We start from the raw sequence: 110,948 nt of genomic DNA, 5'->3' as shown, positions 1-110,948 counted from the left end.
TCGAGCAGGCCGGCCTTCAGGTAGTCCATGCCCAGTTCGTATTCGGCGTGCTCCTTCTGCTCCTGCGGCAGGTCGGGCCGCGCCAGCAGGTTCTGGTGGACGCGGATGGCGCGCTCGGTCTCGCCACGGCGGCGGAACAGGTTGCCCAGCGCGAAGTGCATGTCGGCCGTCTCCGGGTCCAGTTTGACGATCTCGATGAAGGCGTCGATGGCCTTGTCGGGCTGCTCGTTGAGCAGGAAGTTCAGGCCCTTGAAATAGCCGCGCGGCAGGGTGCGCGACTCGGACACCAGTTGGCGGATGTCGACCCGCGCGGCGATCCAGCCCAGTCCGAAAAAGACCGGGATACCCAATAACCACCAGAGTTCAAATTCCATGCTGTGCTTGTTGTTGTTGTTGGCTTGCGGGCGGCATTACTGCTGCGTGTTGACGCTGTCCGGCTGCGGCGGGCTGCTGCCCTGCTGCGCCGTCGATTGCAGCGTGTGGATGGTGGATTTTTGTTTGTTCGCTTCGCGCCGGTGGCGGAACACGGTGGGCGTGAGCGCCAGCACGCCGAGGGTGGCGCCGGCCGCAAAGAAGCCCAGCAGCATCAGCACCAGGGGGCCGCGCAGCTCATAGTTGAGGAAAAAGCGCAGATCGACTTCCTGCGTGTTTTTCAGGGCAAAACCAAAAAACAAAACGAAGAGAACGAATCCAACGATTGTGGAAAGAAATTTCATCTGCTTGGTTCCTGTTCGGTATTTCAGAGTGCGCCAGTGTCGCACAAGAAAGCAAATACTTCAAAAAAATCCCCGACGGGAACAAAAAAAGCGGCATCCAGGGACGCCGCTTTTTTACATCCATCGGTGGTAGACGCTTCAGTCCTCGATGATCGGTTGCCCGACCATCGCGTCGACCCGCTCGCGCAATTGCTTGCCCGGCTTGAAGTGCGGCACCCGTTTTTCCGGCACCATCACCTTGTCGCCCGACTTCGGATTGCGTCCGATGCGCGGCGGCCGGCTATTCAGAGCAAAGCTGCCAAAACCGCGGATCTCGATGCGTTGACCGGTCGCCAGGGCGTTGGTCATCGCGTCGAGAATCGTCTTGACGGCGTACTCCGCATCCTTGGCCACCAGCTGAGAATAGCGCTCAGCCAGGCGGTTGATCAACTCGGACTTGGTCATCTACTGAATACCGATATTAGTTCTTGTTGTCGAACTTGGCTTTCAACAGCGCGCCCAGGCTGGTGGTGCCCGAAGCTGCGTTGTTGTCGGTAGCGGCCATTTTCTGCATCGCTTCCTGGGTCTCGACGTTGTCTTTCGCTTTGATCGACAGCTGGATGCTGCGAGCTTTGCGGTCGATGTTGATGACCAGGGCTTCGACGGAGTCGCCGACCTTCAGGTGCGTACCGGCATCTTCCACGCGGTCGCGGGAGATTTCGGAAGCGCGCAGGTAGCCTTCGACTTCTTCGGACAGTTGGATGACGGCGCCTTTTGGCTCCACCGACTTGACGGTACCCGTGACCAGGGCGCCTTTGTCGTTCATCGCTGCGAAGTTGTTGAATGGATCGCCTTCCAGTTGCTTGACGCCCAGGGAAACGCGCTCGCGCTCGACGTCGATGGCCAGAACGATGGCTTCCAGCTCGTCACCCTTCTTGAAGCGACGGACGGCTTCTTCGCCGGTCTCGGTCCACGACAGGTCGGACAGGTGAACCAGGCCGTCGATGTTGCCGGCCAGGCCGATGAAGACGCCGAAGTCGGTGATCGATTTGATCGCGCCGCGGACTTTATCGCCCTTCTTGTGGGTGACGCCGAAGTCGTCCCATGGGTTCGCTTTGCACTGCTTCATGCCCAGCGAGATACGGCGACGCTCTTCGTCGATCTCCAGAACCATCACTTCAACTTCATCGCCCAGTTGGACGACTTTGTTCGGAGCGACGTTCTTGTTGGTCCAATCCATTTCGGAAACGTGGACCAGACCTTCGATACCCTGCTCGACTTCAACGAAGGCGCCGTAGTCGGTCAGGTTCGTTACTTTACCGAACAGACGGGTGCTTTGTGGGTAACGACGGGACAGACCGGTCCAAGGATCGTCGCCCAGTTGCTTCACGCCCAGCGAAACACGGTTCTTTTCCTGATCGTACTTCAGGACTTTGGCGGTGATTTCTTGGCCGACGGTCAGCACTTCCGACGGGTGACGCACACGACGCCATGCCAGATCGGTGATGTGCAGCAGGCCATCGATGCCGCCCAGGTCGACGAAGGCGCCGTAGTCGGTGATGTTCTTGACGACGCCGGTAACCACGGTGCCTTCTTTCAGCGTTTCCATCAGTTTCTGACGCTCTTCGCCCATCGAAGCTTCGATGACGGCGCGACGCGACAGAACCACGTTGTTACGCTTGCGGTCCAGTTTGATGACCTTGAATTCGAGGGTCTTGCCTTCGAACGGGGTGGTGTCCTTGACCGGACGGGTGTCGACCAGCGAACCCGGCAGGAAGGCGCGGATGCCGTTGGTCAGAACGGTCAGGCCGCCCTTGACTTTGCCATTGACGGTACCGACGACGATCTCGCCCGATTCCATGGCTTTTTCCAGTGCCAGCCACGAGGCCAGACGCTTGGCTTTGTCGCGCGACAGGATGGTATCGCCGAAACCGTTTTCGAGCGATTCGATGGCCACGGAAACGAAATCGCCAACTTTGACTTCCAGTTCGCCGTGGTCATTCTTGAATTCTTCAACAGGGATGAAAGCTTCCGATTTCAGACCAGCGTTAACGATCACGAAATTGTGATCGAGACGCACGACTTCAGCGGAGATAACTTCGCCGGAGCGCATATCTTGACGGGACAACGACTCTTCGAAGAGCGCTGCAAAACTTTCCATACCGGAGGTGGTAGCTGTAGACATAGGGGTTCACACATGGTTAGCCAGCAGAGTTCGCACAACGCGACTTAAACTGGGTTAGGGTTTTGACACACCCGTGACGAGCACAGGCCCGTCTTGGGCACCGCAATGGCACTAACACGTACCATTTTTACTGCTTTTGCTGCTGTTTTTTACTACATTCACTTCTGAATTCTTTGCCGCGCAGCCTACGATTTCATCGCCGCCGCATACCATTTGAGCACCTCGTCGACCGCTTGGTCGGCGTTCATGTGCGAGGTATCGAGCACATGGGCACCCTCTGCCGGGACCAGCGGGGCTATCGCCCGGTGCGTATCGCGATCGTCGCGCGCTTGCAAATCCATCAGAAGGTCTTCCATATTAGCAGGAATTCCCTTGTCAATCAATTGCTTATATCGGCGTTCGGCGCGCGCCGCCACGCTGGCGGTCAAAAACACTTTCAGCGGGGCGTGCGGGAAGATCACCGTGCCCATGTCGCGGCCGTCGGCGACCAGGCCGGGCGCCTTGCGGAAGCCCAGTTGCAGGCCGACCAGGGCGTGGCGCACCGAGGGCAGCGCGGCGATCTTCGAGGCGGTGTTGCCGACCAGTTCGGCGCGGATGGCGTCGCTGACGTTCTCGTGCGACAGGATGACGTTGCCGCCGGTGAAGCTGCACGGCAGGTGCTCGGCCAGCTTGGCCAGGGCGTGCTCGTCGGCCAGGTCGGTGCCGCGGCGCAGCGCCGACAGCGCGGTCAGGCGGTACAGCGCGCCCGAGTCCAGGTAGTGGAAGCCGAGCTTATCGGCGACGCGGTGCGCGACGGTGCCCTTGCCGGATGCGGTGGGGCCGTCGATGGCGATGACTGGGATGGAGTGGGTCGACATATGAAAATTTCAGTGTTAATGGGAAACAATAGCACGGTGGCGCGGCGGACTGTCAGCTGCGGACTTTAAGGGTCAGACCCTAGGGTCTGACCCTGGAGTCTGACCCTGGAGTCTGACCCTGGGGCCGACTCCGCCGGGGCCAGCTCAAATCAGCTGGTCGTGGGCGATGCCGGCGAAGGCGGCGAAATAGTCGGGGAAGGTCTTGGCCACGCATTTCGGATCGTTGATGCGCATGGTGTTGCCGCGCCGCGCCGCGCCGTCCAGCGAGGCCAGCGAGAAGCACATCGCCATGCGGTGGTCGTCGTAGGTGTCGATGGTGGCGGCGGCGATCACGGCCGGCGGCGTCACGCGCAGGTAGTCGGCGCCCTCCTCCACCTCGGCGCCCAGCTTGCGCAGCTCGGTGGCCATGGCGGCGATGCGGTCGGTCTCCTTGACGCGCCAGCTGGCGATGTTGCGCAGCGTGCTGGTGCCGTCGGCGTACAGCGCGGCGATGGCGATGGTCATGGCGGCGTCGGGAATGTGGTTGAAGTCGGCGTCGATGGGTTTGAGCTTGCCGTTCGAGCTGGCCTCGATCCAGTTGTCGCCCATGCTGATGGTGGCGCCCATCAGTTCCAGCGCGGCGACGAAGCGCACGTCGCCCTGGATGCTGTCGCGGCCGACGCCCTCGACCCGCACCGGGCCGCCGGCGATGGCGCCGGCGGCCAGGAAGTAGGACGCCGACGAGGCGTCGCCCTCGACGTGGATGGTGCCCGGGCTCTGGTACTGCTGGCCCGGTTGCACGGTGAACGACTGCCAGCCGTCCTGCTCGACCTGCACGCCGAAGCGGCGCATCAGGTTCAGCGTGATTTCGATGTAGGGCTTGGAGATCAACTCGCCGACCACGTCGATCGAGACGGCGTGCTCGCGCGCCATCAGCGGCGCCACCATCAGCAGCGCGGTGAGGAACTGGCTCGACACGTTGCCGCGCACCGACAGGCGCTCGGCCTTGAACTGGCCGCTGCGGATGTGCAGCGGCGGAAAGCCCGGCTGGCCGGTGTAGCTGATGTGGGCGCCGACCTCGTTGAGGGCGTCGACCAGGTCGCCGATGGGCCGTTCGTGCATGCGCGCCACGCCGTGCAGTGTGTAGTCGCCGCCGATCACCGCCAGCGCCGCCGTCAACGGACGGATCGCCGTGCCGGCGTTGCCCATGAACAGGTCGGCCTTCTTGTTGGGCAGCTCGCCGCCGCAGCCTTTGACGTGGTGCACCTGGTGCAGCGTGTGCGGGTCCTTCTGCTCCTCCTGGCGCCAGTCGACGCCGAGCGCGCGCAGCGCGCCCAGCATCACCAGCGTGTCGTCCGAGGCCAGCAGGTCGATGATTTTGGTCTCGCCCTTGGCCAGCGCGGCCAGCAGCAGGATGCGGTTGGAGATGCTCTTCGAGCCGGGCAGGCGCACCGTGCCCTGCACGTGCATCACGGGATGGAGGTCGATATGCTGCGGGTAGTGCTTTGCTGTGTGCTGCGTCATGCCGTGTGTTCCTTTATTCTGCTTGGTCTTTGGACTGCGGCGCCTCGGCCGCCTCGATCGCCTCGATCCACTGCTGGCGGGCGCGCTGGGCGTTGCTGTAGACGCCGGCCAGCGCGGCGCCGTCGCCGGCCGCCAGGCTGGCGCGCAGGCCGGTCAATTGTGCCATGTAGGCGTCCAGCTCGGCCAACAGCGCGGCCTGGTTGGCCAGGCTGATGTCGCGCCACATCTCCGGCGATGAGCCGGCGATGCGGGTGAAGTCGCGGAAGCCGCTGGCGGCGTACTGGAACAGCAGGTCGGCGTGCGGCTTCCTGGCGATGTCGTCGACCAGGGCGTAGGCCAGCAGGTGCGGCAGGTGGCTGACCGCCGCGAACACCTTGTCGTGTTCCTGCGGCGTCAGTTGGTGGATGATGGCGCCGCAGGCGCGCCAGGCGGCGGCGACCCGTTCGACGTCCTCGGCGCGGTTTTCCGCCAGCGGCGTCAGCACCGTCTTCTTGCCCTGGTAGAGGTCGACGATGGCGGCGTCCGGCCCGTTCGATTCGCGCCCGGCGATCGGGTGGCCGGGGACGAACTGGCCGACCTTGTCGCCCAGCGCGCGACGGGCCGCCGCCACCACGTCGCCCTTGGTGCTGCCGGCGTCGGTGACCACCGTGCCGGCTTGCAGGTGCGGGCGCAGCGCGGCCAGGATGGCCTCGGTCTGCGCCACCGGCGCGGCCAGCAGCACCAGCGCGGCGCCGTCCAGCGCGGCGGCCAGCTCGGCCGGCGCGTTGCCGCTGGCGGCGTCGATGATGCCCAGCTCGCGCGCCCGCGCCAGCGCGGCCGTCGAGCGGCCGACACCGACCACGCTGCCGACCGCGCCGGCCCGGCGCAGCGCCAGCGCGAAGGAGCCGCCGATCAGGCCGACGCCGCAAATGACGATCTTGTTCAACACATTATTCTCCATCCCGTCTCCATCCCGTCTCGATTCCGTTCACGCTGGCCGACCGTCAGGTCAGGCTGAGTGGGTAGGAACCCAGCACTTTGAAGAAGGCGGCGTTGTCCTGCAGCTCGGCCAGTGCTCGGGCCACGGCGGCGTCGTGGACGTGGCCCTCGATGTCGACATAGAAGTAGTACTCCCAGGTGCCGATGCGCGCCGGGCGCGACTCGAAGCGGGTCATCGACACGCCGTGCTTGGCCAGCGGCGCCAGCAGCTGGTAGACGGCGCCGGCTTTGTTCGGCACCGCCAGCACCAGCGAGGTCTGGTCCTGGCCGGACGGGTTGGTCTGCAGGTGGCCGACGATGGCGAAGCGGGTGCGGTTGTGCGGGTCGTCCTGGATGTGCGCCTTGACCACGCCCAGCTGGTACTGCTCGCCGGCCATTTCGCTGGCGATCGCGGCGATGCTGGCGTCCTTGCTGGCCATGCGCGCCGCCTCGGCGTTGGAGGCGACGGCGCGCCGCTCGATGTTCGGGTAGTTCAGGTTGAGCCACACCTGGCACTGCGCCAGCGCCTGCGAGTGGGCGCAGATCACCGTCACGCCGTCCATGTTGCCGGTCTTGCTCATCAGGCTGTGGTGCACGGCGATCGACACCTCGCCGCTGATCAGCAGCGAGGTTTGCAGCATCAGGTCGAGCGTGCGGTTGATGGCCCCCTCGGAGGAGTTCTCCACCGGCACCACGCCGAAGTCGGCGGTGCCGGCCTCGGTGGCGCGGAACACCTCGTCGATCGAGGCGCAGGGCAGGCCCTCGACGGCGCTGCCGAACTGCTGGTAGACGGCCTGCTCGCTGAAGGTGCCGGCCGGGCCCAGGTAGGCCACGGTGACGCGCTTTTCCAGCGAGCGGCAGGCCGACATGATCTCGCGGAAGATGGTCTGCACCTCGTGGTCGCCCATCGGGCCGGGATTGCGCTCGGCCACGCCGCGCAGCACCTGGGCCTCGCGTTCGGGACGGAACACCGGCGCCATGGTCTCGGCCTTGACGTGGCCGACTTCCTGCGCCACCTTGGCGCGGCGGTTCAGCAGGTCGAGGATTTGCGCGTCGATCGAGTCGATCTGCTCGCGCAAGGGTTTCAATTTATCAGTCATGGTGTGCGTAGTGTCAGTGTCGTTGTGCCGGAGGGCGAGCGGCTGCCCGGCCGCTCCGGCCTTTGATGGTGCGTGCGGCGCTGGCGGGGTATCAGCGGCCGGCAAACTCGTTCAAATAATCGACCAGGGCTTGTACGCCCTCGATTGGCATCGCGTTGTAGATCGATGCGCGCATACCGCCGACGGACTTGTGGCCCTTCAGTTGCAGCAGGCCGCGCTGTTTGGCGCCGGCCAGGAATGCTTCGTTTTTGCTTTCGTCGCGCAGGTAGAACGGCACGTTCATGCGCGAGCGGTACTCTTTGGCGACGCGGTTCTGGTAGAAGTCGTCGGCGTCCAGCGCGGCGTACAGCAGCTCGGCCTTGGCGATATTGCGGCGCTCCATTTCGGCCACGCCGCCCTGCCGCTTGAGCCACTGGAACACCAGGCCGGCGATGTAGATCGCGTAGGTCGGCGGTGTGTTGTACATCGACTCGTTGTCGGCCACGGTCTTCCAGTCGAAGGCCGAGGGGCAGATGGCCAGCGCCTTGCCGAGCAGGTCCTCGCGCACGATCACCAGGGTCAGACCGGCCGGGCCGATGTTCTTTTGCGCGCCGCCGAAGATCACGCCGTAGCGCGACACGTCGACCGGGCGCGACAAAATGTGCGAGCTCATGTCGGCGACGATGGTGGCGCCGGCCGGCAGTTCGGGCACGAAGTTGTACTCGACGCCGTCGATGGTCTCGTTGGTGCAGACGTGCAGATAGGCGGCGTCCGGCGTCAGCTGCCACTCGGACTGCGGCGGCACGCCGGTGAAGGCGCCGGCCTTGCCGCTGGCGGCGACGTTGACGGTGGCGTAGCGGGCCGCCTCTTTGATCGACTTGCCCGACCAGGAACCGGTGTGGACGAAGTCGATGGTGGCCGGCTGCGCCTTGTGGCCGACCAGGTTGAGCGGCACGATGGCGTTCTGCGCCAGCCCGCCGCCCTGCATGAACAGGATCTTGTAGTTGGCCGGCACGGCGAGCAGCTCGCGCAGGTCGCGCTCGGCCGCCTGGTAGATCGAGATGAACTCGGGGCCGCGATGGCTCATTTCCATGACGGACATGCCGCTGCCGTGCCAGTCGAGCATGTCGGCGGCGGCTTGCGCCAGGACTTCTTTCGGCAGGACGGCGGGGCCGGCGGAGAAGTTGTAGATGTGCGTCACGGGCTTTCCTTATGGTTGGGTTGGGCTTATTTCTCGACCTTGCCGGCCGGTGTTGCTTGCTCCGCCTTGCCGGCCTGCTCGGCCGCCTGCAACTGCTGCATCAGCGGCGCCATGCGGCGGGCCACCACGCGCTGGCCGATCTGCATGCCTTCGGACATCAGCTTGGGCGACAGCGCCAGCATCTTGGCGCCCAGCGGGCTGCGGTAGAACACCGACAACTGCTTGATCTCGGCGACGCTGAAGTTGGCGGCGTACAGCGGCGCGATCTCGCTCATCATCTCGTCGACCAGCTTGGGATCGGCGAGGAATTCCTGCAGCGCCTTGACCACGGCGGGCAGGCGCGCCTCGGCCTTGACGATGGCGACCTGCTTGTCCTGCGGCCCCAACTGGGGGTTGGCGTTGATGCCGGCCTCCATCGAGTTGCGCATCATGACGGGCAGGTTGTTGCTCATCTGCTGCATGCCGGAGGCCATCAGCGAGCGGTAGTTCATCGCCACGAACAGCTCCTTGACGGCGGCGGCGACAGCCGGCTCGATCGGCTTGGCCGGCTCGGTGGCGGCAGCGGCCACGGCGGGTGCGGCGGCCGGCGTGCTTTGCGCCAGGGCCGGCGCGCCGGCCAGCAACATCAAGGCGGCGGCGATGCTGGAAATACTTGCTGCGGCGAATTTTTTCATATTGATTGGCGGAATGCTCCGCGCTGAAAAGAGGGGTTGCCGAAAGAAAAACGGGGCCAGCGTTTATTGTCGCATCATTCCGCGAAAAAAACCCTGGCCCCGTCCGCCCCGCCGCTCTGGGCGCCGGGGCATGCTTGCTGCGCCTTACTCCGGCGCGACGTCCGAGGCGGCGTCCGGCGCCGCATCGGCCGCAACCTCAGGCGCGGCCTCGGCCGCCTTGGCGTCCGGACCCGGCTCGAGCTCGACCTCGTCGATATCGGTCTCGACGATGCGTTGCAGGCCGGACAGCTTGGTGCCGTCCTCGACCGCGATCAGGGTCACGCCCTGGGTGGCGCGGCCCATTTCGCGGATCTCCGCCACGCGGGTGCGGATCAGCACGCCGCCGGTGGTGATCAGCATGATCTCGTCGGTGGTCTCGACCAGGGTGGCGGCGACGACTTTACCGTTGCGCTCGCTGGTCTGGATCGCGATCATGCCCTTGGTGCCGCGGCCGTGGCGGGTGTACTCGGTGATCGGGGTACGCTTGCCGAAGCCGTTCTCGGTGGCCGTCAGGACCGACTGCTCCTCGTTCTCGGCCACCAGCAGGGCGATCACGTGCTGGCCCTCCTCCAGGTTCATGCCGCGCACGCCACGGGCGTTGCGGCCCATCGGACGCACGTCGTTCTCGTCGAAGCGCACCGCCTTGCCGGAGTCGGAGAACAGCATCACGTCGTGCTGGCCGTCGGTCAGCGCGGCGCCGATCAGGAAGTCGCCGTCGTCCAGGTCGACCGCGATGATGCCGGCCTTGCGTGGGTTGCTGAAGTCCTTCAGCGGCGTCTTCTTGACGGTGCCCAGGCTGGTCGACATGAACACGTAATGGTCTTCCGGGAAGCTGCGGTTGGCGCCGGACAGCGGCAGCACCACGGTGATCTTCTCGTTGTCAGCCAGCGGGAACATGTTGACGATCGGCTTGCCGCGCGAGTTGCGCGAGCCCTGCGGCACTTCCCACACCTTCAGCCAGTACATCCGGCCACGGTTGGAGAAGCACAGGATGTAGTCGTGGGTGTTGGCGATGAACAGCTGGTCGATCCAATCCTCTTCCTTGGTCGCCATGGCCTGCTTGCCACGGCCGCCGCGCTTCTGCGAGCGGTACTCGGAGATCGGCTGCGACTTCATGTAGCCGGTGTGCGACAGGGTGACCACCATGTCCTGCGGCGTGATCAAGTCCTCTGTGCCCAAGTCGGTGGCGTTGTGCTCGATGCTGGAGCGGCGCACGTCCTTGTTGCCGGCGCCGTATTCGTTCTTGGCCAGGGTCATCTCGTCGGTGATGATGACGGTGACGCGCTCCGGTTTCGACAGGATGTCCAGCAGGTCGGCGATTTCCGCCATCACGTCCTTGTACTCGTTGACGATCTTGTCCTGTTCCAGGCCGGTCAGGCGTTGCAGGCGCATCTGCAAAATTTCCTGCGCCTGGTCGTCGGACAGCTTGTACATGCCGTCGGTCTGCATGCCGTAGTGCTTCGGCAGGTGTTCCGGACGGAAGGCGTCGACGCCGCCGACGGTGGTGCCGTCGCCGGTGCGGGCCAGCATCTCGCGCACCAGCGACGAGTCCCAGGCGCGCGCCATCAGCTCGGACTTGGCCAGCGGCGGCGTCGGCGCCGCCTTGATGATGGCGATGAAGTCGTCGATGTTGGCCAGCGCCACGGCCAGGCCCTCGAGCACGTGGCCGCGCTCGCGCGCCTTGCGCAGCTCGAACACGGTGCGCCGCGTGACCACTTCGCGGCGGTGCGCCAGGAAGCATTGCAGCATCTGTTTCAGGTTCAGCAGGCGCGGCTGGCCGTCGACCAGCGCCACCATGTTCATGCCGAAGGTGTCCTGCAACTGGGTCTGCTTGTACAGGTTGTTGAGCACCACTTCCGGCACTTCGCCGCGCTTCAGTTCGATGACCACGCGCATGCCCGACTTGTCGGACTCGTCGCGGATGTCGGAGATGCCTTCGAGCTTCTTGTCGCGCACGTTCTCGGCGATGCGCTCGAGCAGCGACTTCTTGTTGACCTGGTAGGGCAGCTCGTCGACGATGATGGCGGTGCGGCCGCCGTCCTTGCCGTATTCCTCGAAGTGGGTCTTGGCGCGCATGACCACGCGGCCACGGCCGGTGCGGTAGCCGTCGCGCACGCCGGAGACGCCGTAGATGATGCCGGCGGTCGGGAAGTCCGGCGCCGGGATGATCTCGATCAGCTCGTCGATGCTGCAGTCCGGGTTGCGCAGCACGTGCAGCGCGCCGTCGATCACCTCGGTCAGGTTGTGCGGCGGGATGTTGGTGGCCATGCCGACGGCGATGCCCGACGAGCCGTTGATCAGCAGGTTGGGGATCTTGGTCGGCAATACGGTCGGCTCTTTTTCCTTGCCGTCGTAGTTGGGCTGGAAGTCGACGGTGTCCTTGTCGATGTCGGCCAGGATCTCGCTGGCGATCTTGTCCAGGCGGCACTCGGTGTAACGCATCGCGGCGGCGCTGTCGCCGTCGACCGAGCCGAAGTTGCCCTGGCCGTCGACCAGCATGTAGCGCAGCGAGAAGTCCTGCGCCATGCGCACCAGCGTGTCGTAGATCGAGGCGTCGCCGTGCGGGTGGTACTTACCCATGGTCTCGCCGACCACGCGGGCGCACTTGACGTAGGGACGGTTCCACACGTTGTTCATTTCGTGCATCGCGAACAGGACCCGGCGGTGCACCGGCTTGAGGCCGTCGCGCACGTCCGGCAAGGCGCGGCCGACGATCACGCTCATGGCGTAATCGAGGTAGCTCTTGCGCATCTCTTCTTCGAGGGAAATAGGGATTGTTTCTTTTGCGAATTGATCCATTGGCGGGTCGACTGATCTTTGACTGTGGTTAACTTATCTTTTAAGCAATGAATGCCGCACTGAAGCATGCCTGAGCCGTCCCGCCGGCGCGCCCCTGGGGGCCGCGTGCTGGACAGTCAAGCCTGTGATTTTAGCATGGGCGTCCGGCAACTAGCGCTTTTCCGCCTGCCGGCGCCCGCCGCGAGCGTTGCCGCCGGGAACGGCGCCAGCAACGGCGGGGCGCGCCGCCTTGGCGCGCGGCGGCGGGCGACGCATTGCATATAAGGCACGGATGTAATCGAGATGACACAATTTTCGCTTATTATCCCTCATCGCGTTGCAACAAAACAACATTTTGGTCGGAATCGCAGCAGGTTTGATTTACCCCCGAACGTGCGGCCAGATCGCGTGTGGCAAAATGGACTGGAAGTCAATTGCTTGTTTCGCAATCGGGAGACCGTCGCGATTTGCTGCGTGATGGTAGAATTCGCCCCATGCATCACTACGTCGCGCAGTTTTTCTGCGGATATCACCCCCCGAAAGGAAGAAAAATATGAAGAAACTTATTTCGTTTTTGGCTGTGTCGGCCGCATTTGCAGGTTCGGCAATCGCACAAACCCAACCAACCACCCCGCCGTTCGCTCCTGTGACCCAGGACATCAAGGCCGCCGCGCCTAAGAGCGCCTACGTGCAGGACGCCCGTGGCGTCATCGCCCGTGACCCGTTCGGTCTGTGCTGGCGCACCGGCTACTGGACCCCGGCCGATGCCGTTCCAGGTTGCGATCTGCCACTGTGCAAAGATGGTGAGAAACTGGAAAACGGCAAATGCGTCGCTCCAGCACCAGCGCCAGTCGCTCCTGCTCCAGCACCGGCACCGGCTCCTGCCGTCGCGCCAGTCGTCGTCGCCCCGACCTCGGAAAAAGTCAGCTTCGCCGCCGACGCCCTGTTCGACTTCGACAAGTCGGTCCTGAAACCAGAAGGCAAAGCCAAGCTGGACGACCTGACCTCGAAACTGGGCAGCATCAAGCTGGAAGTCATCATCGCCGTCGGCCACACCGACTCCGTGGGCACCGATGCCTACAACCAGAAACTGTCGATCCGTCGCGCTGAAGCCGTCAAGGCCTACATCGTGTCGAAAGGCGTCGAGACCAACCGCGTCTACACCGAAGGCAAGGGCGAGAAGCAGCCAGTCGCAGACAACAAGTCCGCTGATGGCCGCGCCAAAAACCGTCGCGTAGAAGTCGAAGTCGTCGGCACCCGCGCCAAGTAATTGCCGCAGTAGCCAGGCCGGTGCGCTCCCCGGAGCGCCGCGCCCGACACATCAACCCCGCCTTGTGCGGGGTTTTTTTTCGCCCCGCACCCCGCTACGCCACGGGGTCTGACCCCGTACGGGGTCAGACCCCTTCGCTTTGGGCTGTTTCGTCCTGGTCGCCTTGGCGCCCGGTTTTTTTCGCCGGTGCGCTTGGGAACGGGACGATTTGCCGTTATTATTCTCCCCATGAACGCCGACCCCCTAGAACTGCAAAAATTCAGTGAGCTGGCCCACCGCTGGTGGGACCCCACTTCCGAGTTTCGTCCATTGCACGAAATCAATCCGCTGCGCCTCGAGTGGATCAACGCGCGCGCCCCGCTGGCGGGCAAGAAGGTGATCGACATCGGCTGCGGCGGCGGCATCCTGAGCGAGTCGATGGCGCGCAAGGGCGCCATCGTGACCGGCATCGACCTGTCCGAAAAAGCCCTCAAGGTGGCCGACCTGCACAGCCTGGAGTCCGGCGCTCAGGTGCGCTACAAGCTGATCGCCGCCGAGGACATGGCGGCGCAGGAGGCCGGCCAGTACGACGTGGTGACCTGCATGGAGATGCTCGAGCACGTGCCCGATCCGGCCGCCATCGTGCGCGCCGCCGCCAGCCTGGTCAAACCGGGCGGCCAGGTGTTCTTCTCCACGCTGAACCGCAACGCCAAGGCCTACCTGTTCGCCGTCATCGGCGCCGAGTACCTGCTGCGCATGCTGCCCAAGGGCACCCACGACTACGACAAGTTCATCACCCCGGCCGAGCTGTCGCAGTTCGTCCGCAGCGCCGGCCTGGAGCTGCAGGGCATGAAGGGCCTCGGCTACAATCCGCTGAGCAAGCTGTACTCGCTCAACGACGACACCAGCGTCAACTACATGGTCGCCACCAGCCGCCCGCTGTAGTCCGCCGCACACCGGGGCGGCGCGCGCCGCCCCTTCCCCACCGCCTATTCCCCCGCCCACCACCGCCGCCATGAGCCTTCCGACCACCCCGCCCCGCGCCATCCTGTTCGACCTCGACGGCACCCTGGCCGACACCGCGCCCGACCTGGCCGCCGCCGTCAACCTGCTGCGCACCGCACGCGGCCTGGCGCCCACCGACTACGCCCTGCTGCGGCCGACCGCCTCGGCCGGCGCGCGCGGCATGATCGGCGCGGCCTTCGGCCTGAAGCCGCAGGACGAGGGCTTCGTCGCACTGCGCGACGGCTTCTTCGACAACTACCAGGCCGCCATCGCGGTCCACAGCAGCCTGTTCGACGGCGTGCCCGAGCTGCTGGCCGGCATCGAGCAGGCCGGCCTGGCCTGGGGCATCGTCACCAACAAGCCGGCCCGCTTCACCGACCCGCTGCTGCCGCAGATCGGCCTGCAGCACGCCGGCTGCGTGGTCTCCGGCGACACCACGGCGCACGCCAAGCCGCACCCGGCGCCGCTGCTGGAGGCGGCCAGCCGGCTCGGCCTGGCGCCCGAGCAGTGCTGGTACGTCGGCGACGACCTGCGCGACATCCAGGCCGGCAGCGCCGCCGGCATGCGCACGGTGGCCTGCGGCTGGGGCTATTGCGGCCCGCACGAGCCGCTGGCCTGGAACGCCGACCACCTGCTGGCCAGCCCGCTGAACCTGCTCGAACTGCTGCGCCAAAGCCTGGCCGGCGACGCCGAACTGGCCGCCTGATCGGCGGCGGCGGCCCGGCTTGTCGCCCCGACAAGCCGAGCGCCGCCACTAATTCTGCCGTTGCGCGCCCCCCTCTTCTACGTATAATCACTTATCTTCCTGTATATTGCCGCGCGCCAGCGCCGGCCGCGCCCTCGCGCCGCCGGCAAAATTGACGTGCGACAAGTCGTGTTGGCTAAAAGTATTTTTCCCTTGCCAAGCCCGCCAACACAGTTAGAATAACGCCAAGATTCGCCTAGTTGCCGCGCCACCACCCCGCGCGGCTCGCTAGCATGGCGGCGTCAGATAAGCCACTACAAGGGCAAGTAATTGCCGAGTGGAAATATCAGCAAGTCCGTACTATACTGAGACAAGTAATAGCAAATGCCAACCCCAAACCCTGGAGCATTGACCATGACAAGCGATTATCCCGACCTAATCGCGGACATCCCCGAGCCCTACAGCGAGCTGATGCCGGACATGCCGGTGCGCACCAGCGCGCCGCAGACCTGGAACGTCACCGTGGCCGACGCCAAGTTCCATTGGTACGACCTGATCGCCGGCTTCCCGGCCGTGCCGGACATCCGCGACCCGGTCGGGCGCTACCTGCGCCGCATGCAGTTCGACCTTGAGGCGGCGGTGGAGAAGCGGCTGATCTATTGCGTGGTCAACCGCCCGGTGATCCGCCTCGACCCCAGCCGTAGCGTGCAGTGGGGCTTCTTCTCGCTCAAGCTGACGCTGCCGTTGTTGGTCGGCGTCGAGAAAAAACGCGACAGCGTCACCATCGAACTGACCGTGCCGATGGCGGCGACCTTGAAGAAGCCGACGGTGACGCTCAGCGAGCGTTTCGTCACCTTCAACTGGGGCGGCCTGATCGAGGCGCGCTCGATCCACGACATTCTGCAGGACTATCCCAACCAGTTCGCCGCGCCGAGCATGGTGCGCTACGTCGGCCAGACGCGCGACCCGGCCGGCCGCCTGGCCAAGGCCCGCCTGTCGGCGGTGCAGCGGGTGCACCAGAAGTACAGCGAGGACAACGACACGCTGCTGCTGGTGCAGCGCATGAGCGTCGAGGTGGTGTCGGCGCAGGGCGACCCGGCCGAGCTGGCGGCCAACCAGAACGCGGTGGCCGCCGACGCGCTGCTGAAGGACCGCATGGACCTGGTCGAGTGCGCGCTGATCCGCTACTTCGAGGGCGAGCAGATGCGCGGCCGCCTCGAGCAGGAGGTGCAGACACGGCGCGAGCGGGTGCGCGAGATCGCCGCCGCCAACCATCTGGAGCAGTTCCGCATCGACCTGCGCCTGGAGGGCGCCGACAACTACCACGACCTGATGTCCGAGCACGCCGCCATGTCGCGCAGCCACGTGCTCGACTGCCGCATCGTCGGCGGCGAGATCGAGATCACCCGCGTGCCGGACAAGATCGCCACACCCGCCAAGCGCTAGGCGTTCCGGCCCCACCCACCCAACGGCGCAGAGCCAGGGTCAGACCCTGAGGGTCTGACCCTATATGTGCGCCGCCGGGTTTCCCCAACCTGCCGCCCCCCCGCTAGGCCGCCGCGATCCTGCGGCCGCCGGCCAGCTGCACCTGGTTGCGGCCCTGCTGCTTGGCGCGGTACATCGCCTTGTCCGCCATGCGGATAAACATCTCGCCGCTCTGCCGCTCGTCCGGCAGCAGCACCGCCACGCCGATGCTGACGCTGACGCGGCCGATCGGCGACTCGGCGTGCGGCAGGCCGGCCTGCTCCAGCGCCAGGCGGATGCCCTCGGCCAGCGCGGCGGCCGTCTCCAGGTCGGTGTCGGCGGCCAGCATGACGAACTCCTCGCCGCCGTAGCGCGCCGCCAGGTCGCCGGCGCGGCGGGCGTGGCCGTGCAGCAGGCGGGCCACGCGCAGCAGGCAGGCGTCGCCGTCCTGGTGGCCGTAGAAGTCGTTGTAGCTCTTGAAGTGGTCGACGTCGATCATCAGCAGCGCCAGCGGCTGGCCGCAGCGGCCGGCGCGGTGCAGCTCGGCCTCGAGCACGGCGTCGAAGCGGCGCCGGTTGGCGATGCCGGTCAGCGCGTCGGTCATGCTCAACGTGGCCAGCTTCTCGTTGGCCAGTTCCAGCTCGCGGGTGCGCGCCGCCACCCGGCTCTCGAGCTGCTCGTGGGCCTGGCCGATGTTGCCGGCCATCTCGTTGAACTTGCGCGCCAATTGGGCCAGCTCGTCGCGCCCGGTGTAGTCCATGCGCAGGCCGTAGTTGCCGCCCTCGGTGGCGCGCATGAGGGCGGCCAGCTTCTCCAGCGGCGCCGAGATCGAGCGGGCGATCAGGTAGGCCAGCGCCAGCGCGCCGACAAAGCAGACCAGGCCGATGAGCAGGATCTTGTCGCGCACCGACTGCGCCTGCGCCAGCAGGCTGTCGTTGGGCAGCGTGCTGACCACGTACCAGCTGGTGCGCGGGATCTGCGCGTAGGCGGCGCGGTAGCTGGCGCGGCCACGGCCGTCGGCGGCCAGGTCCTCGTAGGCGGCGAAGCCGCTGGCCTGGCCGCGGCGCTGGCTGGCGCCCAGCTCGGCCAGCAGGCCGGCCGCCGGCGGCGCGCCGGCGGGCCGCTCGCGCGCCTGCACCACGGCGCTGCCGTCGCGGCCGTCGAGGATGAAGATGTCGCTGCCCTCGCCCAGCTGGACGTTGTCGAAGATGCCGGCGAAGCGCAGCGGGCGCACGCCGAGGAACAGGCTGCCGGCCAGCCGGTTGTTGCTCTTGAAGTAGACCTGGCGCAGCATGACGATGCTCTTCTGGCCGCCCCACAGCTCGAGCGCGCCCCAGTGCGGCCGGCCGCGGCGCGGCGGCGCGGCGGCGGCGAACTGCTCCAGCGCGCCGCCCAGCTGGCCCAGCACCTGCGGGTCGAGGACGCGGTTGTCCTTGTCGAGGAAGTACTTCTGGCTGACGTCCTCGAAGGAGCCGTAGCTGTCGAGCAGGATCTTGGTCAGCTCGGCGCGGGCGCGGCCCTTCTCGGCGGCGTCGTCGACGGCGTAGCGGGCCAGCGCCGCCTGCACGCCGTCCGACAGCACCAGCGCCTCGCTGGCCGTCTCCACCTCGAGCATCTGCAGCTGCACGTTCTTGGCCACCTGCTTGACCACCTCGGTGGCGAACAGGCGGGTGCGCCGCTCGATCTCGCCGCTCGACTCGGCATAGGAGATGTAGCCCGACACCAGCAGCGGCAGCAGCGACAGCAGCACGAAGGAGGCGATCAGCCGGTGGCGGATCGACAGCGCGCGCAACAGGGCGGTCAGGCGGTGTTCCAACAACAGGGGCATGCTGGGCGCTCCGAAAAAGATGCCGGCCGGGTCGGGCTCAGCGGTTGTCCTGGGCCGCCGCCGCGCGCACCGAGGCGTCCAGCGCGGCCGCCGCCTGGCGCGGCGAGGTCTGGCCGGCCAACACCTCGTGCAACAACGTGTGGAGCAGCTCGATGGCCGGCGCCGGCAGGAAGGAATAATAGGGGCCGCTGGTCTGCGCCGCCGCGCCGACGGCGGCGACGTAGGCGGTGATCTGCGCGTCGTTGCGCACCGGGCCGGGCACCCGCTTCATCGGCGGCACGTTCTGCCGCTTGTTCTGCTGCAGGGGAAAGCCCTGGCCGACGATGAAGTCGAGCAACATCAGGGCGGCCTGCTTGTTGCGCGTCTCGCAGACGGCGAAGCCGGTCTCGCTGCCCACCACCGGCACCACGGCGCGGCCGGCCGCGTTCCACGGCGGCACGAACACGCCGCTGGCGAAGTGTTTGCTGGCCATCAGCCGGCCGGCCGCCCAGGTGCCGTGGAAGGCCATCGCCACCTTGCCGCCGGCGAACAGCTGGATGCCCTCGTCGTAGCCGGTGTTGAGGAAGTTCTTCTGCACATAGCCGCGCTCGGCCAGCAGCTTGATCTTGCCGAAGATGTCGGCCGCCGCCTCGGTGTCCAGGTCGAGCTTGCCGGCCGCCAGCGCCGCGCGCCAGCCCGGCCGGCCGGCCGCCACATTGTTGGCGAAGCCGAAGCTGAACGGGCCGTTGCCCAGCATGTTGGGAAAGCCGGCGTCGAACACCAGCGGCGTGATGCCGGCCCGCTTGAGGCGCTCGCACAGCGCCAGGAACTGGTCGAAATCGGTCGGCAGGCGCTCCACCCCGGCCTGGCGGAACAACTCCTTGTTGTAGTAGATCAGCGTCGCGGCGACGCCGCCGGCGACGCCGAAGCGCTTCTTTTCCGGCGAGGTCCAGTCCGGCTTGAGCACGTCGAGCATATTGTCCCAGGCGGCGCTGCCGCCCAGGTCGGCCAGCAGGCCCTGGTCGGCCAAGCCGGCGGCGTAGCTGTTGGGGTTGACCGAGACCAGGTCGGGCAGCTGGTTGGCCGCCACCTTGGGCTTCAGGTTCTCCTCCACCGAGTTGCCGATCATAAACTGCAACTCGACCTTGATGTCCGGATGGGCGCGGCTGAAGGCGGCCGCCACCTGCTGCATCTCCTGCGGCCAGTCGGGCGCCCAGACCAGCGCGGTGATGGTGGTGGTCGGCGGCGCGCGCGGCGGCGCGGCGGCCGGCTCCGGGCGGCCGCAGGCGGCCAGCGCCAGCAGGCAGAGCAGCACGGACAGGCGCGGCGCGCATCGAAAGAGTTTCAACATTTCCACGCTCGCAACTATCCAGGGATGGGGGACGGCGGCACGCCGGACGGGTTTCGGCAAGAGGCCCGCAATGGCTTGCGGCCGGACAGGACTCATTGCATGCGGGTAACGGCGGATAAGCAAAAGATTACACCAAAGTTTGCCCTAGACAAACGGGGCCGTGCAATTTTCCGGGGCAAAATGCACAGCCGGCGCGGCCCGCGGCGGGGTGCAGGATAAGCGGTGCAAGCGGCCGAGGAATGCGCTACAATGGAGGTTCTGTGGGGACGACCTGGTTTCGACGTGGGTTGCAAAGCAGCGCAGGGCATACCGAGGGCTGGCCACCTCGTAAATACAACCAGAAAAAACTTAACTGCAAACGATAACTCGTACGCACTGGCAGCTTAATTGCTGTTAGCTCCACAACACCTCGTCCCTGGGGTGGGCCGTTAAAAGCTGTGGAGTCATTTACAGGGACTCGCGCTGTGAGGGGTCACTTCAATCCGCGCTAAATCTAAGGTGAATCGCTTGTCCAGAACGTGCACATCCGTGCTGTACAGGTTAAATTAAATGATAGTGCTAAGTATGTAGAACTGTCTGTAGAGTGCTTGCGGACGCGGGTTCGATTCCCGCCGTCTCCACCACTGGATTAAAAACAAAGGCCCCGTGCGCAAGCACGGGGCCTTTGTTTTTAATCCTATCGTTGGCGCTGGCCGGGAATCGAAACCGCGGGACGCGGGGCTTTTGCGGGGCAGTCGGCGAGCGCCGCTCGCCGACTGCCCCGCAAAAGCGGCCTTGCGCTTGCAAGCGCAAGGCCTCTCCGATTCTACTGACTAGAAACTGCATGCAGGCCAGCGGCTCCACCGCCGTTAAGAAAATCACCTTCAGCATCATTCGCGCCCTAGCTATTCTCTCGCCACGCAATCGTCGAACTGCACTTGGCTCCAATCAAATTGCATCTACAATTTAACCAGAGCACACTTACAATGCCCCTACAATTCGTCGATGATTACCTTCGACGAAAGCCAGCGGCAAGCCAACCTCAGCAAGCATGGGATCGACCGCCGCAATGTCATTTCAGTAAGAAAGGTGGCAAAACATGAGCGCGAAGCGTGGGCCTGTTTCAATCGATGACACTCCGGCTACCCAGCCCGGCGATTGGAGCGATGCATTTGTCACCCATTCAATTGATGAACTGCGAGCAGCGGTTACGGCACGACGCACGCGCGGACCGAACAAACGAGAAACCAAGGAACAGGTCGCGGTACGGTTCAGCCCCGAAGTGCTGACCTTTTTCCGCGCCACCGGCCCAGGCTGGCAGACGCGAATGGATCAAGCCTTGCGCGACTATGTCGCAAAACATCGTTTGTCCGCGTAACAAAGTCGTCGTGGGCGACGATTTCGGGCGCGAACAGGAACGATTCAGCCGAGAGCACAACGTTACGCTTGCGGCCCAGCGTGGCGAATCTGGATAGCTAGTTCAAATCTTCAAATACACAGGCCTGCCCAGGCCTCACAAGCATTCCCAAAGACGGACTGGCGTACCAAGAGGAGATGCGCGCCGAATGGTAAAAGCCCTGCTCGATTCCAGTATCCTGCTGGGGGCATGCAATCGCCAACGCTGCCGTATTGATCAACTATACTATTGCACAGACTGCAATATTGAGCACTGGCTCGACGCACTGCTTGCTACGGGATCGGTTGAGTAATATCGGAGTGCCCGGGATCTTTGATCGGCACGGATTTGCTTGAATGGCGGATGCATAAAGCAGGTGTGGCAGACCAAGATGAATTGAAGTAAATAAAGGAGACGTATAGTGTTGCAAATTAGAACATTTTTAGCCGGTGCAACCACGATGGCCAGCGCGCTGGCGGCGGTGTTTTTCTTGACCGGTGCCAAGGAGCCGCCTAGGAACGAAAGATTTGATGAGATCACTGTTGGTAGAATCAATATCGTCGAACCCGACGGCACCAAACGCATCGTCATTTCGAACAAGGCTCAGTTTCCCGGCGACTTCATGCAGGGCAAAGAAAACAGCCGGCCTGATCGCAGCAGCTTTGCGGGCATGCTGTTTATCAACGAAGAAGGCACCGAGAATGGCGGCCTGATCCAAAAGGGCAGCATTGCTGCCGATGGCAAGGTATCTTCCGGTTTGTCATTGACTTTCGACCGCTTCCGCCAGGATCAGGCCCTTCAATTGATGAACAATGACAGCGCGGTCCATCAGCAGACCGGGATCAGGATCAACGACGTTCCCTTATTTACGGTCACGTCGTTGGAGGACATCAACCGCTTTGCTGAAGAAGCGAACAAGCTGGCCAAACCCGAGCAGCAAGCCTATTGGCAAAAACTGAACGTTCAAGGCCGCATGAGCAACAATCGCATCTGGTTGGGAAACACGCGCGACAAAGGCTCGTCCTTGCAGTTGAAGGATGCTCAAGGCCGGGTTCGCATGATGCTGCTGGTGAGTGCGGATGGCAAGGCCGAAATTCAAATGCTGGATGAAACAGGCAAGGTGAGCAAGACGATCTCGTCAACATCCAAGGAATAGCGCTCCGACCGAGGCCGCTCCGATTCTATAGGCTAAAGACTGCATGCAGGCCGGCGGCTCCCCCGCCGTTAAAAGACAATCGTCAACAGCGTCGTTCGCGCCCTCGTTGCAGCGGCCCAAGGGGTTGGTGTACGTGGAGCTGTAGGGCATGCGTCCTGTCCAAGCTGCTTGAACTACTGCGCCGCGCCAAACCGGACCTTGCCAACGGCCCGCATTGCCGGCGAGTCCGGCCCCGCATCCCCGCGCAGGTAGGCCCTCAGCATGGGTAGCGAGTCCAGCCCCCAAAACAAGCTGCCATCCACGCAGATCGTCGGCACGCCGAAGACGCCTGCCGCTACCGCCTGGCTGGCATACATATTTTTTAGCAATAGAGCATTTTTGACATCCTGGCCCCACGAAAGCGCATTCTGTCCAAAACAGGCTTGAGCTTCTTTCACCCATTCTTACACTGGCCCCTACACCACAAGGGAGAACACGACATGGGCAATTGGACAAAGTGGATCTGGGGAGTAATCGCTGCAGTGCCGTTCGCAGCGCAGGCGCAGGGCGACCTGAAGGGGCTAGACCGCGACATGGTTGGGCCACGGGCGCAGATACTGGTGCTGGGCACCGTCCACCTGAGCGGCATGCCGGCCGGTTTCGATCAGGCATCGCTGGACGGCGTGCTCAAGCGGCTGGCCGCGTTCAAGCCCGACATCATCACCATCGAGACCGAATCCGGCGAAGAGTGCGACCTCGCCGCGCGCCACCCCGCAAGGTACGGCCCCGACTACTGCACCCCGACCGACGCGGCGAAGGCGGCCACCGGCCTGGACCTGCCAGCCGCCATCGCCGAGGTCGACAAGACGCTCCAGGCGTGGCCGGCGCAGGCGACGCCGGCGCAGCGGCGCCGCCTCGCCGCCCTGTTCCTGGCGGCGAGCGACCGCGCCTCGGCCTATGTGCAGTGGCTGCAGCTGCCCGAGGCAGAGCGCCGTGCCGGCGATAGCTTGAACCCGGCGCTGGTGGAGCTGCTCGGCACAATCGCAAAACGCAACAACGAGACCTACCAGTTGGCCGCGCGCCTGGCCGCGCGGCTGGGCCTGCAGCGCGTCCACGCCGTCGACAACCACACCGGCGACAACATCGACGTGGCCGACACCAAGGCCTTCGTCCGCTCGATCGAGGCGGCTTGGGCGGAGGGCGGCGCGGCGATCCAAGAGCAGCAGAAACGCGAGGCGGCGCTGGCGCAGGCCAGCGACCTGCTGCCGCTGTACCGCTATGTCAACGAGCCGGCAGGCTTGCTGCTGCGCGCCGAGGCCAACGTCGGCCCGGCCATGCGCGCCAAGTCGGCGCAAGGCTACCCGCAGATTTGGGTGGCCGGCTGGGAGATCCGCAACCTGCGGATGGTCGCCAACATCCGCGAAACCTACCGCGAACGCCCCGGCGCGCGCGTCCTGTCGATCGTCGGCGCCACCCACAAGCCGTGGTTCGACGCCTGGCTCGGCCAGCTGCAGGGCGTCGACATCGTCGACGCGGCGGCGCTGCTGAAGTGACGCGCCACGCCCGACACCGCAGCGCTGCTCGCCTGGCGAACGGCTGGGAGCTAACTTAAGTCTTGATCGGCGTGGCCTCCCTCCTCCAATGGCTCAACCTTTACCCACTCTGCGGCAAAAGTAACGTAGTCCGGGTAGGTCAGCTCGGTTAGCTCGATTCGCGTCTTTTTACAGATCGCGGGCAGGTCGGCCTTAAAACGCTCATAACGAACGAAAATGTGCCCGCCGCCGGGAATGTCCTTCCGCTTCGACTCGGTCATCAGCCAGTTTCGGACGCAAGCAATAACCTTCGACTCAGAATTCTCGTGCGCCCGTATATCCTGCCCGGCTATATCCGAGATGAATTTCTGATAGCGATATTGCTCCGTGTCCAGTATCAACGTGCTTTTGCTCTTCTGCAGGCGGCCGCCATAGCGGCCCGCACCGATAAGTTGATGAACACGTTATCGGCATATCCCATCGCTATTTTTTGCGTGAGGAAATCACTTCCGCCACGGCGGATTTGGCGGTAGCGCGCGAAACCGTCCCGCTAAGCGGCGGCGGTTTCACCGTACGCTCACCCTGAGCGACTTGGCCTCCACGCGAATTTTTCTGGACCTCTCTCGTCGCAATAAACATCCCCGAGGCGGCCGAACGTTGTAGATTTTTATTGGACATAAGACACTCCAGCTATGAGCAATCGACGGAAATTCCGGTACGGCCTGCATCAACACCTCCGAATATAGTACACCTTCGATTATCGGCAAGCTTGAGGAGCCGCATCTGCACCCCGGACGACTACCGGGCGATGCGCGGCGACATCAAGAAAATGCGCCAGGACCTGCGCAGCCAATTCATCCTGCAGGCCCCCTAAGGCGCGCCGGCGGCGCGCGCAAGCTTGCCATTTCGCGCAACGGATGCGCGCCGATGCAACAATTACGCGACAGATACGCAACAGTTTCGCGCCTTTGCGCAGCGCAGCCGCCGCCACGGCGGCTACGCCGCGCCGGCCCAACCGTATAATTTCATCACGCGGCGGCCCGCCGCGACCGAGCCGCCCGTCGCGTCGGCGCATTGAGGGGTGGACTTTTGCCGTATCGATTCTTGCTTGCCTGCTGTCTGACGTTGGCCGCGCTGGCCGCGCCGGCGCACGCCCTCGACGCCGTTACCCTGCAGTTGAAGTGGAGCCACGCCTTCCAGTTCGCCGGCTACTACGCCGCGCAGCAGCTGGGCTACTACCGCGAGGCCGGCCTCGACGTGCGCATCGAGGCCGGCGGCGGCGGCGTCGACACGCTGCAAAGGGTGCTCGACGGCCGCGCCCAGTTCGGCGTCGGCACCAGCAGCCTGCTGCTGGCGCGCAAGGCCGGCAAGCCGGTGGTGGCGCTGGCGGTGATCTTCCAGCACTCGCCGTCGGTGCTGCTGGTGGCCCAGTCGGCCATGCACAGCGGACCGCGCGACCTGGTCGGCAAGCGCGTGATGGTTGAGCCGCAGTCGGAGGAGCTGCTGGCCTATCTGCGCCAGCAGGGCATAGGCGCCGAGCAACTGGTGCAACTGCCGCACAGCCAGAAGACGCAGGACCTGATCGACGGCAAGGTCGACGCGATGACCGCCTACTCCACCACCGAACCGTATCTGCTGGAGCGGGCCGGCTTCGCCTACCGCCTGCTCAGCCCGCTGGCCGCCGGCATCGACTTCTACGGCGACAACCTGTTCACCACCGAGGCCGAGATCGCCGCCCATCCGGCCCGCGTGCAGGCCTTCCGCCAGGCCAGCCTGCGCGGCTGGGAGTATGCCGTGGCCCACCCGCAGGAGGTGGTCGAGATGATGCTCAAACACTACCCGGGGCCCCACAGCCGCGAGTTCTACCTGTACGAGGCGGCGGCGATGAAGCCGCTGATGCGCACCGACCTGATCGAGGTCGGCTACATGAACCCGGTGCGCTGGCTGCACATCGCCGACACCTACGCCGACCTGGGCCTGCTGCCGCGCGGCTTTTCGCTACGCGGCTTCCTCTACCAGCCCGACGCCAAGGCCGACCTGAGCTGGCTGTTCGCGGCCGCCGCGCTGCTCGGCCTGACCGGCACCATCGCCCTCTACATCCACCGCGTCAACCGCCGGCTGGCGCGCGCGCTGGCCGCCAGCAAGCAGGCCGAGCAGGCGCTGCGCCACATGGCCCAGCACGACAGCCTGACCGGCCTGGCCAACCGCGCCCTGTTCGCCGACCGGCTGGAGCAGGCGCTGGCCGGGGCGCGCCGCGACCAGCAGCACCTGGCCCTGCTGTTCATCGACCTGGACGGCTTCAAGCCGGTCAACGACCAGTTCGGCCACGGCGTCGGCGACCTGCTGCTCAAGGAGGTGGCGCAGCGCCTGCTGCGCAGCGTGCGCCACTCCGATTCGGTGGCGCGCATCGGCGGCGACGAGTTCGTCGTGCTGCTGCGCCACGTCGGCAGCGCCCACGCCGCGCTGGCCATGGGCGACAAGCTGTGCGCCGCGCTGCGGCCCGGCTACCAGATCGACGGCCACCACATCGACATCTCGGCCAGCATCGGCATCGCCGTCTACCCCGAGCACGGCGCCGACCAGACCGCGCTGAGCAAGCACGCCGACAGCGCGATGTACGCCGCCAAGAAGGCCGGGCGCGACCGCGGCGCGCTGTACCAGGCGGCCGGCTAGACGGCGTCCAGCGCCTGCGCCAGGTCGGCCAGCAGGTCGTCGCTGTGCTCGATGCCGATCGACAGGCGCACCGTGTCGACGCTGACGCCGGCCTTGGCCAGCTCGGCCGCGTCGAGCTGGCGGTGCGTGGTCGAGGCCGGATGGCAGGCGAGCGACTTGGCGTCGCCGATGTTGACCAGGCGGGTGAACAGGCGCAGCGCGTCCTGGAAGCGGGCGCCGCCCTCGACGCCGCCCTGCACGCCGAAGGTCAGCACGCCGGACGGCCGGCCGCCCAGGTACTTGACGGCCAGCGCGTGGTCGGGATGGCTTTCCAGGCCGGCGTAGTTGACCCACTTGACCTTGGCGTGGGCCTGCAGGAACTCGGCGACCTTGCGCGCGTTCTCGGTGATGCGGTCCATGCGCAGCGCCAGCGTCTCGATGCCCTGCAGGATAAGGAAGGCGTTGAACGGCGAGATGGCGGCGCCGGTGTTGCGCAGCGGCACCACGCGGGCGCGGCCGATGTAGGCCGCCGCGCCCAGCGCCTCGGTGTAGACCACGCCGTGGTAGGACACGTCGGGCTCGTTGAGGCGCTTGAAGCGGGCCTTGTGCTCGGCCCAGGGGAACTTGCCGGAGTCGACGATGGCGCCGCCCAGCGAGTTGCCGTGGCCGCCCAGGTACTTGGTCAGCGAGTGCACCACGATGTCGGCGCCGTGCTCGAAGGGGCGCAGCAGGTAGGGCGTGGCGACGGTGTTGTCGACGATCAGCGGCAGGCCGTGCTGGTGGGCGATGGCGGCGATGGCGGCGATGTCGGTGATGTTGCCCAGCGGGTTGCCGATCGACTCGACGAAGATGGCCTTGGTGCGCTCGTCGATCAACGCGGCGAAGGTCTCGGGCCGGGCGGCGTCGGCGAAGCGGGTGCTGATGCCGAACTGCGGCAGGGTGTGGGCGAACAGGTTGTAGGTGCCGCCGTACAGGGTGGAGGCGGAGACGATGTTGTCGCCCGCCTCGGCGATGGTCTGGATGGCGTAGGTGACGGCGGCCTGGCCCGAGGCCAGCGCCAGCGCGCCGATGCCGCCCTCGAGCGCGGCGACGCGCTGCTCGAGCACGTCCTGGGTCGGGTTCATGATGCGCGTGTAGATGTTGCCGGGCACCTTGAGGTCGAACAGGTCGGCGCCATGCTGGGTGTCGTCGAAGGCGTAGGCGACCGTTTGGTAGATCGGCACGGCGACGGCGCGGGTGGTCGGGTCGGGGGTGTAGCCGCCGTGGACGGCGATGGTTTCCAGCTTCATTGCATCTCCTTGGGGTGGTGTTGCCAAATTCGCCGCCCCAGCATAGAAGAAAGCAACTATGCGTCAAAATAATATAAAGTCATTTCCATATGCATAAAATGCATATGCGGCCGGATATGCGGCCGGCCAGCTCAGAGCAGATGGCCCAGCCTGGCCAGGCCGCCCAACACCGCCAGCAGCGTGGCGAGGTGCAGGCCGACCAGCCATTTCAGCGCCGAGGCGAGTTCGTCCCGGGTCTTCTCGTTGTCCTGGCGGGCCTCGCTGCGCACCTTGTCGGTGTCCGCCCTGGCATCCCTGCGCGCCTCGCGGATTTCCGCATGCAACTCCCGGAGTCCATCGTCCAAACGCCGCTGCAACAGGTCCAATGCCCTGACGGTCTGTTCCTGCACGGATTCGATTTTGGCGAGGCGCGCTTCCATGATGGAATGCTCTTCCGTTTGCGGCGGATTGTCAATCGGCGCGCCGTCGCCGCCCCCCCCTACTCGAGCAGCGCGGCGATGGCCAGCGGCGTGTTGCGGGTGACCAGCTGGCCGGCCTCCGGCGCGGCGGCGAAGCGGTAGACGAAGAGGCGTAGGTTGTTCACCACGTCGCCCGGGAAGGCGGGGCCTTCGCGCGGCGGCAGCGCGCTCTGGCCGTGGTCGGCGCGGCGCAGGCGCACCTCGGCCTCGCCGTCGTGGCGGGCATAGGAGAACTGCACGCCGACGCAACTCTTGCCGCCGACGCCGCCATCGCCGACGTAGCGCAGATAGGCCAGCAGCTGCTCGCAGGCCAGGCGCAGGTCGGCCGCCTCGTAGACGCCGTCGGCGCGGGTGGCGATGGAAACCCACGCACCAAAGTGGAACTGGCCGGCCTTGCGGTTCAAGGTCAACGCGGCGTTGTCGTCGTAGGCGGCCTTGGAGAACGGAAAGACGGCGCGGCCCAGCGCGTCCAGCGCCAGGTTCAAGCTACCGGCCTTGCTGTTGAGCGTGAGCCGCAGGCCGTCGAGCGAGGCGCCCTTGTCGCGCGGCCGGACCCGGTAGTGGCTCAGCAAAAATTGCTTGGGCTTGCTGTACTTCTCGAACCAGATCATCTGCCGGTAGGCGTCGCGGTACTCGACCCAGTCCGACTCGCCGGCCTCGGCCGCCTGCGCCAGCGCGCGCCCCGGCGCCAGCGCCAGCAAGGCGCACAGCAGCAGTAGGCGGAGCGGTCGGGGCATGGCGGCGCGCGGCGGCTAGAAGCGGTAGGCCAGGCCGGTTGACACGCTGACGACGCTGCTGCGGCTGACGGTCGGGCTGTCGGCCACCGAGGCGCCGAAGCGGCTGGCGTTGACGGCGGTGTTGATCATCCAGCTGGGGCTGAGCTTCCAGTTCCAATTGACGCCGCCGTCGACGCTGCTCAGACCGGCCGTGGCGCGGTAGCCGCGCAGGCCGGGGTAGCGCTCGGCGTCCGCCGTCACGCCGTAGCGCTGGCGCATGACGCGGCCGTTGGCGGCCGACAGGCCCAGCGAAAATGTCAAGGTGTGGTGCGGCAGGATGTTCCGCAGGCTCTTTTGCAGGCCGACGTGCAGGCCGATGCCGTGCGCGTTGCTGTCGTAGTACAGCGAGCTGGTTAGACGCGCCTCCGCGCCCAGGTAGTAGTTGACGAAAGCGCCCAGGTTGGGGTTGCCTTCGATGGTCTCGGTGCCGGCCAGGCCGCGCCGGTCGTTCGGGTGGCGGCTGTCGCGCGTTTCCAAAAACGGGCCGTACTCCAGCCCCGGAGTGGTCGACAGATGCAGGCCCAGCGTGGTCAGGTTGGCGATGAAGATGCCGTTGGCCCACTCCACCTGCAGCAGCGGCATGACGCTGCCGCGGCCATGCCCATTCAGGTCGGCGCTGCCCAGGCGGGCGCCGACGGCCATGCCGACGTACATGTCGGTGCTGCCGTCGGGCAGCATGGCGACGCGGGCTTCGTCGGCCAGGGCCGGCGCGCAGGCCAGCAGCAGTAACAGCGGGGACAGCTTGATCATCGGCGACTTTTCATAATAGGGGAACACGGCGGGCCAAGCCCACCGCATTCTAAGGTTAAACCGGCGGCGCCGGCCTAAAAACTGTAGCGCAGGCCCAGCGACAGGTTGTTCAGGTTGGAGACCATGCCCTCGTTGTCCACCTTGCCGAAGCGATCCCACTCCAACTGCACCGACAGCTGTTGGGTGATCGCATAGGCGCCGCCCACGCTGGCATACAGGCTGTTGCGGTTGGCGCTGCGGCTGTCCGAGGCGGCGCCCAAACCGGACAAGGTGATCTTCGAGCTGGTGCGGGCCACGCCCAGTTTGCCGAACAGCGACCACTGCTCGTTCAACGCCAGCGTGCCCTTGGCGGCGGCATAGAAGGCGTGCGCCTCGGCGCCGAGCTGGCCGCCCAGCGGCAGGTCGAAATGGTTGGTGCCGAAACGCTGGTAACCGCCCTCCAGCGCCCACACCGGCGACAGATTGTAGCCGCCGTAGACCTTGACGGGGATGCCGCCACCCTTGACATCGGCGCGCGTCGTCTTGCCGTCCTTGCCGGTTTGGTTGATGTAGCCGTCGCTCTTGCTGGCGATGTTGACGCCGACATAGAAATCGTCGGCCAGCGCCAGCGGGGCGTAGGCGGCGGTGGCGACGGTGGCGGCGGCGAACAGCAGGGTATTCAGGATAGGCTTCATGGGATTGATTCCGAGTGGTGGTAGGAGCGACCAATGGTAGAGACGGCCGGCGCCGAAGTCCTCCTCGCGGTGTCGTGCAATTGTCGTCAATTTGTACGCGCCATTTGTATAGAAAATGTACGGCCATGTATGCGATTGTCGGAATGCCCCCGCCGCGCAGTGCCTCTTATACAATACGGCTGCCCAACAATGGAGGCTGGATGATCGCTGTGATGCTGGTGGAGGACGACGCGCGCCTGGCCGCGCTGGTCAAGGAGTACCTGGACGCCTACGAGTTCAAGGTCGACGTGGTGCCGCGCGGCGACCTGGCGCTGGCCCGCTTCGACGCCACGCTGCCCGGACTGGTGGTGCTCGACCTGACCCTGCCCGGCATGGACGGCATGGTGGTGTGCCGCCAGCTGCGCCAGCGCAGCGAGGTGCCGATTTTGATCCTGACCGCGCGCGAGGACATGTTCGACGAGGTCTCCGGCCTCGAACAGGGCGCCGACGACTACATCAACAAGCCGATCCAGCCGCGCGTGCTGCTGGCCCGCCTGCGCGCCCTGCTGCGCCGGGGCGAACGCGGCGCGGCGGCCGCGCCGGCCAACGCCGACCTGACGGTGGGCGCGCTGCGCATCGCCCGCGCCGACCGCGCCGTGTTCTGGCGCGGCGCCGAGGTGGCCATGAACGGCGCCGAGTTCAAGCTGTTCCTGATCCTGGCCGAGGCGGCCGGCCGCGTCCTGTCGCGCAACGACATCCTGGTGAAGATGCGCGGCATCGAGTTCGACGGCCTCGACCGCAGCATCGACAACTGCATCTCGCGCCTGCGCCGCAAGTTCGACGACGGCGGCGCCGAGCGCATCAAGACCGTCTGGGGCGAGGGCTACCTGTTCAGCCCGGCCGCCTGGGAATAGCCCTTGAACCGCATCTTTCAGCGCTTCGTCGTGCTGGTGATGCTGGCCATCACGCTGGCCACCTTCGTCATCTACTTCACCTTCAGCCGCCTGTTCGGCGACCCGCTCGAACAGATCGCCACGCGCCAGGCGGCCGGCCAGATCTTCCTGCTCGAGCAGTACATCGATCGGGCCGCCAGCGACGAGTGGCTGGCCCGCCTGAACAAGGTGCGCGAGGTGTCCGGCGCCGACATGGAACTGCTGGCGCTGCCGGCCGCGCTGGGCGCCCTGCCCGAGCGGCGCCGCGCCGAGCTGCTGCGCGGCGCCATCGTGCTCGACGTGGCCGGCAAGGCCTTCTACCGCCGCGTCGACCTGACCGGCGCGCGCTACATCGACAGCGACGCCGAGGTGATCCACGTGCAGCGCCTGCCGATCGACATCGGCGAGGCGCTCGGCATGGAGGCGATCCGCTTCGCCATCGTCGCGCTGTTCCTGCTGGTGCCGATCGGCTGGTGGTCGCGCTCGCACTGGCGCGGCCTGCAGGCGCTGTCGCGCGTGGCCGACGACTTCGGCCGGGGCGACCTGGCGGCGCGGCCGGCGCCTCGGCAAACCTCGAGCATCGCGCCGCTGGCCGGGCGCATCGGCGACATGGCCGAGCGCATCGCCACGCTGCTGGAGACGCGCAAGAACCTGCTGCACGCCGTCTCGCACGAGCTGCGCACGCCGATCGCGCGGCTGGAGTTCGGCCTGGAGCTGCTGCGCGCGGCGGCCGACGATCCGGCGCTCGAGCCGCGCCTGCTGGCGCTGGAGGGCGACGTCGACGAGCTGAAGGCGCTGGTCAACGAACTGCTCAGTTTGAACAAGCTGGACCACGCCGAGGCGCCGCAGGGCGCGCCCTTCGACCTGGCGGCGATGCTGCGCGCCTGCGCCGACGGCTGCGCCGCCGGCCTGCGCGACAAGACGCTGGAGGCGCACATCGGCGCCGCCGACGGCCTCGCCGACGGCGACCAGCGCCTGCTGGCGCGCGCCGTCAACAACGTGCTGGGCAACGCCGCCAAGTACGCCGCCGGCGGCATCGTGCTGACGGCGGCGCGGCGCGACGCCGGCCACTGGACGGTGGTGGTGCAGGACGACGGCCCCGGCATCCCGGCCGACATGCGCGGCCGCGTCTTCGAGCCCTTCTACCGCCTCGGCCGCGACGCCGACCACGCCGCCGGCGGCTACGGCCTGGGCCTGGCGATCGCCCAGCGCGCGCTGCAACTGCACGGCGGCGCCATCGCCATCGAGGACGGGATGGACGGGATGGACGGCGCGGACGGCGCGACACCGCGCGGCGCCCGCCTGGTGCTCACCATCCCCTGCCGCCGGACCTAGAAGCCGGCCAAGTGGCGCCAAATCACGCTAAAAACCCGCTTGAAACCGGGTTGAAAGCCGGCTTGCATTAGAATAGGGAATTAGTGCCTTTTGATACAGTTCACCATGCAGACCCTCGCCTCCCCCCCCTCCGTGCTGAAAAAACGCGGACGTCCCGCCAAGGGCGAGGGTGGCGGCCTGCGCGCCGAGCTGATCGAAAAATCGGCCCGCCTGTTCCGCGAAAAAGGCTACGACAACACCACCGTGCGCGACATCGCCGCCGCCAGCGGCATCCAGGCCGGCAGCTGGTTCTACCACTTCAAGACCAAACAGGACATTCTGGTGGCCATCATGGAACAGGGCATGGCGCGCTCGCTGGCCCAGATCGAGGCCATCGGCGAGCAGAACTTGGCGCCGCGCGCGGCGCTGGAGCGGCTGGTCGAGGTCCACCTGCACACCCTGCTGGCGCCGGACCACGACTTCATCGCCGTGCTGCTGTACGAATGGCGCTCGCTCGACCAGCCCTCGCGCGAGCGCATCGTCGCGCTGAAGGACCGCTACGAGGCGGTGTGGGACGAGGTGATCGGCGCCCTGCACCGCTCCGGCGACTGGGCCATGCCCTCGCGCTTCGACCGCCTGCTGATCTTCGGCGCGCTGAACTGGACGGTGCAGTGGTTCAAGCCGGGCAGCGGCGCCGACGTCAAGGAACTGGCGCAGCAGGCGCTGTTGTTCATCCTGCGCACGCCGCCGCGCGAGGCGTAGACACAACAGGCGCAAGGCTTTATCGCCCGCCGGCGGCGCCGGCGCGCACGCGGGCGCCGCGCTTCAGGCAAAATAGCGGCACCCAAACACAGGAGCCGCCATGATCTATGAAATCGCCGAGTTGTACATCAAACCCGAAGCCCACGCCGCCTTCCAGGCCGGCGTCGCCGAAGCCACGCCGCTGTTCCAGCGCGCCAAAGGCTGCGTCTCGATGCGCCTGACCCGCTGCATCGAGCGGGTCGACACCTACCACCTGGTGGTCGGCTGGCAGACGCTGGAAAACCACACCGTCGACTTCCGCGAAAGCGCCGACTTCCAGGCCTGGCGCGGCCTGGTCGGCGCCTGCTTCGCCCAGCCGCCCAAGGTCGAGCACTTCGAGACCGTGGTGGCCGGCTTCGGCGCCTGATTGTTCAAGCTCGATCGTTCAAGCTTGATGGTTCAAGCCTGATGGTTCAAGCCTGATGGTTCAATCCTGGCCGGCCACGCCGGCCAGTTCCGGCGTCGGCGCGCCCTCCAGGCCGAGGCGCAGCCACTGCGTCGCCTCCTGCGGCGGCATCGGCCGGGCGAAGTGAAAGCCCTGCAGCTCGTGGCAGCCGGCCAGGCGCGCCGCCAGCGCGTGCGCCGACGTCTCTATCCCCTCCGCCACCACCCGTAGTTGCAGCGCGTCGGCCAATTGGCAGATCGCCCGCACCACCGCCACCGCGTCGGCCGCCGGCAGCGGGTCGATCAGCGCGCGGTCGATCTTCAGCGTGTGCAGCGGCAGGTTGCGCAGCATGCTCAGCGAGGAGAAGCCGGTGCCGAAATCGTCCATCGCCACCTGCACGCCCAGCTCGCGCAGCTGCTGCAACTGCAGGCGCGTGTCGTCGAGGTTGTCGACCGCCGCGCTCTCGGTGATCTCCAGCGTCAGGTAGCGCGCCGGCACGCCGTGCTGCGCCAGCGCCTGCTCGACCAGTTGCAGGAAGCCGGGGTCGAGCAGCTGCACCGGCGACACGTTGACCGCCACCGGCACGCATTCGCCGAAGGCGGCGCGCCACAAGGCGATCTGGCGGCAGGCCTCGCGCAGCAGCATGGCGCCCAGCTCGGCGATCAGGCCGGTGTGCTCGGCGATGGCGATGAACTCGACCGGGCTGATGTCGCCGATGCCGGGCCGGTGCCAGCGCGCCAGCGCCTCGAAGGCCAGCAGCCGGCCGGTGGTGGCGTCGACCTTGGGCTGGAAGTGCAGATGGATCTCCTGGTTGCGGATGCCCTTGCGCAGCGCCTGCTCCTGCTCCAGCGCCTGGCTCGACATCAGCTCGAAGCGCTGCTCGGCCAGCGCCAGCGCGGTGCCCGGCGTGCGCTTGGCCTGGTACATCGCCGCGTTGGCGGCGCGCAGCAGCGCGTCCGGCTCGGCGGCGTTGAGCGGATACACCGCCATGCCCATCGAGGCGTCGATGAAGAACTCGCCGTCGGCCACCGCCAGCGGCTGGGCGCAGACGGCGCGCAGCCGCTGCGCCATCTCGCGCGCGCCGGCGGCGCCCGGTTCGAGGATGGCGAACTCGTCGCCGCCCAGGCGCATCAACTCGGCGCCCGGCGCCAGCGCCGCCCGCAACTTGGCGGCGAAGGCCTGCAGCACGCGGTCGCCGGCCAGGTGGCCCTGGCTCTGGTTGAACAATTTGAAGCGGTCGATGTTGAGCACCACCAGCGTATGCGGCGCGCCCGAGCGGTCGGCCAGGCAGCACTGCGCCAGCCGTTCCATCAGCACGCTGCGGTTGGGCAGGCCGGTCAACTCGTCGTGGCTGGCCTGGTGCTGCAGCTCGCGCGCGCTGGCGATGCGCTCGGTGTCGTCGGTGATCAGCAGCTGGGTGGCCGACTCGCCCTCCCAATCGATGCGCCAGGCGGAGAAGCGCAGGTCGCGCCATTGGCCGTCGGCCACCTTGCGCCGGCCTTCCCAGTTGGCCAGCGCCAGCGTGCCTTCCTGCAGTTGGCGGTGCACGCCGGCCAGCGCCGCGGCGCTGAAGCTCGACTCGGGCAGCTGGGCCAGGCGTTCGGGCGCGCCCAGCGCCGGCGCCAGGCCGTAGATCGCCAGCGCCGCCGGGTTGGCGTGCAGGATGCGCCGGCCGTCGGTGACCACCACGCCCTGTTGCGAGTGTTCGGTCAGCAGGGCGAAGCGGGCCGACAGCTTGCGCGCCTCGCGCGCCGAGCGGGCCAGCGCGGCGAACAGCAGCACGCAGACCAGCGCGGTGCGCAGCGCCGTCGAGAGGAACAGGTTGGCCGCCAGGCCCTCCTCGCCGGCGTAGACCAGCGGCAGCTGGTTCAGCCCCAGCACCATCAGCATCGGGCCGACGCCGCGTTCGAGCGCGCTGGCGCCGCGCATCCACCAGGCGGCCAGCGCGCCCAGGCCGCAGGTGACGCCCAGCACCACCATCGGCCAGTAGGCCAGCTTGTTGGCGTAGGACGGCAGGATCAGCACCAGCGCCATGGCGGCCAGCATGGCCAGCGCCGCCACCGGATGCAGCCGGCGCCCGGCCAGGCGCATCACGCCCGAGCTCATGAACAGCAGATTGAGGATGGTGGCGCACAGGCCGACGGCGAAGGCCAGCTGCTCGTAGGGCGGCGGCGCGTGGCGGTAGAAGTAGTAGCTGGCGGAGCTCAGGCCGGCCGCCATGGTCGAGCAGGCCAGGTCGCGGGCGAAGGCCTGGGTGCGGTGGCGCCACCACACCAGCAACAACACGGCACCTAACATCAACAGTACAGCAGAATTGGTAAAATACAAATATTTCATGCGCTGCGTCCCCGCCTGTCCGCGTCAGCCACCGTCGCCGGTAGTTTCCACCATGGAATTTATTATTCCCATGGTAAGCGATTTTATTGCCTCCGAGGCAAACAGGGCAACAATTCCGGCGCACCGTGTCCACAATCGCCCACGCCGGCCGCGCCCCGCCGGCTTACTGCGCTGGGTGGTGGAACACCTGGCGCAGGTAGGCCAGGAAGGTCTCGTCCTTGCACAGCGTCTTGCCGGGCGAGTCGGACAGCTTGGCCACCGACTGGCCGTTGCAGGCCACCAGCTTCATGACGATGTTGAGCGGGGCCAGGCCGACGTCGTTGGTCAGGTTGGTGCCGATGCCGAAGCCGGTCATGATGCGCCCGGCGAAGTGGCGGTACAGCGCGAAGGCGCGCTCCAGGTCGAGGCCGTCGGAGAACACCAGGCGCTTGCTGTTGCCGTCGATGCGCAGCGCGGCGTAGTGGGCCAGCGCCTTCTCGCCCCAAACCACCGGGTCGCCGGAGTCGTGGCGCAGGCCGTCGAACAGCTTGGCGAAGTACAGGTCGAAGTCGTCGAGGAAGGCGTCCATGCCGACCACGTCGGTCAGCGCCACGCCCAGGTCGCCCCGGTACTCCTGCACCCAGGCCTCCAGCGCCGCCTTCTGGAAGTCGCGCAGGCGCACGCCGAAGGCCTGGAAGGACTGCATGTACTCGTGCGCCATGGTGCCGATGGGGACCAGGCCGAAGCGCTTGGCCAGGTAGACGTTGGAGGTGCCCTTGAAGTACTGCGGCACCTCCTGCGCCAGGCGGAACACCACCTCGTCGTGCCAGGCGGCGGAGAAGCGGCGGCGCACGCCGAAGTCGGAGAACTCGAAGGGGTGGCGCAACGCCGGCTGTTGGCCGAAGGCGCGCAGCGCGGCGATCTTGCCGTCGAGCCGGGCGCGGCCCTCGGCCAGCGCGGCGGCGCCGTCGAAGCGGCGGAAGTACAGCTCGTTGACGATGTAGAGCACGAAGATCTCGAAGGCCATCACGTGCACCTGCGGCCCGGCGGCGTGGATGCGCAGCATGTCGCCCTCGGCGCTGACGCGGATGAACTTGCGCTGGAAGCGGAACACGGTGAGGAAGTCGACGAAGTCGCTCTTGATGTAGCGCAGCGAGCGCAGGTAGTCCAGCTCGTCCTCGGCGAAGGCCATGCTGCACAGGTGGTCGAGCTCGCGTTCGACGGCGTCCTTCAGCTCGGCCAGCGGGAACACCGGGCTGTTGCGGCAGACGAACTCGTATTCGGTGTGCGAGTTGGGATGGCTGTGCAGCAGCGCCTGCCACATGGTGAACTTGTACAGGTCGGTTTCCAGCAGGCTGCGCACGATAGGCGCCATGGGCATAGTCAATTCGCTCTCCGGTTGCATCGAGCCAATATCTTACGCCATACAGGGGGTAGGATGGGCTGTACGCCAATAACAACACAACAAATATGTTGCGACCAGCATTGAGAACACAACATATTTGTTGTACCATCCATTTACCATTCAAGTGAAAGGGAATGTATGAAGTACAGCGAGTTCCGGCGGTGGCTTGAGAAGCAGGGTGCAGTCTTCACCCCTGCCAAAGGAAGTCACCATAAGGTATCTCTGAATGGCCGATCAACAGTCTTCCCGTACCATGGAGCGCAAGAAATGGGAACGGGGCTGGTAGAGAAGATTAAGAAAGACCTTGGACTGAAGTGAGAAAGCCCCGGATGGGGTTTTCTCATCCTCGCGCGGCAGAATAGATCCTCTGAAGAAAATGCATTCCGCACATGAGCATAGTGTGCCCCCTTACCGAACATAGAGGCGATCCATGCTGAATTATCCAGTGACACTCGTGCCAGATACGAACGGCACCTACTTGGTCGGTTTTCCCGACTTCCCTGAGGCAAATTCGGTTGGCGACAATATCGAAGATGCCTTGAAAAATGCCGTCGACGCGCTTGAGTCTGCACTCGAAATCTACTTCGATGAGCGCCGCCCTGTGCCTGCGCCATCCGTGCCTGAGCCAGGGCAGCACCTTGTGGCATTGCCCGCGCTCGAAACAGCGAAGGTACTGCTGTGGAACGAGATGTACGCACAAAAATTGCGCAAGGCCGATCTGGCGCGCATGCTCAACGTCCACACACCTCAAGTCGATCGTCTTTTCGATCTTAAGCACTCTTCGAAAATTGAATTCGTCGAGCAAGCCGCCAAGGTATTGGGCAAGACCTTGGTGGTCGGGTTGAAGTAGTTCACTATCACTCAGAAAAATGCCCACGCATCTGGGCTGCCCCCAAAAGCCGGTGTCCAAGCTTTGGGGACAGTTCAATCTACAGTGGACATTTTTTCTCTTGTGTTCAGCGCCCGGCGTTTCTCAGCAGCTCCTGCAGCACCTCGCCCGACTGCACCAGCTGCACGCCGCGCGCCTGCATGGCGGCGAGGAAGTCGTGGTACTGCGGCTCGAAGCCGGCCACCGGGCTGATGCAATCGGTCAGCAGCGCCAGCCGCGCCAGCGCGGCTTCGCCGAAGCGCTCGGCGAAGTGGCCGGCGATGTGCTCGACGCTGGCCTTGACGCAGTGGCTGCCGGCCTCGCCGGCGATGTAGATCTGCTCGGCCGGCGCCAGGCTGTCGAGGAAGGCGAGGTTCAGCTCGGTGGCCGGGTCGGCCGCGTCGGGCACCTCGGCCATCACCGCCGAATAGTGCTCGGTCCACGGATTGGAACCCTTGAGCAGCTTGCCGACCACGCCCAGCGAGGCGTCCTCCCAGCGGTTGTAGGCGGCGCGCACGTCGTCGTGGACGCAGCCGCCCCAGCTGCCGATCTCGCAGTGCACCGGCCACACCATCAACCTGTAGCGGCCGGCTGCCTCGAGCGCGTCGAGGTAGGCCAGCGCGCGCTCGGTGGCGCCGTTGCGCGGCAGGTAGCGGGCGGCGCGCACGTCGGCGGCGGAGATCGGCGTGAACGGCGCCACCGGGGCGCCGTTCGGCCCGGCCCAGAAGGTCGGGTGGGCGATGTCGAAGCGGTGGTGGGCGTCGAGCGTGACGCTGATGGCCGACAGACCCTGGCGGCCGCGATTGATCAGGCCGGCCAGGCGCAGCATGTCCTGGTGCGCGCCGGACACCGGCAGCGCCGGCGCCTGCGCCGTGCGGGTGGCCGGATTCTCCGGCCGGTAGCCGGACGGCAGGTCGCAGAAATCGTTTTGCGGGTCGATGATGAGCAGATGCAGATTGCGTTTCATGATGAGGCTCCAGAGCACGGACGTGTTCTGCATGATAAAGGCAACAATGCGAAAAACCCAAAGAAAAATCGCCATGCGTGCGCCGCATGGCGATGGCTGCAACCGTGATTGCGATGCTGGCGGCGATGATGGGCCGCGCGGGGCGGCCGGCGCGGCTCGCCGGCAAGCGCCAGCCGGCGCGGCGCTTAGGCTGCGACCAGCTCCTCGATCTTGCTGCGGCCCTTGGCCAGGGTGTTGGCGACGGCCTCTTCGCCCATCGCCACGCCCTCGGCTTGCACGAAGGTGACGTCGCTCAGGCCGATGAAGCCGAGCGCGGTGCGCAGATAGGTGGCGAGGAAGTCATAGGCGGCGGCCGGGCCTTCGCTGTAGACGCCGCCGCTGGCGGTGAAGACGTAGACCTTCTTGCCGGTCAACAGGCCCACGGGGCCGTTGGCGCCGTACTTGAAGGTGCGGCCGGCGCGCAGCACGTGGTCGATCCAGGCCTTCAGGCCGGAACTGACGGAGAAGTTGTACATCGGCGCGCCGAGCACGATGACGTCGGCGACGAGCAGCTCGTCGACCAGGGTGTCGGAGATCTTGATGGCGTGGGCCTGCTCGGCGTTGCGCGCCTCGGCCGGGGTGAAGAAGGCGCCCATCATCTGCTCGGTCAAGTGCGGCACGGGATGGCTGACCAGGTCGCGCTCGACGATGCTGTCGGCCGGGTTGGCGGCGCGCCATTTGGCGATGAATTCCGCCGACAGTTGACGCGACAGGGAGCCCGCGTTGCGCACGCTGCTGTTGATGTAGAGTAGGTTTGCCATGATGCCGATTCCTTTTATCAAGTGGATAAGCTCGGGCGCCTGCCGATACCCTTGCGCGCCGTTGAGTGTTGCAGCCATCATAGTTCGGGTTTAATATCTATGGAATCCCTAACTTCTAGAACGGTAACATCGATTTTTTCGATATAAGACTATGCGAGATCCCGGCCTGCCCTCCCTCGACCAATTGCGCGTGTTCATCGCCGTCATCGACCAGGGCGGCTTCGCCCACGCCGCGCGCGCCCTGCACCGCACCCAGTCGGTGATCAGCTACACCATCGCCAACCTGGAGGAGCAGCTCAACATCGAGCTGCTCGACCGCAGCAAACGCAAGCCGGTGCTGACCGAGGCCGGCAAGGCGCTGCTGGCCGACGCCCGCGCCGTCTCGCTGAAGGTCGACGGCATGCGCTCGCGCGCCAAGGCGCTGTCGGCCGGGTTGGAGGCGGAGGTGTCGCTGGTGGTCGACGTGATGTTCCCGGCCTGCACACTGGTGAAGATCCTGCACGCCTTCCAGCGCGAGTTCCCCACCGTGTCGATGCGGTTGCGCATGGAGGCGCTCGGCGCGGTGACCGAGTTGGTGATGGAGCGCGTCTGCCACATCGGCATCAGCGGCTGGATGCCGGGCATGCCGGAGACCATCGAGCGGCGCAGTTTCGGCTTCGTGACGATGGTGCCGGTGGCCTCGCCGCTGCATCCGCTGGCCCAGATCGGGGGCAAGATCCCGACGGCGCTGCTGCGCGAGCACATCCAGCTGGTGGTGACCGACCGCAGCAAGCTGACCGCCGGCCAGGACTTCGGCGTGCAGGCGCTGCGCGACTGGCGCCTGGGCGACCTGGGCTCCAAGCACAACCTGCTGCGCAGCGGCATAGGCTGGGGCAATATGCCGCTCGAGCTGATCCAGGACGACCTGGCGCGCGGCCTGCTGGTGCGCCTCGACATCAACGACGGCAACTCGTTCAGCTTCCCGCTGTACGTGATCCACCGTGGCGACGAGGAGCCTGGGCCGGCCGGCAAGTGGTTGATGCAGCAGTTCTTCGACCTCGAGCCGAGCATGCCGGCCGACAGCGACCACGTCAAACGGCTGGGCTGAGGCCGGGGCTGAGGCGGCGCCGGACGCCGCGCCGCCTACCCGGCCCGAAGCGGCGGTGGCGCTGGCGCCACCGCTACTTGATGCCGGCGGCGCGCATGCGGCCGCGCAGGCGGCGGATCTCCTCCGACAAGTCGACCACCAGTGCGGCGATGTCGTCGTTGGCCTCGAAGTCGCGCTCCACCTGGCGCAGGCGGCGCGCGCGCACCAGGTCGATGCTGGTGAAGCGCCAGCTGCCGGCGTGCTCCGCCGCGTCCTCCAGCAGGATGCCGGTGCGCACGTGCTGCACCACCCAGTCCGGCTCGACCGCGCAGGCGCGGGCCAGTTCCTCCACGGTCAGCGCGGCCTCATCGACCAGCACGCCGCTCAACAATTCCGATTGCCCCATCGCTCATCCTCCCGCGCGCGGATTGAAGGCCATCTCGCGCGCCATGGTTTCATACAGCTCCTTCGCCCGCGCGCTGCTGGCCGGCGGCAGCACCACCTCCAGCAGCAGGTACAGGTCGCCGGCCGGATTGCCGGGAATGCCGCGCCCCTTCAGGCGCAGCTTGCGGCCGCTCTGCGAGCCGGCCGGCACCGTCACGGTCACCTTGCCGGACGGTGTGGACGCGTCGATCTCCTGGCCCAGCGCGGCCTCCCACGGCGCCACCGGCACCGTGGCGAACACGTCGCGGCCCTCGACGCGGTAGCGCGGGTCGCTGCTGAACTGCAGTTCCAAATACAGGTCGCCCGGCCCGGCGCCGCCGGACTGGCCCTGGCCGGACAGGCGCAGCTGCTGGCCCGCCGTCACGCCCTTGGGGATGTTGACGTCGAGCGTGCGCTCGCGCGTGACGACGCGGCCGTGGCCGTCGTTCTCGGGGATGCGCAGCTTGATGGTGCGCGTCGCGCCATGGTAGGAGTCGGCCAGGTCGATCACCACGCTGGCGTGGCTGTCCTCGCCGCGCGTCTGGCTCTGGAAGCCGCCGCGGCGGCGCCCGCCCAGATGGGCGAACAGGTCGGCGAAGAAGTCGCTGCCGGCGTCGCCCGCGCCCGCGCCGCCGGCGCCGCCGAAGCCGGCGCCCCAGTCCGGCGGCGGACGGAACTCCTGGCCGGCGCGGTATTGGTGGCCCTTGCCCAGTTCGTCGTAGGCGGCGCGCTTCTCGGCGTCGCCCAGCACGCCGTAGGCCTCGTTGAGCTCCTGGGTTTTCTTTTGCGCGTCCGGCTCCTTGCTGACGTCGGGATGGAACTTGCGCACCAATTTGCGGTAGGCCTTCTTGATCTCGTCCTCGGTGGCGGTCTTGCTCAGGCCCAGCGTTTGATAGTAGTCCTTGTATTCCACTTGCGCTCCCAAAGGTTGCCATATCGCCAGCGAGTATAGCCTAACGCAAAACGCGCACCCCTGGCGCGCGTTCCATTGCCCACATCAAGCCGGGCGCTGTTTTTTCAGCGCACCCGGCGCAGCGAGGAGATGCGGTCGTTCATGTCGATCACCGGGTAGCGCCCCGGGCCGTAGGTGATGCACTGGCCGCCGTAGTCGGCGTCGTTGCAGAACTCCCAACGGCCGTCGGTGATGACGATCGAGCTGACCACGTCGTTGAAGTCGAAGTCGCGCAGCGTGCGCACGTCGTTGTGCACGCCGACTTGGCGGCCCTCGAAGCGGGCGTGCTCGAACAGCATCACGGCGTCGCCTCGGCGGGCGTAGTCGTTGCGGTTGCCCCGGTTGCCGTCGTCGCGGCCATGGTCGCGGCCCCAGCCGCCGCGGTTGCCGCGGTCGAGCTCGCGCGCCGACGAGATCAGGTTGTCGAAGCGGCGCAGGGTCGGATACTCGCCGCGCTCGAGGATCATGCAGCGGCCGCCGAAATCGGCGTGCTCGCAGACCTCCCAGGCGCCCGAGCGCACCACGGCGCTGGAGGCGCGGTCGTTGAAGTCCCACTGGTTCAGGTCGGGCGTGGCGCCGCGCAGGCTCACTTCATGGCCGCCGAAATCGGGGCGGGAAAACAGCGTCAACTCGCCCGCCTGGCCCGCCACCTGGTGCAGCGAGGCCAGCAGCAAGGCGGCTTTGATGAATTTTTTCATAATCGAATCTCTGTAAAATATCTAAGTAAGGCCAATAACGCAACAGCATACATTCTTGACGACAATAGCAATCGATGAAAATGTAACATTTTCCCCGCCGCCTGCCCAGAGTCGGACCTTGCGAGCCGGCAACGTTAATTCACAGTAAAATCTACGGTTTTCCCCGCGGAACACGCCATGCCCACCTCCTTCACCCTGCCCGCCATCCGCGCCGAAGCCGCCGGCCTGTGGCGCCTCGCCTGGCCGATGCTGGTCGGCCAGCTGGCCACCATCGGCATGGGCGTGGCCGACGTCGCCATGACCGGCCACGCCAGCGCCGACGAGTTGGCGGCGGTGTCGCTGGGCGCCTCGATCTGGTCGATCATCCTGGTCACCGTGACCGGCGTGATGATGGCGATGAACAGCATCGTCGCCCACGACGTCGGCGCCGGCCAGCTCGGCAAGATCCCCCGCGCGGTGCGCCAGGGCCTGTGGAAGGGCCTCGGCGTGGGCCTCATCGCGGCGCTGCTGGCCAACTTGGCCACGCTGCTGTTCGACCACCTGTACCTGAGCGACACGGTCAACGCCCAGGCCTCGCTGTTCGTCCACATCATCAGCCTGGGCCTGCCGCCGTTCGCCGCCTACCGCGCGCTGTACGGCTACAGCACCAGCATCGACCAGACCAAGCCGGTGATGCTGATCGCCATCGGCGGCCTGTTCTTCAACATCGCCGTCAACTGGCTGCTGGTGTACGGCAACTGGGGCTTCCCGGCGCTGGGCGCGGTCGGCTGCGCGGTGGCCACCAGCGTCGGCCTGTGGCTGATGCTGGCGGCGATGGTGGTGTGGATCAAGCTGGCGCCGGCCTACCGCGCCACCTACCCGTTCGGCCGCTGGGAGGCGCCGCACTGGCCGCAGATCAAGAACATGCTGCACCTCGGCCTGCCGATCGGCATCACCCACTTCGCCGAGGTCAGCGCCTTCGGCGCCGTCGGCCTGCTGATCGCCCGCTACGGCGCGGTGCAGATCTCGGCGCACCAGATCGCGCTGAACTTCTCCTCGCTGGTGTTCATGGTGCCGCTCAGCTTCGGCATCGCGCTGATCACCCGCGTCGGCCAGGCCCTGGGCGAAGGCAACCCGGCGCGGGCCCGCTTCGCCGCCTGGGTCGGCGTGGCCATGTCGCTCGGCTTCGCGGTGCTCTCGGCGGCCTTGATCGTGCTGCTGCGCCACCAGATCGCCGCCGCCTACACCTCCGACCCGGCGGTGCGCGAGCTGGCCGCCCACCTGCTGCTGTTCGCCGCGTTGTTCCAGCTGTCCGACGCGACCCAGGTGGCCACCTCCTGTGCCATTCGCGGCTACAAGGTGACCCGTTCGCCGATGCTGATCCAGCTGTTCGCCTTCTGGGGCTGCGCCCTGCCGCTCGGCTGGCTCCTCGGCCTGGCGCCGGCCGGGCTGCCGTGGGCGCCGGCCGAGCCGATGCGGGCCGAAGGCTTCTGGATCGCCCTGGTGCTGGGCCTGACCATCGCCGCCGTGCTGCTCAGCGGCTCGCTGCAGCGGCTGTCGCTGCGGCGCCTGCGCGCCTAGCCGGGCCATACCGCGAGCCATACGGGGCGGCATACGGGGCGGCATACGGGGCCGCATACGGCGAACCATATGCGGCCTCGCCCGCGCCGAACGAAACACGGTTTTCGGCGGGCGATTCCGAAGGCCGCCGTCTCGCTATCGGCGCCGATGTCTGGTATCGTCTGGCGTCATTTACCGGGCCGCCGGCCGGCGGCCTCACTCACATAACGAGACATCCATGCGCTTTATCCTTTGCTTCCTCGCCGCCCTGGCCGGCGGTCCCGCCGCCGCCGAACGCCTGACCCTGGACCGCATCCACGCCGACCCGGCGCTGGGCGGGCCGGGCGTGCGCAATCTGAAGGTGTCGCCCGACGGCGCCCGCGTGACCTTCCTGCGCGGCCGCGACGACAACCAGTTCCAGCTCGACCTGTGGGAGTTCAACCTGAGGAACGGCAGCACGCAGCGCCTGGTCGACTCGAAGGTCCTGGTGCCCGACGAGCAGCTGTCCGACGCCGAGAAGGCGCGCCGCGAGCGCGAGCGCACCTCCAGCCTGAAGGGCATCCTGAGCTACTCCTGGTCGCCGGACGGCAAGCAGCTGCTGGTGCCGATCGCCGGCAACCTGTACCTGGTCGACATCGCCAAGCCGGACCAGGCGCGCCTGGTCGCCGCCGGCAACGTCTACGATCCGAAGATCTCGCCGAAGGGCCGCTACGTCTCCTTCGTGCGCCAGCAGAACCTGTACGTCATCGAACTGGCCAGCGGCAAGGAACGCCAGCTGACCAGCGACGGCGCCGGCACCGTGCACAACGGCGAGGCCGAATTCGTCGCGCAGGAAGAAATGGGCCAGCGCACCGGCTACTACTGGGCGCCGGACGATTCGGCCATCGCCTACAAGCGCTACGACGAGGCGCCGGTGCCGGTGGTGCGCCGCTTCGAGATCTTCGCCGACCGCACCGACGTCATCGAGCAGCGCTACCCGGCCGCCGGCGACGCCAACGCGCTGGTGCAGCTGATGATCGTCTCGCCGACCACGGGCGAGCAGCGCAAGGTCGAGCTCGGCGCCAACCAGGACATCTACCTGGTGCGCGCCGACTGGAGCGCCAACGCCAAGGCCCTGCTGTTCCAACGCCAGAGCCGCGACCAGAAGACACTGGAGCTGGTCTCGGTCGACGCCGCCACGCTGGCGCAGCGCGTGCTGATCACCGAAACCTCGAAGACCTGGGTCAGCATCCACGACGACCTGCGCTTCCTGGGCGGACGCGAGGCCTTCATCTGGGCCTCCGAGCGCAGCGGCCGCAACCACCTCTACCTGTACGACCTGAACGGCAAGCTGCTGCACGCCATCTCGCGCGGCGAATGGGGCATCGACAACGTGCTGGCGGTCGACGAGAAGGCCGGCAAGGTCTTCGTCGCCTCCAACCGCGACGCCGTCATCGACAAGCAGACCTACGCGCTGGCGCTCGACGGCAGCACGGCCGACGCGCCCAAGCGCATCACCCAGGCCGACGGCTGGCACGACTCGGCCTTCGCCCGCAACGGCGAGGTCTTCGTCGACACCTTCTCCGATCCGGACACGCCGCCACAGGTCAGCATCCGCCGTCCCGACGGCAGCATGATCGCTTGGTTGGAGCACAACGAACTCAACGCCAAGCACCCCTACGGCGCCTACCGCGACGCCCACCTGCGCACCGAGTACGGCAGCCTGAAGGCGAAGGACGGCCAGACGCTGTATTACTCGCTGCTCAAGCCGAGCAACTTCAACCAGTTCAAGAAGTACCCGGTCTACCTGTCCACCTACGGCGGGCCGCACGCCCAACACGTGGCGCGCAAATGGGGCAATCTGTTCGACCAGTACATGGCGCAGCAGGGCTTCGTCGTCTTCCGCCTGGATAACCGTGGCTCCTTCCGCCGCGAGCGCGCCTTCACCGACGCCATCTACCAGCACCTGGGCCGGCACGAGATCGAGGACCAGTTGAGCGGCATCGAGTGGCTGGGCCAGCAGAGCTTCGTCGACGCCAAGCGCATCGGCGTGTTCGGCTGGAGCTACGGCGGCTACATGACGCTGCGCCTGCTGGCGGCGGCCTCGGACAAGATCGCCATGGGCGTGTCGGTGGCGCCGGTGACCGACTGGAGCCTGTACGACACCCACTACACCGAGCAGTTCATGGGCCTGCCGAAGGAGAACGTCGACGGTTACCGCGACAGCGGCGTCTACGCCCACCTCGACGGTTTGAAGTCGCCGCTGCTGCTGATGCACGGCATGGCCGACGACAACGTGCTGTTCACCAACACCACGCGCATGATCGACGCCCTGGTCAACCGCAACGTCCGCTTCGAGCTGATGACCTATCCGGGCGCCAAGCACGGCATCTCCGGTCGCGGCCCGCAGCGCCACGTCTACGGCAACATCGAAGCCTTCTTCAAGAAGCACCTGGGCGAGGCCAAGTAGGCCCGGCCGGCGACGCTGCCCGCCAGCACAAGCCCGCCTTCATGGCGGGCTTTTTTACCCCACACCCCGATACGCCACGGGGTCTGACCCCGTACGGGGTCAGACCCCTTTGCTTACGGGGTAAGGTCCGCACCCCGCTAATCCGTGAAGAACCATTTTTTTGATCTATTCGAATCCGCTGGCAAACGGATTGACAATCGGCTTAGCGGCCCGAATGGAGGAAAATTCATGGACCTCATTACTGATGCTGAACTTGTCGCGGCGAATCGTCGCGGCGCCGAGAAAAAGGCGGCATATCCCACCGCCATCGCGGCGCGCTTTGACCGCCGCACCGCACGGATCGTGATTTCGCTCAACAGCGGCTTGAACATTACTTTCCTCCCTCGCGATGTCCAGGGTTTCGAGAACGCACGGGTCGCCGATCTCGTCGAGGCCGAAATCAGCCCGTCGGGCCTCGGTGTCCGCTTTCCAAAAATCGACGCGGATGTTTACATTCCCGCCTTGCTGGAAGGTTTCCTCGGTTCGCGCAACTGGATGGCGGCGCAGAACGGCCGCTCGGGTGGAAAATCGTCGTCTCCGGCAAAGACGGCCGCAGCGCGCAACAATGGAAAACTCGGCGGACGGCCCAAGAAAGCCAAGAGCCTTGCCGAGGAACCATAAGCAGTTATCCCGCGACCTCAGGCGTTCTCTGCCTTGTTTGCGCGACCACAAATTAGCATTTTGCTCAGCGTTCGATAATGCCCGCTGCGGAGCACTTCCGCTCCGTTAATGATTGATTCCAGGAGGAATTATGGCTATCGACGTTTATCTGCACATCGACGGTATTCGCGGCGAATCCGCCGACGACAAGCACAAGGATTGGATCGAATGCAAATCGGTCAACTGGGGCGTCAGCCAGCCCAAGTCGGCCACCGCTTCGACCGGCGGCGGCCACACCGCCGAACGCTGCGAGCACCAGGACATCGTGCTGCACAAGCTGGCCGACCTGGCCTCGCCGGTGCTGCTGCAAACCTGCGCCGCCGGCAAGACCATCCCCAAGGCGCGCATCGAATTCATGCGCGCCGACGGCCAGGGCGAGCGCGTCAAGTACTACGAGATCGAACTGGAGAACGTGCTGATCGGCGCGGTCTCGCCCAGCGTGGCCGAGGGCGACATCCTGGCCGAGGACGTCTCCCTCAAATTCTCCAAGGTCAAGTGGCGCTACACGCAGCAGAAAATCACCGGCGGCGCCGGCGGCAACACGGCCGGCGGCTGGGACTTGTCGACCAACCGCATCGCCGCGTGAGGCCGCGCCGCGCCGGCCGGCAGCAGCGGCCGCGCACGCAAAAACAGCCGCGGTCACGCGGCTGTTTTTCATTGTCGGCCCGCCGCAATCAGCGACGGGCGACGGGCACAATCAGATCTTGTCGATCACGTTCTTGACCGCTTCCTTGGCATCGCCCAAGCCTTTTTGCAGCTTGCCTTCCGCTTGCTGGTTCAGGCCCTTGGCCTGTTGTTCCGAACTACCGACCAGTTTGCCGGCCTCTTCCTGGATTTTGCCGCCGATGTCTTTCGCGGTGCCTTTAACTTGATCCTTGTTCATGGTGAACTCCTTGATGATGGGTTAAACAGCTGAGTACACGGCCTGTGCCGTGCGCTTGAAACCATCATAGGGAAGACGGACGCGGCCTTCCGTGCGTTCGCGAACGGAGCGTCAACATTGTTTATTCGGCGGGTTTGCGCCAGACGCTGGCCAGCCACGGCTGCTGCTCGCGCGGCAGCCCCGGCGGCCGGTAGTAGTGGCTCAGCGGCAGGAAGCCGGCCGCTACCATGAAGGCCTGCCAGGCCGGCCAGTCGTGGTAGCTGCCGTAGCGCGGCCCGTTCCAGCCCTCGCGGTTGTCGCCGCGCGGGTTGGAGCTGAACAGCACGCCGCCCGGCTTCAGGCAGGCGCGCAGATCGAGCAGCACCTGCGGCAGCGCCGCCGCCGGCACGTGGAACAGCGAGGCGTTGGCGAACACGCCGTCGTAGCGCTGCGCCGGCAGATCGAGTTTGACGAAGTCCTGCTGCCACACCTCGCAGCCGCTGAAGGCGCGCGCCATCTCGACGAAGCGGGCCGAGCCGTCGACGCCGACGGCGTGGTGGCCCAGCGCGGCGAAGGTTTTTAAATCGCGGCCGGGTCCGCAGCCCAGGTCGAGGAGGTGGAACGGCGCCGGCGCCTCGATGGCGTCGAGCAGCGCGGCGATGTTCTGGCGGACGTCGTGGTCGATGGTGCCGGCGAAGAACTGCTCGGCGCTGCGCTCGTAGTGCTGCAAGGTTAGCTGGGTGATCTGTTCGATCGGCGTCTGGTCGTGGTCGGGCATGCTTGCTCTCGCGAAGGCGGCGCCGCGATGCGCGCCGCCAGTCGCGCTACTTTACCAGAGCCGCTACCAGACGCGCACGCGGTCCTTCGGCGCCAAGTACAGCTTCTGGGCCGGTGAAGAACTGGCGGTCGGCGTCGGCCGGTTCCGGCTGCCCGCGCTGCGTGGCGCGGAAGGCGTCGAGGGCGGCGACCTTCTTCGCCTCGGCGCTGGCGGCCGGGTCGGCGGCGACGCCCTCGATCAGCCTGACGATGCGGCTGTTGGTGTCCGCCACCAGCGCGGCGTGTCAGCCGCGCTGCGACGAACTGCGGATTTGGCGGAATAGATAGCGAAATGACAGCAACAAGCGCGGCGCCGTCGCGGCAGCACTTGAAAAGATACGCTGCGGCAGCAAAATTCCTTTTTTCCTTCTGGGAATGGTTATATAGTTCACCGGTAGCAACGCGAATTCCTATGAGGAGAAAAATATGAAACTTGATGCACTGTTCCAGAATCCAACTGCGTTGCCCACCGCTCCCAAGGTCGTCGAGGAGCTGATCAGCAGCTTTGACAAGGCCAGCGTTTCCACCGAGGAGATCGCGAAGAAATTGTCGACGGATCCGGTGCTGAGCGCCAAACTGCTGCGCCTGGCCAACTCGGCCTACTACCATGTCTCGCGCTCCATCGGCACCGTCGAGGACGCCGTACTGATGCTCGGTTTCGTCACCGTGCGCACGCTGGTCATCAGCTCGGGCCTGGTAAGCGGCTTCAAGACCGTGCCCGGCCTTGATTTAAAACAATTCTGGCGCTACAGCCTGCACACCGCCGTCTCGGCCAAGTGGATCGCCAAGCAGTGCGGCGAGAACACCGACCTGGCCTTCACCATCGGCATGATGCATTCGATCGGCCAGCTGGTGATCCACTCGGCGATGCCGGAACAGGCGATGGCGCTCGACAAGGTCGCCGGTCCGCTCGACTCGCGCCGCATCGACGCCGAGATGAGCTCCTTTGGCTACAGCTTCGCCGACGTCGGCGCCGAGCTGGCGCGCCGCTGGAAGTTCCCGGCCTCCTTCTCGGAAACCATCAGCGCCTTCCCCAACCCGCTGACGCCGGAAGTCAACCGCCTGGCCGCCGTGGTGCACCTGGCGGCCTGGCGCGCCCGCGTCGAGGACGGCAAGCTGACGGAAGAGGAAATCGCCTCCTGCTACCCGACCGAGATCGCCGACGCCCTCGGCCTGGCGCCGAACGCGCTGGTCGACAAGATGCCGTCGCCGGACGAACTGAGCGCCGGTTTGGAAGACCTGGTGCGCTAAGCTTTCCGCCCTTGGCGGCGACGGAGGCCGGACACGCAACGCTGCGTGTCCGGCCTTTTTTGCTTTTTCGACAGCATTTACCCTCATCCTTACCGGCTTTTGGTGATTATTTTCGAAAATATCTGAATTAATTTCAAAGTAGCCCTCAAGTTTCCCAAATGCACGTCGTTAATCTGGACAGGCAGTAGTCTTTTTCCATTTTCCAGGGTGCGCTCATGACCTCCACCGAAGTGTTGTCGATGTACGAAAATATAGCCGGCCTGAGCAATCAGATGGTGGCGGCTGCCCGCATGAGCGATTGGGACGGCCTGCGCCAGCTGGAAGGCCAGTGCGCCTCCGAGGCACGCGGTGCCGCCGCCGGCGTACCCGCCCTGAGCGGCGCGCCGCGCCTGCGCAAGATCGACCTGCTGAAACAAATCCTCGCCAACGACCGCGCCATCCGCGACGTCACCGAGCCTTGGATGAACCAGGTTCCCGGCCTGTCGCAGCGTCAGTAAGACGCCGTCCGCCCAATAGAAAAGCGCCCTCGGGCGCTTTTTTCGTTTCTGGGACAGGCATGCCGGGATGCGGCCTGGCGGCGGCGGACGCGGCAGCGCCGCGCCCCCCGCCCCTTCTTTACTCGGCGATGGCCGTCAGCAGCGCCAGGGCGATGCCCTCGGCCGCCTTGGTGATCTCGTCGAGCGAGGGGAAGCTCGGCGCGATGCGGATGTGGCTGTCGTCCGGGTCGCGGCCGTAGGGGTAGGCGGCGCCGGCCGGGGTCAGCGTGATGCCGGCCTCCTTGGCCAGCGCGACGGTGCGCTTGGCCATGCCGTTCGGCGTCACCAGGTCGATGAAGTAGCCGCCGTCGGGACGGGTCCAGCTGACGCCGTCGACCTTGCCCAGCAGGCGCTCGAACTGCGCCAGCACGGCGTCGAACTTCGGCTTGAGCAGCAGGCGGTGGCGCTCCATCAGCGCCTCCACGGTGGCGCTGTCCTTCAGCAGGCGCACATGGCGCAGCTGGTTGATTTTGTCCGGGCCGATGCTGCGGATGCCGGAATGGCCGGTCCACCAGGCGATGTTGGCCGGCGAGGCGGCCAGGGCGGCGACGCCGGAGCCGGCCCAGCTAATCTTCGAGCTGGAGGCGAAGACGATGGCGCGGTCCGGGTTGCCGGCGGCGGCGCAGGCGTCGAGGATGCTGGCGCAGGCGCGCTTCTCTTCACCCAGATGGTGGAAGCGGTAGGCGTCGTCCCACAGCAGGCGGAAGTCCGGCGCCGCCGTCCGCATCGCGGCCAGGCGGCGCACCACCTCGTCCGAGAACACCACGCCACCCGGGTTGCTGTACTTCGGCACGCACCACATGCCCTTGATGCTGGCGTCGGCCGCCACCAGGCGTTCGACCAGGTCCATGTCCGGTCCCTGCTCGGTCATCGGGATGTTGATCATCTTGATGCCGCGCGCCTCGCAGATGGCGAAGTGGCGGTCATAGCCGGGCACCGGGCAGAGGAAGGTGATGGGCTGCTGGGCGATCCACGGCGCGTGGCCGGGCACGCCGGACAGCAGGCTGTAGACGATGACGTCGTGCATCAGCGACAGGCTGGCGCTGCTGTCGACCACCACTTGCGCGGCCGGCACGCCGAGCAGCTCGCCGAACAGCGCGCGCGCCTCCGGCAGGCCGACGGTGCCGCCGTAGTTGCGCGCGTCGGTGCCGTCGGCCGCCTTGTAGCCGGGCAGCGCTTCCATCAGCGCGTTGGACAGGTCGAGCTGTTCCGGCGCGGGCTTGCCGCGCGACATGTCGAGTTTCAGGCCGAGTTGCTTGAAAGCCTGGTATTGCTGAGATGGGGAGTCTGCTGCTGTCATGGGGCTCTTTCAAAATGGGTCACGCCTGCGGCGCGGGCACCATTGAGCCTTGTGCGGCCGGGTGGGCCGCACTGACGATCACTTGGGGGGGGGAATTCTGGAGAGCGAACACCAGGTATCTCCTGGTGTCGCCTCGTCGCCGGTTGCATCCGGCGTTCGCGAGCGCATTGTCGGCATCGCAAACCGCTTCCAGGCCAAGTCGTTTCTTCAACGCTCATTCCAATTGCCGCGCCACACTATCGTTGGTGGCTGCGCCGGACCAGGGCCTGTTCGTACTGCTAAGAGCACGGAGTTAGTATAACCTACATTTTTGAAAATTGTCGAGCCTGTTCAAAATGCTTATTGACTTTATGATTTTTCCTGCTCCAGCAACTCTTCCGGCATCACCTCCGGCAAGGGCTGCTCCGCCTCGACCGGCTTCTTCTTGCGCCAGCCCTGCCAGATCTTCAGCGGCGCGCTGCCCATGCCGGCGGCCTTGCGGCGGCGCCGCAGGTACCACAACAAACCCAGCGCCAGCAGCAGCGCGGCGGCGCCGGCGGCGGCCAGCAGGCCGGTGTTGACGGCCGGCTCGGGCGGCTTTTCCTTCTTGTCGCTGTATTTGAGTTTGGGCAGACGCTTGGCGGCCGGGGCGGCCACGATGGGCGGCGGCGCGGCGTGCGCGTCCGTCGCTGCGCCCGTTGCCGTCGAGGCCGCCGACGTGCTTGCGGCGGCGTGCGGCGCGGCCGTGGCCTGCGCCGCAGTGTCGGCATGCGAGCCCGGCGCGCCAGGCGGCGCCGACTCGGCGTGCGGCGCCACCAGGGCGGCGGCCGGCGCGGCGGCCGGCGCGGCGGCATGGCCGGCTCCGGCCGTGGCGGCACCGGCGGCAGGCGGCCGCGCCGGCGTTATGGGCGGCGGCGTCTTGCCGGCGCCCGGCGGCGACTCCAGCGCGTGTTGCAGCACCTTGACCTTGTCCTCCAACTCGACCAACTTGGTCGACAAGCTGGCATTGCGATAATCCAGGGCGACGCACTCCTTGGCGCTCAGGCCGGCCGGCTTCGCCACGCAGGCCGCTGCGCCGGCGTCCTGGCGCATGGGCGGCGGCATCGGCTTGGCGGCGGCATCGGCGGCAGTGGTGGCGGTGGCGCGACGACGGGCGGCCACGGCGGGCGCAGGCGCGGGCGCGACGGCAGACGCGGCCGGGTGGCGGGCAACGCCGCCGGCCGGCGGACGTGGCGCCATGCGCGGCGGCGGCAACTCGTCCAGCTCCTCGCCGGGCGCCAGGGAGGCGCGCGCCGACAGCGGCGCCGGCGCCGGTGCCGGAGCTGCATAGGCCGACGTCGGCGGCGGCAGCGGATGGGGATCGGGCTGCAGCCAGACGGTGGCGGCGCGCACCACCTGGCGGCCGGGCGTGCCCAGTTCGAGGAACAGGTGGATGTAGTTGGCGTCGACCGCCTGCAAGGTGGTGACGTGGAGGAACTGGCGCTGGTCGCGCCGCACCACCGACATGCGCACCGTGCCCAGCGCGGGGTTCATGCGGATGTTGGCGCCGCTGAACACGTCGGGCAGCGCCAGCCGCACCGGCAGGCCGGCCACCTCGTCGGGCGCCAGCGAAATCAGCTCGATGTCGGCCGACAATTGCTGGCCGACATAGGAGCGCACGGTGATGTCGCCCAGCTCGACCGCCCGCACGGACGGGCACAGCAGTGCCGCCAACAGGAAGGCGCCAGCGCGCGAGGTCATCGAAAAAAGTGGTCTGCGCTGCATGTCGTGGTCGCTTGGATGCGAATTCTTGAAGTGTATCAGCTATAACGGCTGAAAATCGCCGTTTTGTAGCCCTCCGTAAATAATTGCTGTCGGCCACCATCCGTTCGTCGTGACAAAAACATCAATCTTGTCCCTGCGCTAAAATGGCCGACACCACCCCCACCGCAAGGAATGCCATGAGCAGCAGAACCGAACGCGACAGTTTTGGCCCCATCGAGGTCCCCGCCGGGCAGCTGTGGGGGGCGCAGACCCAGCGCTCGCTGGAGCACTTCCACATCTCCACCGAACGCATGCCGCCCGAGCTGATCCACGCCCTGGCCAGCGTCAAGCGCGCCGCCGCCCGCGTCAACTTGGAGCTCGGCCTGCTCGACGGGCCGAAGGCGGTGGCGATCACCCTGGCCGCCGACGAGGTGTTGGCCGGCAAGCACGCCGGCGAGTTCCCGTTGGCCGTGTGGCAGACCGGCTCCGGCACGCAGACCAATATGAACATGAACGAGGTGCTGGCCAACCGCGGCTCCGAGCTGATGGGCGGCCTGCGCGGCGAAAGCCGCCTGTTGCACCCGAACGACGACGTCAACCGCGGCCAGTCGTCCAACGACATCTTCCCCACCGCCGTCTACGTCGCCTGCGCCCAGGCGCTGCGCCAGGCCGTGCTGCCGGCGCTGCGCCAGCTGCGCGCCACGCTGGCGGCCAAGAGCGAGGCCTTCGCCGATATCGTCAAGATCGGCCGCACCCACCTGCAGGACGCCACCCCGCTGACGCTGGGCCAGGAGTTCTCCGGCTACGTCGCCCAGCTCGACTTCGCCGAGCAGGCCATCGAGCAGGCCCTGCCCGGCGTGCTGCAACTGGCCGCCGGCGGCACCGCCGTCGGCACCGGCCTGAACGCCCACCCCGAGTTCGCCGCGCGCATCGCCGCCGAGCTCGAGCGCGCGCTCGGCCTGCCCTTCCGCAGCGCCGACAACAAGTTCGCCGCCCTGGCCGCGCACGACGCGCTGCTGTCGGCCCACGGCGCCCTCAAGACCCTGGGCGCGGCGCTGATGAAGATCGCCAACGACGTGCGCTGGATGGCCTCCGGCCCGCGTTCCGGCCTGGGCGAGATCAGCATCCCGGAGAACGAGCCGGGCAGCTCCATCATGCCGGGCAAGGTCAATCCGACCCAGTGCGAGGCGCTGACCATGCTGTGCTGCCAGGTGTTCGGCAACGACGTCGCGCTGACCTTCGGCGGCGCCTCCGGCAACTTCGAGTTGAACGTGTTCAAGCCGCTGATGGCGCACAACTTCCTGCAGAGCGCGCGCCTGCTGGCCGACGGCATGCGCAGCTTCGAGCACCACTGCGCGCGCGGCATCGAGCCGAACCGCGAGCGTATCGGCGAGCTGATGGAGCGTTCCCTGATGTTGGTGACGGCGCTGGCGCCGCACATCGGCTACGACCGCGCGGCGCAGATCGCCAAGCGGGCGCAGCATGAAGGCACGACCTTGAAGCAGGCCGCGCTGGCGCTCGGCTTCGTCACCGAGCAGCAGTTCGAGCAGTGGATCGTGCCGCTGGCCATGACGCGGCCGAACGCCAAGGGCTAGCCGCTGCACCGGCCCACGGATAGTCGGGACGCCGACCCGGGGGTCAGTGCCGACATTCGGACACGACCCGGGGGTCAGTGCCGACATTCGGACACAACCTCAACCATTGCTCATGCCACCGAGGCTGTGTAATGCTGAGCCTGTGTCCGAATGTCGGCACTGACCCCGCCTATGTGTAATGCTGAGCCTGTGTCCGAATGTCGGCACTGACCCCGCCTATGCTGAGCCCCGTGGCGTTTCGGGCTGCCGGAGTAGGTAGTGATAGCCTCAGAAGCCGAAGGAGTAGCGCACGCCGATCAGCAGGTCCGGGCGCGCCGTGGCGTCGTGGCCGGGGTTGACGCGCAGCATCAACGCGCCGGTCAGCTTGCCCTGCCTGCCCTGGTAGCCCAGCACGCGGGCATAGCTCAGTTCCAGGTCGCGCTCGACCGCCGTCGGCCGCAGGTTCAGCGTGCGGCTGTCATAGCCCAGCGCGGCGCGGCCGGTCGGCGCCAGCTGGCCGCCCAGTTGCAGCGTACTGTCGCGCACCATGGCCGGCACCGACAGCGTCAAGCCCAGGCGATCCGAGCGGTGCCACAGCTGGGTGCGCGACCAGCCCACGCTGTAGGCCACCGTGCGCACGCTGGTCACCTGCCCGATCAGGCTGTCCGCGCCGCCGAAGCCGGCCGTGCGGCCGGACGAGGCCATCGCCACCAGCGAGCTGTTGGGCGACAGCGCGTAGCCCACCGACAAGGAGGTGAACACCGTGGTCGGACTGGTCTTCAGCGCCAGCGCCTGGGTCTGCTGGCTGCCCAGCAGCGAGCCGCTCTCGCGCAACATGCCGAAGCTGACGATGCCCACCGCCCGCCCCATCTTCTGTTCGAATTCGGCGCTGCTGAGGAAGCGCTTGCCGTGCTCGCCGACGAGCAGGCCGAGCGGATCGGCGCGCGGGCTGCTGGCCGACAAGGCGCCGACGCGCAGGCGGCCGCCGCCGCTGGTGGCGAAGCTGACGCCGGCGTGGCTGGCGTCGTTGACCATCGCATAGTAGGGCGCGTTGAACTTGCCGCCGCCGGCCAGCTCCAGCGGCGCCAGGCCGGACGCCTCCAGCCCGAAGAACTTGCCGCTCATGCCGCCGGCGCCGAAGCCGACCACGGTGCCGCGCGCGTCGCGCCGGGCGAAGGCGACGGCGCTGCCATCGGCCGCCAGGCTCAGGCTGCGGCCCGGCTGCGCCAGCTCGATCAGGCCCGCCGCACGGTCCATCGCCGAGAACAGCGCGCCGGCGTGCTGGGTGGCGCCGCCAGTCTGGTACTGCCAGGCTTGGTAGGGGCGGAAGCGATTGTCGGCCGTCGCCGATGCCGCTGTGGCGCTGAACGGATCGGCCGCCAGGGCCGCCGTGGAGGCGAGCGCCAAGCCGAGGGCGCCGGGGTGGAGGTAGTAGCGGAACGTTTTCATGATGACCTCTCGCGAACGAGTGCTGCCACAAGTAGCAATTTCAGCTTAGCAATTGATTTTCCTTATAGCAATGCCAAAGCGACATCGGGGATCGAGTAAACTATACGCCTGTCGGAATGCCGCTACACTTGCCGGAGTGGTGGCAAGCCACATTACACATCAATGCAACAGAGGATAAAATGCAGAAAGTCAGTTTCGAGTTGAGCGGGGAATTTGTCGAGTTGAACCAGTTGTTGAAGCTGGTCGGACTGTGCGACAGCGGCGGCGCCGGCAAGGTCATGGTGGCCAGCGGCGTGGTCAAGGTCGACGGCAAGAAGGAGTTGCGCAAGACGGCGAAGATCCGCGCCGGCCAGCAGGTCAGCGTGGGCGACGTCAAAATCAGCGTCGACGCCGCTTGATTTTGCTCTTGCATTTGGGCAATATAGAACTAAGCTGAAAGGAGCCAGCGCGCTTGAGCGCACGCAAACCGCCCCGATTTGGCCGTCGCTATAGTGGGCCTTGGGCCGCGCGCTTCTTTTCAACCAGTCACAGGGGAACGCCATGGACGGCCCTCAGCAACCCAATATGCAAAGCCAGGAACGCTTGATCGGCGATCTGCGCCAGGTGATCGAAAACGCCGAGGAGCTGCTGAAGAACACCGACCAGTACCACACCGCGCTGTACCAGAACGCCAGGGCCAAACTGGCCCAGGCGCTGCAGGCGGCCACCGAGGAGCTGGCCCGCTTCGAGGACGAGCAACTCGACCGCATGATCCAGGCCACCGACGCGGCCTGCGCGCTGCACCACGAGGCCGACGGCGAAGCGCGCGTGCTGCGCGCCTTCCGCTGAGCCGGGGCGCCGGCGGCGGGCGGCGCCGCGCGGCGCCGCCCGCTCAGCGTCCGGCGCGCTGGTTCTCGATCACCGCGTCGAGCGAGAAGCGGCCCGGGCCGAAGGCCAGCAACACCAACAACATCCCCCCCCAATAGAAATGGTCGTTGATCGCCGCCGGGCAGTCGAAGCTGAACAGCTGCGGGTAGGAAACGACGGCCATCAGGTTGACGGCGAACAGGCCCAGCGCGGCCGGGCGCGACAGCAGGCCGACGAACAACAACAGCGGAAACGCCAGCTCGCCGGCCACGCCGACGTAGGCGGCCAGCTCGGGCGACAACAGGGGCACCTTGTACTCGTCGCGGAACAGGGCCAGCGTGCCGCCCCAGTCGCCCAGCTTGAGCATGCCGGCGCGGAAGAACTGCGAGCCGACGTAGAAGCGCAGCACCAGGCTGAGCATGGAGCCGCCCCAGTCGCTCAGGGTGGCGTCGAAACGGGACAACTGCTGGTGCAAACCTAAGATCGTTTTCATCATTGTTTTCTCTTTGGTTGATAAAGCGGTCGGCTGGCCCGGACGGGCAAGGCGGCAAGCCGCCCGCCGCGGGCCGTCATCTGCGTCGTATGCGGCTACTCAAGGTGTGATCGCGACGATCAAACCGTGCTCCATCCATTGCCGCAACGCGGCGACCACGTCGAACGCCTCGTCGCGCCCGAAGGCGGCGTCGAGCGCGGCGCCGAAACTGGCGCCCTCGGCCAGCCGCGCCAGCGCGGCATGGGCCGCCGGGGCCAGCGGCAGCAGGCGGGCGCGCCAATGCGGCCGCGTCACCAGGGCGTGGCTGGGCGCGGTCATGTCGTCCGGGAAGGCGACGCCGGCGCCGGCCTGGTGCGCCAGCCACAGCGGCACCACGGCCCATTCCGACGCCAGCAGCGCGCAGGCCGGATGCAGCCGCAAGCGCGCCGCCTCCAGCCGCTCCGGCGTCAGCGCGGCCAGTTGCTCGGCCGTCACCGGCGCCGCCTCGGCGGCGTAGTGGGCGCGGTGCAGCGCCCACTCCAGCCGCGCCATGTCGGGCAAATAGGGGTACTCGGCGACATGCGGAAAGCCGGCCAGGAAGTCGGCGAAGCGGGCGCCAAACTGGTTCAGGTCGGCGTCCTCCGACGGCCGGGCACGGCCGTAGGCCTGGCTCAGGCCGTCGAAGAACTCGGCGCCGACCAGCGCCCGCAGCACCGGATAGGCCGCCGCCAGCGTCTTGCTCCAGGTCGCGCCCAGGTTGCCGCGATACAGGGCGAAACGCTGCCCGGCGTGCGCGCCCTTGAAGCGGGCCAGCGCCACCGGGGCCTGCGCCGGATCGAACAACGCGGCGGCGAAATCGTGCTGCTCGGCCGCCAAGGTGTGCGGCGGGGCCGGCGATGGCGGCGCCGGCGCGGCGGCCCGGCCGGCCGGCGCGTCGAAGCGCAGCGCGGCGCTGCCGCCCCGCTCGCCGGCGACCTCGGCGGCGGCGGCGCGGGCCTGTTCGGCCTGGTCCAGCAGGATCTCCAGCGCCGGCAGGTCGGTGTCCCACTCGATCAGCGTGGGCAGCGTGCCGAAACGCCGCAGCGCCGCCTGGTACAGCCGCCAGACCGGTTCGGCCACCACGTCGCCGTGGTGGTCGATCACCGCCAGCGGTGTCACCAGGTGGCCGGCCAGATGGATCTCGCCGACCGCGCCGAGCGGAATGGCGGCGATGGCCGCCAGCGCGTCCTCGCCGTGGTTGCACTGGTTGACGTACAGGTTGTTGATGTCGAGCAGCAGCGCGCAACCGCTGCGGGCGGCCAGCGCGGCGAGGAATTCGGCCTCGCCCATCTGGTCGCCGTGGAAGCGCACATAGGTCGAGACGTTTTCCAGCAGCAGTTGGCGGCCCAGCGCGTCCTGCACCCGGCCGACCCGCTCGCACAGCAGGTCCAGCGCGGCGCCGTCCAGGCGCATCGGCAACAGGTCGTTGAGCTGGCGGTCGGCCACGGCGCCCCAGCACAGGTGTTCGGACACCAGGGCCGGCTCGGCGCGCCGCACCAGCTCGCGCACGCGCGCCAGGTGGGCGGCGGAAAAACCGCGCGCCGAACCGAGGCCGAGGCCGACGCCGTGCAGGCTGAGCGGGTAGTCGCGCCGCAACTGCTGCAGCACGTGCCAGTCCCAACCGGCCAGGTCGAGGTAGTTCTCGGTGTGGACCTCGAGCCAGTCGGCGCGCGGCCGCTGTTCGAGGAACTGGCGGTAGTGCGCCGCCCGCAGGCCGACGCCGAAGCCCAGCATGGGGGCCACGGCGGCGCTTCGCTGCGACATGATGCTCACTCCGCTAGCGGATCGCTGGCTTACTTGGCCGGCGCCGAGGTTTTGCCGCCGGCCTTCTCGCAGGTGCCCTTGGCGACGTATTTCCACTCGCCGGCGCCGTTGTCGGTCTTCGACTGGCCGGCGCAGGAGTGGGCGCCGTTGGCGGCGGCGCAATCGTTCTGGCCGGCCTTGGCGATGCCGAAGCATTTCTCTTTTTCGGCGGCGGCCGAGGCCGAGGCGGCGGCCGAGGCGCTGCCGGCGGTGGCGGCGCAGACGGTGGCCAGGGCGGCGGCGATCAGGGCTTGACGTTTGTTCATGGTAAGTCTCCTTAAAGGGAAAAAAAGTAAAGTATCGAAAGAGTGCGACCCGATGGTCTGCAACTGAACGGTAGTCGCGCCACTCCCCCGCCACCTTACACAAATTTTTTATTTTTTTGAACGGGGATCTCAACCCGGGGAAACTCAGGCGATTCTACTGAATACTGCTGACAAAAACAGAACAAACGGGAAAATAATTGCGCCGCAGCGCAGCATACGGCGCCACGGATGCATAACGCGGCGGCGCGGCGGACTGTTGACAAGAACCAAAGAAAGAGGCGGACATGCCGCCACGGCTGGCGCCGGGGCGGAAAAAGGCGGGGAAACCAGCGCGAACGGAAGCGACGGCGGCGCGCCGGGCGCAATGATGCAGACGCGACGGCGCCGCGCGCGGCGCGCGCGGCTAACACCAGGGCGGCCCGGTTCAGGCCGTGGTGTTGATCCTGCTGCCCAGGTGCGAAGGCAGGTTCGGCGAGGCCGGAACCGGCGGAATCGCCTCGATCAGGGCGGCGGCGCTGGACGCCTGAATGTCCTGCGCCTTCTTCAACACGGCGACGCCGACCGCCTGCTTGGTGCCGGTGTCGGCGATGCTGGTCGACAGCTGAGCAATACCCGATACGTCCATGTGGTTCTCCAGTACAGGACAAGAATGCCTATCCCCTGTTTACGGACGATTTCGGCAAAGCTTTAGGCCGCCCTGCCAATTATTTCGGCAGCGCCGGCGTGGCCAGACGGGCCAACAGCCAGTCCAGCACGGCCTGCGGCGCGTTCAGGTCGAGCCAGGCGACGCCGTCGCGCAGATCAAACGGCCGGGGCTGGTTGGAGGCCACCGCGACGATGTTCGGGTCGTCCGGGTACAGCGGCGCCTGGCCGAGGGCGCGGTAGACCTCCAGCTTGTCGAAGGCGTAGGACTTGAAGCCCTCGACCAGGGTCAGGTCGGCCGGCGCCAGACGGGCCAGTTGCTGCTCCAGGCTCGGCTGCTCGGCGCCGCGCAACTCGTGGATGACGGCGAAGCGGAACGGCGAGGCGATCATCACCTCGGCCGCGCCGGCCAGGCGCAGCCGCGCGCTGTCCTTTTGCGGCGGCTCGAGCTCGACGTCGTGGTGGCTGTGCTTGATGACGTTGACCTTCAGGCCGCGCGCCGCCAGACGGCCGACGACGATCTCCAGCAGCGTCGTCTTGCCGCTGCCGGAGCGGCCGACCACGCCGACCACATGGCGCGCCCGCGCCGCTGACTCTTCTTGCATTGCCCTACCCTCTGCTGGATGATGTTGCCGCCATTATACGCAGCAAGCCCAGCCCCCCCCCCCGGCCCGGCGCCGGGGAAGACTCTCGGCCATTCAGGCCTTGAAGATCTCGCTGCGCTGGCGCCGCACGGTCAGGCCGATCATGCACAGGCCGGCCAGGAACATGGCGTAGCTGCTCGCCTCCGGCACCGCCGAGATGGACTGCGGCACGTAGCTGGCGCCGGCCTTGGCCAGGTCGGCGTCGGTCACGCCGAAGACGAAGAACTTGTTGTCGCCGGCCTCGGCCGAGAAGTCGTTGTCGTTGGCCACGTACAGCGTGTGGTTCAGCACGCCGTTGATGGTGACGTCGGCGCCGAAGGCCAGGCCCTCGATCTTGGCCGGGATCTGGTTGGCGGCGTAGCCGTTGGCCTTGAGCAGCGGCACCAGGTCGAGGAACAGCGACTTGCTGACCGACGGGCTGGCGGCGTTCAGCTTGGCCACGCCGTCGACGCTGCTGGCGCCGTTCAGGTCGATCATGAACAACTGCTTGGCGACCGCCTTGGAGCCGTCGCCCAGGCCCTTGCCGTCGCGCTCGTCGACCAGGAACTGGTGGTCGTTCAGCGCGACGATCTCGCTGACGCCGCTGCCCGTGCTGAGCTGGTAGGCGTACTCGTGGGTGGCCTTGGTGGCGATGTCGATGGTGACGATGCGCACGGTGCCCTTGGCGTCCTGCGCCAGGTTGGCCTGCATGATGCCGACCAGGGTCTTGCCGTCCGGCGTGATGGCCAGGCCCTCCATGCCCTTGTTGGCCACGCGGCCGCTGGCGTTGCCGGCGATCTCGGCGTCGCCGTTGGCGTTCGGCTTGGCCGCCGTCAGGCTGGCCGGCAGCGCGAAGCTGTTGATGCGCTGGCCGCTGGCGCGGTCGAACTGGTAGACGTAGGGACCGTACTCGTCGGACACGAAGATGCTCTTGCCGTCCTTCGACACGCGCACCGCCTCCGGATCGAGGCGGCCGTTGTTCGGGTTGGCGCTGGACTTGCCGGCGTCGAAGTTGTCCGAGCGGCCGCTGAAGTAGTAGTGGCCGGCGTCGTTCAGCTTGGGCGTGCCGGCGCCGAGCGTGAGGCCGGCGCCGGTGCCGGCCGAGCCGTTGCCGTAGACCAGAGCCGTCGGGCTGTACAGCAAGGTGGTGGCGTTCAGCGTCGGCGTCAGATTGAAGGCCAGGCCCTTGCCGCTGGTGTTGGCGCTCAGGCCCAGGCTCAGGGTCTGGACACGCGGGATGTAGGAGGTGGTGTTGTCGATCAACGGGTTGTAGACGCTGGCGTTGGGGCCGCGATCCGGCGTCGCCAGGAAGGTGTTGTTGCCGGCGTAGGCCAGGCCCGAACCCAGGCCGCCCAGCAGGTTGCCGGCGGCGCCGTTTTCCAGGGCGCCGCCGGTGCCGCTCGACAAGTCGAAGCCAAGGCTGCTCAGGCTGCCGACGGCGATCAGCTCGACCGCGTGGGCGTGTGGCGTGTAGTAGGCGGCGGCGATCAGCAGCGGCAACAGTCTCAAGTGTTTCATGTATCTTCCCAGGCAAATTGACAATGCATGGAAGATAACATTTATACATGACGGTTTGATGACCGTTTCATTTCGCCAGCCCGCTGTGCAGGCGCCGGCCGCCGCCGGCTAGTACGGCACGCGGTAGCGAAAGCCCTTGTAGTTGAACACGGCGGCCTTGGGCAGCAGCTTTTCCAACACCAGGCCGGCGGCCACCTCCTCGCCCTCGTGGCGCAGCACCTTGTCGATCAGCAGCAGGCGGTCGGCCGGGTTCTTCGAGTAGATGTAGCCGCCCACGGCGATCGGTGGAATCGCCCGCTGTATGGGTTCGGGCAACTCGCGCACGCTGGGCGCGGCGTCGTCCGGCGCGGCCGGCGCGGCGGCGGGCGGGCTCGGCTGCGCGTGCGCGCCGTCGGCGGCGGCGGCCAGTGGCGCCGGCTTGCGTGCCGGCTCAGGGCGCTCGGTCGAGGCCGGCGCCGCAGCGGTCTTGAGCGGCTTGAGCGTCTCGACCGCTTCGATGGCCGGCGGCGGCATGGCGACCGGCTGCGCCGCAGCGCTCGGCACCGCCAGCGCCGGGGCCGGCGCGGACGCGGCCAAGCCCGGGTTCGGCGCGACCGCCGTGGCGGGTGCGGCAAGCCCGGCGTGCTCGGCAACGGCGGGCGCAATGGATGCGGCGGCGGCGGTGGCGGCGGGCGCGCCCACCGCGCCGGCAACGGCAGGCGTTGCGGACGAGGTGGCCCCGACCGGCGCCGCTGTCGTTGCCGGTTGGCGCCACACCAGCGCCAGCAGCGCGACGATGACCGCCGCCATCGCCACCACGGCCAACGGCAGCGGCTTCTTCCACGCCGCGCCGGGCGCGGCCGCCACCTCGCCGTGCAGACTGGGCGCGTGGATCGTCGGCAAGGCGCCCAGCTGGCGCTCGGCCTGGGACTTCTTGAGTGCTTCCAAGATATACGACATATTATTTCCCCGCCACGACGTCGGCCGCGCTGGCGCTGACCAGCAAACGCGGCTCGGCCACGCCGCCCAGCTGGTTGAGCCGGATGAAAGTTTTCGGACCGGCCACGCCGTCCGCCTTGAGTTGCTGGGCCTGCTGGAACTCGCGCAGACGCAGTTGCAGCGCCGCGTCCAGCGGCTGGCCCTCGAGCGGCTTCTTCACGCCGTACAACTGGGCCAGACGGCGCGCCAGCCAATCGACGTCGGCGCCGTGGTCGCCGCCGCCGACCTGCTCGCGCCAGCCGCGCGGCGCGCGCCAGAAGGTGGCGTACTCGCCGGCGTAGCGCTGTTCCAGGGCCGCCAGCGCGATGTTCTGCTGCCGGCCGGCCACGCTCAGCGTCGCCGCCTTGTCGCCCAGGCCGATCAACAGCGCGTACTGCGGCGCGGCGGGATTGTCGTTCAACACCAGCAGCGCGGGACGGTCCAAACGGCGCAACTCGGCCAGCGTGGCCTTGCCCTGCAGGCAGCGCAAATTCATCTTTGCCGCCAGCTGGCAAGGCTCGCCGTCCGGCAGCGTCAGCCCCCACAGCGCGGCCAGCTGGCGCATGACGGCCTCGCTGTCCGCCGCAGCCGCGCCCGCGGTGGCGGCGGCAACGCCAGCACCGACGCCAGGAGTCGCCGTCGAAGCGGCGCCGCCGGCGGCGCCATTGGCCAAACCGGTGCCGCCGACCGCGCCGGTTCCAGCGGCGCCGTTGCGCAACCCGGCGCTGCCGACGATCCCGCCGGCGGCACCATTGGCCGAACCGGCGACCGAGCCGGCGGCGCCGGCCGTGGCTGCCGCGCCAGCGCCGGCGCCAACGGCTGCGGCCGGCTTGGCCGCGGCCGCCCTGCCGTCCGTCGCCGCCGGCGCCGCCGGCGCCGCCGGCGATGCCGGCAGCAAATGCCAGGCCGCCGCGCCGCTGATCAGCGCGCCGGCCAGCACGCCGCCGGCCACATAGGGCCAGTAGCGGCGCAGCGCCTTGACGGCGCGCTCGCCGGCGAACACCTCGGCCGCCGCCTTGCGCAGGATGGCGCGCGTCACCTGCGGCTGGTTCTCCACGTAGGCGCCGAGCAAGGCGCGGTCGCACAGCAGGTTGATGCGGCGCGGCACGCCCTTGCTCAGTTGGTGCAGCAACGGCATCAGCCGGCGCGGCAAGGGCGCCGCCGAGGTCGCGCCGGCGCCGGCCACGGCCAGCCGGTGCTCGACGTAACTACCGGTCTCGGCGATCGACAGCGAACCCAGGTGGTAGCGCGCGATGATCCGCTGCGCCAGTTGTTCCAGCTCGGGCCGGGCCAGCATGGTGCGCAGCTCGGGTTGGCCGATCAAGATGATCTGCAGCAGCTTGCGCTCGCTGGTCTCCAAATTGGTCAACAGGCGCAGCTGTTCGAGCACGTCGGCCGACAGGTTCTGCGCCTCGTCGATGATCAGCACGTTGTTGCAGGCCTGGGCGTGGCTGGCCAGCAGGTAGCGGTTGATGGCGTCGACATAGGTCTTGACGCTGACCGCGCCGGCGCCGTGCGGCGCCAGCTCGATGCGGAACTCGTCGCACACCGACAGCAGCAGCTCCTCGACCGACAGCTTGGGGTTGAAGATATAGCCGAGCTTGCAGTTGTCCGGGATCTGCTCCATGAAGCAGCGGCACACCGTGGTCTTGCCGGCGCCGATCTCGCCGGTCAGCAGCACAAAGCCGCCGCCACCGCCGACGCCATACAGCAGGTGGGCCAGCGCCTCGCGGTGGCGCTCGCTCATGAACAGGTAGCGGGGATCGGGGGCGATGGAGAACGGCGCTTGTTTCAGATGGAAAAATTGGGTGTACATGAAGGCCCTGGCGGTGCGTCAGCGTCCCGGTCGCCGGCCGTTGAGCGCGGGCGGCAGCGGTTTGAACTTGGCGCAGTAGATCTTGGATTTGGTGTCGAAATAGACGATGCGGGCGGCCGGGCTGGCCTCGCGCACCGGGAAGGCCGAGCTGTCGATCTTGGCGTAGTGCACGCCGAGCTGCTCGGTGATGGCCTGCTCCAGCTTCTCCGGCGTGGCCTCGGCGACGGCGCCGACGAACACCAGCGCGCTGCTGTCGTCGCTGACCATCACCTCGCTGATCGGGATGCCCCACAGCGTGCCGTCGGTCTTGAACCAGTAGGCGCCGCCCTCGCGCTTGTAGGCCGGGCCGAAGGCGCCGAGCAGGTAGTCGTAGTAGTACTGGTTGTCGATCTGGTCGCGGCACTGCAGGCCGTTGCCGATGATGGTGCCGAAGGTGGTCGGCGCGGCGCCGGCCGACGCGGCCGCCAGCGCCAGCAGCAGCGCCAGGCCGGCGGCGGCCAGCGGCGGCCGGCCGGCGCCAAGCGGCGGGCCGCCAAGGCGGCGCGCGCTCAGCAAGGCCGGCGCCCGCCCGGCGGCGTCGCTTGCAACAACGATGATGGACACACCATGCCAGACTCCAGGGTTGAACCAGCCGCGCGCCGAAGGCGGCCGCGACCGTCGTTTACAGTTTCGACATCCAGGCGCGGTTGGCGCTGATGCGCGCCTTGGCCGTGGCCGGCAGCGCCTCGTAGCAGCCCGGGTGTTGCTTCAGGGCGCTTTCGCGGATCTCCTTCGGCACACCGTTAACCAAAAAAAGGTAAAGCACCGCCCCGTCGCCGGTGGTTTTCGTCCCCATATACTTGATCATCGCAGCCCCCCTCACCGGCGCCTATGCGGGCCTTCACGGCATAGCACTGCAGGCATTATGACACCAGCCCGGCAAATCAACTACTCCCTGACGTGCCGTGTTGCGCCCCTGCTCTATCGATGGTAACGGCGGCGGCGCGGCAAACTCCAGCCGGCGCCGCTCAGCCGGCCGGCAGCCACGGGTCGGCCTCCGGCTCGGGGAACAAGCTCCTTGGCGCCGCAGCGCATCGGCCACTGGTGGCGCAGCTCCTCGTAAGCGTAGTTCAGGCAGTCGTGGCCGCGCAACTCGCGCGGCGCGGCCGGCGCCGCGCACAGGATCACGTTCGAGGTGGCCAGCCGGCGCGCCACCATGCTCGGCTCGATCTTCTGGATGCCGATGTAGATGCCGACGTCGAAGCCGTCCTCGACCAGGTCGACGTTCTTGTCGTCCATGGTCACGTCGAGCACGATGTCGGCTTGCTTGGCGGCAAAGCGCGGCAGCAGCGGCGCCAGCTGGTCGCGGCCGAAGCCCGGGTGGCAGTAGATGCGCAGGGGGCCGCCAGCGTGGCGCCACCACAACACTCTTTTGGAGCCACATCATGAACGCACGGAAACTGATCGCCAATCTGCCCCGGCTCGCCGCCGCCGGCAGACACACCAGCAAAATTCCCCTCTAGAAAGCTTCCCTCCCGCACCAAGCCGGTCCATAGTTTCGCCGTTCCAAAACCACAACACGTATTGTCAAATTTTAATATGCAGCTGGTGGCTACTATGATTTAATTGACCTCGGCCTCTAAGCAAATGCAAGCCATTACCGCCACCTAAACAACGTTTGGCGGACGGCGCTTGGCGGACAGATCATTCGGAAAAAACAGCGGACACCGCCGGGCCGGGCAAGGCATCGCCCCCAGCCGGACGGCCACGCATACCAGCGTCTTGGTATCAATAACACCGGGGATTTTGATGAAAAACATAACAATCGCGTCATCCTTCATCTTCATGCTTACCACGCTGCCCGCCGCAATGGCAGCCACACCCGCGGCGCCGCCCGGCGCCACGGCCCGCAGCACACCGATTCTCACGGTCGAGACCGAGTCCGGCACCGTCGGCGACGCCCTGCAAGGCGCCGAGCAATTCCTTGCCAACACCGAGCTCCGACGCGGCGGCGCGCCGTGGGGCCGACCGCGCAGCTCCCTCGCGCCCGCCCAGTTCGACCGCGCCAGCAAAGCGGCCCAGCAGTTCGCGGCCCATGCCCTGCCGTCGAAAACCAAATACTCCACCGTGCCCGAGCCGAAGGTGTACTCGATGTTGCTGCTCGGCGCGGTGCTGCTCGTCATCAGCGCACAAAAGGAACAAGACGAGAAGTTCACGGCCTAGAGGCAAGCTGGCCGTTTCCATAGCCCTTGCTCGCAAGGGCTTTTTTTTTCGTCCGCCACGGCGCCCCGCTCGACACCGGTTTTGCGCAGTTGGTCCCGCCGTTTCGCGCTTCTGTCCCACGGCCCTTCCACCGGCCGCTGTTTTATCATATTGTCTAGCTATCCCAGCCTCCGCCAACGATTGCCCCCATGAAACCGCACAACACCCCCGCCCTGCTCGCCCCGTCCCTGCTACTCAGCCTGCTCGTCGGCCTGGGCGCCGTCCAGGCGGCCCGCGCCGACGACCGCTCGCGGCCGGCCCGCGCCGCCGACGCCGCCGTCGGCGTCGAACACCGCAACCTGGCGCCGTTCAGCGCCATCGACGTCTCCGGCCCCTATCAGCTGGTGGTCAGCGCCCAAGGCGAGCGCGGGCTGGACCTGCGCGGCCCCAGCAAGCAGTTCGCCGACCTCGACAGCAAGGTGGTCGGCGAGACGCTGGTGCTGCGCCCGGCCAAGCGCGTCGGCTGGAGCCTGAGCTTCGGCAAGCAGCCCAAGCTGCTGCTGTACGTCCAGGCGCCCGACCTGAAAAGCCTGAAGTCGTCCGGCTCCGGCGACGTCGAGCTGCAGCAGTTCCAGGGCGACAAGCTGAACCTCGACGCCAACGGCCCCGGCGACGTGCGCGCCAGCGGCAGCGTGCGCGCCTTGACCGTGCACGCCGGCGGCAGCGGCGACGTCGACCTGCGCCAGCTGAAGACGGCCAGCCTGACGCTGCAGGCCAGCGGCCCCGGCGACGTCGAGGCGGCCGGCGTCAGCGCCGACCTGGTGCTCGAGATGGCCGGCTCGGGCGACGTCCGCGTCGCCGACCTGCAGACGGCCCGCGTCAGCGCCCTGCTGCGCGGCCCCGGCTCGCTGCGCCTGAGCGGCGCCAGCGGCGAGCTGCGCGCCGAGCTGAGCGGCTCGGGCGACCTGCACGCCTGCGACCTGGCCGCCGACGCCGTCAGCGCCATCCTGCGCGGCCCGGGCGACGCCTGCGTGGCCGGCAACATCAAGAAATTCGACGCCGAGGTGCACGGCTCGGGCGACCTGACGGCGCGCGGCCTGCAGGCGCAGAACGCCCGCGTCATCCTCAGCAGCGCCGGCAACATGACCCTGTCGGGCAGCAGCGCCACGCTCAGCGCCGAACTGAGCGGCAGCGGCAGGCTCGACGCGCGCCAGTTGGCGGTGGCGCGCGCCTTCGCCCGCAGCCGCGGCCCCGGCAACATCCACCTCAACAAGATCAGCGACGCGCTCGAGGCCGAGATGAGCGGCAGCGGCGAGCTGCAGGCCAGCCCCGAGTGCAACAGCGTCAAGCTGACCATGAGCGGCCCCGGCCAGGTCAAGCTGGACGGCCGCACGCAAACGCTGAGCGCGCAGCTGCGCGGCAGCGGCGAGCTCGACGGCCGCCACCTGCAGGCCGAACAGGCCGACGTGCAGGTGCGCGGCCCCGGCAGCGCCCAGCTCAAGCTCAAGCCGCGTTTACAGACGGCCAACAGCGTCGCCCGCCTGGTCACCATCGACCGCGACGGCCAGCGCGAGGGCCGCGAATAGCCCGCCGCGCCATCACCGCCGCGACAAACGACAACGCCCGGACTATCGCTAGTCCGGGCGTTGTCGCGTTGTCGTTTCCAGCCGGCGCCATGCGCCCGCCTGGCTAGTCGCTAGCTCACTCGAAGCACAGGCGCTTCTTGGTGGCGGCGATCAGCTTGGCGTCGTAGGGGTGCAGGTTCTCGATGAACAGCAGCTCGCTCTCGTCGGGTTCCTCCAGGCACATGCTGAGCATCATCGGCGCATCGTCCATTTGACCGAGGAAATGCTTGGGCCAACGGTTCTTACGGTGCGCGCGCAGCACCTCCATGCCCAGCTTGGCCAGGGCCGGCTTGACGCCCGCCGCCAGCGCTTCGCGCTGCCACTCGTCCCAATAATCGCTTTGTACTGCCTTGTTCATGTGTTCGTTCCAACTCAGGGGTAAAGGCGACAGTGTACTCCCTGCCGCCGCCGGGGTGGGCAAAACCAGTTCGAAGTGGCATTTACTCCACACCACGACAATACCAAATGGCAAGGCCGTAGAATCATTAAAAAACAATGACTTAGCCTGCAATGGCGGCGAGGCGCTGCAATGCCACTTCCGAAATTTTTAATACCAGTTAAATACCTGTTGACAAGCTGGTTTGGCAACAATATAGTGCCCCACAACTCCCCGGTTTCAGCGCCCGCAAGGGCCGCGCCGGGTCGCGGCGCAAGCCGCGCTGGCGTACCCACCGGCCTACTCATTTGCGTGCTCATACAAACATGATCGAATACTTAATCGGCGTCGACGGTGGCGGCAGCGGCACCCGCGTACGTCTGGCGCGCCGCGACGGCGTCGAACTGGCCGAGGGCGCCGCCGGCCCCTCCGGCCTGCTGCACGGCATCGCCAAGGCCTGGGCCTCGGTGGAACAGGCCGCCGGGCAGGCCTTCGCCGCCGCCGGCCTGGCCACTCCCGGCCGCGCCCACATCGCCGTCGGCCTCGGCCTGGCCGGCGTGCACAACCCCGAGTGGGCCGCCGAGTTCGTCGCCGCCAACCCCGGCTACGCCGCCGTCGTGCTCGAATCGGACGCCTACACCACCCTGCTCGGCGCCCACGCCGGCCGGCCCGGCGCCATCATCGCGCTGGGCACCGGCAGCGTCGGCGAGATCCTGCAGGCCGACGGCACGCGCCACGAAGTGGGCGGCTGGGGCTTCCCGGCCGGCGACGAGGCCGGCGGCGCCTGGATCGGCCTGCGCGCCGCCAGCCACATGGAACAAGTGGTCGACGGCCGCCGCGCATCGAGCGACTACGCCCGCGCCGTCATCGAGGCCTGCGGCGGCAACCGCCACGCCATCCAGGTCTGGCTGGCCAACGCCAGCCAAACCCAATACGCGCAACTGGCGCGCATCGTGCTGCAGCACGCCGACAGCGACGCCGAGGCGCGCGCCCTGCTGCTCGAGGCGGGCCGCCAGGTGGCGCTGATCGGCAGCGCGCTCGACGCCGCCGGCACCCTGCCCATCGCCCTGTGCGGCGGCCTGGCCGCGCCGCTGCGCGCCTACCTTCCGCCGGCGCTGCTGGCGCGGGTCGTGCCGCCGCAAGGCGACTCCGCCGCCGGCGCCCTGCGCCTGGTCCAACAACACCTGAAGGAGTAGCGACTGTGCTAGACCAGTTGAGCGATTTCAAGCCGGACGCCGACAGCGACACCCCGCTGTACATGCAGTTGGCCAACAAGCTGTCCGACGGCATCTCCGCCGGCGACTGGCGCGCCAACGAGGCGCTGCCCTCCGAGCGCGTGCTGTCGGAAATGCTGACCATCTCGCGCGTCACCGCGCGCAAGGCCATCGACATGCTGTGCGACCGCGGCATGCTGACCCGCAAGCGCGGCTCCGGCACCTACATCACGCCCAAGCTGGAGCAACCGCTGTCGCGCCTGACCAGCTTCTCCGAGGAGCTGCGCCAGCGCGGCTTCACCGCCGGCTCGCGCTGGCTGCAGCGCGACATCGGCATCGCCGCGCCGCTCGAACTACTCTCGCTGGGCCTGTCGCCCAACATGCCGGTGGCGCGCCTGAAGCGCCTGCGCACCGCCGACGAGGTGGTGATGGCCATCGAGACCACCACCATCCCGGCCATCTACATGCCCAACCCGCACAGCGTGACCGACTCGCTGTACGGCTACCTGGAGGCCAACGGCACCATCCCGATGCGCGCGCTGCAGCATATCCGCGCCGTCAACGCCAACGCCGAACAGGCGCGCCTGGCCAACATTCCTGCGGGTGCCGCGATGCTGCACATCACCCGCGTCAGCTATCTCGACAACGGCGCGGCGGTGGAACTGACCCACTCGTATTGCCGCAGTGATTATTATGAATTCGTAGCGGAGTCACGCAGATGAGCAGTTCAATCCAAGGCAACATCCTGACCTCGGCCGGCTGGGTACGCGGTGAAATCACCTTCGACCAGCGCATCGCCGCCATCCACGGCAGCGCCGCCGAGCCGAGCCAAAACGGCGACGACTACGTCATCCCCGGCTTCATCGACCTGCACGTCCACGGCGGCGCCGGCAAGGACGTCATGGAGGGCGGCGACGCGGTGCGCGTCATCGCCGCCGTGCATGCCCGCCACGGCACCACCAGCATGCTGGCCACCACCATGACGGCGCCGCCGGAGGACATCGAGCTGGCCCTGCGCGCCATCGGCGCGGCCTGCGCCGAGCGCCGCCCCGGCGAGGCGCGCGTGCTCGGCGCCCACCTCGAGGGCCCCTACATCAACTCCGGCAAGCTCGGTGCGCAGCCCAACTTCGCCCGCGCCGCCAAGCTGGCCGACGTGCAGCGCCTGGCCGCGCTGGCCCCGCTGCGCCTGATCACGGTGGCGCCGGAGATCGCCGGCCACCTGAACCTGGTGCGCGAGCTGACCGAGGCCGGCATGCGCGTGCAGATCGGCCACACCCTCGGCTCCTACGAGGACGGCGTCGCCGCCCTCGAGCACGGCGCGGCCGGCTTCACCCACCTGTTCAACGCCATGAGCGGCCTGCACCACCGCGAGCCGGGCATGGTCGGCGCCGCGCTGGCGCACGCCCAATACGCCGAGCTGATCCCCGATTTGCTGCACGTGCATCCGGGCGCCATCAAGGTCGCCCTGCGCGCCATCCCCAACTTGTACTGCGTCACCGACTCGACCGCCGCCACCGGCATGCCCGACGGCGAGTACATGCTGGGCCGCCACACCGTGCACAAGTGCATGGGCGGCGTGCGCCTGGCCGACGGCACGCTGGCCGGCAGCACCCTCACCATGGACCAGGCGCTGCGCAACCTGGTCGGACTCGGCCTCGATCTGGCGGACGCCTCGGCCCGCGTCTCAACCTATGCGGCCGACTACCTCGGCCTGCAGGAACGCGGGCGCCTGGCCCCCGGCGCCTACGCCGACGTGGTGGTGCTCGACCGCGATCTCAAACTCAAAGCCGTCTATATCGAAGGAGAACTGCTGTGACCTCAATGATGTTGAAAGAAGCCCTGTCCGCCGCCGAGTGCGTTGCCCACCAACTGGCCAACGACACCGAGCGCTACGCCGAACTGGGTCGCAAATTGAGGAGCACCTCGTTCTCCACCGCGCTGACGGTGGCGCGCGGCAGCTCGGACCACGCCTCGGCCTACGCCGCCTACCTGATCATGGCCCGCCTCGGCCGCGTGGTCGCCTCGCTGCCGATGTCGCTGGTGACGCTGCACAAGTCGCCGCTGATCACCCGCGACACCCTGGCCATCGCCATCTCGCAGTCGGGCCAGAGCCCGGACGTGGTCGAACCGATCCGCTACTTCCGCGACGGCGGCGCCACCACCGTCGCCCTGGTCAACGACATCGACTCGCCGCTGGCGCAGGCCGCCGAATGGGCCATCCCCCTGCGCGCCGGCAAGGAGCAGAGCGTCGCCGCCACCAAGAGTTTCATCACCAGCCTGGTGGCCGGTGCCCGCCTGGTGGCGCAATGGCAGAACGACCCCGAGCTGCTGGCCGGCCTGGAGGCGCTGCCCGAGTCGCTGACCGCCGCCACCCAGGAGGACTGGTCGGCCGCCATCGAGGTGCTGGCGCCGGCCAAGAACATCATGGTGGTCGGCCGCGGCATCAGCTTCCCGCTGGCGCTGGAGGCGGCGCTGAAGTTCAAGGAAACCTCGGCGCTGCAGGCCGAGGCCTTCAGCGGCGCAGAGATCAAGCACGGCCCGATGGCGCTGGTGGAGGAAGGCTATCCGCTGCTGATCTTCGCCACCCGTGGCCCGACCCAGGCCGGCCTGCTGCAACTGGCCACCGAAATGCGCGGCCGTGGCGCCCGCGTGCTGCTGGCCGCGCCGGCCGACGTGGCCGAGCGCGACCTGACCCTGCCGGTGGCGGCCACGCCCGACCTCGACCCGATCGTCGCGGTGCAGGCCTTCTACGTCATGGCGGCCAAGCTGTCGGCGGCGCGCGGCATGGACCCGGACCGTCCGCGCCACCTGAGCAAAGTCACCAAGACCAACTAAGCCACGCTTAGCCACGCTTAGCCCAACCACGCCCACCCGGCCCGGACCATCGATGAAGATCAACACGCTGCTGACCGCATTGATGGCGCTGGGCCTGTCCCTGGCGGGCGCGGGCGCCGGCGCGGCCGCCGCCGCCGCGGCCGCGCCGAGCAAGATCGAATTCTGGACCTTCAGCATGAAGCCCAAATTCACCCCCTACTTCGAGGGCCTGGTGCGGCAGTACGAGGCCGGCAACCCCGGCGTCAAGATCGAATGGGTCGACTTCCCCTGGGACGTCATCCAAACCAAACTGGTGACCCGCATCGTGGCCGGCACGCCGCCCGCGCTGGTCAACCTGAACGTGCCCTGGGCCGACGAGTTCGCCCGCGACGGCCTGCTCACGCCGGTCGACGCCCTGCTCGGCGAGGCGCGCGAGCGCTACATCCCGTCGACGCTGGAGGACCTCAACTTCGGCGGCAAGACCTACGGCTTCCCGCTCTACAGCAACGTCGCGGTGATCGCCTACAACACCCACATCTTCAAGGCCGCCGGCATCGTGCGCGCCCCGCGCGACCTCGACGAGCAGTTGGCCTTCGCCCGTCAGATCGCCGAACGCACCGGCAAGGCCGGCCTGTGTCCGGCGCTGGCCAAGATCGACGGCCTGATGCTGCAACAGGGCCTGCCGCTGATCGTCAAGCAGCGCGCCGTGTTCAACTCGCCGCGCCACGTCGCGCTGATCGAAAAACTCGCCGCCACCTACCGCGCCGGCGGCCTGCTCAAGGACAGCCTGTTCGCCGAGGATAACTTCCCCGCCGCGATCGACGCCTACAAGGGCGGCCGCCTCGGCATGCTGCTGGCGCCGCCCACCGCGCTCAAGCGCATCGAGGGCGACGCCAAGGACATCTACGCCATCACCGACGTCGCGCCGGCACCGCTGGGGCCGACCGGCATCGCCGACGGCGGCTGGCTGATCCACTTCGCCGTGCCCACCGGGGTCGACGCCAAGCTGCTGCCGGCGGTCGGCAAGTTCGCCCGCTTCCTCACCAACGACGCCAACCAGCTGGCCTTCGCCAAGCAGGCCAGCGTCTACCCGGCCATGCGCCAGGCCGCCAACGACGCCTTCTTCACCAGCCTGCCGGCGCGCGCCGGCGCGGCCGAGAAGGCCGTCGCGGCGGGCGCCGTCTCGATGCCGCACGCGCACACCCTGTACGTCGCCGGCATCGACGACTACGACGAACTGCGCCGCTACCTGGTCAAGGCGGTCGAGGCGGGCGTCACCGGCAAGCAGGACGTCAAGCAGGCGCTCGACCAGGCGGTGACGATCTGGAACAAGAAACTCGCCGCCCTGCGGAGCCGCTGACCATGCCCAAGCCCATGCTCGACCACAATCGCCACAACCGCCACACCCTGCAAGCCTGGTTGTTCCTGGCCCCCGCCCTGATCTTGCTGGCGGTGTTCTCGTTCTGGCCGGTCGGCTTCGGCTCCTACCTGGCCTTCACCGACTACAGCCTGATCCGCCCGACCAGCTGGGTCGGCCTGGACAACTTCCGCTACATCTTCGACAACGACATGTTCGTCACCGGCCTCACCAACTCGCTGCTGTTCCTGCTGATGGTGCCCTTCGTGCAGATCGGCGCGCTCGGCCTGGCCGTGTTGGTCAACAACCAGCTGCCCGGCATCCGCTACTTCCGCGCCGCCTTCTACGTGCCGGTGGTGACCACCGTGTCGGTGGTCGGCATCATGTGGGGCTTCATGTTCCACGAACAGGGCGCGCTGAACTACGTGCTGATGGCCATGCACCTGGTCGGCGCGCCGGTCGGCTGGTTGTCCAACGACGCGCTGGCGCTGTTCGCCATCATGTTCGTCACGCTGTGGCGCGGCCTGGGCTGGTATATGGTGATGTACCTGGCGGCACTGCAGGCGGTGCCGGCCGACATGCAGGAGGCCGCCATCCTCGACGGCGCCAACCGCTGGCAGCGCTTCTGGCGGATCACCGTGCCGATGCTGCGCCCGACCATCATGGTCTGCACCATCCTGTCGGTGCTGGCCGCGCTGAAGGCCTACCAGGAGGTCGACGTGCTGACCCAGGGCGGGCCGATGAACTCCACCTTCACCGCGCTGTACTACGCCTACGACCAGGGCCTGAAACACCTCAAGCTGCCGCGCGCGCTGGCCGCCAGCTTCGTCGTCTCGCTGATCTGCGTGGCCATCGCCATGCTGTGCCTGCGCTACCTGAAACCGAGGCACCGCTGATGAAGCCACGCCACCTGCAAATGCTGGGCCACTACCTCGTGCTGTGCGCGCTGGCCGTCGTCTGCGTGTTCCCGTTCTGGTGGACCCTGGTCACGGCCCTGTCCACCGAGGGCAACATCTTCGCCTTCCCGCCCACCTTCTGGCCGCGCGCGCCCTCGCTGGAGAACTTCGCCGAGGTGCTGCGCGCCATTCCGCTCTGGTCCTTCCTGCGCAACTCGGTGTTCATCGCCGCCTGCACGGTGTTCTGGAAGCTGACCCTGTGCTCGATGGCCGCCTATCCGTTGGCGCGGCTGCGCTTCCGTGGCCGCCGCCTGGTGTTCGGCCTGATCCTGGCAACGCTGGTGCTGCCGTCCGAGGTCAACTTCCTGGTCAACTTCATCACCGTCACCAAACTCAGCCTGGTCGACACCTACACCGGCGTGATCCTGCCCAACGTGGTGACGGCGGTGGCCATTTTGCTACTCAAGCAGGCCTTCGAGGAGGTGCCGCAGGACTTGATCGACGCCGCCCGCGTCGACGGCGCCTCCGAGTGGACCATCTTCAGCAGGATCATGCTGCCGCTGGTGGCGCCCTGGCTGGCCACGGTCGGCATCCTGACGGCGGTCGAGGCCTGGAACGAATACATCTGGCCCTCGATCGTGATGAGCAAGCCGGATGAATTCCCGCTGTCGGTCGGCGTGCTCTACCTGCGCGGCACCTTCGGCAGCAGCACCCGGGTGATCGCCGCCGGCACCGTGCTGACGGTGCTGCCGACCCTGGCCGCCTTCCTCTTTACTCAACGATTCTTCATGCGTGGCATGGATGGAGCTGTGAAATGACTACCCCCCAAACGACTAGCCACCAACAACTGCGCCGCATCGCCGGCCAACTGATCATGGTGCGCTTCCCCGGCACCGAACTGGACGCCGCCACCGCCGCCTTCCTGAAGGCCAACGCCATCCGCGCCGTCTGCCTGTTCCGCGGCAATATGCGCGACTCGGCGCAGCTGGGCCGCCTGACCGCCGAACTGCGCGAGGTGATGGGCGCCGATTCCCTCATCGCCATCGACCAGGAAGGCGGCGCCGTGGTGCGCTCGACCTGGGTGCCGGCGCCGCCGGCGGCGATGGGCCTGGGCGCGGCCGACGACAGCGACCTGGCCTACCGCACCGGCGCCGCCGTGGCGCGCGCCGTCAAGTCGCTCGGCTTCAACTGGAACTTCGCGCCGGTGCTGGACCTGAACAACAACCCGCACAACCCGGTCATCGCCGAGCGCTCCTTCGGCGCCGAGCCGCGCCGCGCCGCCGAACTGGGCATGGCCTGGATGGCCGGCAGCCAGGCCGAGGGCGTGGCCTGCTGCGTCAAGCACTTCCCCGGCCACGGCGACACCCACGTCGACTCGCACCGCGACCTGCCCACCGTCGACAAGCCGCTGGCCGAGCTGGAGCAGTTCGAGTTCGCCCCCTTCCGCATGGCCGCGCCAACGGCGCCGGCGATGATGACGGCGCACATCGTCTACCCCTCGCTCGACGCCGACAACCCGGCCACCATGTCGCGCCGCATCCTGCACGATCTGCTGCGCGAGCAATGGCAGTATCGCGGCATCATCATCACCGACGGCATGGACATGCACGCCATCGCCGGCCGCTACGGCGTCGGCAAGGCCGCCGTGCGCGCGCTGCAAGCCGGCGCCGACATGGTGATGGCGCTCGGCACCAGCGCAACCCAGGAGGAGACGCTCGACGCCATCGCCCACGCGCTGGCCGACGGCACGCTGCAACTCGACGACATGAACGAACGGCTGGGCCGCCTGGCCGCGCTGGCGCAGGCCTACCCCTGCCGGCCGCGCGCCTACACCGAGGACCTTGGCGACCGCGTGCTGATGGCCGAGGGCTGGCGCCGCGCGCTCAGCGCCAAGGGCGCGCCGCGGCGGCCGGCGCGCGACGCCAAGCTGCGCCTGGTGGTGCGCCAGGACGTGGTCAGCGACGGCGTCTCCGAGGCCGGCGTGCCGGCCGAGGTGGTGGCCGACTCGCTGCGCCGGCTGTACGACGTCGAGCTGGTCACCTACGCCGACGCCGAGGCCTTCGACTGGAGCGCGCTGCCGCAGGACGGCCGCTACACCGTGCTGGCCTCGACCTCGCGCCTGCGCTACGGAGAACACGCCCGCGCCACCTGGCGCCCCGACCTGCACCTGGCGTTGTGGAACCCCTACCAGGCGCTCGACTTCGCCGCGCCGGCGCTGATCACCTACGGCTTCGCCACGCCGGCGCTGGACGCCGTCAACGCCTGGCTGGCCGGCCAGCTGGAAGCCAAGGGCCGCGTGCCGGTGCCCGGCTTCGACTGAACCGAGCCGGCGGCGACAAGCCAACAACACACCAACAACAAACCAGCCGGCGACCACGCCGGCAGATGGAGATGACGCAGCGATGGACAAGCAAAACCACGACGTACGCAACCCGAAATTCTGGGTCCCCAGCCTGTACCTGGCGCAGGGCCTGCCCTTCTTCGCGGTGGCCATCGTGGCCAGCCAAATGCTCAAGAGCATGGGCGTGCCCAACGACGAGCTGAACCACTGGACCGGCCTGATCGGCCTGGCCTGGGTCTTCAAGCCCTTGTGGAGTCCCTTCCTCGAACTGGCCAGCAGCAAAAAGCTGGTGGTGGTCGCCTTCCAGATCCTCGGCGGCGTCTGCCTCGGCCTGGTGGCGCTGGCGCTGCAGGCGCCGTTCTGGTTCGCCGCCGCCATGGCCATGCTGGCGCTGGTGGCGGTCGCCTCGGCCACCCACGACATCGCCTGCGACGGCCTGTACATCACCAGCCTGGACGAAAAAGGCCAGGCGCAGTACGCCGGCTGGACCGGCACCTTCTTCAACGCCGGCAAGTTCTTCACCACCGGCGCCCTGTTGCTGCTGGCCGGCCACTTCGAGAAGACCCTCGGCGTGGTGCCGGCCTGGACCATCTGCTTCGGCATCCTGGCCGCGCTGATGCTGGCGCTGGGCGCCTACAACAGCTGGGCGCTGCCGACGGCGAAGAACGTCATCGCCGCCGACATCACCGCCAAGGCCATCGCCCGCACCCTGTTCGAGGTCATCGTCGACTTCCTGAAAAAGCCCGGCATCTGGGTCTCCATCGTCTTCATCATCCTGTTCCGCGCCGGCGAGGCGCAGGTGCAGGCGATCGGCCCGCTGTTCCTGCGCGAGGCGCGCGAACTGGGCGGCCTGGGCCTGACCACCGCCGAGGTGGGCGCCGTCTACGGCACCGTCGGCACGGTCGCCTTCCTGGTCGGCAGCATCGCCGGCGGCTACTTCACCTCCTGGCTCGGCCTGAAGCGCGCCATGCTCTGGCTGATCCTGGCGGTCAACCTGCCCAACGTGGTGTTCTACCTGCTGTCGGCCTACCAGCCGACCGAGCTGCTGGTGATCGGCAGCGCGCTCAGCGTCGAGATGTTCGGCTACGGCTTCGGCTTCGTCGGCCTGATCCTGTACATGATGCAGGTGGTCGCGCCGGGCAAATACCAGACCGCCCACTACGCCTTCGCCACCGGCATCATGCAGCTCGGCCTGGTGCTGTTCAAGCTGGTCAGCGGCGACATCCAGGTCGCCATCGGCTACCAGCACTTCTTCATCTGGGTCATGCTCAGCGCGGTGCCGGTGGCGGTGCTGTCGCAACTCATTCCGATGAGCGCGCGGCCGCAGCCGCAGGACGCACAGGCGGCGCAGGCCGAGCCGGCCGTGGCCAAGGCCGGCTGATGGCCAGCGTCAGCCTGCGCGGCATCGTCAAAAGCTACGACGGCAAGCACGACACCATCCACGGCGTCGACCTCGACATCGCCGACGGCGAGTTCGTCGTCTTCGTCGGCCCCTCCGGCTGCGGCAAGTCGACCCTGCTGCGCATGATCGCCGGGCTGGAGGGCATCAGCGGCGGCGAGCTGCACATCGGCGGCGAACTGGCCAACGACATCGCGCCGGCGCAGCGCAAGCTGGCCATGGTGTTCCAGTCCTACGCGCTGTACCCGCACATGACGGTGTACGAGAACATGGCCTTCGCCCTCAAGCTGGCCGGCCACCAGGCCGAGGCGGTGCGCGCCGCCGTCCAGCGCGCCGCCGACATCCTGCAGATCGTCCCGCTGCTCAAGCGCAAACCGAAGGAGCTGTCCGGCGGCCAGCGCCAGCGCGTGGCGATCGGCCGCGCCATCGTGCGCAAGCCCGAGCTGTTCCTGTTCGACGAGCCGCTGTCGAACCTGGACGCCAGCCTGCGCGTGCAGATGCGCGTCGAGTTGAGCCGGCTGCACCAGGAACTCAAGACCACCATGATCTACGTCACCCACGACCAGGTCGAGGCGATGACGCTGGGCCAGCGCATCGTCGTCTTCAACGGCGGCCGCATCGAGCAGGTCGGCACGCCCTTCGAGCTGTACAACCGGCCCGGCAACCGCTTCGTCGCCGGCTTCCTCGGCACGCCGAAGATGAACTTCATCCCGGCCGAGGTGGTGGCGCTGGCGCCCGGTCAGGTGACGGTGCGCCTGCCCGGCGGCGCCGTGGTGGCGGTGGCGGTGGCCGCGCCGGCCGAGCCGGCCGCGCCGGCCGATCAGCACAGCGACAGCGGCGTGGCCGTCGGCGACCAGCTCAGCCTCGGCGTGCGCGCCGAGCACCTCACGCTACACGAGGCGCGGCAGGAAGGCGCCAACCTGATCGAGGTGGGCGTCGGCCATGTCGAGTACCTGGGCGACGTCGCCATCGTCTACACCACGCTGGACGGCGCGCCGGAGATGGTCGCCGTCAAGCGCGCCGCCGATTCGGCGCCACCGCTGGCCGGCAGCCGCGCCCGCGTCCACCTGCCGCCGCAGCGCTGCCTGCTGTTCGACGGCGCCGGCCGCGCCCTGCCGCCGCCCTGACGCCGTCGTGGCGCGCCGGCGCGCGCCGGCCGGCGCCGGTTTTATGTAACAATATGGCCGATTTGCCGGGCCGCCCTTCTCCTTCCCCGCAAGGAGTGGCAGAATGTGCGGTTTTGGCGGATTCGACGAATTCGCAGGTCCCTAAGCGACGATGCGGCCTATCAGCGCCGCGCGTCATCGTGTCTTTGATTGAAGGATAATCCATGTCCCACTTCCGTCTCGCCCGCATCAGCCTGATCCTGGCCGCCATCGGCCTGAACGCCGCCCCCGCCCTGCTGGGCATGTCGGCCGCCAGCGCCGCCGAAAAAGCCGCCGCGCCGGCAGCCGAGGCCCCCAAGCCGGACACGGTGCGCCCGGAGATCTACAAGCTGGTCGATCCGGTCCAGATCAAGGACCTGATGGCGGCGAAGAACTACACCGAAGTGCAGAGCCGTCTCGACCAGGCCGAGGCGATGGCCAACCGCACGCCCTACGAGGACTTCGTGCTGAACCGCATGCGCGTGGCGCTCGGCTCGGTCACCAACAACAACGCCATCACCATCCCCGCCCTCGAAGCGGTGATCGCCTCGGGTAAGCTGCCGGCCAACGAGCAGGCGCAGTTCGCCCAGGCGCTGGGCACGATCTACTACAACACCAAGGACTACCCGAAAGCGGTGACCTGGTTCAAGCGTTACCAGGCCGAGTCGGGCGACACCAAAACGGTCCGTCCATTCATCCTGCGCGCCTACTTCTTCAGCAACGACTTCGCCACCGTGAAGAGCGAAGTGGAAACCGACCTGGCCGCCAACAAGGCCGCCGGCACCCGTCCGACGATCGAAACGCTGCAGCTGTTGGCCAACGTCGGCGCCAAGACCAAGGACACCGCGCTGTACCTGCGCGCGATCGAGGAACTGGCCACCTACTACCCGACCGACGCCTACTGGGCCGACCTGCTGGCGCGCACCCAGGGCAAAGCCACCTTCTCGACCCGCTTCCAACTCGACGTGCTGCGCCTGCAAAAACTCGTGATGAGCAAAATGGGCGCCGACGACTACGTCGACATGGCCGAACTGGCGCTGCAAGCCGGCTTCTTCGTCGAAGCGAAAAAGGCGGTCGACGCCGGCTTCGAACTGGGCGAACTGGGCACCGGCCCGAACGCCGCCAAGCACAAGAAGCTGCGCGACACCGCCAACAAGGGCGCCGCCGACGACGCCAAGACCATCGCCTCGGGCGAAGCCGCCGCCGCCAAGTCGAAAGACGGCGTCGGCCTGGTCAACCTGGGCTACGCCTACGTCACGATGGACCAGTTCGACAAGGGTCTGGAGCTGATGGAAAAGGGTATCGCCAAGGGCGTGCTGAAAAATCCGGACGACGCCAAGCTGCGCCTGGGCTACGCCTACGCGATGGCCGGCAAGAAGGCCGAAGCGATCAAGACGCTCAGCGCCGTCCAAGGCAACGACGGCCGCAACGACCTGGCCCGCTACTGGCTGGTCTGGTTGAACCGCGCCGACACCAACGCGCCGGCCGCCGCCCCGGCCGCCAAGTAACAGCGCGCCGGCACCCGCCGGTCAAAGCGAAAAAAAGCTGGACGGTTCACGCGAACCGCCCAGCTTTTTTTATGCCCCGCCTTCACCCACTGCCCATCGGAGCTAGTGCGCCAACGCCTCCGCCAGCGCGCCGCCCAGCGTTTGGCTGGCGTCCGCGCTCAGCTCCCAAAACATCGCGCCGCGCAGTCCCGCGCTGCGGATGTAGGCCGCCTTGGCGCGCAGCGAGGCCTCGTCCTCGTAGCTGATCCAATTGCCGCTGCCGGCGTGGTGCAGATACGGCACCTGCGCCTTGGCGTTCCAGTGCCGCACATAGCCCTTGCCACCCACCGTGTAGCGTCCCCGGCCGTCGGCCAGCAGCAAGCCCTGTTGCAGCAGATGGCCGAAGCTGTAGCTCGAGCCGCCGTCGTTGCCGCCGTCGGCCGCGCCGGCGCAGGCCTGGTACTGGCCGTCGCCGGCCGGGCCGGGCGCGCAGCCCTTCCAACCGTGGCCGTAGAACGGCAGGCCCAGCACCAACTGCTGCGGCGCCACGCCGGCGGCCAGGTAGCGGCGCACCGAAGCCGTGCCATACAGGCCGCCGTCCTTGAGCGGATCGGCCGGGTCGGCGTCCAGCGCGGCCAGGTGGCCGCTGTTCTTCTCCCACGGCATGTGGAAGTCGTAGGACATGATGTTGATCCAGTCCAGACTCGCCGCCAGCGCCTTGATCCAGGCGCTTCCCTGCGGCCCGTCGGCGATGAAGGAGGCGTTGGCGCCGGCGGCGATGGTGATCAAATAGCGCTTGCCGTCGGCGCGGCCGGCGGCGTCGAAGGCGGCGCGCAACTCGCGCGCCAGGACGACGTAGTTCTGTTTATCGGCGGCGCGCTCGCACACCTGGCCGGCGGTGCAGGCCACGCCCACCGCGCCCGGATACTCCCAGTCGATGTCGACGCCGTCGAGGCCGAAGCGGCGCAACAGCGCCAGCGTCGACGCCACGAAGGCGGCGCGCGCGGCCGGCGCGGCGGCCAGATTGGAGAACTGATTCGACCAGTTCCAGCCGCCCACCGACAGCAGCACGCGCAGCTTGGGATTGGCCTGCTTGAGCGCGACCAGCGCGCGCAGCTTGGCGCCGTCCTGCACCGCGTCGGCCAGCACCAGCGAGCCGTCGGCCGGCCGGGCCGCCGCGCCGTCGACGTCCTGGCACGGCGCCAGCCCGCCGGTGGCCGGGTCCGGATTGCCATGGCGGCCGTCGCGGCAGGTGTCGAGGAAGGCGTACATCAGCACCGTCAGCCTGCGCGCGTCGATGTTGGCCGCGCTGGGCGCGAAGCCGGCCGACTTCCAGCCCGGATAGTAGCCGACGATCTCGCTGCCGTCCGCCGACGGCGCCAGCGCGGCCAACGCCAGCACCGCCAAACCCACAGTAATGCGCATGCTTACTCCATTCATCGCAATCGAAAAAGGCCGCCAACAATGGCGGCCCCACCCGCGGGGTCAGTGCCGACATTCGGACATTTCCCCGGCGCTACGGACGTCGCGCCAACCTTCTCCGCTCGAGCTCGTGTCCGAATGTCGGCACTGACCCCGAATGGAGGTGAGGTGGCGCGGGACGGTCAGTACTTGATGCGCACGCCGCCGTAGACGGTCTTGCCGTTCTTGTAGACGCCGGCGATCTGCGTGGTGTCGGTCTTGAACACGGTCAGCAGCGGGTCGTTCAGGTTCTGCGCTTCCAGCGTGAACTGCACCGACTTGTTGAAAGTATAGTTCAGCGAGACGTTCAAGGAACCGTTGGCGCTTTGGAAGTAATCGCTGCCGCCGCGGTTGCCCAGCTTGTAGGTCGAGCGGTGGCTGTAGCCGACCCGCGCGCTGAAGCGCTCGTCCTCGTAGAAGGCGCCGACGTTGTAGGAGTTCTTCGAGGTGCCGTACAGCGAGCAGTCCTCGCCGGCCTTGCCGTTGCAGGTGCCGTCGGCCAGCTTGCCGGTCTGCTTGCCGTCGGCGTAGGTGTAGTTGGCCGACACGCCGAAACCACCCCAGATGCTCTGCTCGTAGGCGCCGTTGAAGCCGGTCAGGGTGCCGTCGGTGTTGAGCGGCGCCGAGATGTCGTAGTTGGCGATGGCGCCCTGCTTGGCGGCGTCGGCGTAGGGCAGCACGCTGTGGCCGTAGGCGATCACGCCCTTGAGCTTGCTGGCGAACAGGCCGGCCGACAGCATCGCCTTCGGCGCGAAATACCATTCCAACGTGGCGTCGACGTTGTTGCTGCGGATGGGCTTGAGGAAGGGGTTGCTGCCCACGCCGGTGTGCTGCAAATCGCTCAGGTCGTTGCCGGCCAGTTGGCCGAAATCGGGCCGCGACATGCCACGGTTGAGGGCGAAGCGGCCGACCAGGCCGGGCGCCAGATCGGCGCGCAGGTTCAGGCTGGGCAGGAAGTCCTGGAAGCTCTGTTCATAGTTCGGCTTGCCGCCCGGCAGGAAGGCGCGGATGTCCATCTCGGTGCGCACCACGCGCACGCCGACGTTGCCGCTGACCGCGTCGCTCGGCTGCAGCGTGGCCATCAGGTAGGCCGCCGCCGCGTTCTCCTTGATGTTGTACTCCTGCTGCGGGGCGTGGCTGTCGAAGGTGGCGTACTTGGCCACCCACGAGGCGACGTAGTCGTTGCTGATCTTGAAGGGGCTGAAGCCCGGCGTCGGGTTGACCGGCAGCTTGCCGTACCAGTTGCTGCCGTAGTTGCCGACGGCGCTGTCGGGAATCTGCGCGTCGTCACCCGAGCCGGCGCCCAGCGTCATGGCCAGCTTGGTCAGCTCGCGCTGGTGCTTGGCGTAGCGCAAGCCGAACTTGATCGACGGCACCTTGTCGAAGGACAGCTTGAGTTCGCCGTCGGCCTGGCCGTAGCTTTCCTTGTCGCTCGACTCGGTGTAGCTGCCCCAGCCGCCGATGCCGCCGCCGGCGCGGACGAACTTGTCGCCGCCGGGCACGTTCAGCACGAAGATGCCGTCCGGCGTCAGTGAGTAGCCGGCGCCCTGGTTCCAGCCGCTCTGCACCTCGAAGCCGACGTCCTTGGTGCGGCCGCTGCCGCTGGTGTGGCCCAGCTTGCCGCTGACGGTCAAGTCCTGGTCGACCACCCACTTGGCGTCGAAGTTGACGAAGGTCGAGTCGGTCTTGGCGTCGGGCCGGGCGGCGACGTCCTCGATCACCGAATAGGCCCCGCTGCTGTTGGCGCCGAAGGCGTTCTTGTCGTAGAACACCGAGGTGATGGTGTTGCCGGAGACGGTGGCCGGGCCGCTCGGCTTGACCGAGTTGCCGTTGCCGCCGGGGCCGGTGGCGGCGTTGATGGTGCTGGCCATGTAGTTGGTGTTGTAGTTCTTCGCGTCGACGGTCGAGCGGAAGCCCGACAGGTCCAGCGTGACGTTGCCGACCGGCTTCCATTGCGCCTCGATATAGCCGCCCTGGCGCTTGCGCTCCTGCTCGAACAGCACGGCGCCGCTGAGCAGGCTGATGTTCTTGCCGGCCAGCGCGGGGTCGGCGTAGTTGGCGCCGGTCTTGTCCCACCACACGCCCTCGGAGCCGGCGCGCTGCAGCTTGCGGGTCTGCGAGAACAGCTGGGCCAGCACGCCGAAAGTGTTGTCGGCGTTCTTCCAGTTGAGCAGGGCTGTGACGGCCGGGTCGGTCGACTTGGCCGCCGTCGAGTAGGCCGCCTCGGCCGACAAGGAGGTGGTCAGGTTTTGTTTGAATTCGAGCGGCTTGCGGGTCTGGATGTCGACCGTGCCGGCGGCGCCGCCCTCGATCAGGTCGGCCTGCGCGGACTTGTGCACGACGATGCGGCCCACCAGGTCGGACGGCAGCACGGTGTAGGACACGCTGCGGCCGCCGCTGGAGATGTTCGGACCGTACCAGTCGCCGCTCGACACGGTGTGGCCGTTCAGCGTGGTCAGGGTCAGCTGCGAGGACAGGCCGCGCAGTTGCACGTGTTCGTTCTCGCCGAACGAGCCCTCGGCCGAGCCGGCGCTGGTGGTGGTGACGCCGGGCACGCGGGCCAGCGAGTCGGCCACGTTCTTGTCGGGCATCTTGCCGACGTCCTCGGCGGTGACCACCTCGACCAGGCTGTCGGCGATCTTCTTCTGGTTCAAGGATTGTTGCAGCGAAGCGCGGATGCCGGTCACCACCACCACCTCCTCCTTGACCGCCGCCTGCTGGGCCTGGGCCGGCAACGCCGCGCCCATCACCAGCAGCGCCACCGCCGCCGCGATCGGCTTCATCCTGCGGCCGGCCGCGCTCATATCGACCATACCCACTGCGCTCTCCTTGTGTTTCATGTCTTCCCCCTTGATTGTGGCTTCGCTTTGGAAACCATTTCGTTTTTATAAAGACCTCTTGCCGCTTCACCAGCAGCGCGGCGTCCCGAAGGTCCATTTCCTATGACCACCTACAGAACCAATTCAACGCCAATATACAGTTATCAAATACCGAAATACTACCAATTTAAGAGGGATTCTGAGCATGTTGCAAGTCACACACAGACCACTTTGCGCAAATTCCCGCCCCGTTTTGACACATTGCCCGGCGTAGTACGTAGAAACCGCAGGGCGCCGAGTAATACCAACGTCGCGGTCTTTTTTTGGTATTATCCAGCGACACATTTGACACAAAGGCAGGCGCGCCAAGTACGCGCCGCCACGACGGGAGACCAACAGCAATGACTTCGCTCGCAGAGATCATGCAGAACTTGGGGCAGAACAGCAGCCTGCCCCTGTACCAGCAATTGCAGCGCGCGCTGCGCGAGGCGATCGACAAGCGCCTGTTCGGCCCGGACGAGGCGCTGCCGGCCGAGCGCCAGCTGGCCATCGACCTGTCGGTGTCGCGCATCACCGTGCGCAAGGCCATCGACGGCCTGGTCGAGGAGGGTCTGCTGGTGCGCCGGCCCGGCTCGGGCAATTTCATCAACACCCGCATCGAGAAGAATTTCGCCAAGCTGACCTCGTTCTCCGAGGACATGCGGGCGCGCGGGCGCGATCCGCGCAGCGTCTGGCTCAAGCGCGCCGAGGGCACCGTCACGCCGGAGGAGGCGCTGCGCCTGCGCCTGAGTCCGGGCGCGGCGGTGTACCGCTTCCACCGCATCCGCTACGCCGACGAGGTGCCGATGTGCCTGGAGTACGCCACCATCGTCGCCGCCTGCCTGCCCTCGCTGGAGGCGGTGCAGGTGTCGATGTACGACGCGCTGGAGAAGGCCGGCAACCGGCCGGTGCGCGCGCTGCAACGGCTCAGCGCGCTGCTGCTCAACGCCGAGCAGGCCGCGCTGTTGCAGGCCAACCAGGGCGACGCCGGCCTGGCCGTCGAGCGCCTGGGATTCTTGCGCGACGGCCGCGCGGTGGAGTTCTGCCGCTCGATCTTCCGTGGCGACATGTACGACTTCGTCGCCGAGCTGAGCACCAGCTAGGCGTTCGCGGCCGCCGGCGCGATGCAGGCCCCGCCAATTGCAGATAGCCGGGACCGGTTCATAGGGTCAGACCCTAGGGTCTGACCCTGGATTGGCGCTACCGGCCTCGGCACCGACGAAAAAAGGGGCGGAACGCCTTGCGCGTTCCGCCCCTTTTTCGTCCGGCGTGCTTACTTCGGCGCCGACTTGGCCGCCGGCGCGGCGCCGGCCTTGCTCTCGTCGCCGGCCAGCACCACGCTCAGGCGCCCGCCGTCGATCGCCTTGCGGAAGGCGGCGTTGACCTGCTCCGGCGTCAGCGCCTTCAGCTTGTCCTCCAACTGCTGGCTGAAGCTGTAGCTGCGGCCCAGGTACAGGTTCTTGCTCCAACCGGCCGCCAGCACGCCGTCCTTCGAGCGGTTCTGCACGCGCTGCTGCAGCATGCCCGACTTGGCGCCGGCCACCTCGGCGGCGCTGAAGCCGTCCTTCAGCGCGCGCGCCAACTCCTCGCGCACCGCCGCGTCCAACCTGGCCAGGTTCTGCGGCGCGGCGATGGCGTAGATGGCGAAGCTGCCGGCGCGGTCGGTGTCGCCGGCGTCAAGGCCGGAACCGCCGCCGTAGGACAGGCCGTCCTTCTGGCGGATGCGGTCCATCAGGCGCGACTTCAAGCCGCCCTCGCCGAAGATGTAGTTGGCCAGCATCAGCGCCGGGTAGTCGGCGTCGGTGCTTTGCAGGTCCAGGTTCAGGCGCGCCGTGTAGAAGCCGTTCTCCTTGTCCGGCGTGTTGATGGCCTTGCGCCACGCCGCCTTGTCGGCGTTGCTGCGCTCCAGGCGGGCGTAGTGCGCCGGGCTGCGCCAGTTGCCCAGCGTCTCCTCGACCACCTTGCCGGCGGCGGCCGGATCGAAGTCGCCGACGATGGCCAGCTCGCCCTTCGAGGCGCCGTAGAAGTCGCGGTGGTAGGCCTTGACGTCCTCCAGCTTGAGCGCCTTGACCGCCGCCAACTGCTCGTCGACCGTCATCACGGCGCGCATGTCGCCCTTCGGATAGTGGTCGAAGTATTCGGCGACGGCCTGCATGGCCAGCGACTGCGGCTCGTTGCGGCCGGCCTCGACGCCGACCAGCCACTGCTGGCGCATCTGCTCGAACTCGGCCTCGGGGAAGCTGGCGTCCTTGAGCACGTGGCCGACCAGGCGCAACGCCTCGGCCAGGTGTTCGCCGGTGGTGTCGAAATGGTAGAGGCTGCCCGAAATCTTCAGCTTGGAGAAGGCGTCGGCCAGTTGTTCGCGGTTGTACTTGCTGGTGCCGCGCATCAGCATGTCGTTGGCGGCGGCGGCGACGACGGACTTGCCGAACAGGTTCTTCTCGTCGCCCCAGTGCAGCTGCAGGTCGACCGAGACCGAACCGCCCCGGTTCTTCTTCGGCAGCAGCGCCACCTTCAGGCCGCCGATGCTCTTGAGCGTCGTGCGGGCGTTGATGTTGGCCTGGGTCGGCTCGAAATCCTCGGCGCTCAGCGTGGCGGCCTGGGCCTTGAAGCCCTGCATGGCCTCGGCCACACTGGGCGCGGCGCCGATCTCGGCGCGCTGCGGCGCGTCCTCCGGCAGGAACACGCCGACGGTGCGGTTGTCGCGCTTCAGGTAGCGGCCGGCGGCGGCGCTGACCTGCTCGGCGGTGATCGTCGGCAGGCGGTCGCGGCCCTGGAACAGCAGGCGCCAGTCGCCCAGCGCGATCTCCTCGGACAGGGCGACGCCGACCCGCTGCGGATCGTTGAGCGATTTTTCGATGCCGTTGGCGAAGTTGCGCCGCACCCGCTCCATCTCCTCGGCCGTCGGCGGCGTGGCGGCGAAGCTTTCCACCGCCGCCGTCAGCGCCTCGCGCACCGGCTCGATCGGCTGGCCGGTCTTGACCAGCGCGCCGATGATCTGCAGGCCGGGCGCGTAGCCGGTCTCGCCGAAGCTGAACACCTGGGCCGCCTTGCCGCTCTCGACCAGGGCCTTGTGCAGGCGGCCGCTCGGCGTGTCGCCGAGGATCTCGGACATGAAGCTGAGCGCGTCGCTGTCGGCGTGCAGCGCGGACGGGATCTTGTAACCCAGCGCGACGATCTGCATGTCGCCCTTGCGCCGCACGGTGAAGCTGCGCTCGCCGTCCTGGGTCGGTTCGACCGTCCAGAACGGCGGCAGGCTGCGCTTGGGTTTCGGGATCGCGCCGAAGGATTTGTTGATCCAGGCCAGCGTCTGGGCCGCGTCGAACTTGCCGGCCACCAGCAGCACGGCGTTGTCCGGCTGGTAGTAGGTGCGGTAGAAGTTTTTCAGGTTGTCGATCTTGACGTTCTCGATGTCGCTGCGGTTGCCGATGGTCGAGCGGCCATAGCTGTGCCAGTCGTAGGCCACGCTCTGCATGCGCTTGAGCAGCACGCCGAAGGGGGAGTTCTCGCCGGCCTCGTACTCGTTGCGCACCACCGTCATCTCCGAGTCCAGCTCCTTGCGGTCGACGAAGGAATGGACCATGCGGTCGGCCTCCATGTCGAGCGCCCATTTCAGGTTGTCCTTGCTGGACTGGAACACCTCGTAGTAGTTGGTGCGGTCGTAGGAGGTGGTGCCGTTGAAGTCCATGCCACGGTCGGCGAATTCCTTGGGGATGCTGCGGTTCTTCGGCGAGCCCTTGAACAACATGTGCTCGAGCAGGTGGGCCATGCCGGTCTCGCCGTAGTTCTCGTGGCGCGAGCCGACCAGGTAGGTGACGTTGACCGTCACCGTCGGCTTGGAGGCGTCGGGGAACAGCAGCACCTTCAGGCCGTTGGCCAGCTGGTATTCGGTGATGCCCTCGACCGCGGGGCCTTTGACGACGCCGGCCGGCAGGGCCTGGGCCCAGGCCACCGAGCTGACGACGAAGGACATGCTGCAAAGGAACATGCCGGCGCGCACGCCGTGTTTGCGGACAGGTGGTTTCATATTTTTCAAGGGAGGGGGAAACATCGATGAAATCGGGGAATACAGCATACCCGCTGTTCGCCCCGAAAGGGAAGTTTGAAATTGAAATATTGCCAGAAGAAAAACTTTGGTCCGGACGACAGCACCCGCCAGCCTGCAAGGCATGGCGCTGGCGCTGGCGGCGGACGGCACGGCGGCGGCCCTATTGGCGCAATTGCTTCTCGTTGGCCAAGCAGCGCGAGCTGATGCGCGACAACTCGCCCATCTCCTCGGCGAGGAACTCGACCAGGTCGCCGACATGATGGTTGCGCATCAACAGCGCGGCGCCCTGGACGGCCAGGTCGCGCTTGCAGTGCACGGTTTGCATGGTACAGATTTCACCAATACGCATGGCAGTCCCCTCCCCCGGCGACATGCCGGACAATGTCCTACGTTAACACGCTGGGGAGAGAAAAAAACTGATCCCGCTCAAATGGGCGGGCCGGGAGGGGATGGTTTAGGGCTTGCCCGGCTGGGGTTCGGGCTCGGGCATCAGGCAGGCCTCGACCATTTGCAGGTCGTTGTCGTTGGCGAAGGCGACGACGAAGTGGTAGGCCATCGGTTCGATCTGGCGCAGCTTGGCGTTGACCACCACCGACTTGACGCCGTTGACGACGGTCGGATGCACATACGGCGAGAACTGCAGGTGGGAATGGCGCGAGGTGGTGCCCTCGGGGCGGAAGCAGGACATCACTCCGCACAGGCGTTCGGCCCAGTCGCTGGGACGGAACTGGCGGCCATTGCTGGTGATGCCAAGAATAAAGAACTCGTCGCGCGGTTCTTTCTTGTTTTGAGCTGACTCGGCCATAGGCGGCTTGTGGGTAACAAGTGTGCGTGGAAGATCCCGGCAGGTACGTCGGGCTGGTAAAGCGATCCTTTGCGGATTTCAGTATTATATCTTATAGAAGACCTGAATTGCTAAACCCTTGATTACATGCACTTTTTACAAGCAAGGGGCGGCCTGCAGACAGATACGCACCAGTGCAGTGCGTTACTGTTGTCTGTATCCTACAGGCAAGCCACAATTGTAAGCCTGTTTCCCGGCTTAGCCCAGCCAGACGGCTCCCGACAGCAATAACAGCAGCATCATCCACAACAACAGCGCGCGCCAGACCAGGCCGACCGTGCTCTGCAGGGCGCGCACGCTGGGCTCCTCGCCCGGCAGCACTTCCTGCTCGACGTCGGTGGTGTCGACCGTGGCGGCGTCGACCGGCAGCACCTTGGCCGCGTTCTCGGCCGGGGTGCCCAGGCGCACGCCCATGGCGCCGCCGCCGGCCGACAGGATGATGCCGATCGCCTCGTCCTGCCAGCGGTCGGCGAAGTTGCGCCAGGCGTAGATGGCGTCCTCGAAGTTGCCGACCACGGCGAAGGCGACGGCGGTCAGGCGCGCCGGGATCCAGTCGATCCAGTAGAAGGCCTGGGCGGCGAACTGGCCGAAGGCCTCGTTGCGCATGTGCTCGGGCTCGTTCCAGGCGCGCGACAGGTATTCGGCGACGCGGTACATCACCGCGCAGGCCGGGCCGAGCGGCATGAGGAACCAGAAGAACACGCCGAACACGTTGCGGTGGGTGGTGATGAGCGACTTCTCGACGGCGATGCGGGAGATCTCGGCCACCTCCATGCCCACCGTGTCGAGCTTGGTCCACTCGGCCAGCAGGCCGCGCGCGGTGGCCTCGTCGCCGGCGTTCAGGGCCAGCTGGATCGAGGTGAAATAGTGGCTGTAGTGGCGAAAGCCCAGCGTCAGGTAGACGATCAGGATGTTCCAGGCGAAGGCGGCGATGAACAGCTTGTAGTGCATCAGCACCCAGTAGATCGCCGCCGTCGGCACCATCAGGATCGCCATCATCAGGAACCAGCCCATGCGGCCGTGGCGCGGGTGGCCGGCGTTGAACCAGGTCTCCATCCGCAACGCCAGACTCTTGATCTCGGCGTAGATCGGATTGTCCGCGCGCAGGGGCTTCAGTTGCTCGATCAGTAGCGCGCAGAGAATGGAAAGAAATGTCATCAAACGTCCTTTTAGTCAACAATGCCGTAATGCCCGCTACGATAGCGCAGTGCAGTGGCGGAATCAAACTTATTGCGGGAATTTCATTACGCCCGTGCCAATCATGCGCGCAGGAAATGGAATAGATTGCGCAACATGCCCGCCGTCGCGCCCCAGATGTAGAAGCGATCATACGGCATCGCATAGAAGGAGCGCGGCCCGTCCGGCAGCGCGACCGACAGGCGCTGGTGGTTCAGGCCGTCCATCAGGAAGGCCAGCGGCACCTCGAAGATCTCGGCCACCTCGCCGGGGTCGGCGTTCAGCTCGAACGGCGGCGCCACCAGGCCGACCACCGGCGTGACGCGGTAGCCGGTGCCGGTGTAGTAGTCGGGCAGGGTGCCGAGCACGTCGACGTGGCGCCGCTGCAGGCCGATCTCCTCCTCCGACTCGCGCAGCGCGGTGGCGATGGGCGAGGCGTCGTAGTGCTCGGCGCGGCCGCCGGGAAAGCTGATCTGGCCGCCGTGGTCGGTCAGGTGGGCGGTGCGCTGGGTCAGCAAAATGGTCATGCCGGCGGCGCGCTGCACCAGCGGGATCAGCACCGAGGCCGGGGTCGGCGCTGCGCGCAAGGCGAAGGCCGGCTCGCTGTGCTCGGGCGTCCACAGCGGCGGCGCGGCGAAGCGCCGGCGCAGCCAGTCGGCGGCCAGGCGCTCGGCCGCCAGCGGCGGTTCGCCGGCGATGTCGCCGGCCGGCAGTTGTTGGGGATCGAATTGGGACTTGGCCACGCGCACTACCTCCTCACGCCACTGTACAGCGGACAGCGCGCAGATGCAAAAAAGGGGCGCCAGTCGGCGCCCCTTCTATCCAAACACAAGCGGCAATTAAGCGCTTGCTTTCGCCACAACGCGGCGATTTGGCAGTTTTTCTTTGATACGTGCCGATTTGCCCGAACGCTCGCGCAGGTAGTACAGCTTGGCGCGACGGACGTCACCGCGGCGTTTCACTTCGATCGAAGCGATCAGCGGGGAGTACAGCTGGAAAGTACGCTCGACGCCTTCGCCGGACGAGATCTTACGAACGATGAAGTTCGAGTTCAGGCCACGGTTGCGACGGGAGATGACCACGCCTTCGTATGCCTGGGCGCGCTTGCGGGTGCCTTCGACGACGTTGACGTTGACGATCACGGTGTCGCCAGGTGCAAACTCAGGGATGGTTTTGCCCAGGCGAGCGATTTCTTCTTGCTCGAGTTGTTGAATCAGATTCATTTTTCTTACTCCATAAACCATCTTGCCGGCGCGGCCATGGCGTGCGGGACGCCCTGAGCCCGGTAGAGGATGGGGTTAAACACGCGGGCAACATGCCCGCAGGGTACAACAGCGGATTTACGAACCCGCCAAAAACTTTTCATCGAGCTTGCTGAGCAGGCCGGCGGCGCGCGCCTTGGCCAGCAAGTCGGGGCGCTTGCGCGCCGTCGCCTCCAGCATGCGCTGGCGGCGCCATTTCATGATCTCGGCGTGGTTGCCGCCCATCAGCACGGGCGGCACCGCCACACCCTCGTAGACGTCCGGCCGGGTGTAGTGCGGCGAATCGAGCAGGCCGTTGACGAAGCTGTCCTCGACCGCCGAGGCGTCGGTGTTCAACACGCCGGGCAGCTGGCGGATCACGGCGTCCATCAGGGCCATGGCCGGCAACTCGCCGCCCGACAGCACGAAGTCGCCCAGGCTGATCTCCTCGTCGACACAACGGTCGATCAGGCGCTGGTCGACCGCCTCGTAGCGGCCGCACAGGATCACCAGACCCGGCTCGGCTTTGAGCTGCATCACGCGCTCGTGCGTCAATTGCTTGCCCTGGGGCGACATGAACAGCACGCGCGGCGGCGGCAGACCGGCATCGGTCTGGCGCTGCTTGGCGGCGGCCAGGGTCGCTTCCAAGGGCTTGGCCAGCATCACCATGCCGGGGCCGCCGCCGTAGGGGCGGTCGTCGACGGTGCGGTGATTGTCGGTGGTGAAATCACGCGGATTCCACAGCGACAAGCCACATTTATTCTGTTCGAAGGCGCGCCGGGTGATGCCCGACTGCGTCAGTGCGCCGAACATTTCCGGGAACAGGGTCACGACATCAAATTGCATGGCCTGCCTTTCCGGACTGTCCACTACGCTTACTCGGGAGCGACTTAATAATCCAGGCCCCAGTCGACGGTGATCTTCTTCGCTTCCTTGTCCACCTTGACGATGAACTGGTCGACAAATGGAATCAGGCGCTCTGGCGCCACGACTGCCGGGTCTGCATCGACTGCGGCCGCTGGCGTGATGCGCAGGATCGATTGCGGTCCGTTGCTCATCATGTCAGTCACCTGCCCCAGGTGCTCACCTTGTACATTTTCTACTGTCAGGCCGATCAGATCGGCCCAATAAAATTCATCTGCCGACAGCGTCGGGAAATGACTGCGCGGAACGAACACAGCGGCGCCTTTGAGCGCTTCTGCTCCATTCCGGTCGGTCACGCCCGCCAGCTGTGCGCAAACGTCGCCGCCATGCAGTTTGCACTGCTTGACTTCAACACCGCGCATGGCCGGCTTGTCGAGCCACCAGGATTCGACGTTCAGCAAGGCATCCGCATCTTCCGAGAAAGGTCTTACCCTCACCCAGCCAGCGACGCCATAGGCACCGTAGACAAAGCCTACCTGTGTCAAATCGTCGGGGACTTGCACCCCGGATGCATGCTTATCGGTCAAACCAGTGGACCAGACTTAAGCCGATTTGTTCGCGGCGACCAGACGGGCCACGGTTGGCGACAGTTGCGCGCCGACGGATTCCCAGTGAGCCAGACGGTCAGCGGTGATGCGGAATGGCACTTCGCCACCCGATGCCATCGGGTTGTAGAAACCGATGCGCTCGATGAAACGGCCATCGCGGCGATTGCGCGAGTCGGTTGCAACGATGTTGAAGAACGGACGCTTCTTGGCGCCTCCACGAGCTAAACGAATAACGACCATAATATTTCCAAAAAGTGTGCTGAGACGGAAAAAGCCGCAAATTATAGCGCGCCTGACCGCAAAGCAGCAAGCGTTATCAAATAATTGGGCAGTGTTGGGGTAATCGGAGATTATCCCTCGTTCCGGCGCAGGGGGCAATAGCCTTGTTACCTAAAAAAGGTAGGCCGGGGCCCGTATTATGACCGATACTGCCCACTTTCCCGCAACCGGCGTGCATTTGCCACGATATTTATGACCGTTTCGCACAAGAATAAGACCTTCGCCACCCTGCTCGGCTTCCTGCTCGGCGGCTTGGGCGCCCACCGCTTCTACCTGCGCGGCGCCAAGGACGGCTGGGGCTGGGCCCACCTGGCCTGCCTGCCGGCCACCGCCCTGGTCGCCGTGGCCGCGCCGGGCGCCAACTGGTTCTACCAGATCATGCCGCTCACGCTGTCGGTGCTGGTCGGCTTCCTCGAGGCGCTGGTGCTGGGCTTGATGTCGGACGAAAAATGGGACGCCGGCTTCAACGCCGGCTCCGGCCGCCAGTCGGACTCGACCTGGCCGCTGGCGCTGATCCTGGTGGCCACGCTGATGCTCGGCGCCGGCGGCCTGATTGCCACGATTTCGCGCCTGTTTGACTTGTTGTACACTGGCGGGGCATACGGTTAATTCCGCACCCCCACACAACACCACGGAGAAAAAAATGACGAGTCGCCCAATGATCGCCGCCCTGCTGCTGGCCGGCATGATGTCCAGCGCCTACGCCCAGCCGCCGCTCAGCCCCAAGGAACAATACTCGATCGACAGCAAGCGCGCCGCGACGCGCTACGCCGACGACAAGAAGCTGTGCGCCGAGGAAAGCAGCTCCGGCGCCCGCATGCAGTGCACGCGCGACGCCAAAAGCGAGTACGACAAGAGCGTGAAGGCCGCCAAGGCCGCCCTCAAGGCCGGCCCGGCCAAGCAGGCCGCCTGCAACGACTGCGCCAAGGTGCTGTCGGTCAACGTCAGCGAGAAGGCCGGCGAAGGTAGCGCCCTCGGCGTGATCGCCGGCGGCGTCGCCGGCGCCCTGCTGGGCAACCAGGTCGGCAGCGGCCACGGCCGCGAACTGGCCACCGTCGCCGGCGCCGCCGGCGGCGCCTACGCCGGCAACAAGATCGAGCAGAAGGCCAAGTCGAGCAAGGTCTGGACCGTCGCCGTGCAGTACCAGGACGGCAAGCAGGCCAGCTTCAACTTCGACCACGACCCGGGCCTGATGGCCGGCGACCGCGTCAAAAACGCCAACGGCAGCATCGTGCGCAACTAGGCACCGAACTGCGGCAAGAAAAAAACAGCCTACGGGCTGTTTTTTTTCGCCTTTGCCATCATATCCACCAGACAATATTTTCACCCAACAAGGAGACGCCGTGCAGCCGCAACCCACCTTCCCCGTCCAATGGCAACCGCTGGTCGACCAGGCCGCCAGCACCCTGCGCGCGCTGGCGCTCGACGAGACCGCCAAGGAAAAATTCTGCAACGACCCGCTGCTGCGTCCCTACATGCACAAGGTGTCGCAGCGCTACGTGGCCGGCCAGACGGTCGCCTCGGCGCTGCAGCGGGTGGCGCAGATCAACGCCCGCGGCCACGCCGCCTCGGCCGAGTACATGGGCGAGAGCTGCCGCGACGAGGCCTTCGCCATGGCCGAGACGGAAGTCTTCATGGAGCTGTGCAAGGCCATCGGCGAGCAGAACTTGAAGTGTTCGATCTCCTTCGACCTGTCGCACGTCGGCTCGCTGGTCGATCCCGAGCTGGGCTTCCGCAACGCCCGCCGCATCGCCCACGCCGCCGCCTGCATCAATCGCGAGGTGATGATCTCGATGGAGGCGGCCGAGCGCGCCGACGACATCTACGCCATCTACACCCGCCTGCACAAGGAAGAGAACCTGGACAACGTCGGCATCACCGTCCCGGCCAAGCGCCACCGCACGCCGGCCGACCTGCCGGCGCTGATGCGCCTGCCGGGCCGCATCCGCCTGGTCAAGGGCGCATTTTTGGAATCCGAGGACGTGGCCTACCACCGCAACAGCGCCGAGCTGGCGGCGGCCTACCGCGCGCTGGCCGGCGAGCTGCTGCTGAGCGGCCACAAGTGTTCGCTCGCCACCCACGACCGCGCCATCCAGCACGATTTGAGCGAACTCATCATCAAGGAGCGCATCGACCCGCGCAACTACGAATTCGAATCGCTGATCGGCCTGGGCGGCGCGCAGATCGACGGTCTGCTGGCGCGCGGCTTCCCCACCCGCGAATACGCGGTGTTCGGCGAGGAGCATTTCCTGTACGTGCTGAACCGCATCGCCGAAGAACCCGTGCGGCTGTACCAGGCGGTGATCGACCTGATGGCCTAAGCGGCCACCAGGCGGACGGGCGCGACTTAACTTAGTTGCGGGCGTCCTTGGGTTTGCCGCCCTTCGGCCAGTCCTTGTCCTTGCCGGCGTACACGGGGCGCGGCTGGTGCGCGAAGAACTCGGAGACGTCGAGCGCGTCCTGGTCGGACAGCGAGCCGCCCTGCCCCAGCGGCATGTTGTACTTGACGAAGGCGGCCGCCGTGAACGTGCGCGCCATGCCGGCGCCGTCGTTGAACGAATCCTTGCCCCACAGCGGCGGGAAGGCGTAGCCGCCGGCGCCGTTGCTCAAGCCCTCGCCGGCCGCGCCATGGCAACTGGCGCATTTTTCGCCGTAGATCTTTTTACCGTGCGTGGCGTCCGGCACCAGCTTCTGGTCGATCGCGCCGAAGCCCCGGCCCTTGACGCTGACGCCGGTCGGCACGTCGCTCGACAGCCATTGCATATAGGCCAGGATGTTGTTCATCTCGTCCGAGTTGTAGGCCAGCGCCTTGCCGTTCATCGACCGTTCGAAGCAGTCGTTGACGCGCTCCTGCAGCGAGATGATCTTGCCGCTGCGCGAGCGGTACTCGGGGAACACGCCCCAGATGCCGATCCACGGCGAGGCCAACGCCACGGTGCCGCCCGTCATGTGGCAGTTGGTGCAGTTGAGCTTGTTGCCGACGTTGGCCGGCAGGCGTTGGTGGGTTTCGCCCAGCAGCAATTTGCCGGCCTGGATGGCGGCGCCCTTGGGGCCTGCGGGAATGGTCGAATCGGCCGGTGGTTTGAGTTCCGGCGCCGTTTGCGCCTGCGCGAGGCCGGCCGCCAACAGCGCGCCCAGCAGAATGGTGGAGTAAGTGGTCTTCATAGTCCAGTCACATGGTCGGTTGTACCGCGAGGACGCCGGTGCCGGGCACCGGCGGCGCGGGCTATTCGCCGCCGAGGAACAGGCCGGCGCTACTTGCCGGCGACTCCATTTCAAGGCGAAACGATATTGCCGTACAGATAGTATGCACGTAAACCGTCGCGAACAACAACGCTCCCGGCGACAAGTGATGCGCCGCCCCCACAACCGTGCCACGCCCGGCTAGTTGACGGCGACCTCGACCGTCGCCATCGACGAGACGGCTTGCGGGACAGGCAGGCCGCTGGCCTTGATGTCCTCGATGTGAAGCTGAATCGCCTCTTCGATCGAGGCAAGCACTTCCTCGCGCGTGGCGCCAACGGCGACACAACCCGGCAAATCGGGCACATGCGCCCCGAAAGACGACGGCCCCTCTTCGACAACCACTAAGAAACCCATAGCTCCCCCTATTTCGCCAGCTTCGCTTGCCTCAGCACGCTGCGCAAAGTACCAATTGGCACGTCCGTGCCCAGTTTGCCGGCAATGGTCACCGTGCAGGGCAAGTCATCATGCCTGAACTGTCGATGACTTCCTCGCACACGAACTTGAAACCGAGCATTCGCATGTAACAACTCAATCAGCTCGAATGTCTTCATCATAGTGTACATTGGCGACGACGATACGGAGGCAAAGGTGGCAGATATGCAGGACGGAAATCTGTACGAGAATGCGGCCCCGCCTGCGGACGGCGAACGTTTTGAGACGCTGCTGGCGCACAAAGGCCTGCATATTGAGCGCATCGTCAGCTCAGCGAAAATCGAAGCGCACGAGTATGTGCAGGAGCAGGACGAATGGGTCGTGCTGCTGCAGGGCGAGGCGACGCTGAATGTGGCCGGCACTAGTATCGAGCTCAAATCCGGCGACTATCTGTTTCTCCCGTCGCAGACGCCGCACACCGTAATGCGCGTGTCGCAGGGCGCGTTGTGGTTGGCCGTGCATCTACGCTAGCCCCGCCGCGGACACCGGGGTACAAAAAAAGCGGCCCGAAGGCCGCTTCTCAATGCCGCACGACAGTCCCGCTTAGAACTGGTCTTCCGTCAAGGCCAGCACGCCGGCGCTGCCGTCGATGATGGCGACGCGCAGGCCCGAGGCTTGCGACAGGATGTGGTCGGCGAAGAAGCGTGCGGTGGCGATCTTGGCCTGGTAGAAGCTGGCGTCGCCCTCGTTGGCGTCCAGCTTCTGCTGGGCGATGATGGCGGCGCGCGCCATCTGCCAGCCGCCCAGCACGATGCCGGCCAGTTTCAGGTACAGCACGCTGCCGGCGAACACGCCCTTGATGTCGCTCTTCATGTTGTTGGCGACGTACTCGACCACCGCCTCCAGGTCCTTGCTGCCGGCCGACAATTGGGCCAGCACGGCCTTGAAGTCGGCGCCCGGCAGCGCGGCCAGTTGCGCCTCGGTGGCGCGCACCTGGGCGATGATGCCCTTGGCCACGGCGCCGCCGTCGCGCACGGTCTTGCGGCCGACCAGGTCGTTGGCCTGGATCGCCGTGGTGCCTTCGTAGATGGTGAGGATCTTCGAATCGCGGTAGTGCTGGGCGGCGCCCGTTTCCTCGATGAAGCCCATGCCGCCGTGCACCTGCACGCCGTCGCGGGTGACGTCCTGCGACATCTCGGTCGACCAGCCCTTGATGACCGGCACCAGGTACTCGTACACCGCCAGGTTGGCCGCGCGCACCGACGCGTCCGCGTGGTGGTGGGCGACGTCGCTGATGGCCGCGCCGACGTAGGCCAGCGCGCGCGCCGCCTCGGTCTGCGAACGCATGGACATCAACATGCGGCGCACGTCCGGATGGTGGATGATCGAGACGGGACCGGCCGAGCCGGCCAGGTCGCGCGACTGCACGCGGTCCTTGGCGAAGGCGACGGCCTTCTGGTAGGAGCGCTCGGCCAGGCCGATGCCCTGCATGCCGACGCCGAAGCGGGCCGCGTTCATCATGATGAACATGTATTCCAGGCCGCGATTCTCTTCGCCGACCAGGGTGCCGATGGCGCCGCCGTGGTCGCCGAACTGCAGCACGGCGGTCGGGCTGGCCTTGATGCCCAGCTTGTGTTCGATCGACACGCAGTGGGCGTCGTTGCGCTCACCGAGCGAACCGTCGGCGTTGACCAGGAACTTGGGCACGATGAACAGCGAGATGCCCTTGACGCCGGCCGGTGCGTCCGGCGTGCGCGCCAGCACCAGGTGGACGATGTTCTCGGCCATGTCGTGTTCGCCGTAGGTGATGAAGATCTTGGTGCCGAACACCTTGTAGGTGCCGTCGCCTTGCGGCACGGCGCGGCTGCGCACGGCGGCCAGGTCGGAGCCGGCCTGCGGCTCGGTCAGGTTCATGGTGCCGGTCCACTGGCCGGACACCAGTTTTTCCAGATAGGTGGCTTTTTGCGCGTCGCTGCCGGCCGTCAGCAGCGCCTCGATGGCGCCATCCGACAGCAGCGCGCACAGCGCGAAGGAGATGCTGGCCGAGTTGAGCATCTCGATGCACGGCGTGGCGAACAGCTTGGGCAGGCCCTGGCCGCCGAACTCGACGGGATGCTGCACGCCCTGCCAGCCGGCCTCGGCGAAGGCCTTGAAGGCCTCCTTGAAGCCCTTCGAGGTGGTGACCTGGCCGTCGTGCCAGAAGCTCGGCTCCTTGTCGCTTGGGTTGTTCAGCGGGGCGACGACGTTGGCGCAGAACTTGGCGTTCTCCTCCAACACGGCCTCGGCGGTGTCGGCGGTGGCGTCCTCGTTGCCCGGCAGGGCGTTGACGGCGGCCAGGTCGGCCAATTCGTTCATCACGAACAACATGTCTTTCAGCGGTGCTTGATACGGCATTCTCTATTCTCCAAGAAAACAAGCCACGGCGACCCGGCTATGTGGCGGGATCGGCGTGGCTTGGTGGTGTTCAATCCAAGTGTTGTCGAAGCGGATTAGCCCAGTTCTGCGACCAGTTGCGGCACGATCTCGAACAGATCGCCCACGATGCCGTAGTCGGCCACGGAGAAGATCGGCGCTTCAGGATCTTTGTTGATGGCGACGATGGTTTTCGAATCCTTCATACCGGCCAAATGCTGGATCGCGCCGGAGATGCCGACGGCGATGTACAGCGTCGGCGCGACGATCTTGCCGGTCTGGCCGACCTGCCAGTCGTTCGGCACGAAGCCGGCGTCGACGGCGGCGCGCGAGGCGCCCATGGCGGCGCCCAGCTTGTCGGCCAGCGGTTCCAGAACCTTGAAGGCTTCACCCGAACCCATGCCACGGCCACCGGAAACGATGACTTTGGCGGCGGTCAGCTCGGGACGGTCCGACTTGGCCAGCTCACGGCCGACGAAGACCGACTTGCCCGAATCGGCGACGGCGGCGACGGTTTCGGTGGCGGCCGAACCACCGGTGGCGGCGGCGGCGTCGAAGCCGGTGCTGCGCACGGTGATGACCTTGACCTTGTCGGACGACTGCACGTAGGCGATGGCGTTGCCGGCGTAGATGGGACGCTCGAAGGTGTCGGGCGAATCGACCTTGGTGATTTCCGAGATCTGCGCCACGTCCAGCTTGGCGGCGACGCGCGGCAGGATGTTTTTGCCGTAGGCGGTGGCCGGGGCCAGGATGTGGCTGTACGAACCGGCCAGCGCCAGCACTTGTTCCGAGATGTTCTCGGCCAGGCCGTCGGCGAAGTGGGCGGCGTCGGCCACGATCACCTTCGACACGCCGGCGATTTGCGCGGCGGCGGCGGCGGCGGCGCCGGCGTTGGAGCCTGCCACCAGAACGTGCACATCGCCGCCGCACTGCAGCGCAGCGGTGACGGTGTGGTGGGTGCTGCCTTTCAGGCTAGCGTTGTCGTGTTCAGCAATAACTAATGCGACCATGATTTTTTCCTAGATTGTGTTCTAAACCCGCGACCCGGAACCCGGGGTCAGACCCTATTGCGGCGGCGCGAACTTCGGCCTGCGACAACAATCCGGGGTCTGACCCCAGCCTCGGTGCGCTGGGGTAAAAATATAAACGGCCAGGCCGCGCTTAGATAACTTTGGCTTCGTTACGCAGTTTCGCTACCAGCGTCGCCACATCGGGAACCTTGATGCCGGCCGAGCGCTTGGCCGGCTCGACCACTTTCAGGGTCTTCAGGCGCGGCGTCACGTCCACGCCCAGGTCTTCCGGCTTGGTCACGTCGAGCGGCTTCTTCTTCGCCTTCATGATGTTCGGCAGGGTGACGTAGCGCGGCTCGTTCAGGCGCAGGTCGGTGGTGATGATGGCCGGCAGCGTCAGCGACAGGGTTTCCAGGCCGCCGTCGACTTCACGGGTGACGCTGACCTTGCCGTCTTCCAGCACGACCTTGGAGGCGAAGGTCGCCTGTGGCCAACCCAGCAGGGCCGCCAGCATCTGGCCGGTCTGGTTGGAGTCGTCGTCGATCGCCTGCTTGCCCAGGATGATCAGTTGTGGCTGTTCCTTGTCGGCCAGCGCCTTGAGCAGCTTGGCCACGGCCAGCGGTTCCAGCTCGACGGCGGTTTCCACCAGGATGCCGCGGTCGGCGCCGATCGCCATGCCGGTGCGCAGGGTTTCCTGGCACTGGGTCACGCCGCAGGAGACGGCGACCACTTCGGTGACCTTGCCGGCTTCCTTCAGGCGCATGGCCTCTTCCAGAGCGATCTCGTCGAACGGGTTCATCGACATTTTGACATTGGCGATATCGACGCCGCTGCCGTCAGACTTGACGCGCACTTTGACGTTGTAGTCGACCACGCGTTTGACGGGTACCAAGACTTTCATAGCTGTGCCTTTGGGAAAAATAAAGAATGACGGGACTAAATAGTGGGCTAGATTATATGAGAAAACTAGCCCACAAACAGAATTTAAGCACGATCGTGCGTTTTTTTACTAGTATAAATCGTCTAAATGACGCACTTTTCTTGGATTAACATTTCTTGGGAGAACGAGTCGGGGCGAGAAAACCTGCCCCGCCCGAACAAACGGCGGTGGAACACCGGCCGGACGGCCGGCGCCGCGCATTTATTTGCGTTGCATCAAAAAGACAAATTCGCGGCCGTTTTGCACATGCGACAGCAAAGCGTTGCCGGTCTGTTTGGCGAAAGCCTGGAAATCGCGCACCGAGCCGGGGTCCGTCGCCATGATGCGCAGGACCTCGCCACTTTCCAGCTCGGACAAGGCCTTCTTTGCCTTGAGGATCGGCAACGGGCAGTTCAGCCCCCGGGCGTCGAGCTCTTTGTGGAATTCCATGATCTCGGTTTCAAGTAAAGTTTCACTCATCAATATACCCGCAATGTTGTTGTACTGATTTTTGACATACTACTCCAAATCAGGTCGATTGACGCGCTGCACCAAAATAGTTCACCGTCCGTTGTGAAGTCACAACGATAAATTCAGAATAGTAACGGCCCGCACCATGGGCGCGGGCCGCATGTTTGCTGCTTATGCGCGTTGCGCGACCCATGCTGCAACGCCAGCTAAGGCGCCCGCCAGACCGCTAGGATCGGTGCCGCCGGCCTGCGCCATATCGGGGCGTCCGCCGCCTTTTCCGCCCACTTGTTGGGCAACGAAGTTGACCAGCTCGCCCGCCTTGACCTTGCCAATGGCGTCCGCCGTCACGCCGGCGATCAGGCTGACCTTGCCGTCGTTGACGCTGGCCAGCACGATGGCGGCCGTCTTCAGCTTGTCCTTCAGCTTGTCCATGGTTTCGCGCAGCGCGGTGACGTCGGCGCCGTCCAGGGTCGCCGCCAGCACCTTGATGCCGTTCACGTCGACCGCCTGGTTGACCAGCTCGTCGCCCTGGCCCGAGGCCAGTTTCGACTTCAGCGCGGCCAGTTCCTTCTCCAGCGCCTTGACGTGGTCCTGCACCTGGACTATGCGCGCGGTCAGCTCTTCCGGATTCGCTTTCAGCGCGGCCGAGGCGTCCAGCAGGCGGCGGTTCATGGCTTGCACCAGCGCCAGCGCGCCCTCGCCGGTGACGGCTTCGACGCGGCGGATGCCGGCGGCGACACCGCCTTCGGCGATGATCTTGAACAGGCCGATGTCGCCGGTGCGGTGGACGTGGACGCCGCCGCACAGTTCTTTCGAGCTGCCGATATCCATCACGCGCACCTCGTCGCCGTACTTCTCGCCGAACAGCGCCATGGCGCCGTGTTTGACGGCGTCGTCAAACGACATATTGTGCGTCTGGGTGGCGATGTTGGCCAGGATCTCGCGGTTGACGATGGTTTCGACCTGGGCGATTTCCTCGGCCGTCAGCGCGGCGTTGTGGCTGAAGTCGAAGCGGGTCTTGTCGGCGTCGACCAGCGAACCCTTTTGCGCCACGTGGCCGCCCAACACCTCGCGCAGCGCCTTGTGCATCAGGTGGGTGGCCGAGTGGTTGCGGATGGTGCGCGCGCGCACCGCCTCGTCCACTTGCGCGGCGACGGCGTCGCCGACCTTCAGCGAGCCGGCGGCCAGCACGCCGTGGTGGCCGAACACGTCGGCTTGGATCTTCAGCGTGTCCTCGACCTCGAACTTGGCGCCGGCCGTGCTCAGCACGCCCTGGTCGCCCATCTGGCCGCCGGATTCGGCGTAGAACGGGGTGGTGTCGAGCACCACGATGCCGACCTGGCCGGCGTTCAGCTGCTCGACCGGTGCGCCGTCGGCGTACAGGGCGACGATCTTGCTGTCGTGGGCCAGCTGGTCGTAGCCGACGAAGGTGTTCTTCTCGCCCGAGTAGACCACGTTGGCGGCCATCTTGAACTTGCCGCCGGCGCGGGCTTTTTTCTTCTGCAGTTCCATCGCCACGGCGAAGCCGGCCTCGTCCAGCGTGACCTCGCGTTCGCGGCAGATGTCGGCGGTCAGGTCGAGCGGGAAGCCGTAGGTGTCGTACAGCGTGAAGGCGGTGGCGCCGTCGAGGTTCTTGCCGTCCTTGGCCAGCTGCGCCTCGAGGATCTTCATGCCGTTTTCCAGCGTCTCGCCGAAGCGCTCTTCTTCCTGCTTGAGCACCTGGGCGACGCGCGCGGCGGCCTCGGTCAGCTCGGGATAGGCCGTGCCCATCTCGATGTCCAGGTCGGCCACCAGCTTGTAGAAGAAGGGCTTGGTCTGGCCCAGCTTGTGGCCGTGGCGCAGGGCGCGGCGGATGATGCGGCGCAGCACGTAGCCGTGGCCTTCGGCCCCGGGGATGATGCCGTCGACGATCAGGAAGGAGGCGGCGCGGATGTGGTCGGCGATCACGCGCAGCGACTTCGATTCCAGGTCGGTGGCGCCGGTTTCGCGCGCGGCGGCCTTGATCAGGTTCTGGAACAGGTCGATTTCGTAGTTGCTGTGGACATGTTGCAGCACGGCGGCCAGGCGCTCCAGGCCCATGCCGGTGTCGACGCAGGGCTTGGGCAGCGGGTTCATATTGCCCTGCTCGTCGCGGTTGAACTGCATGAACACCAGGTTCCAGATCTCGATGAAGCGGTCGCCGTCCTCGTCCGGCGAGCCCGGCGGGCCGCCCCAGATGTCGGCGCCGTGGTCGTAGAAGATCTCGGTGCAGGGACCGCAGGGGCCGACGTCGGCCATCTGCCAGAAGTTATCCGAAGCGTAACGCGAACCCTTGTTGTCGCCGATGCGGATGATGCGCTCGGTCGGCACGCCGATCTCGTTGGCCCAGATGTCGTAGGCCTCGTCGTCCTCGAAGTAGACGGTGACGGTGAGCTTGTCGGCCGGCAGCTGGTAGACCTTGGTCAGCAGTTCCCAGGCGTAGTTGATGGCGTCGCGCTTGAAGTAGTCGCCGAAGCTGAAGTTGCCCAGCATTTCGAAGAAGGTGTGGTGGCGCGCCGTGTAGCCGACGTTCTCCAGATCGTTGTGCTTGCCACCGGCGCGCACGCAGCGCTGCACCGAGGTGGCGCGCGAGTAGGCACGCGTGTCGAGGCCGAGGAAGACGTCTTTGAATTGCACCATGCCACTGTTGGTCAACAACATGGTCGGGTCGTTGCCTGGTACCAATGGACTGGAACGGACTATCGAATGACCCTTGGATTCAAAAAACTTAAGGAATTTGTCGCGGATTTCAGATGATTTCATGTCGTATTGGCAGAGGTGGCTGGCAGATGCAAAGGGTTGATTATACGTGATTCAAGTCGACAAAATGGTGCTGGAATTGGAGACCGGCCTCGGCCGCGCGGCGCAGCGGCCCCGCCGGCGCCGGCGCCGACGCCTCACGGGCGGCCGGCGGCCGACGGCCTAGGCGAAGCCCGGGCCGATCAAATCGATGCGGTCGGTGCAGAAACCGTCGACGCCCCAGGCGAGGATTTCACGGGCGCGGGCCGGCTCGTTGACGGTGTAGCAGAACAGGCCGTAGCCGGCGCGCTTGATGGCGCCGGCCAGCTCGGCCGTCAAATGCCGGTGGTTGGTGTGGATGGCCACCGCGTCCAGCGCCTTGGCCTGGGCCTGCCAGTGGTCGGGCACGCGCTCGAGCAGCCAGGCGCGCGGCAGCTCGGGCACCGCGTCGCGCGCGGCGACCAGCGCCATCACGCTGAACGAGGCCAGCAGCGGCAAGGCGGCCGGATCGCCGGCCGCCAGCTCGGCGGCGAACATGCTGCGGGTCTGCCGCGCCACCCAGTCGCCGGTGGCCTGCTCGTGGCCCGGCACCGGCTTGATCTCGATGTTCATCCAGATGCGCTGGGCCTTGCAATAGTCGACGAACTGGGTGAAGAAGGGCACCGGCTCGTCGCGGAACTGCGGGCCGAACCAGCTGCCGGCGTCCATATAGGACAGCTCGACGGCGTCGGTCTCGGCCACGCTGCCCCGGCCGGCCACGGTGCGGCCGAACTCGGGGTCGTGCATGACCATGCCGATGCCGTCGCGCGACAGCATGACGTCGAATTCGACGGCGCGAAAGCCGTAGGCCAGGCCGGCGCGCAGCCCGGCGAGGGTGTTTTCCGGCGCCAGCGTGCCGCCGCCGCGATGGGCGACGATTTTTGGATAGGGCCACATAGATTGCCTTGGAGACCATTGTTATGACGGGATTTGCAACATTAACACGAGTCATATTGAAATGCTCGGCGTCCCGGAAAATGGCGCGGAAAATCTTCGCTGCGGCGCACAACGTTGTCGAATCATAAAAACAGTGGCGGCCGGACGGGCTCAGACGGTAAGCTAGCGCCCTATCCGTTTTCTTCAGAGGCAGACACATCATGACAGATGCCACAGAACACAATTCTGGCATGCCGAAGGCGCTGGGCCACATCCGCGTGCTCGACCTGAGCCGCGTCCTGGCCGGGCCGTGGTGCTCGCAAAACCTGGCCGACCTGGGCGCCGACGTCATCAAGATCGAGCGTCCCGGCTGCGGCGACGACACCCGCGCCTGGGGCCCGCCCTACGCGCGCGACGCCGCCGGCGTCGACACCAGCGAGGCGGCCTACTATCTGGCAGCCAACCGGGGCAAGCGCTCGGTGACGGTCGACATCGCCAGCGCCGAGGGCCAGGCCCTGCTGCGCGAGCTGGTGCGCCACTGCGACGTGGTGCTGGAGAACTACAAGGTCGGCCAGCTGAAGCGCTACGGCCTGGACTACGACAGCCTGAAGGCGATCAAGCCGGACCTGGTGTACTGCTCGGTGACCGGCTTCGGCCAGGACGGCCCCTACGCCCACCGCGCCGGCTACGACTTCCTGATCCAGGGCATGGGCGGCTTGATGTCGGTCACCGGCGAGCGCGACGACCTGCCCGGCGGCGGCCCGCAAAAGGTCGGCGTGGCGCTGACCGATTTGATGACCGGCATGTACGCGACCATCGCCGTGATGGCGGCGCTGACCCACCGCGACCGCACGGGCAGCGGCCAGTACATCGACATGGCCCTGCTCGACGTGCAGGTGGCGATGCTGGCCAACGTCGGCAGCAACTACCTGAACAGCGGCAAGCCGCCCAAGCGCTGGGGCAACGCCCACCCGAACATCGTGCCCTACCAGACCTTCGCCTGCAGCGACGGCTATATCATCGTCGCCACCGGCAACGACGGCCAGTACCAGAAGTTCGTCGAGGCGGGCGGCCGGCCGGAGCTGGCCGGCGACCCGCGCTTCGCCACCAACCCGCTGCGCGTGCAGCACCGCGACACGCTGGTGCCGCTGCTGGCGGCGATGGTGCTGACGCGCAGCCGCGACCATTGGATCGCCGAGCTCGAGGCGGTCGGCGTGCCCTGCGGCCCGATCAACGACGTCGGCGAGGTCTACCAGGACCCGCAGGTGCTGGCGCGCGGGCTGGTGGTCGAGCTGCCGCATCCGAGCGCCGGCACCGTCAAGCTGGTGCGCAACCCGATGCGGCTGTCGGCCACGCCGGCGCTGGCCGACCTGGCGCCGCCGCTGCTGGGCCAGCACACCGAGGAGGTGCTGGGCCAGCTGCTCGGCCACAGCGCCACCGACGTCGCCGCGCTGCGCGCCAAGGGCGTGCTGTAAGACTAGCCAACGCGCTTGCCGCGCAAGGCGCTCAGTGCAGCTGGTGTTTGAGTTCCGACAGCTCGTCGTGCATGTGCAGCACGGCGCTGCGCATCCGCGGCGTCAGCTTGGCGCCGCTGGAGCAGACGCGCTTGGCGCGGTCGCCCAATTCCTCCAGCTCGTCGAGCACTTTGCGGATGCGCGATTCGTCCTTGGTCTGGATCACCTCCCTCACCAGATCGGATTGCTGGTCCAGCCGCTGCAGGCAGTCGCGCAGCTCGCTGGGCACATCGCGCTCCGCCGAACAGGCTTGCGCGGCCTGGCCGATGGCTTGTTCAACACTGCTAAAACGGCGCTGTATCTCGTTCGTTTGTAACATGATGAGCTCCTTCATTGGCAAACAGGGCCGCGTCGGGCCGGTCCCAATTTGACCGCGTGGCGCGCGCAAAGTTTCCCCGGGCGGCGAGGCGAAGGCGCGGCAGCTCGAATGCGCCGCGCCGCCCCTGTCGCGGGGCCGGCCACAGACCGGGCCAGCGCTATGTTGACATCCTCCCCGCCCTAAAGGACGGGGATTCCTACGGCGCCGCGTGATGATCTACGGGTCGCTTCGGTGGGTTCCTGCTTCATCGAGCGGCCTGAATGCGCCGACTCTCCACAGGCTAAGACGCGATGTCCTCGCGCTAAAACATTGATCGCGCCAACAACATCGGCGTGATTTTCATAGCCACAGTCGACGCACAGAAATGAAGCCTGCGTCTGCCGATTGTCTTTTGAGACGTGGCCGCAAGCCGGGCACGTCTGGCTGGTATGGTGCGGTGGCACGGCCAGCAACATGCCGCCGTTCCATGCAAGCTTATAGCCAAGCTGACGACGGAACTCGCCCCATCCCTGATCGAGAATGGCGCGGTTCAGGCCCGACTTTT

At 66.7% G+C, this 110,948-nt stretch carries 111 protein-coding genes and 1 other RNA gene (1 of these 112 running past the window's edge); 44 read left to right on the top strand and 68 right to left on the bottom strand.

Annotation, left to right across the window (positions count from 1 at the left end; genetic code table 11):
- From lapB to gyrA, 11 genes are all read right to left on the bottom strand, one after another.
- Positions 1-374, bottom strand: partial view of a lipopolysaccharide assembly protein LapB gene (gene lapB, locus BM252_RS08375; RefSeq protein WP_093386198.1) — the start only. 802 nt of this gene lie to the left of the window's left edge; the window shows 374 of its 1,176 coding nt (coding positions 1-374); its start codon is at positions 372-374; its stop codon lies beyond the left edge, outside the window.
- Between the two features lie 36 nt (positions 375-410).
- Complete coding sequence (locus tag BM252_RS08370; RefSeq protein ID WP_093386195.1) at positions 411-716, bottom strand: LapA family protein; 306 nt, start codon at positions 714-716, stop codon at positions 411-413.
- Between the two features lie 138 nt (positions 717-854).
- Positions 855-1,160: an integration host factor subunit beta gene (locus BM252_RS08365; RefSeq protein WP_008446215.1), complete on the bottom strand. Its 306-nt coding sequence runs from the start codon at positions 1,158-1,160 to the stop codon at positions 855-857.
- Positions 1,161-1,176: 16 nt separating this feature from the next.
- Positions 1,177-2,856, bottom strand: coding sequence for a 30S ribosomal protein S1 (rpsA, locus tag BM252_RS08360; protein WP_020705490.1), 1,680 nt, complete (start codon positions 2,854-2,856; stop codon positions 1,177-1,179).
- A 209-nt stretch (positions 2,857-3,065) separates the two neighbouring features.
- Entirely contained in the window at positions 3,066-3,737 is a 672-nt protein-coding gene (gene cmk / locus BM252_RS08355; protein WP_093386192.1) for a (d)CMP kinase, read from the bottom strand.
- Positions 3,738-3,881: 144 nt separating this feature from the next.
- Positions 3,882-5,240 carry a 3-phosphoshikimate 1-carboxyvinyltransferase gene (gene aroA / locus BM252_RS08350; RefSeq protein ID WP_093386189.1) on the bottom strand — a complete coding sequence of 453 codons (1,359 nt, stop codon included), beginning with the start codon at positions 5,238-5,240 and terminating at the stop codon, positions 3,882-3,884.
- 13 nt (positions 5,241-5,253) lie between these two features.
- Positions 5,254-6,180, bottom strand: a complete 927-nt coding sequence (locus BM252_RS08345) for a prephenate dehydrogenase (protein ID WP_093386186.1) — start codon at positions 6,178-6,180, stop codon at positions 5,254-5,256.
- 43 nt (positions 6,181-6,223) lie between these two features.
- Entirely contained in the window at positions 6,224-7,297 is a 1,074-nt protein-coding gene (pheA, locus tag BM252_RS08340) for a prephenate dehydratase (RefSeq protein WP_093386184.1), read from the bottom strand.
- Between the two features lie 91 nt (positions 7,298-7,388).
- Complete coding sequence (gene serC, locus BM252_RS08335) at positions 7,389-8,477, bottom strand: 3-phosphoserine/phosphohydroxythreonine transaminase (protein ID WP_093386181.1); 1,089 nt, start codon at positions 8,475-8,477, stop codon at positions 7,389-7,391.
- Between the two features lie 26 nt (positions 8,478-8,503).
- A complete protein-coding gene (locus BM252_RS08330) occupies positions 8,504-9,151 on the bottom strand; it encodes a DUF2059 domain-containing protein (RefSeq protein WP_093386179.1) in 648 nt (215 codons plus the stop codon).
- A 144-nt stretch (positions 9,152-9,295) separates the two neighbouring features.
- Entirely contained in the window at positions 9,296-11,989 is a 2,694-nt protein-coding gene (gyrA, locus tag BM252_RS08325; RefSeq protein ID WP_093386176.1) for a DNA gyrase subunit A, read from the bottom strand.
- 532 nt (positions 11,990-12,521) lie between these two features.
- Here gyrA and ompA point away from each other — a divergent pair.
- The 4 genes from ompA (at position 12,522) to BM252_RS08305 (ending at position 16,353) form a co-directional block, all read left to right on the top strand.
- A complete protein-coding gene (ompA, locus tag BM252_RS08320) occupies positions 12,522-13,238 on the top strand; it encodes an outer membrane protein OmpA (RefSeq protein ID WP_093386174.1) in 717 nt (238 codons plus the stop codon).
- Between the two features lie 228 nt (positions 13,239-13,466).
- Positions 13,467-14,162 carry a bifunctional 2-polyprenyl-6-hydroxyphenol methylase/3-demethylubiquinol 3-O-methyltransferase UbiG gene (gene ubiG / locus BM252_RS08315; protein WP_093386171.1) on the top strand — a complete coding sequence of 232 codons (696 nt, stop codon included), beginning with the start codon at positions 13,467-13,469 and terminating at the stop codon, positions 14,160-14,162.
- A gap of 70 nt (positions 14,163-14,232) precedes the next feature.
- Positions 14,233-14,928, top strand: a complete 696-nt coding sequence (locus tag BM252_RS08310) for an HAD family hydrolase (RefSeq protein ID WP_093386169.1) — start codon at positions 14,233-14,235, stop codon at positions 14,926-14,928.
- Between the two features lie 393 nt (positions 14,929-15,321).
- Positions 15,322-16,353 carry a hypothetical protein gene (locus BM252_RS08305; protein ID WP_245774157.1) on the top strand — a complete coding sequence of 344 codons (1,032 nt, stop codon included), beginning with the start codon at positions 15,322-15,324 and terminating at the stop codon, positions 16,351-16,353.
- Positions 16,354-16,456: 103 nt separating this feature from the next.
- On the opposite strand, the gene BM252_RS08300 is transcribed toward BM252_RS08305, so the two are convergent.
- Both BM252_RS08300 and BM252_RS08295 read right to left on the bottom strand, forming a co-directional pair.
- Positions 16,457-18,199, bottom strand: coding sequence for a sensor domain-containing diguanylate cyclase (locus BM252_RS08300; RefSeq protein WP_093386166.1), 1,743 nt, complete (start codon positions 18,197-18,199; stop codon positions 16,457-16,459).
- 37 nt (positions 18,200-18,236) lie between these two features.
- Positions 18,237-19,529 (bottom strand): ABC transporter substrate-binding protein, encoded by a 1,293-nt coding sequence (locus BM252_RS08295; protein ID WP_093386162.1) that lies wholly within the window; start codon positions 19,527-19,529, stop codon positions 18,237-18,239.
- Between the two features lie 262 nt (positions 19,530-19,791).
- Here BM252_RS08295 and ssrA point away from each other — a divergent pair.
- The 3 genes from ssrA to BM252_RS08280 all read left to right on the top strand — a co-directional run bounded on the left by ssrA (position 19,792) and on the right by BM252_RS08280 (position 22,060).
- Positions 19,792-20,152: a transfer-messenger RNA gene (gene ssrA, locus BM252_RS08290) on the top strand.
- A 455-nt stretch (positions 20,153-20,607) separates the two neighbouring features.
- Positions 20,608-20,886 (top strand): BrnA antitoxin family protein, encoded by a 279-nt coding sequence (locus BM252_RS08285; protein WP_093386160.1) that lies wholly within the window; start codon positions 20,608-20,610, stop codon positions 20,884-20,886.
- Positions 20,887-21,325: 439 nt separating this feature from the next.
- A complete protein-coding gene (locus BM252_RS08280) occupies positions 21,326-22,060 on the top strand; it encodes a hypothetical protein (protein ID WP_093386157.1) in 735 nt (244 codons plus the stop codon).
- A 173-nt stretch (positions 22,061-22,233) separates the two neighbouring features.
- Here BM252_RS08280 and BM252_RS08275 read toward each other — a convergent pair whose 3' ends face one another.
- Positions 22,234-22,497, bottom strand: a complete 264-nt coding sequence (locus BM252_RS08275; protein WP_425442273.1) for a DsbA family protein — start codon at positions 22,495-22,497, stop codon at positions 22,234-22,236.
- A gap of 42 nt (positions 22,498-22,539) precedes the next feature.
- On the opposite strand from BM252_RS08275, the gene BM252_RS08270 reads away from it, so the two are divergent.
- Positions 22,540-23,592: a DUF5694 domain-containing protein gene (locus BM252_RS08270; protein WP_093386154.1), complete on the top strand. Its 1,053-nt coding sequence runs from the start codon at positions 22,540-22,542 to the stop codon at positions 23,590-23,592.
- 50 nt (positions 23,593-23,642) lie between these two features.
- On the opposite strand, the gene BM252_RS29970 is transcribed toward BM252_RS08270, so the two are convergent.
- A complete protein-coding gene (locus BM252_RS29970) occupies positions 23,643-23,852 on the bottom strand; it encodes a hypothetical protein (protein WP_139236348.1) in 210 nt (69 codons plus the stop codon).
- An 808-nt stretch (positions 23,853-24,660) separates the two neighbouring features.
- On the opposite strand from BM252_RS29970, the gene BM252_RS08260 reads away from it, so the two are divergent.
- A complete protein-coding gene (locus BM252_RS08260; RefSeq protein ID WP_245774156.1) occupies positions 24,661-26,244 on the top strand; it encodes a GGDEF domain-containing protein in 1,584 nt (527 codons plus the stop codon).
- Here the strand turns inward: BM252_RS08260 and BM252_RS08255 are convergent.
- The 5 genes from BM252_RS08255 to BM252_RS08235 all read right to left on the bottom strand — a co-directional run bounded on the left by BM252_RS08255 (position 26,241) and on the right by BM252_RS08235 (position 30,170).
- On the bottom strand, positions 26,241-27,512 hold the full coding sequence (locus tag BM252_RS08255; protein ID WP_093386147.1) for an O-acetylhomoserine aminocarboxypropyltransferase/cysteine synthase family protein: 1,272 nt from the start codon (positions 27,510-27,512) through the stop codon (positions 26,241-26,243). The two genes, BM252_RS08260 and BM252_RS08255, sit on opposite strands and share 4 nt — an antisense overlap.
- A gap of 131 nt (positions 27,513-27,643) precedes the next feature.
- Entirely contained in the window at positions 27,644-27,931 is a 288-nt protein-coding gene (locus tag BM252_RS08250; protein ID WP_093386144.1) for a hypothetical protein, read from the bottom strand.
- 59 nt (positions 27,932-27,990) lie between these two features.
- Positions 27,991-28,707 (bottom strand): hypothetical protein, encoded by a 717-nt coding sequence (locus BM252_RS08245; RefSeq protein ID WP_093386141.1) that lies wholly within the window; start codon positions 28,705-28,707, stop codon positions 27,991-27,993.
- A 15-nt stretch (positions 28,708-28,722) separates the two neighbouring features.
- Positions 28,723-29,496, bottom strand: coding sequence for a MipA/OmpV family protein (locus tag BM252_RS08240; RefSeq protein ID WP_093386139.1), 774 nt, complete (start codon positions 29,494-29,496; stop codon positions 28,723-28,725).
- A gap of 74 nt (positions 29,497-29,570) precedes the next feature.
- Complete coding sequence (locus tag BM252_RS08235) at positions 29,571-30,170, bottom strand: outer membrane protein (RefSeq protein WP_093386137.1); 600 nt, start codon at positions 30,168-30,170, stop codon at positions 29,571-29,573.
- 200 nt (positions 30,171-30,370) lie between these two features.
- Between BM252_RS08235 and BM252_RS08230 the strand changes: the two genes are divergently transcribed.
- The 4 genes from BM252_RS08230 (at position 30,371) to BM252_RS08215 (ending at position 33,563) form a co-directional block, all read left to right on the top strand.
- Positions 30,371-31,063 carry a response regulator gene (locus tag BM252_RS08230; RefSeq protein ID WP_174900460.1) on the top strand — a complete coding sequence of 231 codons (693 nt, stop codon included), beginning with the start codon at positions 30,371-30,373 and terminating at the stop codon, positions 31,061-31,063.
- A gap of 3 nt (positions 31,064-31,066) precedes the next feature.
- Positions 31,067-32,416 carry an ATP-binding protein gene (locus BM252_RS08225; protein ID WP_093386134.1) on the top strand — a complete coding sequence of 450 codons (1,350 nt, stop codon included), beginning with the start codon at positions 31,067-31,069 and terminating at the stop codon, positions 32,414-32,416.
- Positions 32,417-32,521: 105 nt separating this feature from the next.
- A complete protein-coding gene (locus BM252_RS08220; RefSeq protein WP_093386621.1) occupies positions 32,522-33,157 on the top strand; it encodes a TetR/AcrR family transcriptional regulator in 636 nt (211 codons plus the stop codon).
- 100 nt (positions 33,158-33,257) lie between these two features.
- Positions 33,258-33,563: an antibiotic biosynthesis monooxygenase family protein gene (locus BM252_RS08215; protein ID WP_093386132.1), complete on the top strand. Its 306-nt coding sequence runs from the start codon at positions 33,258-33,260 to the stop codon at positions 33,561-33,563.
- A 60-nt stretch (positions 33,564-33,623) separates the two neighbouring features.
- Here BM252_RS08215 and BM252_RS08210 read toward each other — a convergent pair whose 3' ends face one another.
- Positions 33,624-35,918, bottom strand: a complete 2,295-nt coding sequence (locus BM252_RS08210) for a putative bifunctional diguanylate cyclase/phosphodiesterase (protein ID WP_093386129.1) — start codon at positions 35,916-35,918, stop codon at positions 33,624-33,626.
- A 163-nt stretch (positions 35,919-36,081) separates the two neighbouring features.
- The gene (pncB, locus tag BM252_RS08205) at positions 36,082-37,272 is read right to left on the bottom strand and encodes a nicotinate phosphoribosyltransferase (protein ID WP_093386127.1); all 1,191 of its coding nucleotides are present in this window, start codon (positions 37,270-37,272) and stop codon (positions 36,082-36,084) included.
- A gap of 168 nt (positions 37,273-37,440) precedes the next feature.
- Here pncB and BM252_RS08200 point away from each other — a divergent pair, with 168 nt between their 5' ends.
- Positions 37,441-37,620, top strand: coding sequence for a type II toxin-antitoxin system HicA family toxin (locus tag BM252_RS08200; protein ID WP_093386126.1), 180 nt, complete (start codon positions 37,441-37,443; stop codon positions 37,618-37,620).
- A gap of 112 nt (positions 37,621-37,732) precedes the next feature.
- Positions 37,733-38,152 (top strand): type II toxin-antitoxin system HicB family antitoxin, encoded by a 420-nt coding sequence (locus tag BM252_RS08195; RefSeq protein ID WP_093386123.1) that lies wholly within the window; start codon positions 37,733-37,735, stop codon positions 38,150-38,152.
- Positions 38,153-38,258: 106 nt separating this feature from the next.
- On the opposite strand, the gene BM252_RS08190 is transcribed toward BM252_RS08195, so the two are convergent.
- Positions 38,259-39,137, bottom strand: a complete 879-nt coding sequence (locus BM252_RS08190; RefSeq protein ID WP_093386121.1) for a cysteine hydrolase family protein — start codon at positions 39,135-39,137, stop codon at positions 38,259-38,261.
- Positions 39,138-39,322: 185 nt separating this feature from the next.
- The gene (locus tag BM252_RS08185) at positions 39,323-39,937 is read right to left on the bottom strand and encodes an FMN-dependent NADH-azoreductase (protein ID WP_093386118.1); all 615 of its coding nucleotides are present in this window, start codon (positions 39,935-39,937) and stop codon (positions 39,323-39,325) included.
- Positions 39,938-40,088: 151 nt separating this feature from the next.
- Between BM252_RS08185 and BM252_RS08180 the strand changes: the two genes are divergently transcribed.
- Positions 40,089-41,024: a LysR family transcriptional regulator gene (locus BM252_RS08180; RefSeq protein WP_093386116.1), complete on the top strand. Its 936-nt coding sequence runs from the start codon at positions 40,089-40,091 to the stop codon at positions 41,022-41,024.
- 73 nt (positions 41,025-41,097) lie between these two features.
- On the opposite strand, the gene BM252_RS08175 is transcribed toward BM252_RS08180, so the two are convergent.
- From BM252_RS08175 to BM252_RS08165, 3 genes are all read right to left on the bottom strand, one after another.
- Positions 41,098-41,409: a chaperone modulator CbpM gene (locus BM252_RS08175; RefSeq protein WP_093386113.1), complete on the bottom strand. Its 312-nt coding sequence runs from the start codon at positions 41,407-41,409 to the stop codon at positions 41,098-41,100.
- A gap of 3 nt (positions 41,410-41,412) precedes the next feature.
- The gene (locus BM252_RS08170; protein WP_093386110.1) at positions 41,413-42,339 is read right to left on the bottom strand and encodes a DnaJ C-terminal domain-containing protein; all 927 of its coding nucleotides are present in this window, start codon (positions 42,337-42,339) and stop codon (positions 41,413-41,415) included.
- Positions 42,340-42,443: 104 nt separating this feature from the next.
- On the bottom strand, positions 42,444-43,076 hold the full coding sequence (locus BM252_RS08165; RefSeq protein WP_093386108.1) for a beta/gamma crystallin family protein: 633 nt from the start codon (positions 43,074-43,076) through the stop codon (positions 42,444-42,446).
- A gap of 177 nt (positions 43,077-43,253) precedes the next feature.
- Here BM252_RS08165 and BM252_RS08160 point away from each other — a divergent pair, with 177 nt between their 5' ends.
- The 4 genes from BM252_RS08160 to BM252_RS08145 all read left to right on the top strand — a co-directional run bounded on the left by BM252_RS08160 (position 43,254) and on the right by BM252_RS08145 (position 48,349).
- The gene (locus BM252_RS08160; protein ID WP_093386105.1) at positions 43,254-44,636 is read left to right on the top strand and encodes an MATE family efflux transporter; all 1,383 of its coding nucleotides are present in this window, start codon (positions 43,254-43,256) and stop codon (positions 44,634-44,636) included.
- Between the two features lie 217 nt (positions 44,637-44,853).
- Complete coding sequence (locus BM252_RS08155; RefSeq protein WP_093386103.1) at positions 44,854-47,064, top strand: S9 family peptidase; 2,211 nt, start codon at positions 44,854-44,856, stop codon at positions 47,062-47,064.
- A 228-nt stretch (positions 47,065-47,292) separates the two neighbouring features.
- Complete coding sequence (locus BM252_RS08150) at positions 47,293-47,724, top strand: DUF2442 domain-containing protein (protein WP_093386100.1); 432 nt, start codon at positions 47,293-47,295, stop codon at positions 47,722-47,724.
- Positions 47,725-47,854: 130 nt separating this feature from the next.
- Entirely contained in the window at positions 47,855-48,349 is a 495-nt protein-coding gene (locus tag BM252_RS08145; protein WP_093386098.1) for an Hcp family type VI secretion system effector, read from the top strand.
- A gap of 111 nt (positions 48,350-48,460) precedes the next feature.
- Here the strand turns inward: BM252_RS08145 and BM252_RS08140 are convergent, their stop codons facing one another.
- The 3 genes from BM252_RS08140 to BM252_RS08130 all read right to left on the bottom strand — a co-directional run bounded on the left by BM252_RS08140 (position 48,461) and on the right by BM252_RS08130 (position 49,674).
- Positions 48,461-48,646 carry a CsbD family protein gene (locus tag BM252_RS08140; RefSeq protein WP_093386095.1) on the bottom strand — a complete coding sequence of 62 codons (186 nt, stop codon included), beginning with the start codon at positions 48,644-48,646 and terminating at the stop codon, positions 48,461-48,463.
- A gap of 121 nt (positions 48,647-48,767) precedes the next feature.
- Complete coding sequence (locus BM252_RS08135) at positions 48,768-49,403, bottom strand: class I SAM-dependent methyltransferase (protein ID WP_093386092.1); 636 nt, start codon at positions 49,401-49,403, stop codon at positions 48,768-48,770.
- A gap of 46 nt (positions 49,404-49,449) precedes the next feature.
- A complete protein-coding gene (locus BM252_RS08130; protein WP_093386090.1) occupies positions 49,450-49,674 on the bottom strand; it encodes a hypothetical protein in 225 nt (74 codons plus the stop codon).
- A gap of 193 nt (positions 49,675-49,867) precedes the next feature.
- Between BM252_RS08130 and BM252_RS08125 the strand changes: the two genes are divergently transcribed.
- Positions 49,868-50,692, top strand: a complete 825-nt coding sequence (locus BM252_RS08125; protein ID WP_093386087.1) for an HDOD domain-containing protein — start codon at positions 49,868-49,870, stop codon at positions 50,690-50,692.
- A 215-nt stretch (positions 50,693-50,907) separates the two neighbouring features.
- Positions 50,908-51,189 carry a flagellar protein FliT gene (locus BM252_RS08120; RefSeq protein ID WP_093386085.1) on the top strand — a complete coding sequence of 94 codons (282 nt, stop codon included), beginning with the start codon at positions 50,908-50,910 and terminating at the stop codon, positions 51,187-51,189.
- A 118-nt stretch (positions 51,190-51,307) separates the two neighbouring features.
- Here BM252_RS08120 and BM252_RS08115 read toward each other — a convergent pair whose 3' ends face one another.
- Positions 51,308-52,528: an aspartate aminotransferase type Ic gene (locus BM252_RS08115; RefSeq protein ID WP_093386082.1), complete on the bottom strand. Its 1,221-nt coding sequence runs from the start codon at positions 52,526-52,528 to the stop codon at positions 51,308-51,310.
- 348 nt (positions 52,529-52,876) lie between these two features.
- Positions 52,877-54,247, bottom strand: coding sequence for a type IV pilus assembly protein FimV (locus tag BM252_RS08110; protein ID WP_093386080.1), 1,371 nt, complete (start codon positions 54,245-54,247; stop codon positions 52,877-52,879).
- A 200-nt stretch (positions 54,248-54,447) separates the two neighbouring features.
- On the opposite strand from BM252_RS08110, the gene fumC reads away from it, so the two are divergent.
- Complete coding sequence (fumC, locus tag BM252_RS08105) at positions 54,448-55,845, top strand: class II fumarate hydratase (protein WP_093386077.1); 1,398 nt, start codon at positions 54,448-54,450, stop codon at positions 55,843-55,845.
- A 267-nt stretch (positions 55,846-56,112) separates the two neighbouring features.
- Here the strand turns inward: fumC and BM252_RS08100 are convergent, their stop codons facing one another.
- Positions 56,113-57,273: a hypothetical protein gene (locus BM252_RS08100; RefSeq protein ID WP_093386075.1), complete on the bottom strand. Its 1,161-nt coding sequence runs from the start codon at positions 57,271-57,273 to the stop codon at positions 56,113-56,115.
- 179 nt (positions 57,274-57,452) lie between these two features.
- Here BM252_RS08100 and BM252_RS08095 point away from each other — a divergent pair, with 179 nt between their 5' ends.
- Positions 57,453-57,671, top strand: coding sequence for an RNA-binding S4 domain-containing protein (locus BM252_RS08095; protein ID WP_093386072.1), 219 nt, complete (start codon positions 57,453-57,455; stop codon positions 57,669-57,671).
- A gap of 166 nt (positions 57,672-57,837) precedes the next feature.
- On the top strand, positions 57,838-58,101 hold the full coding sequence (locus tag BM252_RS08090) for a hypothetical protein (protein ID WP_313872792.1): 264 nt from the start codon (positions 57,838-57,840) through the stop codon (positions 58,099-58,101).
- 43 nt (positions 58,102-58,144) lie between these two features.
- On the opposite strand, the gene BM252_RS08085 is transcribed toward BM252_RS08090, so the two are convergent.
- From BM252_RS08085 to BM252_RS29965, 12 genes are all read right to left on the bottom strand, one after another.
- Entirely contained in the window at positions 58,145-58,615 is a 471-nt protein-coding gene (locus BM252_RS08085; RefSeq protein ID WP_342742474.1) for a DoxX family protein, read from the bottom strand.
- A 96-nt stretch (positions 58,616-58,711) separates the two neighbouring features.
- Positions 58,712-60,394 (bottom strand): MNIO family bufferin maturase, encoded by a 1,683-nt coding sequence (gene bufB / locus BM252_RS08080; RefSeq protein WP_174900459.1) that lies wholly within the window; start codon positions 60,392-60,394, stop codon positions 58,712-58,714.
- A gap of 29 nt (positions 60,395-60,423) precedes the next feature.
- Complete coding sequence (locus tag BM252_RS08075) at positions 60,424-60,699, bottom strand: BufA1 family periplasmic bufferin-type metallophore (protein ID WP_093386067.1); 276 nt, start codon at positions 60,697-60,699, stop codon at positions 60,424-60,426.
- Between the two features lie 424 nt (positions 60,700-61,123).
- On the bottom strand, positions 61,124-61,324 hold the full coding sequence (locus BM252_RS08070; protein ID WP_093386065.1) for a YjfB family protein: 201 nt from the start codon (positions 61,322-61,324) through the stop codon (positions 61,124-61,126).
- Between the two features lie 79 nt (positions 61,325-61,403).
- Positions 61,404-61,946 (bottom strand): molybdopterin-guanine dinucleotide biosynthesis protein B, encoded by a 543-nt coding sequence (mobB, locus tag BM252_RS08065; RefSeq protein WP_093386062.1) that lies wholly within the window; start codon positions 61,944-61,946, stop codon positions 61,404-61,406.
- A gap of 93 nt (positions 61,947-62,039) precedes the next feature.
- A complete protein-coding gene (locus tag BM252_RS08060) occupies positions 62,040-63,482 on the bottom strand; it encodes an esterase-like activity of phytase family protein (RefSeq protein ID WP_093386059.1) in 1,443 nt (480 codons plus the stop codon).
- 108 nt (positions 63,483-63,590) lie between these two features.
- On the bottom strand, positions 63,591-64,421 hold the full coding sequence (locus BM252_RS08055) for a general secretion pathway protein GspB (protein ID WP_093386057.1): 831 nt from the start codon (positions 64,419-64,421) through the stop codon (positions 63,591-63,593).
- A gap of 1 nt (position 64,422) precedes the next feature.
- A complete protein-coding gene (locus BM252_RS08050; protein ID WP_093386054.1) occupies positions 64,423-66,255 on the bottom strand; it encodes an AAA family ATPase in 1,833 nt (610 codons plus the stop codon).
- A gap of 18 nt (positions 66,256-66,273) precedes the next feature.
- Complete coding sequence (locus BM252_RS08045) at positions 66,274-66,858, bottom strand: hypothetical protein (RefSeq protein WP_245774155.1); 585 nt, start codon at positions 66,856-66,858, stop codon at positions 66,274-66,276.
- A gap of 58 nt (positions 66,859-66,916) precedes the next feature.
- On the bottom strand, positions 66,917-67,102 hold the full coding sequence (locus BM252_RS08040) for a hypothetical protein (protein WP_093386052.1): 186 nt from the start codon (positions 67,100-67,102) through the stop codon (positions 66,917-66,919).
- 113 nt (positions 67,103-67,215) lie between these two features.
- Positions 67,216-67,659, bottom strand: coding sequence for a LysR substrate-binding domain-containing protein (locus BM252_RS08035; protein WP_245774154.1), 444 nt, complete (start codon positions 67,657-67,659; stop codon positions 67,216-67,218).
- 242 nt (positions 67,660-67,901) lie between these two features.
- Positions 67,902-68,081: a hypothetical protein gene (locus BM252_RS29965; protein ID WP_139236346.1), complete on the bottom strand. Its 180-nt coding sequence runs from the start codon at positions 68,079-68,081 to the stop codon at positions 67,902-67,904.
- 22 nt (positions 68,082-68,103) lie between these two features.
- On the opposite strand from BM252_RS29965, the gene BM252_RS08030 reads away from it, so the two are divergent.
- Complete coding sequence (locus BM252_RS08030; protein ID WP_139236344.1) at positions 68,104-68,457, top strand: hypothetical protein; 354 nt, start codon at positions 68,104-68,106, stop codon at positions 68,455-68,457.
- 188 nt (positions 68,458-68,645) lie between these two features.
- Positions 68,646-70,022 (top strand): GIN domain-containing protein, encoded by a 1,377-nt coding sequence (locus BM252_RS08025; protein ID WP_093386043.1) that lies wholly within the window; start codon positions 68,646-68,648, stop codon positions 70,020-70,022.
- Between the two features lie 115 nt (positions 70,023-70,137).
- Here the strand turns inward: BM252_RS08025 and BM252_RS08020 are convergent, their stop codons facing one another.
- Positions 70,138-70,419, bottom strand: a complete 282-nt coding sequence (locus BM252_RS08020; RefSeq protein WP_093386041.1) for a hypothetical protein — start codon at positions 70,417-70,419, stop codon at positions 70,138-70,140.
- 344 nt (positions 70,420-70,763) lie between these two features.
- Between BM252_RS08020 and BM252_RS08015 the strand changes: the two genes are divergently transcribed.
- The 11 genes from BM252_RS08015 (at position 70,764) to BM252_RS07965 (ending at position 83,111) form a co-directional block, all read left to right on the top strand.
- Complete coding sequence (locus BM252_RS08015; RefSeq protein ID WP_093386038.1) at positions 70,764-71,633, top strand: glucosamine kinase nucleotide-binding domain-containing protein; 870 nt, start codon at positions 70,764-70,766, stop codon at positions 71,631-71,633.
- Positions 71,634-71,695: 62 nt separating this feature from the next.
- On the top strand, positions 71,696-72,373 hold the full coding sequence (locus BM252_RS08010) for a GntR family transcriptional regulator (RefSeq protein WP_425442280.1): 678 nt from the start codon (positions 71,696-71,698) through the stop codon (positions 72,371-72,373).
- Positions 72,370-73,467 (top strand): N-acetylglucosamine-6-phosphate deacetylase, encoded by a 1,098-nt coding sequence (nagA, locus tag BM252_RS08005; RefSeq protein ID WP_093386033.1) that lies wholly within the window; start codon positions 72,370-72,372, stop codon positions 73,465-73,467. Before BM252_RS08010 ends, nagA begins: the two co-directional genes overlap by 4 nt.
- A 5-nt stretch (positions 73,468-73,472) precedes the next feature.
- A complete protein-coding gene (locus BM252_RS08000; RefSeq protein WP_093386031.1) occupies positions 73,473-74,486 on the top strand; it encodes an SIS domain-containing protein in 1,014 nt (337 codons plus the stop codon).
- 52 nt (positions 74,487-74,538) lie between these two features.
- Positions 74,539-75,825, top strand: coding sequence for an ABC transporter substrate-binding protein (locus BM252_RS07995; protein WP_174900458.1), 1,287 nt, complete (start codon positions 74,539-74,541; stop codon positions 75,823-75,825).
- A 2-nt stretch (positions 75,826-75,827) separates the two neighbouring features.
- Complete coding sequence (locus tag BM252_RS07990) at positions 75,828-76,718, top strand: carbohydrate ABC transporter permease (RefSeq protein WP_245774153.1); 891 nt, start codon at positions 75,828-75,830, stop codon at positions 76,716-76,718.
- On the top strand, positions 76,718-77,536 hold the full coding sequence (locus tag BM252_RS07985) for a carbohydrate ABC transporter permease (protein WP_093386028.1): 819 nt from the start codon (positions 76,718-76,720) through the stop codon (positions 77,534-77,536). Before BM252_RS07990 ends, BM252_RS07985 begins: the two co-directional genes overlap by 1 nt.
- Complete coding sequence (locus BM252_RS07980; RefSeq protein ID WP_093386026.1) at positions 77,533-79,038, top strand: glycoside hydrolase family 3 protein; 1,506 nt, start codon at positions 77,533-77,535, stop codon at positions 79,036-79,038. Before BM252_RS07985 ends, BM252_RS07980 begins: the two co-directional genes overlap by 4 nt.
- A gap of 82 nt (positions 79,039-79,120) precedes the next feature.
- Positions 79,121-80,440, top strand: coding sequence for an MFS transporter (locus BM252_RS07975; protein ID WP_093386023.1), 1,320 nt, complete (start codon positions 79,121-79,123; stop codon positions 80,438-80,440).
- The gene (locus BM252_RS07970; protein WP_093386021.1) at positions 80,440-81,585 is read left to right on the top strand and encodes an ABC transporter ATP-binding protein; all 1,146 of its coding nucleotides are present in this window, start codon (positions 80,440-80,442) and stop codon (positions 81,583-81,585) included. Before BM252_RS07975 ends, BM252_RS07970 begins: the two co-directional genes overlap by 1 nt.
- A 203-nt stretch (positions 81,586-81,788) precedes the next feature.
- Positions 81,789-83,111 carry a tetratricopeptide repeat protein gene (locus BM252_RS07965; RefSeq protein WP_093386018.1) on the top strand — a complete coding sequence of 441 codons (1,323 nt, stop codon included), beginning with the start codon at positions 81,789-81,791 and terminating at the stop codon, positions 83,109-83,111.
- Positions 83,112-83,213: 102 nt separating this feature from the next.
- Here BM252_RS07965 and BM252_RS07960 read toward each other — a convergent pair whose 3' ends face one another.
- On the bottom strand, positions 83,214-84,515 hold the full coding sequence (locus BM252_RS07960; protein WP_245774152.1) for a glycoside hydrolase family 18 protein: 1,302 nt from the start codon (positions 84,513-84,515) through the stop codon (positions 83,214-83,216).
- Positions 84,516-84,694: 179 nt separating this feature from the next.
- Positions 84,695-87,364 carry a TonB-dependent receptor gene (locus BM252_RS07955; RefSeq protein ID WP_245774168.1) on the bottom strand — a complete coding sequence of 890 codons (2,670 nt, stop codon included), beginning with the start codon at positions 87,362-87,364 and terminating at the stop codon, positions 84,695-84,697.
- A 407-nt stretch (positions 87,365-87,771) separates the two neighbouring features.
- Between BM252_RS07955 and BM252_RS07950 the strand changes: the two genes are divergently transcribed.
- Complete coding sequence (locus BM252_RS07950) at positions 87,772-88,512, top strand: GntR family transcriptional regulator (protein WP_093386011.1); 741 nt, start codon at positions 87,772-87,774, stop codon at positions 88,510-88,512.
- A gap of 170 nt (positions 88,513-88,682) precedes the next feature.
- Here BM252_RS07950 and BM252_RS07945 read toward each other — a convergent pair whose 3' ends face one another.
- The 9 genes from BM252_RS07945 to rpsP all read right to left on the bottom strand — a co-directional run bounded on the left by BM252_RS07945 (position 88,683) and on the right by rpsP (position 96,430).
- The gene (locus tag BM252_RS07945) at positions 88,683-91,436 is read right to left on the bottom strand and encodes a M16 family metallopeptidase (RefSeq protein ID WP_093386008.1); all 2,754 of its coding nucleotides are present in this window, start codon (positions 91,434-91,436) and stop codon (positions 88,683-88,685) included.
- 181 nt (positions 91,437-91,617) lie between these two features.
- Entirely contained in the window at positions 91,618-91,782 is a 165-nt protein-coding gene (locus tag BM252_RS29960; RefSeq protein WP_139236342.1) for a CBS domain-containing protein, read from the bottom strand.
- 129 nt (positions 91,783-91,911) lie between these two features.
- Positions 91,912-92,262 carry a DUF3579 domain-containing protein gene (locus tag BM252_RS07940; protein ID WP_093386006.1) on the bottom strand — a complete coding sequence of 117 codons (351 nt, stop codon included), beginning with the start codon at positions 92,260-92,262 and terminating at the stop codon, positions 91,912-91,914.
- Between the two features lie 237 nt (positions 92,263-92,499).
- Complete coding sequence (locus BM252_RS07935) at positions 92,500-93,459, bottom strand: CobD/CbiB family protein (RefSeq protein ID WP_093386605.1); 960 nt, start codon at positions 93,457-93,459, stop codon at positions 92,500-92,502.
- A 101-nt stretch (positions 93,460-93,560) separates the two neighbouring features.
- Positions 93,561-94,220, bottom strand: a complete 660-nt coding sequence (locus tag BM252_RS07930; RefSeq protein WP_093386603.1) for a CoA pyrophosphatase — start codon at positions 94,218-94,220, stop codon at positions 93,561-93,563.
- A gap of 96 nt (positions 94,221-94,316) precedes the next feature.
- Positions 94,317-94,700: a 50S ribosomal protein L19 gene (gene rplS / locus BM252_RS07925; protein WP_093386003.1), complete on the bottom strand. Its 384-nt coding sequence runs from the start codon at positions 94,698-94,700 to the stop codon at positions 94,317-94,319.
- A gap of 117 nt (positions 94,701-94,817) precedes the next feature.
- Entirely contained in the window at positions 94,818-95,564 is a 747-nt protein-coding gene (gene trmD, locus BM252_RS07920; protein ID WP_093386001.1) for a tRNA (guanosine(37)-N1)-methyltransferase TrmD, read from the bottom strand.
- 44 nt (positions 95,565-95,608) lie between these two features.
- The gene (rimM, locus tag BM252_RS07915) at positions 95,609-96,145 is read right to left on the bottom strand and encodes a ribosome maturation factor RimM (RefSeq protein WP_174900455.1); all 537 of its coding nucleotides are present in this window, start codon (positions 96,143-96,145) and stop codon (positions 95,609-95,611) included.
- Between the two features lie 39 nt (positions 96,146-96,184).
- The gene (rpsP, locus tag BM252_RS07910; protein ID WP_093385996.1) at positions 96,185-96,430 is read right to left on the bottom strand and encodes a 30S ribosomal protein S16; all 246 of its coding nucleotides are present in this window, start codon (positions 96,428-96,430) and stop codon (positions 96,185-96,187) included.
- Positions 96,431-96,661: 231 nt separating this feature from the next.
- Between rpsP and BM252_RS07905 the strand changes: the two genes are divergently transcribed.
- The 3 genes from BM252_RS07905 to BM252_RS07895 all read left to right on the top strand — a co-directional run bounded on the left by BM252_RS07905 (position 96,662) and on the right by BM252_RS07895 (position 98,790).
- Entirely contained in the window at positions 96,662-97,078 is a 417-nt protein-coding gene (locus BM252_RS07905) for an NINE protein (protein ID WP_093385993.1), read from the top strand.
- Positions 97,079-97,112: 34 nt separating this feature from the next.
- Entirely contained in the window at positions 97,113-97,712 is a 600-nt protein-coding gene (locus BM252_RS07900) for an outer membrane lipoprotein (protein ID WP_093385992.1), read from the top strand.
- A gap of 100 nt (positions 97,713-97,812) precedes the next feature.
- Entirely contained in the window at positions 97,813-98,790 is a 978-nt protein-coding gene (locus BM252_RS07895) for a proline dehydrogenase family protein (RefSeq protein WP_093385989.1), read from the top strand.
- Positions 98,791-98,821: 31 nt separating this feature from the next.
- On the opposite strand, the gene BM252_RS07890 is transcribed toward BM252_RS07895, so the two are convergent.
- The 3 genes from BM252_RS07890 to BM252_RS32190 form a co-directional block, all read right to left on the bottom strand.
- Positions 98,822-99,634, bottom strand: coding sequence for a c-type cytochrome (locus BM252_RS07890; protein ID WP_093385987.1), 813 nt, complete (start codon positions 99,632-99,634; stop codon positions 98,822-98,824).
- 219 nt (positions 99,635-99,853) lie between these two features.
- On the bottom strand, positions 99,854-100,069 hold the full coding sequence (locus BM252_RS07885; RefSeq protein ID WP_093385984.1) for a type II toxin-antitoxin system HicB family antitoxin: 216 nt from the start codon (positions 100,067-100,069) through the stop codon (positions 99,854-99,856).
- Positions 100,070-100,077: 8 nt separating this feature from the next.
- Positions 100,078-100,266, bottom strand: coding sequence for a type II toxin-antitoxin system HicA family toxin (locus BM252_RS32190; RefSeq protein ID WP_093386600.1), 189 nt, complete (start codon positions 100,264-100,266; stop codon positions 100,078-100,080).
- Between the two features lie 46 nt (positions 100,267-100,312).
- On the opposite strand from BM252_RS32190, the gene BM252_RS07875 reads away from it, so the two are divergent.
- Positions 100,313-100,618, top strand: coding sequence for a cupin domain-containing protein (locus BM252_RS07875; RefSeq protein WP_093386598.1), 306 nt, complete (start codon positions 100,313-100,315; stop codon positions 100,616-100,618).
- A gap of 72 nt (positions 100,619-100,690) precedes the next feature.
- Here the strand turns inward: BM252_RS07875 and BM252_RS07870 are convergent, their stop codons facing one another.
- The 6 genes from BM252_RS07870 to ugpQ form a co-directional block, all read right to left on the bottom strand.
- Positions 100,691-102,481 carry an acyl-CoA dehydrogenase gene (locus BM252_RS07870; RefSeq protein WP_093385982.1) on the bottom strand — a complete coding sequence of 597 codons (1,791 nt, stop codon included), beginning with the start codon at positions 102,479-102,481 and terminating at the stop codon, positions 100,691-100,693.
- Between the two features lie 95 nt (positions 102,482-102,576).
- Positions 102,577-103,509 (bottom strand): electron transfer flavoprotein subunit alpha/FixB family protein, encoded by a 933-nt coding sequence (locus tag BM252_RS07865; RefSeq protein ID WP_093385979.1) that lies wholly within the window; start codon positions 103,507-103,509, stop codon positions 102,577-102,579.
- Between the two features lie 151 nt (positions 103,510-103,660).
- Positions 103,661-104,410 carry an electron transfer flavoprotein subunit beta/FixA family protein gene (locus BM252_RS07860; RefSeq protein WP_093385976.1) on the bottom strand — a complete coding sequence of 250 codons (750 nt, stop codon included), beginning with the start codon at positions 104,408-104,410 and terminating at the stop codon, positions 103,661-103,663.
- A 240-nt stretch (positions 104,411-104,650) separates the two neighbouring features.
- Complete coding sequence (locus BM252_RS07855) at positions 104,651-104,878, bottom strand: sulfurtransferase TusA family protein (RefSeq protein ID WP_093385973.1); 228 nt, start codon at positions 104,876-104,878, stop codon at positions 104,651-104,653.
- Between the two features lie 192 nt (positions 104,879-105,070).
- A complete protein-coding gene (alaS, locus tag BM252_RS07850; protein WP_093385971.1) occupies positions 105,071-107,680 on the bottom strand; it encodes an alanine--tRNA ligase in 2,610 nt (869 codons plus the stop codon).
- A gap of 159 nt (positions 107,681-107,839) precedes the next feature.
- The gene (gene ugpQ / locus BM252_RS07845; RefSeq protein ID WP_093385968.1) at positions 107,840-108,592 is read right to left on the bottom strand and encodes a glycerophosphodiester phosphodiesterase; all 753 of its coding nucleotides are present in this window, start codon (positions 108,590-108,592) and stop codon (positions 107,840-107,842) included.
- A gap of 200 nt (positions 108,593-108,792) precedes the next feature.
- On the opposite strand from ugpQ, the gene BM252_RS07840 reads away from it, so the two are divergent.
- Positions 108,793-110,046, top strand: coding sequence for a CaiB/BaiF CoA transferase family protein (locus BM252_RS07840; protein WP_093385966.1), 1,254 nt, complete (start codon positions 108,793-108,795; stop codon positions 110,044-110,046).
- Between the two features lie 31 nt (positions 110,047-110,077).
- Here BM252_RS07840 and BM252_RS07835 read toward each other — a convergent pair whose 3' ends face one another.
- Positions 110,078-110,404, bottom strand: a complete 327-nt coding sequence (locus BM252_RS07835; RefSeq protein ID WP_093386595.1) for a hypothetical protein — start codon at positions 110,402-110,404, stop codon at positions 110,078-110,080.
- 179 nt (positions 110,405-110,583) lie between these two features.
- Positions 110,584-110,948 (bottom strand): RNA-guided endonuclease InsQ/TnpB family protein (locus BM252_RS07830; protein WP_139236340.1); only part of this gene is annotated, 365 nt, incomplete at its 5' end.

This window comes from Rugamonas rubra (genome assembly GCF_900114705.1).
GTDB lineage: Bacteria > Pseudomonadota > Gammaproteobacteria > Burkholderiales > Burkholderiaceae_D > Rugamonas > Rugamonas rubra.
Note: the sequence above shows the minus strand (reverse complement) of the source record. Positions and strands in the feature narration are given on the sequence as shown.

Coding starts and splice junctions, on each gene's coding strand:
- BM252_RS07840 (WP_093385966.1), top strand. CDS start 108,793: ATGACAGATGCCACAGAACACAATTCTGGCATGCCGAAGGCGCTGGGC.
- aroA (WP_093386189.1), bottom strand. CDS start 5,240: ATGACGCAGCACACAGCAAAGCACTACCCGCAGCATATCGACCTCCAT.
- BM252_RS07885 (WP_093385984.1), bottom strand. CDS start 100,069: ATGGGTTTCTTAGTGGTTGTCGAAGAGGGGCCGTCGTCTTTCGGGGCG.
- nagA (WP_093386033.1), top strand. CDS start 72,370: ATGAGCAGTTCAATCCAAGGCAACATCCTGACCTCGGCCGGCTGGGTA.
- BM252_RS08180 (WP_093386116.1), top strand. CDS start 40,089: ATGCGAGATCCCGGCCTGCCCTCCCTCGACCAATTGCGCGTGTTCATC.
- BM252_RS08200 (WP_093386126.1), top strand. CDS start 37,441: ATGAAGTACAGCGAGTTCCGGCGGTGGCTTGAGAAGCAGGGTGCAGTC.
- BM252_RS08300 (WP_093386166.1), bottom strand. CDS start 18,199: ATGCCCCTGTTGTTGGAACACCGCCTGACCGCCCTGTTGCGCGCGCTG.
- BM252_RS08295 (WP_093386162.1), bottom strand. CDS start 19,529: ATGTTGAAACTCTTTCGATGCGCGCCGCGCCTGTCCGTGCTGCTCTGC.
- BM252_RS07940 (WP_093386006.1), bottom strand. CDS start 92,262: ATGGCCGAGTCAGCTCAAAACAAGAAAGAACCGCGCGACGAGTTCTTT.
- BM252_RS08020 (WP_093386041.1), bottom strand. CDS start 70,419: ATGAACAAGGCAGTACAAAGCGATTATTGGGACGAGTGGCAGCGCGAA.
- pheA (WP_093386184.1), bottom strand. CDS start 7,297: ATGACTGATAAATTGAAACCCTTGCGCGAGCAGATCGACTCGATCGAC.
- BM252_RS08165 (WP_093386108.1), bottom strand. CDS start 43,076: ATGAAAAAATTCATCAAAGCCGCCTTGCTGCTGGCCTCGCTGCACCAG.
- BM252_RS08115 (WP_093386082.1), bottom strand. CDS start 52,528: ATGACAGCAGCAGACTCCCCATCTCAGCAATACCAGGCTTTCAAGCAA.
- BM252_RS08055 (WP_093386057.1), bottom strand. CDS start 64,421: ATGTCGTATATCTTGGAAGCACTCAAGAAGTCCCAGGCCGAGCGCCAG.
- BM252_RS08135 (WP_093386092.1), bottom strand. CDS start 49,403: ATGCCCGACCACGACCAGACGCCGATCGAACAGATCACCCAGCTAACC.
- fumC (WP_093386077.1), top strand. CDS start 54,448: ATGAGCAGCAGAACCGAACGCGACAGTTTTGGCCCCATCGAGGTCCCC.
- BM252_RS08185 (WP_093386118.1), bottom strand. CDS start 39,937: ATGGCAAACCTACTCTACATCAACAGCAGCGTGCGCAACGCGGGCTCC.
- BM252_RS08175 (WP_093386113.1), bottom strand. CDS start 41,409: ATGGGGCAATCGGAATTGTTGAGCGGCGTGCTGGTCGATGAGGCCGCG.
- BM252_RS08330 (WP_093386179.1), bottom strand. CDS start 9,151: ATGAAAAAATTCGCCGCAGCAAGTATTTCCAGCATCGCCGCCGCCTTG.
- BM252_RS08215 (WP_093386132.1), top strand. CDS start 33,258: ATGATCTATGAAATCGCCGAGTTGTACATCAAACCCGAAGCCCACGCC.
- BM252_RS08075 (WP_093386067.1), bottom strand. CDS start 60,699: ATGAACAAACGTCAAGCCCTGATCGCCGCCGCCCTGGCCACCGTCTGC.
- BM252_RS07965 (WP_093386018.1), top strand. CDS start 81,789: ATGTCCCACTTCCGTCTCGCCCGCATCAGCCTGATCCTGGCCGCCATC.
- BM252_RS08255 (WP_093386147.1), bottom strand. CDS start 27,512: ATGAAGCTGGAAACCATCGCCGTCCACGGCGGCTACACCCCCGACCCG.
- BM252_RS08310 (WP_093386169.1), top strand. CDS start 14,233: ATGAGCCTTCCGACCACCCCGCCCCGCGCCATCCTGTTCGACCTCGAC.
- BM252_RS07980 (WP_093386026.1), top strand. CDS start 77,533: ATGACTACCCCCCAAACGACTAGCCACCAACAACTGCGCCGCATCGCC.
- BM252_RS07995 (WP_174900458.1), top strand. CDS start 74,539: ATGAAGATCAACACGCTGCTGACCGCATTGATGGCGCTGGGCCTGTCC.
- BM252_RS08060 (WP_093386059.1), bottom strand. CDS start 63,482: ATGAAACACTTGAGACTGTTGCCGCTGCTGATCGCCGCCGCCTACTAC.
- ubiG (WP_093386171.1), top strand. CDS start 13,467: ATGAACGCCGACCCCCTAGAACTGCAAAAATTCAGTGAGCTGGCCCAC.
- BM252_RS08150 (WP_093386100.1), top strand. CDS start 47,293: ATGGACCTCATTACTGATGCTGAACTTGTCGCGGCGAATCGTCGCGGC.
- BM252_RS08120 (WP_093386085.1), top strand. CDS start 50,908: ATGACCTCCACCGAAGTGTTGTCGATGTACGAAAATATAGCCGGCCTG.
- BM252_RS08085 (WP_342742474.1), bottom strand. CDS start 58,615: ATGATGAAAACGATCTTAGGTTTGCACCAGCAGTTGTCCCGTTTCGAC.
- BM252_RS08250 (WP_093386144.1), bottom strand. CDS start 27,931: ATGGAAGCGCGCCTCGCCAAAATCGAATCCGTGCAGGAACAGACCGTC.
- BM252_RS07890 (WP_093385987.1), bottom strand. CDS start 99,634: ATGAAGACCACTTACTCCACCATTCTGCTGGGCGCGCTGTTGGCGGCC.
- BM252_RS07900 (WP_093385992.1), top strand. CDS start 97,113: ATGACGAGTCGCCCAATGATCGCCGCCCTGCTGCTGGCCGGCATGATG.
- BM252_RS29965 (WP_139236346.1), bottom strand. CDS start 68,081: ATGAAGATGAAGGATGACGCGATTGTTATGTTTTTCATCAAAATCCCC.
- BM252_RS08245 (WP_093386141.1), bottom strand. CDS start 28,707: ATGCCCCGACCGCTCCGCCTACTGCTGCTGTGCGCCTTGCTGGCGCTG.
- rpsP (WP_093385996.1), bottom strand. CDS start 96,430: ATGGTCGTTATTCGTTTAGCTCGTGGAGGCGCCAAGAAGCGTCCGTTC.
- BM252_RS08190 (WP_093386121.1), bottom strand. CDS start 39,137: ATGAAACGCAATCTGCATCTGCTCATCATCGACCCGCAAAACGATTTC.
- BM252_RS29960 (WP_139236342.1), bottom strand. CDS start 91,782: ATGCAAACCGTGCACTGCAAGCGCGACCTGGCCGTCCAGGGCGCCGCG.
- cmk (WP_093386192.1), bottom strand. CDS start 3,737: ATGTCGACCCACTCCATCCCAGTCATCGCCATCGACGGCCCCACCGCA.
- BM252_RS08090 (WP_313872792.1), top strand. CDS start 57,838: ATGCAAAGCCAGGAACGCTTGATCGGCGATCTGCGCCAGGTGATCGAA.
- gyrA (WP_093386176.1), bottom strand. CDS start 11,989: ATGGATCAATTCGCAAAAGAAACAATCCCTATTTCCCTCGAAGAAGAG.
- rpsA (WP_020705490.1), bottom strand. CDS start 2,856: ATGGAAAGTTTTGCAGCGCTCTTCGAAGAGTCGTTGTCCCGTCAAGAT.
- BM252_RS08095 (WP_093386072.1), top strand. CDS start 57,453: ATGCAGAAAGTCAGTTTCGAGTTGAGCGGGGAATTTGTCGAGTTGAAC.
- BM252_RS08210 (WP_093386129.1), bottom strand. CDS start 35,918: ATGAAATATTTGTATTTTACCAATTCTGCTGTACTGTTGATGTTAGGT.
- BM252_RS07975 (WP_093386023.1), top strand. CDS start 79,121: ATGGACAAGCAAAACCACGACGTACGCAACCCGAAATTCTGGGTCCCC.
- BM252_RS08345 (WP_093386186.1), bottom strand. CDS start 6,180: ATGGAGAATAATGTGTTGAACAAGATCGTCATTTGCGGCGTCGGCCTG.
- BM252_RS07835 (WP_093386595.1), bottom strand. CDS start 110,404: ATGTTACAAACGAACGAGATACAGCGCCGTTTTAGCAGTGTTGAACAA.
- BM252_RS07860 (WP_093385976.1), bottom strand. CDS start 104,410: ATGAAAGTCTTGGTACCCGTCAAACGCGTGGTCGACTACAACGTCAAA.
- alaS (WP_093385971.1), bottom strand. CDS start 107,680: ATGAAATCATCTGAAATCCGCGACAAATTCCTTAAGTTTTTTGAATCC.
- BM252_RS07870 (WP_093385982.1), bottom strand. CDS start 102,481: ATGCCGTATCAAGCACCGCTGAAAGACATGTTGTTCGTGATGAACGAA.
- BM252_RS08285 (WP_093386160.1), top strand. CDS start 20,608: ATGAGCGCGAAGCGTGGGCCTGTTTCAATCGATGACACTCCGGCTACC.
- BM252_RS08125 (WP_093386087.1), top strand. CDS start 49,868: ATGAAACTTGATGCACTGTTCCAGAATCCAACTGCGTTGCCCACCGCT.
- BM252_RS08365 (WP_008446215.1), bottom strand. CDS start 1,160: ATGACCAAGTCCGAGTTGATCAACCGCCTGGCTGAGCGCTATTCTCAG.
- BM252_RS08030 (WP_139236344.1), top strand. CDS start 68,104: ATGGCAGCCACACCCGCGGCGCCGCCCGGCGCCACGGCCCGCAGCACA.
- BM252_RS08000 (WP_093386031.1), top strand. CDS start 73,473: ATGATGTTGAAAGAAGCCCTGTCCGCCGCCGAGTGCGTTGCCCACCAA.
- BM252_RS08155 (WP_093386103.1), top strand. CDS start 44,854: ATGCGCTTTATCCTTTGCTTCCTCGCCGCCCTGGCCGGCGGTCCCGCC.
- BM252_RS07970 (WP_093386021.1), top strand. CDS start 80,440: ATGGCCAGCGTCAGCCTGCGCGGCATCGTCAAAAGCTACGACGGCAAG.
- BM252_RS08100 (WP_093386075.1), bottom strand. CDS start 57,273: ATGAAAACGTTCCGCTACTACCTCCACCCCGGCGCCCTCGGCTTGGCG.
- ompA (WP_093386174.1), top strand. CDS start 12,522: ATGAAGAAACTTATTTCGTTTTTGGCTGTGTCGGCCGCATTTGCAGGT.
- BM252_RS08140 (WP_093386095.1), bottom strand. CDS start 48,646: ATGAACAAGGATCAAGTTAAAGGCACCGCGAAAGACATCGGCGGCAAA.
- BM252_RS07935 (WP_093386605.1), bottom strand. CDS start 93,459: ATGACATTTCTTTCCATTCTCTGCGCGCTACTGATCGAGCAACTGAAG.
- BM252_RS07960 (WP_245774152.1), bottom strand. CDS start 84,515: ATGCGCATTACTGTGGGTTTGGCGGTGCTGGCGTTGGCCGCGCTGGCG.
- BM252_RS08370 (WP_093386195.1), bottom strand. CDS start 716: ATGAAATTTCTTTCCACAATCGTTGGATTCGTTCTCTTCGTTTTGTTT.
- BM252_RS08070 (WP_093386065.1), bottom strand. CDS start 61,324: ATGGACGTATCGGGTATTGCTCAGCTGTCGACCAGCATCGCCGACACC.
- BM252_RS08015 (WP_093386038.1), top strand. CDS start 70,764: ATGATCGAATACTTAATCGGCGTCGACGGTGGCGGCAGCGGCACCCGC.
- BM252_RS07855 (WP_093385973.1), bottom strand. CDS start 104,878: ATGGAATTCCACAAAGAGCTCGACGCCCGGGGGCTGAACTGCCCGTTG.
- BM252_RS08110 (WP_093386080.1), bottom strand. CDS start 54,247: ATGACCTCGCGCGCTGGCGCCTTCCTGTTGGCGGCACTGCTGTGCCCG.
- BM252_RS08220 (WP_093386621.1), top strand. CDS start 32,522: ATGCAGACCCTCGCCTCCCCCCCCTCCGTGCTGAAAAAACGCGGACGT.
- BM252_RS07990 (WP_245774153.1), top strand. CDS start 75,828: ATGCCCAAGCCCATGCTCGACCACAATCGCCACAACCGCCACACCCTG.
- BM252_RS32190 (WP_093386600.1), bottom strand. CDS start 100,266: ATGAAGACATTCGAGCTGATTGAGTTGTTACATGCGAATGCTCGGTTT.
- BM252_RS07875 (WP_093386598.1), top strand. CDS start 100,313: ATGCAGGACGGAAATCTGTACGAGAATGCGGCCCCGCCTGCGGACGGC.
- BM252_RS08305 (WP_245774157.1), top strand. CDS start 15,322: ATGACAAGCGATTATCCCGACCTAATCGCGGACATCCCCGAGCCCTAC.
- BM252_RS07945 (WP_093386008.1), bottom strand. CDS start 91,436: ATGAAACCACCTGTCCGCAAACACGGCGTGCGCGCCGGCATGTTCCTT.
- bufB (WP_174900459.1), bottom strand. CDS start 60,394: ATGTCGCAGCGAAGCGCCGCCGTGGCCCCCATGCTGGGCTTCGGCGTC.
- BM252_RS08270 (WP_093386154.1), top strand. CDS start 22,540: ATGGGCAATTGGACAAAGTGGATCTGGGGAGTAATCGCTGCAGTGCCG.
- BM252_RS07950 (WP_093386011.1), top strand. CDS start 87,772: ATGACTTCGCTCGCAGAGATCATGCAGAACTTGGGGCAGAACAGCAGC.
- BM252_RS08195 (WP_093386123.1), top strand. CDS start 37,733: ATGCTGAATTATCCAGTGACACTCGTGCCAGATACGAACGGCACCTAC.
- BM252_RS07905 (WP_093385993.1), top strand. CDS start 96,662: ATGACCGTTTCGCACAAGAATAAGACCTTCGCCACCCTGCTCGGCTTC.
- ugpQ (WP_093385968.1), bottom strand. CDS start 108,592: ATGTGGCCCTATCCAAAAATCGTCGCCCATCGCGGCGGCGGCACGCTG.
- trmD (WP_093386001.1), bottom strand. CDS start 95,564: ATGCAATTTGATGTCGTGACCCTGTTCCCGGAAATGTTCGGCGCACTG.
- BM252_RS08050 (WP_093386054.1), bottom strand. CDS start 66,255: ATGTACACCCAATTTTTCCATCTGAAACAAGCGCCGTTCTCCATCGCC.
- BM252_RS08235 (WP_093386137.1), bottom strand. CDS start 30,170: ATGAAGCCTATCCTGAATACCCTGCTGTTCGCCGCCGCCACCGTCGCC.
- mobB (WP_093386062.1), bottom strand. CDS start 61,946: ATGCAAGAAGAGTCAGCGGCGCGGGCGCGCCATGTGGTCGGCGTGGTC.
- BM252_RS08145 (WP_093386098.1), top strand. CDS start 47,855: ATGGCTATCGACGTTTATCTGCACATCGACGGTATTCGCGGCGAATCC.
- BM252_RS08010 (WP_425442280.1), top strand. CDS start 71,696: ATGCAGTTGGCCAACAAGCTGTCCGACGGCATCTCCGCCGGCGACTGG.
- BM252_RS08230 (WP_174900460.1), top strand. CDS start 30,371: ATGATCGCTGTGATGCTGGTGGAGGACGACGCGCGCCTGGCCGCGCTG.
- BM252_RS07955 (WP_245774168.1), bottom strand. CDS start 87,364: ATGGTCGATATGAGCGCGGCCGGCCGCAGGATGAAGCCGATCGCGGCG.
- BM252_RS29970 (WP_139236348.1), bottom strand. CDS start 23,852: ATGACCGAGTCGAAGCGGAAGGACATTCCCGGCGGCGGGCACATTTTC.
- rplS (WP_093386003.1), bottom strand. CDS start 94,700: ATGAATCTGATTCAACAACTCGAGCAAGAAGAAATCGCTCGCCTGGGC.
- pncB (WP_093386127.1), bottom strand. CDS start 37,272: ATGGCGCCTATCGTGCGCAGCCTGCTGGAAACCGACCTGTACAAGTTC.
- BM252_RS08040 (WP_093386052.1), bottom strand. CDS start 67,102: ATGATCAAGTATATGGGGACGAAAACCACCGGCGACGGGGCGGTGCTT.
- BM252_RS08240 (WP_093386139.1), bottom strand. CDS start 29,496: ATGATCAAGCTGTCCCCGCTGTTACTGCTGCTGGCCTGCGCGCCGGCC.
- BM252_RS07865 (WP_093385979.1), bottom strand. CDS start 103,509: ATGGTCGCATTAGTTATTGCTGAACACGACAACGCTAGCCTGAAAGGC.
- BM252_RS08160 (WP_093386105.1), top strand. CDS start 43,254: ATGCCCACCTCCTTCACCCTGCCCGCCATCCGCGCCGAAGCCGCCGGC.
- BM252_RS07985 (WP_093386028.1), top strand. CDS start 76,718: ATGAAGCCACGCCACCTGCAAATGCTGGGCCACTACCTCGTGCTGTGC.
- BM252_RS08025 (WP_093386043.1), top strand. CDS start 68,646: ATGAAACCGCACAACACCCCCGCCCTGCTCGCCCCGTCCCTGCTACTC.